The organism is Photobacterium sp. GJ3 (assembly GCF_018199995.1).
Classification (GTDB): Bacteria; Pseudomonadota; Gammaproteobacteria; order Enterobacterales; family Vibrionaceae; genus Photobacterium.
Genome location: NZ_CP073578.1, coordinates 3,455,399 through 3,570,741 on the forward strand (window position 1 = coordinate 3,455,399; position 115,343 = coordinate 3,570,741).

Annotated in this window: 90 protein-coding genes, 8 tRNA genes, 6 rRNA genes and 3 pseudogenes (2 of these 107 running past the window's edge); 67 read left to right on the forward strand and 40 right to left on the reverse strand. The window is 52.5% G+C overall.

All coding sequences use genetic code 11. The annotated features are described in order from the left end of the window. The 4 genes from trkA to def all read right to left on the reverse strand — a co-directional run. Nucleotides 1-738: the 5' portion of a Trk system potassium transporter TrkA gene (trkA, locus tag KDD30_RS16110; protein WP_211646733.1), read on the reverse strand. Its footprint begins 639 nt before the window's first position; 738 of the gene's 1,377 nt are visible here — the first part of the coding sequence; its start codon is at nt 736-738; its stop codon lies off the left edge, out of view. Between the two features lie 146 nt (nt 739-884). Next, nucleotides 885-2,183: a 16S rRNA (cytosine(967)-C(5))-methyltransferase RsmB gene (gene rsmB / locus KDD30_RS16115; protein ID WP_211646734.1), complete on the reverse strand. Its 1,299-nt coding sequence runs from the start codon at nt 2,181-2,183 to the stop codon at nt 885-887. 138 nt (nt 2,184-2,321) lie between these two features. Then, nucleotides 2,322-3,266 carry a methionyl-tRNA formyltransferase gene (gene fmt, locus KDD30_RS16120; protein ID WP_211646735.1) on the reverse strand — a complete coding sequence of 315 codons (945 nt, stop codon included), beginning with the start codon at nt 3,264-3,266 and terminating at the stop codon, nt 2,322-2,324. Between the two features lie 15 nt (nt 3,267-3,281). After that, complete coding sequence (gene def / locus KDD30_RS16125; RefSeq protein ID WP_211646736.1) at nt 3,282-3,791, reverse strand: peptide deformylase; 510 nt, start codon at nt 3,789-3,791, stop codon at nt 3,282-3,284. A 274-nt stretch (nt 3,792-4,065) separates the two neighbouring features. On the opposite strand from def, the gene KDD30_RS16130 reads away from it, so the two are divergent. The 5 genes and pseudogenes from KDD30_RS16130 to KDD30_RS16150 all read left to right on the forward strand — a co-directional run bounded on the left by KDD30_RS16130 (nt 4,066) and on the right by KDD30_RS16150 (nt 6,950). After that, nucleotides 4,066-4,497, forward strand: coding sequence for a hypothetical protein (locus KDD30_RS16130; RefSeq protein ID WP_211646737.1), 432 nt, complete (start codon nt 4,066-4,068; stop codon nt 4,495-4,497). After that, nucleotides 4,494-4,787, forward strand: coding sequence for a hypothetical protein (locus KDD30_RS16135; protein WP_211646738.1), 294 nt, complete (start codon nt 4,494-4,496; stop codon nt 4,785-4,787). Before KDD30_RS16130 ends, KDD30_RS16135 begins: the two co-directional genes overlap by 4 nt. After that, nucleotides 4,777-5,873: pseudogene (gene dprA / locus KDD30_RS16140) on the forward strand (DNA-processing protein DprA). Before KDD30_RS16135 ends, dprA begins: the two are co-directional and overlap by 11 nt. Before the next feature lie 2 nt (nt 5,874-5,875). Further along, a complete protein-coding gene (locus tag KDD30_RS16145; protein ID WP_211646739.1) occupies nt 5,876-6,349 on the forward strand; it encodes a DUF494 family protein in 474 nt (157 codons plus the stop codon). 31 nt (nt 6,350-6,380) lie between these two features. After that, the gene (locus KDD30_RS16150) at nt 6,381-6,950 is read left to right on the forward strand and encodes a type I DNA topoisomerase (protein ID WP_211646740.1); all 570 of its coding nucleotides are present in this window, start codon (nt 6,381-6,383) and stop codon (nt 6,948-6,950) included. A 1-nt stretch (nt 6,951) separates the two neighbouring features. On the opposite strand, the gene KDD30_RS16155 is transcribed toward KDD30_RS16150, so the two are convergent. The 3 genes from KDD30_RS16155 to purE all read right to left on the reverse strand — a co-directional run bounded on the left by KDD30_RS16155 (nt 6,952) and on the right by purE (nt 9,238). Further along, nucleotides 6,952-7,473, reverse strand: a complete 522-nt coding sequence (locus tag KDD30_RS16155) for a prepilin-type N-terminal cleavage/methylation domain-containing protein (protein ID WP_211646741.1) — start codon at nt 7,471-7,473, stop codon at nt 6,952-6,954. A gap of 152 nt (nt 7,474-7,625) precedes the next feature. Beyond that, nucleotides 7,626-8,747 (reverse strand): 5-(carboxyamino)imidazole ribonucleotide synthase, encoded by a 1,122-nt coding sequence (locus KDD30_RS16160; protein ID WP_211646742.1) that lies wholly within the window; start codon nt 8,745-8,747, stop codon nt 7,626-7,628. Nucleotides 8,748-8,749: 2 nt separating this feature from the next. Then, nucleotides 8,750-9,238, reverse strand: coding sequence for a 5-(carboxyamino)imidazole ribonucleotide mutase (purE, locus tag KDD30_RS16165; protein ID WP_211646743.1), 489 nt, complete (start codon nt 9,236-9,238; stop codon nt 8,750-8,752). Nucleotides 9,239-9,435: 197 nt separating this feature from the next. Between purE and tsaC the strand changes: the two genes are divergently transcribed. Genes tsaC through KDD30_RS16185 form a run of 4 tightly spaced genes read left to right on the forward strand, consistent with a single transcriptional unit; the run spans nt 9,436 to nt 12,046 of the window. Next, nucleotides 9,436-9,993, forward strand: a complete 558-nt coding sequence (gene tsaC / locus KDD30_RS16170; protein WP_211646744.1) for an L-threonylcarbamoyladenylate synthase type 1 TsaC — start codon at nt 9,436-9,438, stop codon at nt 9,991-9,993. A gap of 7 nt (nt 9,994-10,000) precedes the next feature. Beyond that, on the forward strand, nt 10,001-10,903 hold the full coding sequence (gene hemF, locus KDD30_RS16175) for an oxygen-dependent coproporphyrinogen oxidase (RefSeq protein WP_211650115.1): 903 nt from the start codon (nt 10,001-10,003) through the stop codon (nt 10,901-10,903). Nucleotides 10,904-10,932: 29 nt separating this feature from the next. After that, nucleotides 10,933-11,772 (forward strand): shikimate dehydrogenase, encoded by an 840-nt coding sequence (gene aroE, locus KDD30_RS16180; protein ID WP_211646745.1) that lies wholly within the window; start codon nt 10,933-10,935, stop codon nt 11,770-11,772. Nucleotides 11,773-11,782: 10 nt separating this feature from the next. After that, nucleotides 11,783-12,046 (forward strand): DUF1488 domain-containing protein, encoded by a 264-nt coding sequence (locus KDD30_RS16185; RefSeq protein WP_211646746.1) that lies wholly within the window; start codon nt 11,783-11,785, stop codon nt 12,044-12,046. 2 nt (nt 12,047-12,048) lie between these two features. On the opposite strand, the gene KDD30_RS16190 is transcribed toward KDD30_RS16185, so the two are convergent. Further along, nucleotides 12,049-12,591 carry a gamma carbonic anhydrase family protein gene (locus KDD30_RS16190; protein ID WP_211646747.1) on the reverse strand — a complete coding sequence of 181 codons (543 nt, stop codon included), beginning with the start codon at nt 12,589-12,591 and terminating at the stop codon, nt 12,049-12,051. Between the two features lie 515 nt (nt 12,592-13,106). On the opposite strand from KDD30_RS16190, the gene KDD30_RS16195 reads away from it, so the two are divergent. The 9 genes from KDD30_RS16195 to KDD30_RS16235 all read left to right on the forward strand — a co-directional run bounded on the left by KDD30_RS16195 (nt 13,107) and on the right by KDD30_RS16235 (nt 24,189). Then, nucleotides 13,107-14,657: ribosomal RNA gene (locus tag KDD30_RS16195) — 16S ribosomal RNA — on the forward strand. A 325-nt stretch (nt 14,658-14,982) separates the two neighbouring features. After that, a 23S ribosomal RNA gene (locus KDD30_RS16200) occupies nt 14,983-17,974 on the forward strand. A gap of 244 nt (nt 17,975-18,218) precedes the next feature. Continuing rightward, a 5S ribosomal RNA gene (rrf, locus tag KDD30_RS16205) occupies nt 18,219-18,334 on the forward strand. Nucleotides 18,335-18,739: 405 nt separating this feature from the next. Further along, a 16S ribosomal RNA gene (locus KDD30_RS16210) occupies nt 18,740-20,291 on the forward strand. 70 nt (nt 20,292-20,361) lie between these two features. Further along, nucleotides 20,362-20,438: transfer RNA gene (locus KDD30_RS16215), tRNA-Ile, on the forward strand. A 45-nt stretch (nt 20,439-20,483) separates the two neighbouring features. Then, nucleotides 20,484-20,559: transfer RNA gene (locus tag KDD30_RS16220), tRNA-Ala, on the forward strand. 267 nt (nt 20,560-20,826) lie between these two features. Beyond that, a 23S ribosomal RNA gene (locus KDD30_RS16225) occupies nt 20,827-23,711 on the forward strand. A gap of 244 nt (nt 23,712-23,955) precedes the next feature. Then, nucleotides 23,956-24,071: ribosomal RNA gene (gene rrf / locus KDD30_RS16230) — 5S ribosomal RNA — on the forward strand. Together the 16S, 23S and 5S rRNA genes with 3 tRNA genes alongside form the textbook arrangement of a ribosomal RNA operon. 41 nt (nt 24,072-24,112) lie before the next feature. Beyond that, nucleotides 24,113-24,189 (forward strand) — tRNA-Asp (locus KDD30_RS16235). Nucleotides 24,190-24,373: 184 nt separating this feature from the next. Here KDD30_RS16235 and KDD30_RS16240 read toward each other — a convergent pair. Then, nucleotides 24,374-25,279 (reverse strand): annotated as a pseudogene (locus tag KDD30_RS16240) (IS3 family transposase); the annotation flags it as partial. A 62-nt stretch (nt 25,280-25,341) separates the two neighbouring features. Here KDD30_RS16240 and KDD30_RS16245 point away from each other — a divergent pair. Further along, nucleotides 25,342-25,545, forward strand: coding sequence for a hypothetical protein (locus KDD30_RS16245; protein ID WP_211646748.1), 204 nt, complete (start codon nt 25,342-25,344; stop codon nt 25,543-25,545). Then, nucleotides 25,529-26,233 (forward strand): IS110 family transposase, encoded by a 705-nt coding sequence (locus KDD30_RS16250; protein ID WP_211646749.1) that lies wholly within the window; start codon nt 25,529-25,531, stop codon nt 26,231-26,233. Before KDD30_RS16245 ends, KDD30_RS16250 begins: the two co-directional genes overlap by 17 nt. 248 nt (nt 26,234-26,481) lie before the next feature. Here the strand turns inward: KDD30_RS16250 and KDD30_RS16255 are convergent. The 3 genes and pseudogenes from KDD30_RS16255 to ilvY form a co-directional block, all read right to left on the reverse strand. After that, nucleotides 26,482-26,723 (reverse strand): annotated as a pseudogene (locus KDD30_RS16255) (transposase); the annotation flags it as partial. 223 nt (nt 26,724-26,946) lie between these two features. After that, the gene (locus tag KDD30_RS16260) at nt 26,947-28,155 is read right to left on the reverse strand and encodes an NAD(P)-dependent oxidoreductase (protein ID WP_211646750.1); all 1,209 of its coding nucleotides are present in this window, start codon (nt 28,153-28,155) and stop codon (nt 26,947-26,949) included. A 9-nt stretch (nt 28,156-28,164) separates the two neighbouring features. Then, complete coding sequence (gene ilvY, locus KDD30_RS16265) at nt 28,165-29,037, reverse strand: HTH-type transcriptional activator IlvY (protein ID WP_211646751.1); 873 nt, start codon at nt 29,035-29,037, stop codon at nt 28,165-28,167. Between the two features lie 131 nt (nt 29,038-29,168). Between ilvY and ilvC the strand changes: the two genes are divergently transcribed. Continuing rightward, nucleotides 29,169-30,653: a ketol-acid reductoisomerase gene (ilvC, locus tag KDD30_RS16270; protein ID WP_211646752.1), complete on the forward strand. Its 1,485-nt coding sequence runs from the start codon at nt 29,169-29,171 to the stop codon at nt 30,651-30,653. An 80-nt stretch (nt 30,654-30,733) separates the two neighbouring features. Here ilvC and KDD30_RS16275 read toward each other — a convergent pair whose 3' ends face one another. From KDD30_RS16275 to KDD30_RS16290, 4 genes are all read right to left on the reverse strand, one after another. Next, on the reverse strand, nt 30,734-30,991 hold the full coding sequence (locus KDD30_RS16275) for an accessory factor UbiK family protein (RefSeq protein WP_211650117.1): 258 nt from the start codon (nt 30,989-30,991) through the stop codon (nt 30,734-30,736). Between the two features lie 187 nt (nt 30,992-31,178). After that, nucleotides 31,179-34,295: a multidrug efflux RND transporter permease subunit gene (locus KDD30_RS16280; protein ID WP_211646753.1), complete on the reverse strand. Its 3,117-nt coding sequence runs from the start codon at nt 34,293-34,295 to the stop codon at nt 31,179-31,181. A 12-nt stretch (nt 34,296-34,307) separates the two neighbouring features. Then, the gene (locus tag KDD30_RS16285) at nt 34,308-35,423 is read right to left on the reverse strand and encodes an efflux RND transporter periplasmic adaptor subunit (protein WP_211646754.1); all 1,116 of its coding nucleotides are present in this window, start codon (nt 35,421-35,423) and stop codon (nt 34,308-34,310) included. A gap of 33 nt (nt 35,424-35,456) precedes the next feature. Then, nucleotides 35,457-36,023 (reverse strand): TetR/AcrR family transcriptional regulator, encoded by a 567-nt coding sequence (locus KDD30_RS16290; protein WP_211646755.1) that lies wholly within the window; start codon nt 36,021-36,023, stop codon nt 35,457-35,459. A gap of 174 nt (nt 36,024-36,197) precedes the next feature. Between KDD30_RS16290 and rep the strand changes: the two genes are divergently transcribed. Next, a complete protein-coding gene (gene rep, locus KDD30_RS16295) occupies nt 36,198-38,219 on the forward strand; it encodes a DNA helicase Rep (RefSeq protein WP_211646756.1) in 2,022 nt (673 codons plus the stop codon). Between the two features lie 88 nt (nt 38,220-38,307). Here the strand turns inward: rep and KDD30_RS16300 are convergent, their stop codons facing one another. Next, nucleotides 38,308-38,718 carry a cytochrome c5 family protein gene (locus KDD30_RS16300; RefSeq protein WP_211646757.1) on the reverse strand — a complete coding sequence of 137 codons (411 nt, stop codon included), beginning with the start codon at nt 38,716-38,718 and terminating at the stop codon, nt 38,308-38,310. A gap of 292 nt (nt 38,719-39,010) precedes the next feature. Between KDD30_RS16300 and KDD30_RS16305 the strand changes: the two genes are divergently transcribed. The 16 genes from KDD30_RS16305 (at nt 39,011) to KDD30_RS16380 (ending at nt 57,133) form a co-directional block, all read left to right on the forward strand. Beyond that, nucleotides 39,011-39,087 (forward strand) — tRNA-Arg (locus KDD30_RS16305). Nucleotides 39,088-39,132: 45 nt separating this feature from the next. Continuing rightward, nucleotides 39,133-39,208: transfer RNA gene (locus KDD30_RS16310), tRNA-His, on the forward strand. A gap of 46 nt (nt 39,209-39,254) precedes the next feature. Beyond that, nucleotides 39,255-39,331: transfer RNA gene (locus KDD30_RS16315), tRNA-Pro, on the forward strand. Between the two features lie 65 nt (nt 39,332-39,396). Beyond that, a tRNA-His gene (locus KDD30_RS16320) sits at nt 39,397-39,472 on the forward strand. A gap of 143 nt (nt 39,473-39,615) precedes the next feature. Continuing rightward, nucleotides 39,616-39,692, forward strand: a tRNA-Pro gene (locus KDD30_RS16325). Between the two features lie 638 nt (nt 39,693-40,330). After that, nucleotides 40,331-42,049, forward strand: coding sequence for an ABC transporter ATP-binding protein (locus KDD30_RS16330; protein ID WP_211646758.1), 1,719 nt, complete (start codon nt 40,331-40,333; stop codon nt 42,047-42,049). A gap of 142 nt (nt 42,050-42,191) precedes the next feature. Continuing rightward, nucleotides 42,192-43,745: an ABC transporter substrate-binding protein gene (locus KDD30_RS16335; protein ID WP_211646759.1), complete on the forward strand. Its 1,554-nt coding sequence runs from the start codon at nt 42,192-42,194 to the stop codon at nt 43,743-43,745. Nucleotides 43,746-43,811: 66 nt separating this feature from the next. Beyond that, the gene (locus tag KDD30_RS16340) at nt 43,812-44,789 is read left to right on the forward strand and encodes an ABC transporter permease (protein WP_211646760.1); all 978 of its coding nucleotides are present in this window, start codon (nt 43,812-43,814) and stop codon (nt 44,787-44,789) included. A gap of 2 nt (nt 44,790-44,791) precedes the next feature. Next, a complete protein-coding gene (locus tag KDD30_RS16345; RefSeq protein WP_211646761.1) occupies nt 44,792-45,733 on the forward strand; it encodes an ABC transporter permease in 942 nt (313 codons plus the stop codon). Between the two features lie 429 nt (nt 45,734-46,162). Beyond that, nucleotides 46,163-49,780, forward strand: coding sequence for a glycoside hydrolase family 9 protein (locus tag KDD30_RS16350; protein WP_211646762.1), 3,618 nt, complete (start codon nt 46,163-46,165; stop codon nt 49,778-49,780). A gap of 220 nt (nt 49,781-50,000) precedes the next feature. Next, nucleotides 50,001-50,729, forward strand: a complete 729-nt coding sequence (locus tag KDD30_RS16355) for a winged helix-turn-helix domain-containing protein (protein WP_211646763.1) — start codon at nt 50,001-50,003, stop codon at nt 50,727-50,729. 287 nt (nt 50,730-51,016) lie between these two features. Continuing rightward, on the forward strand, nt 51,017-52,279 hold the full coding sequence (locus KDD30_RS16360) for an ABC transporter substrate-binding protein (RefSeq protein ID WP_371826053.1): 1,263 nt from the start codon (nt 51,017-51,019) through the stop codon (nt 52,277-52,279). Between the two features lie 68 nt (nt 52,280-52,347). Continuing rightward, entirely contained in the window at nt 52,348-53,277 is a 930-nt protein-coding gene (locus KDD30_RS16365) for a carbohydrate ABC transporter permease (RefSeq protein ID WP_211646764.1), read from the forward strand. Nucleotides 53,278-53,296: 19 nt separating this feature from the next. After that, complete coding sequence (locus tag KDD30_RS16370) at nt 53,297-54,136, forward strand: carbohydrate ABC transporter permease (RefSeq protein WP_211650121.1); 840 nt, start codon at nt 53,297-53,299, stop codon at nt 54,134-54,136. Nucleotides 54,137-54,141: 5 nt separating this feature from the next. Further along, on the forward strand, nt 54,142-55,254 hold the full coding sequence (locus KDD30_RS16375; RefSeq protein WP_211646765.1) for an ABC transporter ATP-binding protein: 1,113 nt from the start codon (nt 54,142-54,144) through the stop codon (nt 55,252-55,254). Between the two features lie 253 nt (nt 55,255-55,507). After that, nucleotides 55,508-57,133, forward strand: coding sequence for a polysaccharide deacetylase family protein (locus KDD30_RS16380; RefSeq protein ID WP_211646766.1), 1,626 nt, complete (start codon nt 55,508-55,510; stop codon nt 57,131-57,133). Between the two features lie 68 nt (nt 57,134-57,201). Here KDD30_RS16380 and KDD30_RS16385 read toward each other — a convergent pair whose 3' ends face one another. Beyond that, nucleotides 57,202-58,569, reverse strand: coding sequence for a YjiH family protein (locus KDD30_RS16385; RefSeq protein WP_249199162.1), 1,368 nt, complete (start codon nt 58,567-58,569; stop codon nt 57,202-57,204). A 361-nt stretch (nt 58,570-58,930) separates the two neighbouring features. Here KDD30_RS16385 and traF point away from each other — a divergent pair, with 361 nt between their 5' ends. Further along, nucleotides 58,931-60,175 carry a conjugal transfer protein TraF gene (gene traF, locus KDD30_RS16390; protein ID WP_249199163.1) on the forward strand — a complete coding sequence of 415 codons (1,245 nt, stop codon included), beginning with the start codon at nt 58,931-58,933 and terminating at the stop codon, nt 60,173-60,175. 259 nt (nt 60,176-60,434) lie between these two features. On the opposite strand, the gene KDD30_RS16395 is transcribed toward traF, so the two are convergent. The 6 genes from KDD30_RS16395 to KDD30_RS16420 all read right to left on the reverse strand — a co-directional run bounded on the left by KDD30_RS16395 (nt 60,435) and on the right by KDD30_RS16420 (nt 65,167). Beyond that, nucleotides 60,435-60,764, reverse strand: coding sequence for an SMR family transporter (locus KDD30_RS16395; protein ID WP_211646767.1), 330 nt, complete (start codon nt 60,762-60,764; stop codon nt 60,435-60,437). Beyond that, the gene (locus tag KDD30_RS16400) at nt 60,761-61,147 is read right to left on the reverse strand and encodes an SMR family transporter (RefSeq protein ID WP_211646768.1); all 387 of its coding nucleotides are present in this window, start codon (nt 61,145-61,147) and stop codon (nt 60,761-60,763) included. The genes KDD30_RS16395 and KDD30_RS16400 overlap by 4 nt, the downstream gene beginning before the upstream one ends. A 176-nt stretch (nt 61,148-61,323) precedes the next feature. Next, nucleotides 61,324-62,265: a LysR family transcriptional regulator gene (locus KDD30_RS16405; protein ID WP_211646769.1), complete on the reverse strand. Its 942-nt coding sequence runs from the start codon at nt 62,263-62,265 to the stop codon at nt 61,324-61,326. A 114-nt stretch (nt 62,266-62,379) separates the two neighbouring features. Continuing rightward, entirely contained in the window at nt 62,380-62,610 is a 231-nt protein-coding gene (locus tag KDD30_RS16410) for a hypothetical protein (RefSeq protein WP_211650128.1), read from the reverse strand. A gap of 168 nt (nt 62,611-62,778) precedes the next feature. Then, nucleotides 62,779-64,134: a glutathione-disulfide reductase gene (gene gorA / locus KDD30_RS16415; RefSeq protein WP_211646770.1), complete on the reverse strand. Its 1,356-nt coding sequence runs from the start codon at nt 64,132-64,134 to the stop codon at nt 62,779-62,781. Nucleotides 64,135-64,327: 193 nt separating this feature from the next. Further along, nucleotides 64,328-65,167: a 23S rRNA (adenine(2030)-N(6))-methyltransferase RlmJ gene (locus KDD30_RS16420; RefSeq protein ID WP_211646771.1), complete on the reverse strand. Its 840-nt coding sequence runs from the start codon at nt 65,165-65,167 to the stop codon at nt 64,328-64,330. Between the two features lie 170 nt (nt 65,168-65,337). On the opposite strand from KDD30_RS16420, the gene prlC reads away from it, so the two are divergent. Next, a complete protein-coding gene (gene prlC, locus KDD30_RS16425) occupies nt 65,338-67,380 on the forward strand; it encodes an oligopeptidase A (protein WP_211646772.1) in 2,043 nt (680 codons plus the stop codon). 75 nt (nt 67,381-67,455) lie between these two features. Here prlC and gppA read toward each other — a convergent pair whose 3' ends face one another. Both gppA and rhlB read right to left on the reverse strand, forming a co-directional pair. Then, nucleotides 67,456-68,952 (reverse strand): guanosine-5'-triphosphate,3'-diphosphate diphosphatase, encoded by a 1,497-nt coding sequence (gene gppA, locus KDD30_RS16430; protein ID WP_211646773.1) that lies wholly within the window; start codon nt 68,950-68,952, stop codon nt 67,456-67,458. 14 nt (nt 68,953-68,966) lie between these two features. Then, entirely contained in the window at nt 68,967-70,280 is a 1,314-nt protein-coding gene (gene rhlB, locus KDD30_RS16435; protein WP_211646774.1) for an ATP-dependent RNA helicase RhlB, read from the reverse strand. Nucleotides 70,281-70,393: 113 nt separating this feature from the next. On the opposite strand from rhlB, the gene trxA reads away from it, so the two are divergent. From trxA to fre, 6 genes are all read left to right on the forward strand, one after another. Further along, complete coding sequence (gene trxA, locus KDD30_RS16440) at nt 70,394-70,720, forward strand: thioredoxin TrxA (RefSeq protein WP_211646775.1); 327 nt, start codon at nt 70,394-70,396, stop codon at nt 70,718-70,720. A 208-nt stretch (nt 70,721-70,928) separates the two neighbouring features. Next, nucleotides 70,929-72,194, forward strand: coding sequence for a transcription termination factor Rho (rho, locus tag KDD30_RS16445; RefSeq protein WP_211646776.1), 1,266 nt, complete (start codon nt 70,929-70,931; stop codon nt 72,192-72,194). A gap of 206 nt (nt 72,195-72,400) precedes the next feature. Next, on the forward strand, nt 72,401-73,393 hold the full coding sequence (locus tag KDD30_RS16450; RefSeq protein WP_211646777.1) for a hypothetical protein: 993 nt from the start codon (nt 72,401-72,403) through the stop codon (nt 73,391-73,393). 135 nt (nt 73,394-73,528) lie between these two features. Continuing rightward, the gene (ubiD, locus tag KDD30_RS16455) at nt 73,529-75,001 is read left to right on the forward strand and encodes a 4-hydroxy-3-polyprenylbenzoate decarboxylase (RefSeq protein ID WP_211646778.1); all 1,473 of its coding nucleotides are present in this window, start codon (nt 73,529-73,531) and stop codon (nt 74,999-75,001) included. Nucleotides 75,002-75,018: 17 nt separating this feature from the next. Then, complete coding sequence (locus KDD30_RS16460; RefSeq protein ID WP_211646779.1) at nt 75,019-75,282, forward strand: 2Fe-2S iron-sulfur cluster-binding protein; 264 nt, start codon at nt 75,019-75,021, stop codon at nt 75,280-75,282. A gap of 9 nt (nt 75,283-75,291) precedes the next feature. After that, complete coding sequence (gene fre, locus KDD30_RS16465; RefSeq protein ID WP_211646780.1) at nt 75,292-76,002, forward strand: NAD(P)H-flavin reductase; 711 nt, start codon at nt 75,292-75,294, stop codon at nt 76,000-76,002. Between the two features lie 108 nt (nt 76,003-76,110). On the opposite strand, the gene KDD30_RS16470 is transcribed toward fre, so the two are convergent. Both KDD30_RS16470 and KDD30_RS16475 read right to left on the reverse strand, forming a co-directional pair. Further along, nucleotides 76,111-76,983: a carboxylate/amino acid/amine transporter gene (locus tag KDD30_RS16470; RefSeq protein WP_211646781.1), complete on the reverse strand. Its 873-nt coding sequence runs from the start codon at nt 76,981-76,983 to the stop codon at nt 76,111-76,113. Nucleotides 76,984-77,134: 151 nt separating this feature from the next. Further along, nucleotides 77,135-77,557, reverse strand: a complete 423-nt coding sequence (locus tag KDD30_RS16475; RefSeq protein WP_211646782.1) for a universal stress protein — start codon at nt 77,555-77,557, stop codon at nt 77,135-77,137. Nucleotides 77,558-77,799: 242 nt separating this feature from the next. Here KDD30_RS16475 and ftnA point away from each other — a divergent pair, with 242 nt between their 5' ends. The 5 genes from ftnA to KDD30_RS16500 all read left to right on the forward strand — a co-directional run bounded on the left by ftnA (nt 77,800) and on the right by KDD30_RS16500 (nt 81,805). Beyond that, nucleotides 77,800-78,327 carry a non-heme ferritin gene (ftnA, locus tag KDD30_RS16480; protein ID WP_211646783.1) on the forward strand — a complete coding sequence of 176 codons (528 nt, stop codon included), beginning with the start codon at nt 77,800-77,802 and terminating at the stop codon, nt 78,325-78,327. A gap of 113 nt (nt 78,328-78,440) precedes the next feature. Next, nucleotides 78,441-78,779, forward strand: coding sequence for a universal stress protein UspB (gene uspB / locus KDD30_RS16485; RefSeq protein ID WP_211646784.1), 339 nt, complete (start codon nt 78,441-78,443; stop codon nt 78,777-78,779). A gap of 133 nt (nt 78,780-78,912) precedes the next feature. Then, a complete protein-coding gene (locus tag KDD30_RS16490) occupies nt 78,913-80,100 on the forward strand; it encodes an NAD(P)/FAD-dependent oxidoreductase (RefSeq protein ID WP_211646785.1) in 1,188 nt (395 codons plus the stop codon). 160 nt (nt 80,101-80,260) lie between these two features. Further along, nucleotides 80,261-81,073, forward strand: a complete 813-nt coding sequence (locus KDD30_RS16495; RefSeq protein WP_211646786.1) for a DUF3800 domain-containing protein — start codon at nt 80,261-80,263, stop codon at nt 81,071-81,073. A gap of 288 nt (nt 81,074-81,361) precedes the next feature. Continuing rightward, a complete protein-coding gene (locus KDD30_RS16500) occupies nt 81,362-81,805 on the forward strand; it encodes a GNAT family N-acetyltransferase (RefSeq protein ID WP_211646787.1) in 444 nt (147 codons plus the stop codon). Nucleotides 81,806-82,247: 442 nt separating this feature from the next. Here KDD30_RS16500 and elbB read toward each other — a convergent pair whose 3' ends face one another. Next, nucleotides 82,248-82,898 (reverse strand): isoprenoid biosynthesis glyoxalase ElbB, encoded by a 651-nt coding sequence (gene elbB, locus KDD30_RS16505; RefSeq protein ID WP_211646788.1) that lies wholly within the window; start codon nt 82,896-82,898, stop codon nt 82,248-82,250. Between the two features lie 326 nt (nt 82,899-83,224). On the opposite strand from elbB, the gene polA reads away from it, so the two are divergent. Next, a complete protein-coding gene (gene polA, locus KDD30_RS16510) occupies nt 83,225-86,008 on the forward strand; it encodes a DNA polymerase I (protein ID WP_211646789.1) in 2,784 nt (927 codons plus the stop codon). A gap of 763 nt (nt 86,009-86,771) precedes the next feature. On the opposite strand, the gene KDD30_RS16515 is transcribed toward polA, so the two are convergent. Together KDD30_RS16515 and yihA are read right to left on the reverse strand one after the other, a co-directional pair. After that, nucleotides 86,772-87,044, reverse strand: coding sequence for a hypothetical protein (locus KDD30_RS16515; protein ID WP_211646790.1), 273 nt, complete (start codon nt 87,042-87,044; stop codon nt 86,772-86,774). Next, the gene (yihA, locus tag KDD30_RS16520; RefSeq protein ID WP_211646791.1) at nt 87,010-87,684 is read right to left on the reverse strand and encodes a ribosome biogenesis GTP-binding protein YihA/YsxC; all 675 of its coding nucleotides are present in this window, start codon (nt 87,682-87,684) and stop codon (nt 87,010-87,012) included. Before yihA ends, KDD30_RS16515 begins: the two co-directional genes overlap by 35 nt. 158 nt (nt 87,685-87,842) lie before the next feature. On the opposite strand from yihA, the gene KDD30_RS16525 reads away from it, so the two are divergent. The 5 genes from KDD30_RS16525 (at nt 87,843) to hemN (ending at nt 91,809) form a co-directional block, all read left to right on the forward strand. After that, entirely contained in the window at nt 87,843-88,460 is a 618-nt protein-coding gene (locus KDD30_RS16525) for a cytochrome c (protein WP_211646792.1), read from the forward strand. Between the two features lie 153 nt (nt 88,461-88,613). Continuing rightward, nucleotides 88,614-89,258 carry a class I SAM-dependent methyltransferase gene (locus KDD30_RS16530; RefSeq protein WP_211646793.1) on the forward strand — a complete coding sequence of 215 codons (645 nt, stop codon included), beginning with the start codon at nt 88,614-88,616 and terminating at the stop codon, nt 89,256-89,258. Next, nucleotides 89,255-89,788 carry a Der GTPase-activating protein YihI gene (yihI, locus tag KDD30_RS16535; RefSeq protein WP_211646794.1) on the forward strand — a complete coding sequence of 178 codons (534 nt, stop codon included), beginning with the start codon at nt 89,255-89,257 and terminating at the stop codon, nt 89,786-89,788. Before KDD30_RS16530 ends, yihI begins: the two co-directional genes overlap by 4 nt. A 3-nt stretch (nt 89,789-89,791) precedes the next feature. Further along, the gene (locus tag KDD30_RS16540; protein ID WP_371826054.1) at nt 89,792-90,277 is read left to right on the forward strand and encodes a DUF2489 domain-containing protein; all 486 of its coding nucleotides are present in this window, start codon (nt 89,792-89,794) and stop codon (nt 90,275-90,277) included. A 158-nt stretch (nt 90,278-90,435) separates the two neighbouring features. Then, the gene (gene hemN, locus KDD30_RS16545) at nt 90,436-91,809 is read left to right on the forward strand and encodes an oxygen-independent coproporphyrinogen III oxidase (protein WP_211646795.1); all 1,374 of its coding nucleotides are present in this window, start codon (nt 90,436-90,438) and stop codon (nt 91,807-91,809) included. 101 nt (nt 91,810-91,910) lie between these two features. On the opposite strand, the gene add is transcribed toward hemN, so the two are convergent. The 4 genes from add to glnA all read right to left on the reverse strand — a co-directional run bounded on the left by add (nt 91,911) and on the right by glnA (nt 97,390). Next, entirely contained in the window at nt 91,911-92,912 is a 1,002-nt protein-coding gene (gene add, locus KDD30_RS16550) for an adenosine deaminase (protein ID WP_211646796.1), read from the reverse strand. Between the two features lie 168 nt (nt 92,913-93,080). Continuing rightward, nucleotides 93,081-94,496: a nitrogen regulation protein NR(I) gene (gene glnG, locus KDD30_RS16555; RefSeq protein WP_211646797.1), complete on the reverse strand. Its 1,416-nt coding sequence runs from the start codon at nt 94,494-94,496 to the stop codon at nt 93,081-93,083. Nucleotides 94,497-94,570: 74 nt separating this feature from the next. Beyond that, a complete protein-coding gene (gene glnL, locus KDD30_RS16560; protein ID WP_371826055.1) occupies nt 94,571-95,635 on the reverse strand; it encodes a nitrogen regulation protein NR(II) in 1,065 nt (354 codons plus the stop codon). Nucleotides 95,636-95,980: 345 nt separating this feature from the next. Next, nucleotides 95,981-97,390: a glutamate--ammonia ligase gene (gene glnA / locus KDD30_RS16565; RefSeq protein ID WP_211646798.1), complete on the reverse strand. Its 1,410-nt coding sequence runs from the start codon at nt 97,388-97,390 to the stop codon at nt 95,981-95,983. A 547-nt stretch (nt 97,391-97,937) separates the two neighbouring features. Between glnA and typA the strand changes: the two genes are divergently transcribed. Next, on the forward strand, nt 97,938-99,767 hold the full coding sequence (gene typA, locus KDD30_RS16570; protein ID WP_211646799.1) for a translational GTPase TypA: 1,830 nt from the start codon (nt 97,938-97,940) through the stop codon (nt 99,765-99,767). Nucleotides 99,768-99,884: 117 nt separating this feature from the next. Here the strand turns inward: typA and KDD30_RS16575 are convergent, their stop codons facing one another. Further along, nucleotides 99,885-100,529: a DUF2959 domain-containing protein gene (locus KDD30_RS16575; RefSeq protein ID WP_211646800.1), complete on the reverse strand. Its 645-nt coding sequence runs from the start codon at nt 100,527-100,529 to the stop codon at nt 99,885-99,887. 169 nt (nt 100,530-100,698) lie between these two features. Here KDD30_RS16575 and KDD30_RS16580 point away from each other — a divergent pair, with 169 nt between their 5' ends. The 3 genes from KDD30_RS16580 to KDD30_RS16590 all read left to right on the forward strand — a co-directional run bounded on the left by KDD30_RS16580 (nt 100,699) and on the right by KDD30_RS16590 (nt 103,102). Then, entirely contained in the window at nt 100,699-101,655 is a 957-nt protein-coding gene (locus tag KDD30_RS16580) for a virulence factor BrkB family protein (RefSeq protein ID WP_211650139.1), read from the forward strand. A 9-nt stretch (nt 101,656-101,664) separates the two neighbouring features. Then, nucleotides 101,665-102,102, forward strand: coding sequence for a D-aminoacyl-tRNA deacylase (gene dtd, locus KDD30_RS16585; protein ID WP_211646801.1), 438 nt, complete (start codon nt 101,665-101,667; stop codon nt 102,100-102,102). A gap of 79 nt (nt 102,103-102,181) precedes the next feature. Beyond that, nucleotides 102,182-103,102 (forward strand): bifunctional GNAT family N-acetyltransferase/hotdog fold thioesterase, encoded by a 921-nt coding sequence (locus tag KDD30_RS16590; RefSeq protein WP_211646802.1) that lies wholly within the window; start codon nt 102,182-102,184, stop codon nt 103,100-103,102. On the opposite strand, the gene KDD30_RS16595 is transcribed toward KDD30_RS16590, so the two are convergent. The 4 genes from KDD30_RS16595 to hslR form a co-directional block, all read right to left on the reverse strand. Next, a complete protein-coding gene (locus KDD30_RS16595; RefSeq protein ID WP_211646803.1) occupies nt 103,057-105,075 on the reverse strand; it encodes an AsmA family protein in 2,019 nt (672 codons plus the stop codon). The genes KDD30_RS16590 and KDD30_RS16595 overlap by 46 nt on opposite strands. A 250-nt stretch (nt 105,076-105,325) precedes the next feature. After that, on the reverse strand, nt 105,326-106,960 hold the full coding sequence (gene pckA, locus KDD30_RS16600; protein WP_211646804.1) for a phosphoenolpyruvate carboxykinase (ATP): 1,635 nt from the start codon (nt 106,958-106,960) through the stop codon (nt 105,326-105,328). A gap of 311 nt (nt 106,961-107,271) precedes the next feature. Beyond that, nucleotides 107,272-108,150, reverse strand: coding sequence for an Hsp33 family molecular chaperone HslO (gene hslO / locus KDD30_RS16605; protein WP_211646805.1), 879 nt, complete (start codon nt 108,148-108,150; stop codon nt 107,272-107,274). A 26-nt stretch (nt 108,151-108,176) separates the two neighbouring features. Beyond that, nucleotides 108,177-108,581: a ribosome-associated heat shock protein Hsp15 gene (hslR, locus tag KDD30_RS16610; protein WP_211646806.1), complete on the reverse strand. Its 405-nt coding sequence runs from the start codon at nt 108,579-108,581 to the stop codon at nt 108,177-108,179. 327 nt (nt 108,582-108,908) lie between these two features. On the opposite strand from hslR, the gene gspC reads away from it, so the two are divergent. The 6 genes in view from gspC to gspH are tightly spaced (at most 38 nt apart) and all read left to right on the forward strand, a layout consistent with a single transcriptional unit that may run on beyond the window. After that, nucleotides 108,909-109,823, forward strand: coding sequence for a type II secretion system protein GspC (gene gspC, locus KDD30_RS16615; protein ID WP_211646807.1), 915 nt, complete (start codon nt 108,909-108,911; stop codon nt 109,821-109,823). A gap of 38 nt (nt 109,824-109,861) precedes the next feature. Beyond that, entirely contained in the window at nt 109,862-111,877 is a 2,016-nt protein-coding gene (gene gspD / locus KDD30_RS16620; RefSeq protein WP_211646808.1) for a type II secretion system secretin GspD, read from the forward strand. Then, nucleotides 111,877-113,373: a type II secretion system ATPase GspE gene (gspE, locus tag KDD30_RS16625; RefSeq protein ID WP_211646809.1), complete on the forward strand. Its 1,497-nt coding sequence runs from the start codon at nt 111,877-111,879 to the stop codon at nt 113,371-113,373. Before gspD ends, gspE begins: the two co-directional genes overlap by 1 nt. After that, nucleotides 113,373-114,593 (forward strand): type II secretion system inner membrane protein GspF, encoded by a 1,221-nt coding sequence (gene gspF, locus KDD30_RS16630; RefSeq protein ID WP_211646810.1) that lies wholly within the window; start codon nt 113,373-113,375, stop codon nt 114,591-114,593. Before gspE ends, gspF begins: the two co-directional genes overlap by 1 nt. Before the next feature lie 23 nt (nt 114,594-114,616). Then, nucleotides 114,617-115,048: a type II secretion system major pseudopilin GspG gene (gene gspG / locus KDD30_RS16635; RefSeq protein WP_211646811.1), complete on the forward strand. Its 432-nt coding sequence runs from the start codon at nt 114,617-114,619 to the stop codon at nt 115,046-115,048. A gap of 6 nt (nt 115,049-115,054) precedes the next feature. Further along, nucleotides 115,055-115,343, forward strand: the 5' portion of a protein-coding gene (gene gspH / locus KDD30_RS16640) for a type II secretion system minor pseudopilin GspH (RefSeq protein WP_211646812.1). Its footprint extends 287 nt past the window's final position; the window shows 289 of its 576 coding nt (coding positions 1-289); its start codon is at nt 115,055-115,057; its stop codon lies beyond the right edge, outside the window.

Consider the following 115,343-nt stretch of genomic DNA (forward strand, 5'->3'; position numbering starts at 1 on the left):
ACCGGCTCCGATATTCCCGCCGCCGACAATCATCAGACGTTTGTATGGCTTTTCCAGCCGTTGCAGTTCACTCATCACGGAGCGGATGTGGTTGCTGGCTGCCACGAAGAAAACTTCGTCATCGGCTTCGATAATAGTGGTGCCCTGCGGACGAATGGGCCGGCCCTGACGGAAAATGGCTGCGACCCGGGTGTCGACATGAGGCATATGCTCACGCAGTGCGGAGAGTGCATTCCCGACCAGCGGGCCCCCATAGTAGGCTTTGACGGCAACCAGTCCGACTTTGTTGTCGGCGAATCCAACCACCTGCAGCGCACCCGGATAAGCGATCAGACGTTCGATATAACCGGTCACCAGCTCTTCCGGCGCAATCAGATGATCGACCGGGACGGCATCGGTATGGAACAGCTGATGTTTTTCTTTGAGGTATTCCGGTGACCGGATCCGGGCAACCCGGTTGGGGGTGTTGAAGAGTGAGAAGGCGATCTGGCAGGCAATCATGTTGGTTTCGTCAGAATTGGTCACGGCAACCAGCATGTCTGCGTCTTGCGCCCCGGCATCGCGTAAGGTCCGGGGATGGCTTGCATAGCCCTGCACGACCCGTAAGTCGTATTTGTCCTGCAATTCCCGTAATCGCTCCGGGTTTGCGTCGACAATGGTAATGTCGTTGTTCTCGCCGACCAGATTCTCTGCCAGCGTACCGCCGACCTGACCTGCGCCTAGGATGATAATTTTCATAGCTGTTGCCTGATGAATGCTCTCAGATCGATGCTGTTGCCGTAAGGTTACACTGCCTTGACAAGAGAAGCAGCATTTTTAGCCAGTTTGCACAAAGACTTAACTTTACAGTTTTGTCATGAACGCTGCTGCTCTCGTGATGGTTTTCAGGCGTGTGGCTGCTTTTTCAGCACGGCATAGTAAAAGCCGTCCATGTCCGATTCGCCCGGCAGGATTTGTCGTCCCGGCGCCGTTTCACTGCCGTTGTCTGCCCGATCGGCCAGAGATGCATCTGCGGTCCGGGCCAGAAACGCTGTCACCTGTTCCCGGTTTTCCTGCGGCATGATGGAGCAGGTTGCGTACACCAGAGTACCGCCCGGTTTCAGTTGCTGCCACATCGCATCCAGAATCTCGGCCTGCAGACTGGCCAGTGCCTCAATATCTTCGGCGCGACGCAGCCATTTGATATCCGGATGGCGACGGATCACCCCGGTGGCCGAACACGGTGCGTCAAGGAGAATACGGTCGAATGCTTCACCCTGCCACCATTGCTGCGGATAGCGCGCGTCTGCGCACAGCACCTCAGCGTCCAGTTTCAGGCGTTGCAGGTTTTCTTTCACGCGAAGCAGACGATGTTCGTCACTGTCGATGGCGACCACGCGCGCATCAGGCACCCGCTCCAGAATATGGGCTGTTTTTCCGCCGGGTGCAGCACAGCAATCCAGAATCAGTTCACCCGCCTGCGGCTGCAGGTAGTCGACCGCTAACTGAGCGGCGGCATCCTGTACGGAAACCCAGCCTTCGGCAAAGCCCGGCAGTTGCTGAACATCGCAGGCCCGGGTCAGTTGCAGCGCATCTGCCGCTTGCGGATGTTCAGTGGCACTGATGTTCTCGGCTTCCAGTAAAGCCAGATATTGTGTGCGCTCATGATGACGATGGTTCACCCGCAGCCACATGGGGGCCTTGGTGTTGTTGGCAGCGGTAACGGCATCAAGCTGGTCCGGGTAGTGGGCACGCAACATTTTCAGCAGCCAGCCCGGATGACCGTATCGACCCGCATCATGCTGCATGGCCTGGTGGTCCAGCGTTTCCTGCTGGCGCTGATAGTTTCGCAGGATGGCATTGATCAGGCCCCGCAGCTGAGGCTTCTTCAGCGTTTTGGTGGCATCGACGGTTTCTGCAACCGCAGCATGAGCCGGGATCCGCATAAAGCTCAGCTGATACAGGCCCACCAGAATCAGATGGTGAAAGACGCGCTGCTTGCCTTTGAGTGGTTTGTCCATCAGAGACTGGGTAATGCTTTCCAGGCGTGGCAGCCAGCGCAGCACTCCATAGCAAATCTCTTGCAGTAATGCCTGATCGCGGGGTTTGATTTCCTGTTGTGCTGCAGGCAAGGCAACAGAAAGCGATTGACCCTGATCCACCACCTGATAGATCACCTGGGCTGCAGCAGCTCTTACATTCATGAATGTGTTCCTGACTCGATGTTCATCTGAACGCTGCTGAGATGCAGCGATTCTGCCGCCGGAGCGACGAAAGAAAAAGCCAGTGCAACATGCAAATGCAAGGTTCACTGGCTGAGATATCCGGACTGGACGCTGAAATTACAGCACAGTACCCGGCGTGAACCACTCATGGCGAGAGTTCAGCAAATCCTGTGCGGCCATGGCTTTTTTCCCCGGGGGCTGCAATTGCGTCAGACGCAGCGCGCCCTGACCGGTCGCAACCACTATCCCCTGCTTGTCGGCAGACAGGATGGTGCCCGGAGCCTGGTTCTGGTTGTCTGCTTCGACAGCAGCCTGCCAGACTTTGACATTTTGTCCGGCCACTTCAAAAAAGCTCATCGGCCACGGGTTAAATGCGCGGATGCAACGTTCGATGGCATCGGCATCCATGGACCAGTCGATTTTGGCTTCTTCTTTACTGAGCTTCTCAGCGTAGTTCGCCCGTTCGTCGTTTTGTTTCTCCGGAATCGCACGTCCGGCAGCAATATCGTCCAGACAGGCCAGCAATGCCTGTGGGCCGAGTTCAGCCAGCTTGTTGTACATGCTGGCGCTGGTGTCGGTGGATTCGATCGGCAGCGAAGCGATTTTCAGCATATCGCCGGTATCGAGGCCTTCATCCATCTGCATGATGGTGACGCCGGTTTCTGCATCGCCAGCCCAGATGGCCCGCTGAATCGGCGCAGCACCCCGCCAGCGAGGCAGAATTGAACCATGGACGTTGATACAGCCCAGGCGCGGCGTATCCAGCACAACGCTTGGCAGAATCAAACCATAGGCGACAACGATCATGATGTCGGCATTCAGGCTTGCCAGTTCTTGTTGTGCTGCTTCATCGCGCAAGGTTTTGGGTTGGTAGACCGGAATGTCATGTTCCAGCGCCAGTTGTTTGACCGGGCTGGCGGTCAGTTTTTTTCCCCGTCCGGCAGGTTGGTCCTGACGGGTATAAACAGCAATGATGTCGTGCTGAGAAGACAATAACGCCGCCAGATGACGGGCGGCGAAATCAGGCGTACCAGCAAAGACGATACGTAACGGTTGGCTCAAGATAACCTCGGCTTCTTAGATTTGCTCTTGGTAGCGCTTCATTTTTTCCAGTTTTTTCTGGATACGCTGGCGTTTGAGCGGAGACAGGTAATCCACAAACAGTTTTCCTGCCAGATGGTCCAGTTCGTGCTGCACACAAATGGCCAGCAGATCGTCCGCTTCGAAGGTATATTCTTTGCCGTCGCGATCGAAAGCACGTACGGTGACTTCTGCAGCACGTGGAACCAGTGCACGCGCACCCGGTACCGACAGGCAGCCTTCTTCAATCCCGTCTTCACCGCGTTTTTCCAGAATTTCCGGGTTGATCAGCACCATCGGCTGGTCGCGCTCTTCCGATATATCAATGACGACAATGCGCTGATGAATATCTACCTGAGTGGCCGCCAGGCCGATCCCGTCCTCGTCATACATGGTGTCCAGCATGTCGTCGACGATTTTCTGGATTTCAGGTGTCACCGCTTCGACCGGCTTGGCAACCGTCCGCAGGCGATCATCTGGGAAAGTTAACACGTTTAGTACAGACATAGATTCCCGTAAAAATAGACGTATAAAAAGAGATTCACTTGATTTGCTCTAATTCTAGTCATTTTCAACTTCAAATAACAGCTTTTGCCATCCCTTGCGGCGTGCTCCCAACCTGTGAGGTCAGCCGCTGCGGGCGATTCCCGTGCTGAAAAAGCAGAAAGAAAACCGAGAAATCTGCCGCAAACGTATGGGGAGATTGTGGGTTCGTCTGGTCGATTCCAGAGCGTGCTGGCAGGGTGTTTTCCTTATTTTTCAGCCCACAGAGGAATCACAGATGACAAGGCTCGGCTGGTTCGGGATGTGCTGGATGATGCTTTGCCTTGGTGACGCGCACGCATCCGGGCGGCTTCAGGCGGCACTGATTTCATCGGCAGACAAGGCCATCGCACCGCGTATTGTGCCGGTTTTGCATGGCAGGGAATATCTGGTGCAGGAAGATGTGCTTCATGTGCCGGACGCGTTGCCCTTGGGTAGCCAGTGGGGCATTTATCGACCGGGCCGAAGCTTTCCTCTGACTGAGCATGATCATGTTGCGGGCGATCCTTCGGCCAGTCCATTCTGGGGGATGCTGCCGGTTGCCCGGGCGACGGTGATCGGACATACAACGCAGGGCAGTCGGTTATCGATTGAAGATGGTATTCAGGAGGTTAGAGCAGGTGATTACTTGCTGGCGCGCACTGAAACCCCTCTGCTTTCTCTGAGATGAAAAAGACGACAGCAGAACCACCTGTCTCGACCGCCCGTGTGGTAGGCGGCCTGTATAAGCAGCATTATTTGGCGCCGCAGGACTGGCTGGTGTTAGATCGGGGGACGCGGGATGGCCTGGCCGCCGGGCAGCGCTGGCGAATCGATCGCAATGTGCTTGGGCAGCCAGTGGTCGCTGAGGTTGAGGTTCATCAGGCCGCCATGCACCTGAGCCTGGCGCGGGTGTTATCGGGAGAGGGCCCTATTCAGACGGGCGATGTGGCTCAGTGGATCCCATCACATGAAAAGTGAGCACGAAGACTGGCTGGCACTGGCCGCAGTATCAGGCTTGGGTGGTCAGCGAATTTGTCAGTTGCTGCAGCATGGCAGTGTGACTGAGATTCGTCGCTTGCCTGATCAGGCCTTACTGGCGCTGGGTCTGAAAGCCGCTCAAATTGCACAGCTGCGTCAGCCGAATCAGGCGCGGCTGAGTGAGGCATTGCGCTGGTGTGAGCAAGAGAACCAGCATGCCGTGGTGCTCGGTGATCCGGGCTATCCGCGACTGCTTAAGGAAATCAGTTCTCCGCCCCCGTGCTCTTTGTCCGGGGAGAGCCTAAATGGTTGCTCGAGCCGCAACTGGCGATTGTCGGCAGCCGGACTGCGAGTCTGGATGGCCGGGAAGCCGCCCGGGATTTTGCGGCGGCGATGGTGGCGGCTGACTATGTGGTCACCAGTGGTCTGGCGCTGGGGATTGATGGCCACGCCCATGACAGTGCACTGAAAAACGGTGGTGCCACTGTAGCGGTATTAGGTGCCGGGCTGAATCGGATCTATCCGGCCTCACACCGGGCGCTGGCAGGGCAAATTGTCGAACAAGGGGCACTTGTCTCTGAGTTCTGGCCCTCTGAGCCACCTCGCCCACAGCATTTTCCCCGCCGAAACCGGATTATCAGTGGCCTGTCTGTGGGAGTGCTGGTAGTGGAAGCTGCTTTGAAAAGTGGTTCTTTGATCACCGCCCGGTATGCTTTGGAGCAAGATCGCGAAGTTTTTGCCTTGCCTGGGTCGATTTATGCACCTGGAAGCAAAGGATGTAACGCCTTGATAAAATCCGGTGCTAAACTGGTGGAAAGTCCGGTCGATATCTTTGAGGAGGTTGGTACACTCACCGATTGTGCGAAAAGTAGTCAAATGAGCGTATCGCTGCCACATCCTGAAAATGAGCAATTGCCATTTAATGCGGTGTTGGCTAACGTAGGCAATGAAGCAACACCCGTAGATGTGGTTGCTGAACGCTGTGCACAACCTGTCCATGAAGTGATGACGCAATTACTGGAATTAGAATTGCAAGGGGTTGTCACCTCAGTGCCCGGTGGCTATATCAGATCGAGGAGGGGCTAGTCATGATGGATATACTCATGTACCTGTTTGAAACCTATATTCACAGCGACGCTGAATTGATGGTGGATCAGGACGAATTGTCTGAAGAGCTGCTGCGAGCAGGATTTCATCAGGAAGACATCTATAAAGCACTGACTTGGTTAGAGAAACTTGCTGCACTTCAGGATACCGACCATACCCCGTACATGAATACCAGTGCGGTGACTTCCATCCGTATTTATACCCCGGAAGAAATGAATCGTCTGGATGTGGCCTGCCGTGGTTTTCTGACTTATCTTGAACAGATCCATGTGCTGAGTTCTGAAACGCGTGAAATGGTGGTCGATCGGGTCATGGAACTCGAAACCGCAGAGTTTGTGTTAGATGATCTGAAATGGATCATTCTGATGGTGCTCTTTAATGCACCCGGAAATGAAAGTGCTTACAGTCAAATGGAAGAGCTGCTCTACGGAGCGGAAGACGGATATCTGCATTAATTGCCAATTCACAGGAGACAAGGCCTGACGTATGGCCAGTAAAATCAATCCTGATCTCTTTAATGCGCAACCAGTTCATGATGAGACGCCCTGCCCACAATGCGGGGCGGCTCTGTTATTGCGCCATGGAAAACACGGTCCGTTTTTGGGCTGTAGTGCCTATCCGGCCTGCGATTACATCAAGCCTTTGCACCACAATGATGGCCATATTGTGAAAGCTCTCGGTGTCCCTTGCCCGGCGTGTCAGCACGAGCTTGTTTTGCGTCAGGGGCGTTACGGCATGTTCATTGGCTGCAGCCATTATCCTGAGTGTAACCATATTGAGCCCCAGAAAGTCTCCTCTTCAGGTTCAGTGGACGACGAACCTGCCCGGCCATGTCCTGAATGTGGTACTGGCCATCTGGTGAAGCGGAACAGCCGCCATGGCAAGGTGTTTTATGGCTGTGACAGCTATCCCAAGTGTAAGTTTGTGCTGAACGCACAGCCAATAGAGGGCCCCTGTGAAGCTTGTGGCTATCCTTTGTTGGTGCTCAAAAAGCTATCTGGCGGTGAGAAAAAGCAGTGTGCAAACCGCAAGTGTCAGCATTTGCAGCAGAACTGACTCAACAATTTTCATCGACTGTCACCGTCGGTGAAGGCCTGTCCGCATTCAGATTTAGCTGATAAGTGACTGTACAATCTATTGCACCGATGGCTTCTGATAGACTGGCATCCCCGTACAGACTTTCCAGACTATATCGCGCTAAAACAGAATCATTGCTCGTTCCGGCGATTAATAAAAACCAGTCCCCACCGTTTCCCGACGGCGCAAATGGGAAATCGCCCAGCCCTTCTACGATTGCACTAATGCTGATATCTGAACCAGGGTAGCCAAAACGGGTGGCGACCAATGTGCCATCGCGGAGAATCACATTTGCATTGGGGCTATGTTCGACCTGTTGAATCGTTGCTAATCCATATAATTCACCGATACCTGCTTCTATCGCCGCTTTGAGTCCATTGAGTGCTGAAATACGGGCATCACTTTGTAAATTTAAAAAACGGGGTGCTGCGTAGACAGCGAGAATACCGATGATGACAATAACAACAACGAGCTCAATTAATGTGAATCCCTTATTTCTCATATGAATGCTGACCCTTACAAACAGAAATTTCTGTATCTAAGGACCCAGTCAGGTTGAATAAATTCCAGATGAGAAGTCTTGCGAATGTGCCCTGTCAGAAGAAAAAAGCCAGCGTTTGCTGGCTTTTTGACTTTCAGGGGGAGTTGTGTGGCTCAACTGAGACGGACAACAGGAAAGCTGTCGCTCGGGAGATGCTGAGCCAGCGTGTCCAGAGTCTGAACCAGTTCATTATGACTGGCAGCTGTGACATTAATATGACCCATTTTGCGCCCTGCCCTTTTTTCTTTGCCATACCAGTGAATATGGCAGCCCGGCAGTGCCAGTACATCAGTTGGAACCGTGTCTTCACCCAGAATGTTAATCATGACGGTACTGCGGATGGCCTTGGTATTCCCTAAGGGCAAATCGCACACGGCGCGTAAGTGATTTTCAAACTGGCAGGTATCGGCACCCTGTTGGGTCCAGTGACCGGAATTGTGCACCCGAGGCGCGATTTCATTGACCAGCAATGTTCCGTTTACATCAAAGAACTCAATGGCCAGCACGCCCACATACCCGAGGGTCTCTGCGACTGCATTGAACATGCCTTCTGCCTGCTGCTGTAAATCACCCTGTGTTTCCAGCGCCAGCGAGCGGCTGAGGACACCGTCGGTATGTACATTTTCCGTCAGCGGGTAGATGGCTGTGTCGCCGGCCTGATTGCGTGCACCAATCAGGGAGACTTCCCGCTGAAAGGGCACGAAAGCTTCTGCAACAATGGACTGCGCTGGCGCGTCGGCCAGAAATGCCGCAATGTCCTGCCAGACGGCCGGGATCTGGTCGGCCGTTTTCAGGCGCCACTGACCTTTGCCGTCATAGCCCCCGAGTGAGCTTTTCAGCACCAGCGGCAAGCCGATGTGCTGGGATGCTGCAACCAGATCCGTTTCTGCGTTGATCAGCTGATACCGGGCATTTGCCACGCCTGCCTGATCCAGCAGGGCCTTTTCAATCCGGCGATCGCCACCGGCTTTAATCGCTGCAGCACCGGGTTTCAGCTTGCCACTGGCTTCACAGGCGTCGAGCACATCGTGCGGTACATGTTCAAATTCAGCTGTGATCACATCGGCATAGCGGATGGCATTGTCCAGTCCGGAAAGAACCGGTGCCAGAGTGAGTGGATGAACAACCTGACCACTGGTTACGTCATAGGCGACAACATCGATATTCAGTGGTGCGCCTGCCAGTGCCATCATACGGGCGAGCTGACCTGCGCCTAATACCAGAACCTTTTTCATGCTCAGACTTCCTCAGATGGATCCGGTTGGCTGAGTACGGTTTCTGTTTGTGCTTTGCGGAAGGCATCAATGGCAGCCATCACGCCTGCATCTTGCGTGCCGATAATCTGTGCGGCCAGTAGACCGGCATTGGCCGCGCCAGCTTCCCCAATCGCCAGTGTGCCGACGGCCACACCTTTTGGCATCTGGACAATGGATAACAGTGAGTCCAGCCCTTTCAGGGCGCGAGACTGGACCGGAACGCCCAGTACCGGAAGGCTGGTATAGGCCGCTGTCATCCCCGGCAGATGCGCTGCACCGCCAGCGCCGGCGATAATGACGGAAATACCGCGCTCATGGGCGGTTTCAGCATATTCTGCCAGCAGATGCGGAGTCCGGTGCGCGGAAACCACCCGGGTTTCATACGCGATATTGAATCGCTCCAGCATCTCAGCTGCATGTTGCATGGTTGGCCAGTCAGATTTTGAGCCCATAATAATACCGACTTTCATCCCGAACTCCTTAGGGTTATGTGAATCAGGCACGAGGGTTTGGGGCGCATTATACGGAGATTTTTGTTTAAGGAAAACGTTTGCGTCGCGCTCTGGCGTCCAATGGGTGCAGTTCGCTGAGATTCGTTTAAAATAGCCCTCAGTTCATTTCAGCCGCTGCCAGCAGATATGGCCGGCGTTAACGCATTGAGGATCGTGTGGATAATTTAAGCCAAGTGGTCACCGCGCTGGAGCAAGGTGAAGTTATTGCCTACCCGACAGAAGCTGTGTTTGGTGTCGGATGTGATCCGGATAACCCGGAAGCCGTCAGTCGGTTACTGGCACTCAAACAACGCCCGGTGGAAAAGGGGCTGATTCTGATTGCAGCTGATTATGATCAGCTTGCCCCTTATATTGATGACAGCCAGCTAACGGAAGCGCAAAAAGCGAAGATTTTTGCGACCTGGCCCGGCCCGGTGACCTGGGTGATGCCAACCAAACCTGGCGTGCCTGCTTTTCTGACCGGGCAGTTTTCGACTATTGCCGTCCGGGTGACGGATCATCCGCTGGTTCAGCAGCTTTGCCGGACATTCGGCAAACCACTCACGTCAACCAGTGCCAATCTGACCGGTGAGCCGCCTTGCCGGAATGTGCAGGAAGTACAAGCACAGTTGGGCGCGCATTTGAAAACGATTTTGCACGGTGAGACCGGTGGCCGTGACAATCCATCCGAAATTCGCGATGCTGCCACAGGACAAATTTTCCGACAGGGATAAAGAACGCATGCAAGACGTCAATAAACACGCCGTGAAGGCGTTTCTCCTCGAACTCCAGGACAAGATTTGCCAGGCGCTGGAAGCGCAGGATGGCGAGGCCCGCTTTGTTGAAGACAGCTGGGAACGTGAAGAAGGTGGCGGTGGCCGCAGCCGGGTGATTCGCCATGGCGCGGTGTTTGAACAGGGCGGCGTGAATTTCTCCCATGTTTATGGCGCTCAGATGCCCGCATCTGCAACGGCACATCGGCCGGAACTGGCTGGTCGTCGTTTTGAAGCCATGGGCGTCTCTCTGGTCATTCACCCGAAGAATCCGCATATTCCGACGTCTCATGCCAATGTCCGCTTCTTTATTGCCGAAAAAGAGGGTGAAGATCCGGTCTGGTGGTTTGGCGGTGGGTTCGATCTGACCCCATTCTACCCGGTTGAAGAAGATTGTCGTCACTGGCATCAGGTCGCAAAAGATCTCTGCGCGCCTTTTGGTGAAGAGGTTTATGCCGAACATAAAGCCTGGTGTGATCGATACTTCTTCCTGCCCCACCGTCAGGAAACCCGTGGTGTTGGCGGCTTGTTCTTTGATGATCTGAATCAGTGGGGCTTTGAGAAAAGCTTTGCGTATATGCAGGCAGTGGGTCTGGGATTTCTGGATGCCTATCTGCCGATTGTTGAAAAGCGGGCCGCAACGCCGTTTGGTGAGCGTGAACGTGAGTTTCAGTTGTATCGTCGTGGCCGTTATGTTGAATTTAATCTGGTTTACGATCGCGGCACTTTATTTGGCCTGCAAAGTGGTGGCCGGACGGAATCGATTCTGATGTCCATGCCGCCGCTGGCGCGCTGGGAGTATTGTTACCAGCCGGAAGCCGATTCTCAGGAAGCCCGTTTGTATACATACCTCACCCCGCGTGACTGGTAATTATCGTTAGTTAAGGAAAATTTGCAGCCATGAGTCAGGACAAGGACCAGTATGCCGTTTTCGGCAACCCGATTGCCCAGAGTAAGTCCCCGTTTATTCACACACTGTTTGCACGCCAGACAGCACAGCACATGAACTATGAAGCGCAGCTGGTGCCTTTGGAGGCATTCCGGGCTGCGGCCGATCAGTTCTTTGCTCAGGGGGGCCGTGGCTGCAATATTACTGTGCCATTTAAAGAGCAGGCTTTTGCCTATGCAAACCAACTGACCGAACGGGCGCAATTGGCGGGTGCGGTGAACACGCTCAAGAAACTCGACGATGGCGGAATTCTGGGAGATAACACGGATGGTGAGGGCCTGGTGCAGGATCTCCTGCGCCATCATGTGGGATTCAATGAGAAACGGATTCTGCTGGTGGGTGCCGGGGGCGCTGCTCGCGGTGTGATTTTACCGCTGCTGGCTCAGCAACCGGCAAGCCTGACGATTACAAACCGGACCCTGACGAAAGCGGTTGAGCTGGCCGATTTATTTGCCCCCCATGGTGAGGTCTCTGCACTGGCACTGGAGGATCTGTCCGAGTCACAGCCTTATGACCTGATTATCAATTCAACGTCGGCCAGCCTCAGTCAGTCATTACCGGGTATTCCGGAGATATTGATTCACCCGGATGTGGTCTGCTACGACATGGTTTACGGACAAACGCAAACTACGTTTAATCAATGGGCAGCACAACTCGGAGCCAGTCAGGTCATCGATGGTCTTGGGATGCTGGTGGGTCAGGCGGCGGAAAGCTTTTTGTTATGGCGTGGCATACGCCCGGGTACCGAACAAGTACTGCGTGAACTGCGTCGTTCTCTTCAAACAAAATAAAAGAGTCATCATGAATCAGGATATATTGTTTGCTGATCTGCAAACCTGGGACAGCGAGCGCAAGGCCGTTTGCTTTCCGGCACAGCAAGCCGGAGCGTTGATCCGGTGCTGGGTCAGTCTTGCTTGGCTGGAAAATCAAGCGGGTTCTTCCCTGTCGGATGAGGCAGCCATACTGACCGCCTTTGCCGAATACCGCTTTGATCTGGAAGAGATGGCTGAATCTCTGATCGAAGAAGAAGCATTCAACGCCGCGGGAGACATTGAACTCGGCTGAACTTAGTCTGCTTCGGCCAGATATTCATTTTTGAGCCGAACATAGTTGTCAGCGGATTGTGGCAGAAAAGCCAGTTCAGCTTCTGTGAGGGGTCTGGCTTGTTTCGCCGGACTGCCCACATACAAATACCCGCTCTGTAAAATCTTCCCGGGTGGTACCAATGTCCCTGCCCCAATGATTACATCATCTTCAATCACCGCAGCATCCAGAATAATGGCACCCATCCCGACCAGAACCCGGTTCCCGACCCTGCACCCATGAAGCATGGCTTTGTGGCCAATTGTCACATCATCACCAATAATAAGAGGATGGCCATCAGGATTGCTGTCGCTTTTTCGGGTGACGTGTAGCACCGTGCCGTCCTGGATGTTGGTCCGCTCACCGATTCGGATGTGGTTCACATCCCCGCGCGCTGCAACGAGTGGCCAAATGCTGCTGTGATCGGCCAAGTGAATCTCCCCAACCAGCACTGCTGATGAGTCGACATAGACTTTTTCACCGAGTGTCGGGCGAATGCCTTGATAAGGTCGAAGTGAGTTTTGCATGGGGGTACCTCTTTTTGGGTGTGCAGACAGCGTTACTTTCAAGTTCAGCGGTGTTTATACCATCGAAAATTCGGTATGTTGCATGAATATTGTCCGTTTGATCAAGAATGATGAATTTATTTCAATTTGGCTATTGCCAACGTGATCGAACTCTCTATAATGCCGCCTCACCGACACGGAGGAACGGCAGAAAGCGGTTCGGTCCGGAGAGGTAAGCGGCAAGAAATTAAATTGAATAAAGTGTTTGACACTTCATTTTGATTCGATAGAATGGCCGCCCGTTTCGAGAGTTGAATCACAAGATTCAATGTGAAACAAAACGTTCTTTAACAATTTGACCATGCAATCTGTGTGGGCACTCGACAATGATACAGTCAAAAGATTTTATCAGTGAGCTGAGTGACCAATTGGTAGCACTTTCTTGAAAGAGTTACCGGCACAGTCAATTCGTTTCAACTTCGGTTGAAACATCAGTAATCACTGAGCCGCTTCTCTTCGGAGAGGCAACAAAATTCTAATTGAAGAGTTTGATCATGGCTCAGATTGAACGCTGGCGGCAGGCCTAACACATGCAAGTCGAGCGGCAGCGACATCAACAATCCTTCGGGTGCGTTGATGGGCGGCGAGCGGCGGACGGGTGAGTAATGCCTGGGAACATGCCTTAGTGTGGGGGATAACCATTGGAAACGATGGCTAATACCGCATAATCTCTACGGAGCAAAGCGGGGGACCTTCGGGCCTCGCGCGCTAAGATTGGCCCAGGTGGGATTAGCTAGTAGGTGGGGTAACGGCTCACCTAGGCGACGATCCCTAGCTGGTCTGAGAGGATGATCAGCCACACTGGAACTGAGACACGGTCCAGACTCCTACGGGAGGCAGCAGTGGGGAATATTGCACAATGGGGGAAACCCTGATGCAGCCATGCCGCGTGTGTGAAGAAGGCCTTCGGGTTGTAAAGCACTTTCAGCAGTGAGGAAGAGGTGGTGTTTAATAGATACCATCTTTGACGTTAGCTGCAGAAGAAGCACCGGCTAACTCCGTGCCAGCAGCCGCGGTAATACGGAGGGTGCGAGCGTTAATCGGAATTACTGGGCGTAAAGCGCATGCAGGCGGCGTGTTAAGCCAGATGTGAAAGCCCGGGGCTCAACCTCGGAATCGCATTTGGAACTGGCATGCTAGAGTCTTGTAGAGGGGGGTAGAATTTCAGGTGTAGCGGTGAAATGCGTAGAGATCTGAAGGAATACCGGTGGCGAAGGCGGCCCCCTGGACAAAGACTGACGCTCAGATGCGAAAGCGTGGGGAGCAAACAGGATTAGATACCCTGGTAGTCCACGCCGTAAACGATGTCTACTTGGAGGTTGGTGTCTTGAACACTGGCTTTCGGAGCTAACGCGTTAAGTAGACCGCCTGGGGAGTACGGTCGCAAGATTAAAACTCAAATGAATTGACGGGGGCCCGCACAAGCGGTGGAGCATGTGGTTTAATTCGATGCAACGCGAAGAACCTTACCTACTCTTGACATCCAGAGAACTTTCCAGAGATGGATTGGTGCCTTCGGGAACTCTGAGACAGGTGCTGCATGGCTGTCGTCAGCTCGTGTTGTGAAATGTTGGGTTAAGTCCCGCAACGAGCGCAACCCTTATCCTTGTTTGCCAGCACTTCGGGTGGGAACTCCAGGGAGACTGCCGGTGATAAACCGGAGGAAGGTGGGGACGACGTCAAGTCATCATGGCCCTTACGAGTAGGGCTACACACGTGCTACAATGGCGTATACAGAGGGCGGCCAACTAGCGATAGTGAGCGAATCCCACAAAGTACGTCGTAGTCCGGATTGGAGTCTGCAACTCGACTCCATGAAGTCGGAATCGCTAGTAATCGTGGATCAGAATGCCACGGTGAATACGTTCCCGGGCCTTGTACACACCGCCCGTCACACCATGGGAGTGGGCTGCACCAGAAGTAGATAGCTTAACCTTCGGGAGGGCGTTTACCACGGTGTGGTTCATGACTGGGGTGAAGTCGTAACAAGGTAGCCCTAGGGAACCTGGGGCTGGATCACCTCCTTACCTAAAGACTGCGTTGTTATCGCAGTGTCCACACAGATTGCTTGGTGAAATCGTTTAAAGAAAAGCAGAAAGCCTTAATGAATAGCATTCGCTATTGATTAAAGCTGTTTGCTTTAATGCTCTTTAACAATCTGGAAAGCTGACTAGTAATTCAATCGATATGACGATTGAATCAAACTGTTTCGAAAGAAACAGAGTTCTCAAGCAATACACATTCAAGTGTCTTGTGTTTTTTGTGTTCACCTTTCAAAAGTGAACACAAAGTGAGTCCGGCGAAACAAATCAAACCTTGGTTGTTTGCGATACAGACCCTTTGGGGTTGTATGGTTAAGTGACTAAGCGTACACGGTGGATGCCTGGGCAGTCAGAGGCGATGAAGGACGTACTAACTTGCGATAAGCGGTGATGAGGCAGTAAGAGCCACTTGAGTCACCGATTTCCGAATGGGGAAACCCAGCTGCATAAGCAGTTATCATCAGGTGAATACATAGCCTGGTGAGGCGAACCGGGGGAACTGAAACATCTAAGTACCCCGAGGAAGAGAAATCAACCGAGATTCCGGCAGTAGCGGCGAGCGAAACCGGATTAGCCCTTAAGCGTTTTTTGTGTCAGGTGAAGGCTCTGGAAAGTGCCGCGATACAGGGTGACAGCCCCGTAACCGACGATACCTTAAACGTGAAAACGAGTAGGACGGGACACGTGTTATCTTGTCTGAAGATGGGGGACCATCCTCCAAGGCTAAATACTCCTGACTGACCGATAGTGAACCAGTACCGTGAGGGAAAGGCGAAAAGAACCCCTGTGAGGGGAGTGAAATAGAACCTGAAACCGTGTACGTACAAGCAGTAGGAGCCCCATCACTAAGCTATTGCAGTTTAGTGACAGCAAGAACTTCAGTTTGACTGTGGTTAACAACGCGCAGCGTTGGTCAACACACAAAATCAAGCAGAGGTGGCTTAGTGATGGGGTGACTGCGTACCTTTTGTATAATGGGTCAGCGACTTAATTTCAGTAGCAAGGTTAACCATCTAGGGGAGCCGTAGGGAAACCGAGTCTTAACTGGGCGTACAGTTGCTGGGATTAGACCCGAAACCAGGTGATCTAGCCATGGGCAGGTTGAAGGTGAGGTAACACTTACTGGAGGACCGAACCGACTAATGTTGAAAAATTAGCGGATGACTTGTGGCTAGGGGTGAAAGGCCAATCAAACCTGGAGATAGCTGGTTCTCCCCGAAAGCTATTTAGGTAGCGCCTCGGACGAATACTACTGGGGGTAGAGCACTGTTAAGGCTAGGGGGTCATCCCGACTTACCAACCCTTTGCAAACTCCGAATACCAGTAAGTACTATCCGGGAGACACACGGCGGGTGCTAACGTCCGTCGTGGAGAGGGAAACAACCCAGACCGCCAGCTAAGGTCCCAAAGTATCACTAAGTGGGAAACGATGTGGGAAGGCTCAGACAGCCAGGATGTTGGCTTAGAAGCAGCCATCATTTAAAGAAAGCGTAATAGCTCACTGGTCGAGTCGGCCTGCGCGGAAGATTTAACGGGGCTAAGTGATACACCGAAGCTGCGGCAATGCGATTTAATCGTATTGGGTAGGGGAGCGTTCTGTAAGCGGCTGAAGGTGTGCTGTAAGGCATGCTGGACGTATCAGAAGTGCGAATGCTGACATGAGTAACGACAATGGGGGTGAAAAACCTCCACGCCGGAAGACCAAGGGTTCCTGTCCAACGTTAATCGGGGCAGGGTGAGTCGACCCCTAAGGCGAGGCCGAAAGGCGTAGTCGATGGGAAACGGGTTAATATTCCCGTACTGCTTACTATTGCGATGGGGGGACGGAGAAGGCTAGGTGGGCCGGGCGACGGTTGTCCCGGTTCAAGGGTGTAGGCTGATGGTTTAGGCAAATCCGGACCATCTTTAAGGCTGAGACCCGATGTCGAGCCACCACGGTGGTGAAGTCATTGATGCCATGCTTCCGGGAAAAGCCTCTAAGCTTCAGATAGTAAGGAATCGTACCCCAAACCGACACAGGTGGTCGGGTAGAGAATACCAAGGCGCTTGAGAGAACTCGGGTGAAGGAACTAGGCAAAATGGTACCGTAACTTCGGGAGAAGGTACGCTGCCGGCGGTGAAGAGACTTGCTCTTGGAGCTGCTGGCAGTCGCAGATACCAGGTGGCTGCAACTGTTTATTAAAAACACAGCACTGTGCAAAATCGAAAGATGACGTATACGGTGTGACGCCTGCCCGGTGCCGGAAGGTTAATTGATGGGGTTATCTTCGGAGAAGCTCTTGATCGAAGCCCCGGTAAACGGCGGCCGTAACTATAACGGTCCTAAGGTAGCGAAATTCCTTGTCGGGTAAGTTCCGACCTGCACGAATGGCGTAATGATGGCCACGCTGTCTCCACCCGAGACTCAGTGAAATTGAAATCGCAGTGAAGATGCTGCGTCCCCGCGGCTAGACGGAAAGACCCCGTGAACCTTTACTACAGCTTGGCACTGAACATTGACCCTACATGTGTAGGATAGGTGGGAGGCTTCGAAGCAGGTACGCCAGTATCTGTGGAGCCGTCCTTGAAATACCACCCTTGTCGTGTTGATGTTCTAACGTCGCCCCGTTATCCGGGGTGCGGACAGTGCCTGGTGGGTAGTTTGACTGGGGCGGTCTCCTCCCAAAGCGTAACGGAGGAGCACGAAGGTGGGCTAATCACGGTCGGACATCGTGAGGTTAGTGCAATGGCATAAGCCCGCTTAACTGCGAGAATGACGGTTCGAGCAGGTGCGAAAGCAGGTCATAGTGATCCGGTGGTTCTGAATGGAAGGGCCATCGCTCAACGGATAAAAGGTACTCCGGGGATAACAGGCTGATACCGCCCAAGAGTTCATATCGACGGCGGTGTTTGGCACCTCGATGTCGGCTCATCACATCCTGGGGCTGAAGTCGGTCCCAAGGGTATGGCTGTTCGCCATTTAAAGTGGTACGCGAGCTGGGTTTAGAACGTCGTGAGACAGTTCGGTCCCTATCTGCCGTGGGCGCTGGATGATTGAAGGGAGTTGCTCCTAGTACGAGAGGACCGGAGTGAACGAACCGCTGGTGTTCGGGTTGTGTCGCCAGACGCATTGCCCGGTAGCTAAGTTCGGAACAGATAACCGCTGAAAGCATCTAAGCGGGAAGCTGGCCCTGAGATGAGTCATCCCTGAGACTTTAAGTCTCCTGAAGGGCTGTTCGAGACTAGAACGTTGATAGGCAGGGTGTGTAAGCGTTGTGAGGCGCTCAGCTAACCTGTACTAATTGCCCGTGAGGCTTAACCATACAACACCCAAAGGGTTTGAAGTACGGACTCCATAAGCACTTGAATGATGTGCTGAGAACACTAGTCAGATTTCCATGATTGGAAAAGATTCCGCACGCTGTAGGTAGCGTAGGAATAAAGTGCGGCAGCAAGGCAAAGGCTGAATCGAGCGAAGGCGTGTACATGAGTACATAACTGAGTGAGAAAGGGCTTTAACGCAGCGGTCGTGCTTTAGGACAAGCGGAAGATTTTCACCAAATTTTGCCTGGCGACCATAGCGCTGTGGACCCACCTGATCCCATGCCGAACTCAGACGTGAAACGCAGCAGCGCCGATGGTAGTGTGGGGTCTCCCCATGTGAGAGTAGGACATCGCCAGGCTCTCTCTTTGAAAGGCCCGTCCGGCGACGGGCTTTTTCTTCGCTCGAACCCCGCCGGGGTGAGCGGAGTCAACACAGAGTTTTTTGCTTTTGACCGGGAATTCACCGGGATAAAAAAAGATGAAAATTTTGTCTTGACTTCAAATGAGGGAAGCGTAATATACGCGTCCTGACTTGCTGAAGCGAAACGCGCTAAAGTATTGAAAGTCAACGTTCTTTAACAATTTGACCATGCAATCTGTGTGGGCACTCGACAATGATACAGTCAAAAGATTTTATCAGTGAACTGAGTGACCAATTGGTAGCACTTTCTTGAAAGGGTTACCGGCACAGTCAATTCGTTTCAACTTCGGTTGAAACATCAGTAATCACTGAGCCGCTTCTCTTCGGAGAGGCAACAAAATTCTAATTGAAGAGTTTGATCATGGCTCAGATTGAACGCTGGCGGCAGGCCTAACACATGCAAGTCGAGCGGCAGCGACATCAACAATCCTTCGGGTGCGTTGATGGGCGGCGAGCGGCGGACGGGTGAGTAATGCCTGGGAACATGCCTTAGTGTGGGGGATAACCATTGGAAACGATGGCTAATACCGCATAATCTCTACGGAGCAAAGCGGGGGACCTTCGGGCCTCGCGCGCTAAGATTGGCCCAGGTGGGATTAGCTAGTAGGTGGGGTAACGGCTCACCTAGGCGACGATCCCTAGCTGGTCTGAGAGGATGATCAGCCACACTGGAACTGAGACACGGTCCAGACTCCTACGGGAGGCAGCAGTGGGGAATATTGCACAATGGGGGAAACCCTGATGCAGCCATGCCGCGTGTGTGAAGAAGGCCTTCGGGTTGTAAAGCACTTTCAGCAGTGAGGAAGAGGTGGTGTTTAATAGATACCATCTTTGACGTTAGCTGCAGAAGAAGCACCGGCTAACTCCGTGCCAGCAGCCGCGGTAATACGGAGGGTGCGAGCGTTAATCGGAATTACTGGGCGTAAAGCGCATGCAGGCGGCGTGTTAAGCCAGATGTGAAAGCCCGGGGCTCAACCTCGGAATCGCATTTGGAACTGGCATGCTAGAGTCTTGTAGAGGGGGGTAGAATTTCAGGTGTAGCGGTGAAATGCGTAGAGATCTGAAGGAATACCGGTGGCGAAGGCGGCCCCCTGGACAAAGACTGACGCTCAGATGCGAAAGCGTGGGGAGCAAACAGGATTAGATACCCTGGTAGTCCACGCCGTAAACGATGTCTACTTGGAGGTTGGTGTCTTGAACACTGGCTTTCGGAGCTAACGCGTTAAGTAGACCGCCTGGGGAGTACGGTCGCAAGATTAAAACTCAAATGAATTGACGGGGGCCCGCACAAGCGGTGGAGCATGTGGTTTAATTCGATGCAACGCGAAGAACCTTACCTACTCTTGACATCCAGAGAACTTAGCAGAGATGCTTTGGTGCCTTCGGGAACTCTGAGACAGGTGCTGCATGGCTGTCGTCAGCTCGTGTTGTGAAATGTTGGGTTAAGTCCCGCAACGAGCGCAACCCTTATCCTTGTTTGCCAGCACTTCGGGTGGGAACTCCAGGGAGACTGCCGGTGATAAACCGGAGGAAGGTGGGGACGACGTCAAGTCATCATGGCCCTTACGAGTAGGGCTACACACGTGCTACAATGGCGTATACAGAGGGCGGCCAACTAGCGATAGTGAGCGAATCCCACAAAGTACGTCGTAGTCCGGATTGGAGTCTGCAACTCGACTCCATGAAGTCGGAATCGCTAGTAATCGTGGATCAGAATGCCACGGTGAATACGTTCCCGGGCCTTGTACACACCGCCCGTCACACCATGGGAGTGGGCTGCACCAGAAGTAGATAGCTTAACCTTCGGGAGGGCGTTTACCACGGTGTGGTTCATGACTGGGGTGAAGTCGTAACAAGGTAGCCCTAGGGGAACCTGGGGCTGGATCACCTCCTTACCTAAAGACTGCGTTGTTGACGCAGTGTCCACACAGATTGCCTGGTTAAAATGTAAAGAGCGCAAGAGAAGGGTCTGTAGCTCAGGTGGTTAGAGCGCACCCCTGATAAGGGTGAGGTCGGTGGTTCAAGTCCACTCAGACCCACCACTGTTTTCCCAAACACAGTGGTTGAACACTCTTGCAATACTCGATGGGGCTATAGCTCAGCTGGGAGAGCGCCTGCCTTGCACGCAGGAGGTCAGCAGTTCGATCCTGCTTAGCTCCACCACTCTTTCAAGGTTTTTCCTTAAGAATCTTTAAAAAGTGGTTATCACTTGATAATTCACAATGCTCTTTAACAATCTGGAAAGCTGACTAGTAATTCAATCGATATGACGATTGAATCAAACTGTTTCGAAAGAAACAGAGTTCTCAAGCAATACACATTCAAGTGTCTTGTATTTTTTGTGTTCACTTTCAAAAGTGAACACAAAGTGAGTCCGGCGAAACAAATCAAACCTTGGTTGTTTACGATACAGACCCTTTGGGGTTGTATGGTTAAGTGACTAAGCGTACACGGTGGATGCCTGGGCAGTCAGAGGCGATGAAGGACGTACTAACTTGCGATAAGCGGTGATGAGGCAGTAAGAGCCACTTGAGTCACCGATTTCCGAATGGGGAAACCCAGCTGCATAAGCAGTTATCATCAGGTGAATACATAGCCTGATGAGGCGAACCGGGGGAACTGAAACATCTAAGTACCCCGAGGAAGAGAAATCAACCGAGATTCCGGCAGTAGCGGCGAGCGAAACCGGATTAGCCCTTAAGCGTTTTTTGTGTCAGGTGAAGGCTCTGGAAAGTGCCGCGATACAGGGTGACAGCCCCGTAACCGACGATACCTTAAACGTGAAAACGAGTAGGACGGGACACGTGTTATCTTGTCTGAAGATGGGGGGACCATCCTCCAAGGCTAAATACTCCTGACTGACCGATAGTGAACCAGTACCGTGAGGGAAAGGCGAAAAGAACCCCTGTGAGGGGAGTGAAATAGAACCTGAAACCGTGTACGTACAAGCAGTAGGAGCCCTTCGGGGTGACTGCGTACCTTTTGTATAATGGGTCAGCGACTTAATTTCAGTAGCAAGGTTAACCATCTAGGGGAGCCGTAGGGAAACCGAGTCTTAACTGGGCGTACAGTTGCTGGGATTAGACCCGAAACCAGGTGATCTAGCCATGGGCAGGTTGAAGGTGAGGTAACACTTACTGGAGGACCGAACCGACTAATGTTGAAAAATTAGCGGATGACTTGTGGCTAGGGGTGAAAGGCCAATCAAACCTGGAGATAGCTGGTTCTCCCCGAAAGCTATTTAGGTAGCGCCTCGGACGAATACTACTGGGGGTAGAGCACTGTTAAGGCTAGGGGGTCATCCCGACTTACCAACCCTTTGCAAACTCCGAATACCAGTAAGTACTATCCGGGAGACACACGGCGGGTGCTAACGTCCGTCGTGGAGAGGGAAACAACCCAGACCGCCAGCTAAGGTCCCAAAGTATCACTAAGTGGGAAACGATGTGGGAAGGCTCAGACAGCCAGGATGTTGGCTTAGAAGCAGCCATCATTTAAAGAAAGCGTAATAGCTCACTGGTCGAGTCGGCCTGCGCGGAAGATTTAACGGGGCTAAGTGATACACCGAAGCTGCGGCAATGCGATTTATCGTATTGGGTAGGGGAGCGTTCTGTAAGCGGCTGAAGGTGTGCTGTAAGGCATGCTGGACGTATCAGAAGTGCGAATGCTGACATGAGTAACGACAATGGGGGTGAAAAACCTCCACGCCGGAAGACCAAGGGTTCCTGTCCAACGTTAATCGGGGCAGGGTGAGTCGACCCCTAAGGCGAGGCCGAAAGGCGTAGTCGATGGGAAACGGGTTAATATTCCCGTACTGCTTACTATTGCGATGGGGGGACGGAGAAGGCTAGGTGGGCCGGGCGACGGTTGTCCCGGTTCAAGGGTGTAGGCTGATGGTTTAGGCAAATCCGGACCATCTTAAGGCTGAGACCCGATGTCGAGCCACTACGGTGGTGAAGTCATTGATGCCATGCTTCCGGGAAAAGCCTCTAAGCTTCAGATAGTAAGGAATCGTACCCCAAACCGACACAGGTGGTCGGGTAGAGAATACCAAGGCGCTTGAGAGAACTCGGGTGAAGGAACTAGGCAAAATGGTACCGTAACTTCGGGAGAAGGTACGCTGCCGGCGGTGAAGAGACTTGCTCTTGGAGCTGCTGGCAGTCGCAGATACCAGGTGGCTGCAACTGTTTATTAAAAACACAGCACTGTGCAAAATCGAAAGATGACGTATACGGTGTGACGCCTGCCCGGTGCCGGAAGGTTAATTGATGGGGTTATCTTCGGAGAAGCTCTTGATCGAAGCCCCGGTAAACGGCGGCCGTAACTATAACGGTCCTAAGGTAGCGAAATTCCTTGTCGGGTAAGTTCCGACCTGCACGAATGGCGTAATGATGGCCACGCTGTCTCCACCCGAGACTCAGTGAAATTGAAATCGCAGTGAAGATGCTGCGTCCCCGCGGCTAGACGGAAAGACCCCGTGAACCTTTACTACAGCTTGGCACTGAACATTGACCCTACATGTGTAGGATAGGTGGGAGGCTTCGAAGCAGGTACGCCAGTATCTGTGGAGCCGTCCTTGAAATACCACCCTTGTCGTGTTGATGTTCTAACGTCGCCCCGTTATCCGGGGTGCGGACAGTGCCTGGTGGGTAGTTTGACTGGGGCGGTCTCCTCCCAAAGCGTAACGGAGGAGCACGAAGGTGGGCTAATCACGGTCGGACATCGTGAGGTTAGTGCAATGGCATAAGCCCGCTTAACTGCGAGAATGACGGTTCGAGCAGGTGCGAAAGCAGGTCATAGTGATCCGGTGGTTCTGAATGGAAGGGCCATCGCTCAACGGATAAAAGGTACTCCGGGGATAACAGGCTGATACCGCCCAAGAGTTCATATCGACGGCGGTGTTTGGCACCTCGATGTCGGCTCATCACATCCTGGGGCTGAAGTCGGTCCCAAGGGTATGGCTGTTCGCCATTTAAAGTGGTACGCGAGCTGGGTTTAGAACGTCGTGAGACAGTTCGGTCCCTATCTGCCGTGGGCGCTGGATGATTGAAGGGAGTTGCTCCTAGTACGAGAGGACCGGAGTGAACGAACCGCTGGTGTTCGGGTTGTGTCGCCAGACGCATTGCCCGGTAGCTAAGTTCGGAACAGATAACCGCTGAAAGCATCTAAGCGGGAAGCTGGCCCTGAGATGAGTCATCCCTGAGACTTTAAGTCTCCTGAAGGGCTGTTCGAGACTAGAACGTTGATAGGCAGGGTGTGTAAGCGTTGTGAGGCGCTCAGCTAACCTGTACTAATTGCCCGTGAGGCTTAACCATACAACACCCAAAGGGTTTGAAGTACGGACTCCATAAGCACTTGAATGATGTGCTGAGAACACTAGTCAGATTTCCATGATTGGAAAAGATTCCGCACGCTGTAGGTAGCGTAGGAATAAAGTGCGGCAGCAAGGCAAAGGCTGAATCGAGCGAAGGCGTGTACATGAGTACATAACTGAGTGAGAAAGGGCTTTAACGCAGCGGTCGTGCTTTAGGACAAGCGGAAGATTTTCACCAAATTTTGCCTGGCGACCATAGCGCTGTGGACCCACCTGATCCCATGCCGAACTCAGACGTGAAACGCAGCAGCGCCGATGGTAGTGTGGGGTCTCCCCATGTGAGAGTAGGACATCGCCAGGCACCCTATTTAGAAATCAGAGTCACTCTGGTTTCGACCGTGTGGAGCGGTAGTTCAGTTGGTTAGAATACCGGCCTGTCACGCCGGGGGTCGCGGGTTCGAGTCCCGTCCGCTCCGCCACTTCTTAGAAGCCCCAGTCTTTCGACTGGGGCTTTTTTCATATCAGGATTGCTGAAAAGAGCTGCCCACTTGGTAGCGCAGGAAGAATCAAGGCTGACAAAGCCGCCTACGCACTGAACGAAGGCGTGTCTTGTGATGCTCACGTACTTCAGTACGCTGCGCGTCTCAGTGAATAGCCACCGACTCAGTAGACACTAATTAACCTTTCTTCATACCGCTTTTCATACGCTACTGGTGACAACTGATTATTGGAACCGTGTCTGCGTTTGACGTTGTAGAACATCTCGACATATTCGAAGATATCCATCCGCGCTTCTTCCCGAGTGGAATAGATCTTTCGCTTCACTCTTTCTCTTTTCAGTAACTGGAAAAAACTTTCAGCTACCGCATTGTCATGGCAGTTGCCCCGACGGCTCATGCTTGATTCCAGACCGTGCTGCTTTTAGAACTTATCCCAGTCATGACTTGTATACTGGCTTCCTTGATCGGAATGCACGAGTAGCTTCTCTGACGGTGAGCGTCGCCATATCGCCATCAAGAGCGCGTCCAATACCAGCTCTTTCGTTATTCTGCTTTTCATCGACCAACCAATCACTCTCCGAGAGAACAGGTCAACGACGACTGCGAGGTATAGCCAACCTTCGTGAATTTTTATATACGTGATATCGGTCACCCAAGACTGATTTGGAGCAGTCGGGTTGAACTCCCTAGCCAACTTATTCGCAACAACGACATTCTCTGTGCCCACTTTGAGCCTGGGTTTTCGATATCCTCTTTGCGACTGTAAGCCTTCTCGTTTCATCAAGCGGTGAACTTGGTTGATACCGCAACATTCACCTTCATCACGTAAATCACTGTATATTTTTCGATAGCCATAAACGCCGCCAGATTCCAGCCAGAACTGCTTGATGAGTCCGAGAAGGCATTTACGCCGTTTCTCCTGTCTGCTGTCGGGTTGCTTAAGCCAGGCATAATAACCACTTGGGTGGATGCTAAGGACTTTACACATACGTCGAACAGGCCAAACAGCCTGATTGGCTTTGATAAAGGCGTACTTCAGTCGGACTGGCTTGCGAAGTACACCGCGGCTTAATGGGATGGTCTGCTCCCCCGAACTTCTTATGCTGAATGTAGGGCTGATGAAGGAGATATATGATGACCAACTCAAACGTGTACATTTATGGTATCGACCTGGGCAAAAAATGTTTTCACATGATTGCGATGGATAAGCAGGGACACATTCTCTCCAGACAAAAGCTAACCCGAAGCCAAATGAAAAAGTTTGTCATCAATACGCCGCTGCGATTGCCGAAGCTGGTAGCCTGGCTCTATGCGCTGTGTGCCATTAAAAACTGATGAACAGCTTGCGTTGCAGGCAACACACCGAGTCCGACAGAGATTTATTACGGAACGAACAGCTGTTGTTAATCAGATGCGCGCACTTTTGTTGGAATACGGGATAACAGTACCTGTAGGACGGAAGGTATTTGAGCGAGCCCTTCCAAGTATTTTGGAAGATGCTGACAATGGATTGCCAGATTTCATGCGTGCGTTAGTTTTTCGTTTACGAGAACGCTGGCAGTACCTTGATGTTCAGATAGACGAGATGAGTGAATTATTGAAACAGGCGGCAATCGCCTCCGAACAATGCAAGTTGATAAGCACAGTACCCGGCATCGGCCCAATCGTATCAACGGCTTTGATTGCGGCTGTTGGCAGCGGAAACCAGTTCAAACGAGCAAGGGATATGTCAGCCTGGTTGGGGTTGGTACCGAAGCAATATTCGACCGGAGGAAAGTCTAACCTCGGGAGCATCAGTAAACGAGGTAACACCTACTTACGAACGCTGGTTGTCCAAGGAGCAAAAGCATTGAAAATTCACATGAATCGAGAGCAGTCTTCCCTTGGGAAGTGGATTGGCAGACTGGAGGCCTCACATCATCACCATGTGGTTCTTATTGCGCTGGCAAACAAACTCATTCGTATCTGCTGGAAGGTATTAACCTCTGGTCGAGAATATCAGGCATACCCGAGCACGGTATAAAGCATCCACTACAACAATAGCTATCCTATGTTTTGCGGAAGAAAACTGATGAAAGAAGCGTTCATCCCACATCACTGAAGCCTGGCTAAAAAAGCAGTCTATTGTGACTGAAAGCTTTATTAGGACGGTGATGTGCGGATCCCATCAAGGCCAGAGCACAAAGATTGCTCGCGAATAGGCCGGATACATTGACGCAAACGACTTCTGAAATCGAACTTCTCTTGCAATTCAGGAGCAGACCATACATTTTTTAATATGTCCCTTTCTTCGGTGACTCTTTGCAGCTCCTTTTTGAGTCGACGAATTTCGGTACTTTCATCGGACTTGGCTTGATATTGGGAGGAATCTGGGCCGTAGCGTTTAATCCACGCATAAAGGCTATGCGTGGTAGTCCCTAAACGATTGGCACATCAGCCACGCTATGACCTTTCTCAGTAACCTGTTTGACGGCTTCAACTTTGAATTCTTTTGGGTATAGCTTGCTACTCATAAGCACCTCTCTGCTAGTCATTTTGTCTAACTAAAAGGTGTCTATCAAGTTGGTGGCTATTCAGGGTGGGGATTGAGATTCTGAATGATGGAGAACAGACTCGTGGCTTCGTGTAGGTGAAACTGTATAGCCATCTGAGGGACGAAGAGAACGTCAGCAGCAGAGCGCCAACAAGCCGGCTTGGCGCATCTCTGGAGTACAAGTGAGAGAAAGAAAAGGCAGTTTAACGATAGTTGTAGAAGTAGCGCAGCCACTGTTCAGCGATAAAAATTTCGTCCTGAACAGAAAGTGCCTGAATGCCTGATGCATAACTGTGGTTTTTACTGGCGAGTTGCAGGCCAGCCAGAAGGTGTGCTGCTTCAAACAAGTAGAGAGTTGGATCGCCCATACCGGTTTTAAAGGGGGTATTGGCGGATTCGCCACCTGCAAGTAAGTAGATACTTGCACCGAGTTGATTTTTATATTCTTTGACCAGGGAATTACCGCCAATATAGGTCAGTGTGCCACTTTCAATGAGTTCAGGCAGATTCAGCTCATCATCAGCAGAAGTGACCGTCGCAATAAAAAGATTGCCCTGCCGGTTTTGCAGATGTGATGTGTGTAATGCACCATTTCCGGTGCAGCAGAAAATCAGATTACACTTTTCAAGCATGGTTTCGGTGGTGCAGACTTGTATACCATTTCTGGGCATGGCGGTAAGTTGTCTCGGATCCTGATCATGCACGTAGAGTTCATGAATGCCTTTGCCCTGCAGCGTCTTACAAACGCCTCGGCCGAGATTGCCGCTGCCAATGACCCCTACGGTTAAAAATCCGAGGTTATTCAGTTTGAGCCCGAAAGCTTCCCGCAAGATCTGATCCGTATAGTGAACAATGCATTCAGATGCTTCAAAATCTGCTGGCGTTTTGATGCTCAGATGAGCTACAGAGACCAGTGGTTTCATCAAATGCCGGTTTCGATACTTCGCAACCCCATTCGCAGTCAGTTCGGTCATACCGACACATTGCGGGCCAAAGGCTTCCAGAACGGCTTCCGCACCAGATGCAAAATATCCCCCATGATCCAGAATCAGAAAATCTTGCCCTTCACGTGTGTGTTCTCGGATGAGTTCAATGCACCGGGTGGGATCGCGTAAGGCAATCTTGTCAAATGCCGAATCGGCAATCTCGCAATTTTCAATGGATTCAATGGTGCCGAGCAGTGCGCTGTTATTACAGAAAGTGGCTTGTTTCGGGATGAATACGACGCGGTTAGCCAACTGACAGAGCACGTTCAGGTAAGGTAGTGACCCTTCGTAACAATGCATGACTGAGAAAACGATGAGGTTTTCTGGCAGCGTATATTCCTTTGCAATCTGCTCAAGAAACCGAAAGCCTTTTTCAGCATAAAAAGCCGAATAGTAGCTATGTGTCAAAGTATGCGTCGACGTCATATGGACCTGCTATTTGAATAATGCCAGCAACGCTTGATAGAGCGGCTCCTGCTGCCGGCTTTGTTTACAACATAGCCCCAGGGTTAAGGGCTCAACCGCTGCGGTAGGCAGCTTTTGTATTTGGTCTCGCATTGGGCTGTTCTCTATCACAATATCTGGCGCAATCCCTATGCCACATCCCAATGCCACCATACTAACAATAGCTTCGTGCCCAGCAACCTGAGCATAAATGTTAGGCTTAATTTTATGTGATTTCATCCACTTGTCAGCGTTTTCTCTGGCTTTTCCATGCTCGGGAAGGATAAAAGGTAGTTGATTCCATTGAATTTCTTGGCTCAGCAGTGATTGTAATCCAGCTGGGGCAATCAAAGGGCTGATGACGGATATTGAGACATCGCCCAAATGGATAAAAGTCAGTTTGCTGGAAACATTATCCGGTAAAGCCGTGATGGCAAAGTCGGCTTCACCCTGCAGGACTTTATCAACGGCCTGCGCCGGATCGCCTGTCACCAGTTGAATTTCGACTTGGGGATAATGCTGCCTAAATTGATTGAGTACATGCGGCAGATGGCTGTAGCTGGCGGTGACGGAGCAAAACAGCGTCAGCTTGCCCTTCAGCATCTGATCCTGTTCAGATAGCTCTTGCTGTAATTGTTGCCACTCTGCCACGATACGGCTGGCGACAGGCAAAAGCTTTCGGCCTGCGGTTGTGAGCTCGACACTGCGGTTATCCCGTACAAACAGAGGTTGGGTAACCTCTTGTTCTAATCGTTGGATTTGCCGACTCAATGCCGATGGACTGATATGCATTTTCAGGGCCGTCTGGCTAAAGTTCTTGCTATTACAGAGATGAAGAAACAACTGGAGTGATTTAATGTTCATGGTTCGCGTTGCACTTTTTGCAATGTGATGTTGTGAATATATCACTTTGGACAACATAAAGCCTGATCTACTATCAGGTTATTCGGCAATGACGTGCCGACCAAGGATCAGAATTCACGGAGTAATTTGTTATGGCTAACTATTTCAATACCTTAAATTTGCGTCAGCAATTAGATCAACTGGGCCGCTGCCGTTTCATGGATCGCAGCGAGTTCGCCAACGAAGCCGATTACCTGAAAGGGAAGAAGGTCGTGATTGTTGGCTGTGGTGCTCAGGGTCTGAATCAGGGCCTGAACATGCGTGATTCTGGTCTGAATGTCTCGTACGCACTGCGTCAGGCTGCGATTGATGAGCAGCGTGCATCATTCCGTAATGCAAAAGACAATGGTTTTGAAGTGGGAAGCTACGAACAGCTGATCCCACAGGCTGATCTGGTGGTCAACCTGACTCCAGACAAGCAACATACGGATGTTGTGACCACAGTCATGCCTCTGATGAAGCAAGGGGCTGCACTGGGTTACTCCCACGGTTTCAATATTGTGGAAGAAGGCATGCAGATCCGTCCGGATATCACCGTTGTCATGGTTGCACCGAAATGTCCGGGGACTGAAGTCCGTGAAGAATACAAGCGTGGTTTTGGTGTGCCAACCCTGATCGCTGTTCACCCGGAAAATGATCCGCAGGGCGAAGGCCTGGAAATTGCGAAAGCCTGGGCGGCTGCGACCGGCGGCCACCGTGCTGGTGTACTGGAGTCCTCCTTTGTTGCGGAAGTGAAATCAGATCTGATGGGCGAGCAAACCATTCTGTGCGGTATGCTGCAGGCTGGCTCCATCGTCTGTTACGAAAAGATGGTTGCGGAAGGTGTTGAACCAGGCTATGCCGGTAAACTGCTGCAGTTCGGCTGGGAAACCATCACAGAAGCACTGAAGTTCGGTGGCATTACACATATGATGGACCGTCTGTCGAACCCGGCAAAAATTAAAGCATTTGAACTGTCTGAAGAATTGAAAGATCTGATGCGCCCGCTTTACAACAAGCATATGGACGACATTATCACGGGTGAGTTTTCTGGCAACATGATGGCGGACTGGGCCAATGATGACGCGAACCTGCTGGGCTGGCGTGCGGAAACGGCAGAAACCGCCTTTGAAAACTATCCGCAGTCCGATGCGAAAATCAGCGAGCAGGAATACTTCGACAACGGCATCCTGATGATTGCGATGGTTCGTGCCGGGGTTGAACTGGCTTTCGAAGCGATGACGGCGTCCGGCATCATCGAAGAGTCGGCATACTATGAATCCCTGCATGAATTGCCGCTGATTGCCAATACCGTAGCCCGTAAGCGTCTGTATGAGATGAACGTGGTGATTTCGGATACGGCTGAGTACGGTAACTATCTGTTCGCCAATGTGGCCACACCCTTGCTGCGTGAGAAGTTCATGCCGAAAGTGGGCACCGATGTGATTGGTAAAGGCTTGCCAGCGTCCAGCAATCAGGTGGATAACCAGCAACTGATTGATGTCAATGAAGCACTGCGTAACCACCCGGTTGAGCAGATTGGTCAGGAATTGCGTGGCTACATGACTGACATGAAGCGTATCGCTGTCGGCGACTGATACAAATTTTTATTCCTTCCTGGTTATGAAAAGCCCGGCATCAACAGCCGGGCTTTCTTTCGTCTGAAGTGAATGATGTCTTATTCAGCTTTGTCGTTGAGCAGTGCTTCTAACTGCGCGACTTTCTGTTCCAGTTCATTCAGTTTCTGACGGGTGCGCAGCAGCACCTGAGTCTGCACGTCAAACTCTTCGCGGTTCACGACATCCAGCTTGCTGAGTTGCGCCTGAATGCTTTGACGCATCTTTTGTTCAACATCCTGACCAAGTGCTTTGACCGGCTGCGGCATCGCATCCTGAATTTGCTTGGCGACCTGCTCAAGTTTTTTTGGATCAAACATACGCGGATTTAACTCCATGAAGGTATTGTGATACTTGACGTTAGTGTACACCAATTCACCTGACCGCAGGCAGGAAAGCTTGGGATCCGCATCGGGTTGGTTTGATTTTGGATGACTGAATCTGACAGATAGAAAAAAGGCCGCTGAACGCGGCCTGAAGGTTAAAAGAGGGAAAGATGGTTGCTGTTTAACTTTCCCGGGCTTTTAAAGCAAGTCTTGCTTCGTCAGCCCGTTTTAACTTTTCCAGATCTTTGTCCTCGACGAAGACCGGCAGTGGTTTGTGTGTACTTGCCAGATAGGTATAAATCACAGGCAGGACAAACAGGGTAAACAGCGTCCCGATAGCCAGACCGGCCACGATAACGATACCGATACTGAAGCGCTGAGCGGCGCCAGCACCCGTGGCGTACAGCAGCGGGATCAGGCCGGCAATCATGGCGGCGGTGGTCATCAGAATCGGTCGCAGACGAACCTTGGCGGCTTCCATCACGGCAGACATTTTGTCTTTCTGATGGTTGAGCTGCTCTTCCTTCGCCACTTCACAAATCAGAATCCCGTGCTTGGTGATGAGACCAATCAGCGTGATCAGACCGACCTGCGAGTAGATGTTCATGGATGCTGCACCCCAGGCCAGCGCAATCAAGGCGCCACAGATAGCCAGCGGGACGGACACCATAATGACCATCGGATCACGCAGGGATTCGAACTGAATCGCCAGGACCAGGAAGATAACCGCCAGAGCCAGACCGAAGGTTGCAAACAGCGCGTTTCCTTCTGTCACGAACTGGCGGGCTTCACCCATAAAGTCATACTGATAACCCGAAGGCAGGTTGCTGGCGGCTTCAGTTTTGAACCACTCGATGGCATCACCCATAGCTGTACCTGGCATCGGAACCACACCGATGGTTGCCGAGTTCAACTGATTGAAGTGCGGCAGGGCGCGCGGCTCTGCGACGACATCAATGGTGATCAGGCTTCCCAGAGGAATTGAATGACCATCTGCAGCACGCACATAGTAAGTATTCAGCGACTCTGGGTTCAGACGATATTTACGCTCGACCTGAGGAATCACTTCGTACGAACGGCCATTGAGGTCGATCCGGTTGACGTAACCATCGGCCATCATGGTACTCAGAGTGATCCCGATATCCTGCATGGTGACGCCATAAGCACCGGCTTTGTCTTTGTCGATGCTGATCTTCATAGTGGCTGAGTCGAAGTTCAGATCCAGGTTTGAATAAACAAACATTGGATTCTTGGTCACATCTTCCAGCACAGAGCCCGCTACCTGGAACAGACTTTCAAAGTTGTTCGGTGTGGTGATGACGAACTGAATTGGCAGGCCTGAACCCGCGCCTGGCAGTTCCGGCATCTGGAAGGCCGTTACAGCCATTCCCGGAACGTCATTCACCAGTTTGGTGATCCGACCGACAACTTCTGCCTGACTGGCTTCACGCTGACTCCATGGCACCATGGAGGCGATACCAAAGGCCTGGTTGGACTGTGGTACACCAGAGAAAACCTGCGCAAAAGCGACTTCAGGCTGATCACTCAGCATCTGATTCACTTCACTCATGGTGTTTTCGATGTAGTCCAGGTTGGCCGTGGATGGTGCGGTACCCATCATCATCAGCACCCCTTTATCTTCCGCAGGGGCCAGCTCACTCGGAATGAACTTGAACAGCACGGGCAGCATGGCGAAGACGATGACGGCAAAGACAATGACCGCAGGGCGTGACTTCATGACACCGCCCAGCATTTTTTCATAACCGTTTGTCATGCGATCCAGCATGCTGTGGACAGTGTCCTCAAAGCGGTTCGGCTTGTCGTGCGGCTTCAGAATCTTCGAGCACATCATCGGCGACAGGGTCAGTGCGATGATGCCCGAGATGAAGACCGAACCGGCCAGCGTCAGCGCGAACTCTTTGAACAGTGAGCCGGTGATCCCGCCCATCAGCGCGATAGGGGCATACACTGCACCCAGGGTCAGCGTCATCGCAATGACTGGCACCGCAATTTCCCGTGTCCCGATAATCGCGGCACGAAACGGGGATTCGCCCAACTTGATATGACGGTCTACGTTCTCCAGAACCACGATGGCATCATCGACGACCAGACCGATAGCCAGAACCATCGCCAGCAGCGTCATCAGGTTCCAGGAGAATCCGAAACCCTGCATTAGCATCGCCACACCAATCAGCGACAGCGGAATGGTGATAATTGGGATGAGTACGGCACGGAAGGAACCCAGGAACAGCGTGATCACCACAAGAACAATCAGCGCTGCTTCACCAATGGTCTTGATAACTTCCTGAATCGACTCATTGATCGCAACCGTTGAGTCATACAGTACGTTCATCTTGATGTTGCTTGGCATGTTGCGCTGAATATCAGGCAGCAGTTCCAGTACATCGGCAGCAATGTTGATCGGGTTCGCGCTTGGTGCGGCGTTCACGGCAGCAACGACAGCTTCCTGACCGTTAGCGGTCGCACGATAGACATCATGGCTTTTCGCCAGTGTGACTTTGGCAATATCACCCAATCGGATGACCTGACCTTTCTGCGTGGAAACCACCAGTTTTTTCAGTTCGTCGGTTGTTTTGACCTGAGTGTCTGCCGTGCCGTTATAGAGCACAAACTCACTGTTGGCCTGACCGGTCGCAGACTGGTAGTTGTTCGCATTCAGTACGGTCATCACATCGGTCGCGGTCAGGTTGTATGCCGCCATCTTAGCTGGGTCCAGCCAGACACGCAGGGCATACTTCATCCCGCCGTAGAGGTCGATTTTGGAAACACCATTGACCGTAAAGAGTTGCGGATTGAATACGCGCTCCAGGTAGTCGGTGATTTGACTCGAGCTGAGTTCATCACTGGTGAAACCAATGTACATTACAGCCGTTGTCGAACCGGTTGACATGGTGACTGTCGGGTCTTCTGCTTCCCTTGGCAGCTGAGAACGCACCGAGTTGGTTTTGGCGAGAATATCCGCCAGCGCCGCATTCGGGTCGGTGTTCAGCTTCATGGTGACGGTAATGGTTGATGAACCCAGCACCGAGGAAGATGTCATATAGTCGATATTATCGGCCTGAGCGATGGCCTGCTCCAGTGGCTGTGTGATAAAGCCCTGAATCAGATCGGCACTGGCCCCGTAATAGCTTGTGGTGACGGTCACCACAGTATTGGTCATTTCGGGATATTCCCGGACCTGCATTTTGAAAATGGCCTGGAAACCGAGCAGGGCAATCAGAATACTGATTGAGACTGCCAGAACCGGCCTTTTTATAAATATGTCAGTAAAGCGCATTGAACCTCCGAATTAAAGCATCGGTGTTTTAGCCGGGGTTTTCAGGGCATCGTTTTCGACAATGCGGATTTTGACGTCGTTACTCAGGCGAACCTGTCCGGTCGTGACCACCTGATCGCCAACTGTCACACCATCCAGCACATGGATGAGATCACGCTTGCGTTCACCGGTTTTCACCACCGACTGGCGGACGCGCATGTCGCCTTTGTCGTCTTGATAAACGACGTAGACGTTATCGCCATACAGGGTGTAGGTGATGGCATGCTGAGGCAGCACAACCTGATTTTCCTGGGTTGGCAGAATAATGTGTGCACGGGCAAACATACCGCTGCGCAGACGACCTTCATTGTTCGGAATATCAGCCTGAACCTGAACCAGGCCACTCTGATAGTTCACCGCAGGTTCAATTGCACTGATCTTGCCCTGGAAATTCGCTTCCGGGTAAGCATCCACAGCAATTTCGACTTCCTGGCCGATATGAATATCAGACAGATCGGTTTGCGGGATGGTAAAACGCAGCTTCATCAGCGAGGTATCTTCCAGACGCACAATATCTGTGCCCGGCTGGATGTACTGACCCAGGAAAACATTTCGCAGACCTACATCGCCCGAGAAAGGTGCTTTGATGATTCGGCGGTCGATGGTGGCTTTCAGGCTTTCAATATCTGCAGACAGGGAGAAGTAGCTCGCCTGTGCGTCATCAAAAGCTTCTTTCGAAATGGAGCCTTTCTTGTACAGATCCTGATAGCGGATGTATTTGGCTTTAGCGGCCGGCAATCTGGCTTGTGAGCTCTTCAGGTTGGCTTCTTCAACATCAGAATCCAGTGTGACCAGGCGTTGCCCGCTTTTCACAGAGATCCCGGAGTCAAAATCAATGGATTTGATAACGCCAGAGACTTCTGTGGTGACCGTGACACCTTGGTTCGGTTCGATGAAACCGATGGCCTCAATGGCTGGGATCCAGTTGGTTGCCTTCACGTCCACAACTGTCACCGGATAGTCCGGTTCAGGCATGTTGGCGAATGCTTCCATTTTTTCTGAAATTTCAAAATATTTGGATGTAAATAGCGTACCAAAGAGTACGGCAACGATGACGAGCATGATGAGCCATGCTACCCATTTTTTCATTATCTTTGCTCCGGAGTCTGAGTTAATGCGAAATCAATGTGTAATTAGGGCGTCCCAGCAAGCGTTGATGGCAGCATCCCGCGCTTCGTCACTTACTGTAAAAATACCGGTCAGATGTTTACGTGCCAGCGCAGCGCTGGGCTCCAAACTGAGCGCGGCGAGTATCTCGTTGTCTAAAGGCTTAAACAGCCCCTGAGCTTTACCTTCGTCAAACATCCTGTGAACTGGGGCAAAGAGCGTTTTCTCTAACGCGATCTTGTACTGTTTCCCGCGATGCGGCATGTTCTCAAACTGGCCCCGGTTGATCAGCGGCGCTTCACCGTCGGTGGCCATATTCCAGATGTTCAGCCACATGGTACGAAACCGCACTTCCAGTGGCATGAGATCCGAAATATTCTGAGTGATTTTTCGGGCGACAATGGTCAGTATATGATCGTGAAGCTGATACAGCAGATCATCTTTGTCGGTGAAGTACCGGTAGATGGTGCCTGTTGCGACCTTGGCTTCTTTGGCGACCATATTCATCGAGAGGCCGTGAAATCCATGTTTTGCCAGCAATTCTTCGGTTGCCTGCAAGATACGTTCTTTTTTATCAGTCATTGCTGCTCACATAGTGAATGAACGTTCATTCATTATTGATGATGCTTAATTATTACGCAACTTATCTGTTACCTATTTTGGGCTCAAAAACGCAGAGATTGTCTGAAATAGACACGAGACGAGATCAGGTTACAATGCGGCAGCTGAATCAATCATGACTCAAAGGGCAAAACCATGAAACTCAACCCCAGACAGAATGAAGCGGTTCGCTACGTTGCCGGACCTTGTTTGGTTCTGGCCGGTGCCGGGTCGGGCAAAACGCGGGTGATCACCAATAAAATTGCGTATTTAGTCCAGCAATGTGGCTACAAAGCCCGCAACATTGCCGCCCTCACCTTTACCAATAAAGCGGCACGTGAAATGAAGGAGCGGGTCGGGCAGACCTTGGGCCGTCAGGAATCCAAGGGACTCATGGTGTCCACCTTTCATACCCTGGGGTTGAATATTATTCGCCGGGAATATAAATCGCTGGGCCTGAAAGCGAGCTTTTCCCTGTTTGATGATCAGGACCAGATGGCGTTGCTCAAAGAGCTGACGGAAAAGCAGATCGACGGTGATAAAGATTTGCTGAAAATGTTGCTCTCAGCGATTTCCAACTGGAAGAACGACATGAAATCACCTGAGGTTGCCAAAGCAGAAGCCCAGGGCGAGCGTGACCAGTTGTTCGCCCACTGCTATGACCTGTATCAGCGGCAGATGAAGGCTTACAACGCCCTTGATTTTGATGACCTGATTCTGATGCCGGTTTTACTGTTGCGGGATAATGATGAAGTCCGCCAGCGCTGGCAGAATAAAATCCGTTATCTGCTGGTGGATGAATACCAGGATACCAACACCAGTCAGTATGTGTTTGTGAAGTTGCTGGTCGGGGAGCGTTCCAAATTTACCGTGGTCGGCGACGACGATCAGTCGATTTATTCCTGGCGCGGCGCGCAGCCGGAAAACCTGGTGCTGCTCAATAAAGACTTTCCGACCCTGAAAGTGATCAAGCTGGAACAGAATTATCGTTCGACCAGCCGGATCCTGCGCACGGCCAATATTCTGATCGCCAATAATCCGCATGTATTCGAGAAAACCCTGTTCTCGGAGATCCCGGACGGCGACATGCTGAAGGTGATCACGGCAAAAAATGAAGAGCACGAAGCCGAGAAAGTCGTTGGAGAGCTGATCGCCCATCGTTTTCTCAACAATACTGATTATAAAGATTACGCCATTCTGTACCGGGGAAATCACCAGTCCCGGCTGTTTGAAAAAGCACTGATGCAAAACCGGATCCCTTACAAAATTTCCGGTGGCACCTCATTTTTCTCTCGTGCTGAAATCAAAGACATCATGGCGTATCTGCGTTTGCTGACCAATCTGGACGATGACAATGCCTTTTTGCGGATTGTGAACACCCCCAGACGGGAAATAGGTCCGGTTACGCTGGAAAAATTGGGTACCTATGCCAACATGCGCGGAAAAAGCCTGTTTGAAGCCAGTTTTGAACTGGGACTGGAGCAACACCTGGCTGGACGCGGACTGGACAATCTGCGTCAGTTTACCCGCTGGGTGGTGGAATTGTCGGATAATGTCGAGCGCGGGGATGCGGTCGCCGCTGTACGTCAGATGATCCGGGATATCCATTATGAAGACTGGCTGTTCGAAACGTCTGCCAGCCCGAAAGCGGCTGAAATGCGGATGAAGAACGTGTCAGATCTCTACAGCTGGATTACGGCTGATCTGGAAGGCGACAACTATGATAATGAGGTGCGAACACTCAAAGAAGTGGTGCAGCGCATGACCTTGCGCGACATGATGGAGCGTGGTGAAGAGGACGATGATGCCGATCAGGTCCAGCTCATGACGTTGCATGCATCCAAAGGTCTCGAATTCCCTTATGTTTATCTGGTGGGTACCGAGGAAGGGATCCTGCCGCATCAGTCCAGTATTGATGAAGATAATGTGGAGGAAGAGCGTCGTCTGGCCTACGTGGGGATCACCCGGGCTCAGAAAGTGCTGACTTTCACTTTATGTAAAGAGCGGCGCCAGTACGGGGAGCTGCTCAAACCGGAGCCCAGCCGTTTTCTGTATGAATTGCCCCAGGATGATCTGGACTGGGAAACGGAACGTAAACCAGTGTCGGCAGAAGAGCGGATGCAGCGGGGACAAGCGCATATCGCGAATCTCCGGTCGATGTTCAATAAGAACAAGTAACGGCTGACGCTTGGTATGTCGGATGCAATAAAAAAGGTTAGCGAAAGCTAACCTTTTTTATACGACAGGCCGAATCCTAAAAACGGGATTACAGACCTTCAATCATGTGCTGAATGGCTGCGACGATTTCATCATCGCTACAGTCCATACAGGTGCCTTTCGCAGGCATCGCATTGAAGCCATTGATCGCATGGTTGGTCATGGTTTCCATACCTTGGGCAATCCGTGGGCCCCAGTCACCCGCATCCCCGGATTTTGGCGCGCCCATCACACCGCTGCTGTGACAAGCCACACAGAAAGTACCGTAGACCTGATCGCCAGTACGCGGACCGGAAGCGGCGGCTGTTTCGGCAGGTGCATCACCTTCCTTGTATACTGAACCGACAGGCTTGATGCGGTCTGTGATCGCTTCGGCAGACATATCTGCTGCTACGGCTGAGCCGCTGATGGCGACGGTAGCCACTGCTGCGACCATGAGTTGTCGAAGAGAAAATTCCATTGAGCTCACCTTAACACTCCCAGATTAATTGCTCGATTGTCACAGCCATCCTGTAGATTGTTGTATATATGGCAGTTTGCGACAGGCTGTGAACTTAATTTATATGTTTTGTACGATAAAAACTGAGTGATTATATCCGTTAAATCTGTGGTATTAAACCGAATGGCTTTGTTTGTATGATGAGAATCAACCCAAAGATGGTTATAAATGAAGCGAATGCAAAAAATTTTGCAAAAAAGACTAGACGACACCCATGCTGATCCGTAATATTCACCCCCGCCGATAGGGCAAGGCGCCCGTAGCTCAGCTGGATAGAGCGTTGGCCTCCGGAGCCAAAGGTCACAGGTTCAAATCCTGTCGGGCGCGCCACTCCGGAAAGGCAAGACGGCACTGTTGGCGTTGTAAGAAACATTGGTGGCTATAGCTCAGTTGGTAGAGTCCCGGATTGTGATTCCGGTTGTCGCGAGTTCAAGTCTCGTTAGCCACCCCATCTTTCGTCATTCAGCATGATTGCTGGAAGACAAAAACAGAATGATCGGTGAATAGCGCAGTTTGGTAGCGCATCTGGTTTGGGACCAGAGGGTCGGGGGTTCGAATCCCTCTTCACCGACCACTTTTCAAGTGAGTTTATTTTTGTGATAGGCTTACTGGTTCGGACAGATACTGAACCAAAAAATGGTGGCTATAGCTCAGTTGGTAGAGCCCCGGATTGTGATTCCGGTTGTCGCGAGTTCAAGTCTCGTTAGCCACCCCATTTTTCGTCGTTCAGCGTGATTGCTGGAGGACAGAAAGAAAATTATCGGTGAATAGCGCAGTTTGGTCGCGCATCTCCGGCTCTTGGAAACAGCGGACCAGAGGAACCCTCTGGCGCACGTCTCAAGACAAAAACAGAATTATCGGTGAATAGCGCAGTTTGGTAGCGCATCTGGTTTGGGACCAGAGGGTCGGGGGTTCGAATCCCTCTTCACCGACCACATTCAAGAAGCCCGCTCATTGAGCGGGCTTTTTTTGTTTCTGAAATTCGCTAACTCCCTGCCCTGTTTCAGAACGTGTTGCAATTGCCACACTTTTTTCACTTCCAACTGAAATCGTCTGCTCAGTTGATAGAGAGTCACTTTTTCCTGCATCCTTGCTCCGCCATTCTGTTAATTATTCAGATTGTCCCGTAGGGCAACAGAGTTTATCGACAGTTTTTTATCTCAGGTTATCGATTATTTCTGAATCTAATTTCTACCTTTTGAGTGAGCTATCAGTTAAACCTATTGCTCTGTTAAAATTATGTTGTTTTGTATTTGGTTTTTTATTCAGGCTGGTTGGAGAGTCATGACGCATAAATATTCGGGTGAATTCATGGTTGTTACCTTTTGATTCTTTGGGAGTACTGGGTTTTTAGTGAATAAAAGTTATTTTTATGATGATTTTTACCTATATAAATAGTGATTATTTATGCTGATTTTGTGCTCTAGCACAGTTTTACAGCACGAAATGTTGATTTTTAGTGAAATGTTTGCCAGATTGATGGCACTTAATGTAGCTGATCTCTTTGGCTGGCTACGGGAATGGAATCAATTGCAGACGGGCAGGGTTGCTGCCGGGTTGTCGAGGTCTGAACATGGCATTATTGGAAGTTAAAAACCTTCGTATTGAATATCCGTCGCGTCACGGTGTCCACGCTGCGGTGAAATCACTGTCGTTCTCCATCGAGCGTGGTGAAATCGTCGGTGTGGTGGGTGAATCTGGTGCGGGGAAGTCAACGGTCGGTAATGCTGTGATTGATTTGCTGAGCCCGCCGGGAAACATTGCCAGTGGCGATGTTTATCTGGATGGCCAGAAGATTTCTGGCCTGACGCCAGAAGCCATGCGAAAAGTGCGTGGCGCCAAAATCGGGTTCATATTTCAGGACCCAATGACTTCGCTGAACCCCTTGTTTACCGTAGAGCGTCAGCTGACGGAAACCATCGTCACGAATCTGAATGTCAGTCAGGATGAAGCGGTGCGCCGTGCAATTAAACTGATGGAGCAGGTCGGGATCCCGCAACCGGAAGTTCGGATTAAGCAGTATCCGCACCAGTTCTCTGGCGGGATGCGTCAGCGGGTGGTGATTGCAATTGCGCTGGCGGGTGAGCCAGATCTGATTATTGCCGATGAGCCGACAACAGCGCTGGATGTGTCGATTCAGGACCAGATCCTGAGCCTGATCCGCGAACTGTGCGTCAAGAAAAACGTCGGTTGTATGCTGGTGACTCACGACATGGGGGTTGTCTCGAACGTCACGGATCGTGTTGCCGTGATGTATCGGGGCGATCTGGTCGAAATTGGTCCGACAGCACAGGTGCTGGGACATCCAAACCATCCTTATACCAAGAGCCTGATCTCTGCCGTTCCGCGTTCCGATATCAAACTGGAGCGTTTCCCGCTGGTGAGCTATATCGAAGCAGCGGGTGAAACCACGCAGCTGGATGTGAAGAATCACTGGCTGGGCCAAAGCGAAGATCAGCGCCAGTACACTGGTGCCCTGCTGCAGGTCGAGAATGTGAACCTGCGTTTTGTGACCAAAGATTCTTTCTTTGAAAGCCGTCGGGAGTATGTTCAGGCATCCAATAATGTCAGCTTTGAAGTGTTTGAAGGGGAAACCTTCGGCCTGGTGGGAGAGTCCGGTTCCGGAAAGTCGACCATTGCCCGCGTGATTGCTGGCCTGTACCCGCCAAACTCCGGCAAAGTTGTGTTTGAAGGCATTGATCTGACCGCACTGAAAAGTGAGAAAGAGCGCCGCCCGATGCGCCGTCAGATGCAGATGGTTTTCCAGAACCCATACTCTTCGATGAACCCGCGGATGAAAATTTTCGACATCATCGCCGAGCCAATTCGTTTCCACAAATTAGCCGACAATGAAGCGCAGGTGCGCCAGATTGTTGCCGATCTGCTGGATCATGTTGGCTTGGGTCGCGCATCCGGTGTGAAATATCCGCACGAATTCTCCGGCGGTCAGCGTCAGCGGATTTCGATTGCCCGTGCGCTGGCAACCCGCCCAAGACTGCTGATCTGTGATGAACCGACCTCTGCACTGGACGTTTCGGTGCAGGCGCAAATCCTGAACCTGCTGAAAGATCTGCAGGATGAACTCAACCTGACCATGTTGTTTATCAGTCACGACCTGCCTGTGATCCGTCAGATGTGTGATCGCATTGGCGTGATGCAGAAAGGGACGCTGCTGGAAGTTGCCCCGACGGAACAACTGTTTACCAATCCGCAGCACGAGTACAGCAAGCAGCTGATTTCTCTGATGCCTGAGTTCAAGGGAATGAGTCTGGAAGGCCTGAAACTGGCCTGATGTGATCCAATTTGCCTGCCGGATGCCTGAATGGGTAACCGGCTTGGTTCTGTGGAACCGGGGCATTTGTTGCTTACCAAAATCAATTATAAGCAAACATAACCATCTGGGAGTTCTCTCCCTGCATAAAGGAGCTATGCGAATGAAAACCATCAAGAGCAAGTTAGCCGTTGCATTAATGGCTGCTGGTCTGAGCTTCGGTGCTGCTGCCGCGAACTTGAATCTGGCTTATGATGCGGACCCGGTTTCTCTGGATCCACATGAGCAGCTGTCTGGCGGTACGCTGCAACTTTCTCACATGAGTTTTGATCCACTGATCCGTTTCACCCAGTCGATGGAATTTGAACCCCGACTGGCGACTTCGTGGGAGCGTGTCGATAACAGCACGATGCGTTTTAAATTGCGTGACGGCGTGAAATTCCACTCTGGAAACGATTTCTCCGCTGATGACGTGATCTGGACTTTCAAGCGTCTGAAAACTTCTGCTGATTTCAAAGGCATTTTCACCCCGATTGTTGATGTGAAGAAAGTCGATGCCCTGACAGTGGATGTGATCACGGATGGGACTTATCCGCTGATTGAGAACGTGATGACTTATCTGTTCCCGATGGACAGTAAGTTCTATACCGGTCAGACCGAGAATGGCAAAGACAAAGGTGAGCTGAAGAAAAACGGTTCAACTTATGCATCGACCAACATCTCTGGTACGGGCCCGTTCAAAGTATCGAGCCGTGAGCAGGGCGTGAAAGTTGAATTCGAGCGTTTTGCCGACTACTGGGACAAGGACAGCGAAGGTAACGTTGACAACATCACACTGCGCCCAATCAAAGAAGATGCGACGCGTGTTGCAGCGCTGCTGTCTGGCGACGTTGATATGATTGCGCCTGTTTCTCCGAACGACTATCAGCGTATTAAGAGTAACGACAAGCTGGATCTGGTGACCATGCCGGGTACGCGTGTCATTACTTTCCAACTGAACCAGAAAGTTGCAGAGCCACTGCGTGATGCTCGTGTTCGCCAAGCGATTGTCTATGCGGTGAACAACGAAGGGATCGCTGAGAAAATCATGAAAGGTGCTGCGACTCCGGCAGCTCAGCAAAGCCCGGTCGGCTACGCTGGCTACAATGAATCGCTGACACCTCGCTACGATCTGAAAAAAGCACAGCAACTGATGAAAGACGCTGGCTATGAAAATGGCTTCTCTATCAGCATGATTGCGCCAAATAACCGTTACGTGAACGACGAAAAAGTTGCTCAGGCTGTGGCGGCAATGCTGGCGAAAATCAAGATCAAAGTTGACCTGCAAACCATGCCAAAGGCGCAGTACTGGCCTGAGTTCGATAAGTGTGAAGCCGGTATGCTGATGATTGGCTGGCACCCGGATACAGAGGATTCTGCGAACTTTACGGAATTCCTGACCATGACGCGTAACGCGGACACCGGTAAAGGTCAGTACAACTGTGGTCACTATTCGAATGCTGAAGTCGACAAGCTGGTTGAAGCGGCAAACTCTGAAACGGATCTGGAAAAACGCAGCACCATGCTGAAGAAAGTGGAAGAGCTGCTGTATAACGACGCAGCCTTTGTACCACTGTACTGGCAGGACCCTTCCTGGGCAGCCAAGAAAAATGTGGATATCAAACCTATCGTGAACGGTATGGACTTCCCGTACCTGGGCGATCTGGTGATCAAGTAATACCCTCCTGTATTCAGGCTCCGGCAATTGCCGGAGCCTGATCATGGAAGTCTAAAGAGGCAAGGAATGTTTACTTTTTTAGTCAAGCGCCTGGTGCAGGCACTGGTAGTGATGTTTGTGATCAGTCTGGTGGCGTTTGCTATCCAGGACAATTTAGGCGACCCGCTGCGTGAGCTGGTGGGACAGTCTGTGTCCGAGGCCGAGCGTGATGCGCTGCGGACTGAAATGGGCCTGAACGATCCCTTTATGGTGAAGTATGGCCGCTTTATTGCGAAAGCGGTGCAAGGGGATTTGGGCAATTCCTACTTTTTCAAGCGTCCGGTTGTGGACGTGATTTTAGATAAGCTGGTAGCAACCCTGGAATTGGTGTTTGCGGCGTCGTTGATTATCGTGGTGGTTTCCATACCGCTTGGGGTTTATTCAGCAATTCACCCCAACAGCGCGCTGACCAAAGCGATTATGGGCTTCAGTATTGTCGGCATCTCGGTTCCGGTTTTCCTGACGGCCATCATGCTGATGTATGTGTTTTCAATTGAATTAGGCTGGCTGCCGTCGTTTGGGCGAGGGGAGACGGCCAATGTATTGGGCTGGAATTCAGGATTCTTTACGCTGGATGGCCTGGCACACTTGATCCTGCCGAGTGTCTCGCTGGCATCGATTATGTTGCCGCTCTTTATTCGTTTGGTGCGCTCAGAAATGCTGGAAGCACTGAGCACTGAATATGTGAAATTTGCCCGTGCCAAAGGTCTGGCGCAGAACAAAGTCTATTACCAGCACGCACTGAAAAACACCATGCTGCCTGTGATCACTGTCGGTGGTGTACAAATCGGGACCATGGTGGCTTACACCATTCTGACGGAAACGGTGTTCCAGTGGCCGGGCACCGGGTTCCTGTTCCTGGAAGCGATTAACCGAGTGGATACTCCTTTGATTACCGCTTATGTCATATTTGTTGGCCTGATTTTCGTAGTCACCAACACCCTGGTTGACCTGCTGTATGGCCTGATCAACCCAACTGTAAACCTGACGGGTAAAGGAGCGTAATCATGACGACTAAAACGACGGACGCGCCTTCACGCTGGCAGCGTTTCATGCACTCGGATTTCATTTATTTCTTTAAACGAGACAAAGTGGCTATGGCCAGCTTTGCCGTGTTTCTGTGCTTTGTTCTGATGGCGGTGTTTGCCCCTCTGATTTCACCGACGAATCCGTACGATCTGAACAGTATTGATATCATGGACTCGGAGCTGGCGCCGTCCTGGATGGAATTCGGGGATGCTCGCTTCTTGCTGGGTACCGACGATCAGGGCCGTGATATTCTGTCGACCATCATGTATGGCCTGCGAATTTCTCTGGCGATCGGTTTGTTTGCTGTCGCGTTGCAGCTTTTTATCGGCATTATTGTCGGTCTGTGCGCCGGTTATTTTGGCGGCCGGATCGACAGTTTCCTGATGCGGATTGCGGATGTGCAATTGTCTTTCTCCACCATGATGGTGGCCATCATTGTGTCGGCGATTTTCAAGGCCAGCTTTGGCAGTGATTTTTACAGCCAGTACGCCATTTTGATGCTGGTGGTGATTATCGGGATTGCAGAATGGCCGCAGTATGCCCGGACAGTGCGCGCCTCTGTACTGGCAGAGAAGAAGAAAGAATACGTTGAAGCGTCTCGGGTGATGGGTTTGAAATCACCGCGGATCATGTTCCGCCATATTCTGCCGAACTGTCTGTCACCGATTCTGGTGATCTCAACAGTTCAGGTGGCGAACGCCATTATGTCGGAAGCCGCTCTGTCATTCCTTGGACTGGGAATGCCGGTGGATCAGCCGTCACTGGGCTCGCTGATCAGTATTGGCTTCAACTACATTTTCTCAGGTTCTTGGTGGATCACTGCGTTTCCGGGCATTGTGCTAGTGACGCTGGTGCTGGTGATTAACCTACTGGGTGACTGGTTACGGGATGTCTTTAATCCGAAAGTGTATAAAGGTTAACTGATACCCTGAAGAGCGTTTCCTTCCTCTAAGCCCCTGCTCGCAGGGGCTTTTTTATGCCTCCTTTATGCGATCTGCTTCACTGGTTGGTCGCAACAACTGCGGTGTTTCAAAAAAAATTGCGTTGCAGAAAATACCGTTCAGGGCTGCACTTTTCGCTGTATCAGGCAGCCTGACTGGGTTGCTTTCATGACGTTCCTGATATGTAAGTCAATGTAAAACCAGTCTCACACGGTCTTACACAATGTTACGTGACTTCAAAATGACCCCACTTTCATACTGAATTTTGTCGCAGCAGGTGGTGCAGAAGCAGAGTTCAGGAAATCAAATAAAGCAGGCTGAACTGTCCCTCAACGGACGCTGTACCGGTGGTCTTGTGCAACAGCAATGAACGTGGTTCAAACCTCGCAACCCTGATTGAGGAACATCATGAAAAAAAACGTACTCTCGCTGGCTGTGCTGATGTCATTGAGCAGCGCAGCTTATGCAGACGTGTATGTTCGCCATAATCTGGCGGGCTACTTCCCGGAACGTGACAAAGTTGCCATTGTTATGTCCGATGAAAATCTGACAGGGAAAACCTGGCAGGTGACGCAAGGTGGACAGGTTGTCTTGTCCGGCACTTTTGGTGCAGCGGCGTACGGCACAGGCCCGTTTACCGCGCAACCTCACAACTACGAGCTTGATTTTTCCGACGTAAAAGCGTTGGGCGAATATGAAATCTCGATTCCCGGTTCAACACCGACGACGGTCTCTGTCAAAGATAATCCATATGGGTATCTGGCCAATCAGGTTTTGCGCTTTTTACGCCAGCAGCGTAGCGGAACGGCTGACACGGTCGATCGCCTGATCGGTCATGACGGCGATGCCGTGGCCCCGATCTGGCGGCCTGTCGGGCCTGTGAACGACGGTGCCTGGGCGGCGGATCCCAGCGGGAAGACCGTCGACATGCTGGGCGGCTGGAGTGATGCGGGGGACTATATCAAGTTTACGCTGACCACAGCTTACACCACTCATGTTTTACTGCAGGCGTATGAGAATAATCCGAGCATTTTCACCCGTGAACTGAGCCAGTCGAATCTGGTCGACATTCTGGATGAAGCCAAGGTTGGTCTGGATTATCTGATGAAAACCTGGCAGAACAACGAGTTCATTATTCAGGTTTCAACCGGCGAAGATCATAACTACTGGCGTTTGCCGAAAGATGATATCCGGAACGGCCAGCGGGAAGCCTTGGCTGCCCTGTCGCCGAACCATATGGCTGTGACGGCCGGTGCCCTGGCTTACGGGGCAAAAGTGTTTAACAGTGTTGGCGAAACCGCACTGGCTGCCAGCTATGAAACGCAGGCCAAAGCCATTTATGCCCGGGCAAAACAGGCAGATGTACTGGAATTCCCGGCTTACGAGAACGACCGTAAGAACGAGTTCTACCGCGATATTCTGAAAGAGACGGATCCGGCGACCGGTGAAGTGACGCTGCGTCTGTCGGTGGATGATAACTTTGCGATTGCCGCAACGGCCCTGTATGACCTGACCAAAGAGCAGCAGTATCTGGATGATGCGAAGGCCTACTCTGAAAGCGCGGGCTTTGCCTACTGGTTCAGCTGGTCTGGCAGTAACCTGCTGTCGAATATGATGCTGCGTGACTTTGACAGCCGTGCGGGTCACCGGGCACGTCATGACATCGATGCGCATCTGGTGAACGCTCAAATGGATGGCAATATCTGGGGTTCGGCCCAGCCGTTTACCTGGGGCACACTGGCAAACAACCTCTATGTTTCCGGTGCGGCCAGCCGTGAAGTCACGGAAACAGGCGATACATTTTACGAGAAACTGGCCTACGACAATTTCGACTACCTGTTGGGCCGGAACAACTGGGGGATCAGCTTTGTGCATTCTCCGGAACTGGGGACACAAGTGCCTCAGGGACTGCACCATCAGGTTTATCAGATCAAACCTGAACTGCCACCTGTTGGTGCGGTGTTAGGGGGACCGGGGCATCCGGATTACATGCAGGATCCGGATATTGAAAAACCGGCTGATCGCTGGGAACACAAGTTCAATACCACGGAAACGGCTTTCTTTGATCACTGGACGAACTATGTCAGTGCCGAGCCGACGATCTTTGGTCAGGCCACGGCATTGTATGCCATCAGTGCGATGTCCAAACTGGAAACTCAGGGACCGGCTCCGGATCAGCCCGGTGTGATGCCATCACGAAAAGCGCCTCCGGGTGGATTGTCGCCAGAGAAAGTCCCGCAGTTTATCTCGCTGGGGACGGATGATAACTCGACCGAAGCTGGTATGGACTGGCTGACCAATCTGCATGCAACCCGCACGAACCCGGCAGGAACAGGCAATCCGCTGACCTATGATGGCGAGCCGCTGACCTACACCGGTTTCCATACCGGTTTCTACACCGGTGCCTCGGGTGCGTCCTGGAAGCGTTCTTACGATCAGGGTAACGAAGCGGGTAACCATACGCAGAACCATAAACCGGACGGACATCTGTTCGACTACAACACCTGGAAACTGGAAAATGACACTGCCAATGACGGCATCGTCTCGGTCGGTATTCCGCGAAACAGCCTGCATGGCTTCCGTGCACCGCATCTGCTGCCCAATGATGCCCTGTATCAGTATCTGGTCGATTCCGGCTTCAGTTACGATACCTCGCTGGAGGAAGGCTGGTCTTACGGTGAAGACGGCACCAACTTCAGCTGGCCGTATACCATGCATGATGAAGCGCCTGCGCTGACCATCATGAACGGCTATGGTTTCGCCAATAAGCCTTATGTCGGGAAGCATCCGAATCTGTGGCAGATGCCAGCATATGTCTTCATCATCCCGCCAGATGATCAGGACGGCCTGCCGTATAACCTGCGTGAAAAGGCCAAAGCAGCACAGGATTACATCAGTCTGGATAACGGTAAGGTCACCGGGTTTGATTACAACCTGGAGCACCTGCTGAAATTCAATGCCGATGAAATCTATGTCACGCTGAAATACACCCTGGATCAGCGTCTGAAAGGCAACCGTGCACCGATGCTGATTGGGGGACATGGCAAGAACTTTGCGGATAATTCACCCATGGGGGTCGCCTTCAAGCGCTTTGTGGATTATGCCCTGACACATCCGGATGTACGGATTGTCACGCATAAGAAGATCATTGACTGGATGAATGATCCAGTCGCGCTGGATGCAGCCCTGCCATTGAGTATTACCGCAGAAGTGAAAGGTCACGAAGTGACCGGTCAGTGTACCGATCCGGTCTGGAGCAGTGGCACCTCGTACAATCAGGGCGATCGTGTCACGCATCTGGGTGAAACTTGGGAAGCGCGCTGGCAGCAGTCTTCTGAGCCCGGCACCGGGCATCCGGAGTGGGGTCCATGGCTGAATCTGGGTTCTTGCAGCGGCACCACAGTGATGTATTACGGGGATATCAGTCCGAAAGGTCTGGTTCGGGTTCAGGAAGGTCAGAACCAACTCTTTACCTTTACACCGGATCCGGGCTATGAAGTGCGCTCGGTGAAAATCAATGGGGTTGAAGTGGTACCGACACCGACGGATAGCCTGACGATTCCGAATGTGACGGCTTCGCAAACCCTGCTGGTGGCGTTTGGCAAAACCGGCGGTGTTGACCCGGTGTACCATGACGTGACCGCCTCAGCTGGTACCGGGGGCAGTGTTGCACCATCGGGTGTGCTTTCATTGGAAGCTGGCACCAGCCAGACCTTCACTTTCACGCCAGATGCCGGGTATACGCTGGATCAGGTTCTGGTCAATGGTCAGCCTGTCTCGGTTACGAATCAGAGTTATACCCTGACGGCGATCAGTGCCAATACCACGGTGGCTGCCAGCTTTAAACAAAGCACCGGGGACAGCTGCGCGGGTCTGCCTGTCTGGCAAAGTGGGGTTGCCGCACAGAAAGATGACATCGTGCAGCATCTGGGCCGTAAATATCAGGCGCGTTGGTGGAATACCGAGGAACCCGGAAGTTCCGACCCAAGTTGGGGTGCCTGGAACGATTTGGGCCTCTGCCAGTAATCCTTGAGTAAGACAAAAGCCTAACCATTTGTTGTGGTTAGGCTTTTTATTTTTTAGACCAAAGCCTGCTGACGATGTATCAGCGCACTTTTTATTCATTGATTGGTTCACAAAGCCGTTGATTTTGGCTATAAGGATGTAAAAAAAATGTTATGGAAGCCTTGGCTGGGACAGATGTTCGACCATTAATTTCTTCAGAACAGTGAGGATAGGCTGAATCATGCGAAGGAAAAGTATCGTCATTCTGGACGGGGACAGAACACATACGTATCAGTTACAGCAGTATCTGGTCAATGCCGGGTTTGATGTGATCAGCCTGTCCAGTGTTCAGGAGTTAAACCAATGTTTGCCGGTGCTGTTACCGGATTTAATCATCATGGAGCTGAAATCACCGGAGTATGACGGCTTCAGTTTGTGCCGCCAGTTGTATCAGCAGCATCGTATCCCTTTGATGCTCATGTCTGAGCCTGTGGATGAGGCTGAGTGGATTGTGGCGCTGGAGGTCGGGGCAGAAGCCTTTCTGGTGAAACCCTTTAACCCCAGAATGCTGCTGGCCAAGGTTCGGGTGCTTTTACGCCGGCGTCAGCCAGTCGCAGTGGTCAAAGCGTCTCCGCCGGATGCGCCGAGACGTTATCGCTTCGGCTCCTGGGTGCTGGATCATGTGAAGCGTGAAATTGAAGACCGGGATGGCAAACGGACGCCGTTGTCCGGCGCCGATTTCCAATTGCTGAAAATCTTTCTGACCCATGCCAATCAGGTGTTATCCAGAGATCAGCTTTATGGCATGACCCGGGGCCGGGATTCAACCCCGGATGACCGCAGTCTGGATGTCCATATCTCCCGCCTGCGTCACCGCCTGGAAGATGATGCAAAGAATCCGAGTCTGATCAAAACCATCCGCGGTGTGGGTTATGTGCTGTCTGCCCATGTTGAACCGCTGGCCCTCTGACCACCATTCAAGCTGACCGTTTGTCCCCCTGACCTGACTGAACTGATTGATTTCAAAGGGGGACAAGCCCAATTTCGGATTTGTAACAAACGCGCTACATACCACTTACACGTGCTTACCAAGCATTCAGTGACTTCTATGCATCCTCAGTGAATAATCAATCAATAGGCGTTAACAATAATGAAACATTTTTCGGTGCCCATCCGTACTGAGTACTGCGTTGTGGGCGGGGCCGATTTCGAGACTAAAGTGATTTGCTTTAGTTCCACAACGTTATTTAGGGAGAAATGAACGTGAAACATCTGAAAAAATCACTGATTGCAGCGGCTTTGGCCACATTCACGATGGGACAGTCACATGCCGGAAATGTGGAGGTTTTGCATTACTGGACTTCGGGTGGCGAAGCGGCGGCACTGGCCGTCCTGCAGAAAATGATGAAAGATGAAGGTCATACCTGGACGGACTTCGCTGTTGCCGGCGGTGGCGGTGAAACCGCGATGACCGTCCTGAAATCCCGGGCGATTTCAGGGAATCCGCCATCAGCATCCATGATCGCCGGGCCGGAAATTTCCCAGTGGGGCGATCTGGGCGTGCTGGCGAAGCTGGATACGGTTTCGGCCAGCGAGCGATGGGACCAGCTGCTGCCGCCTGTGGTCGCAGATATTCATAAATATCAGGGCAGTTATGTGGCCGCGCCTGTGAATGTACACCGCATCAACTGGATGTGGATGAACAAGTCGATTCTAGATGAAGTGAACGGCGGCAAAGTCCCGCAAACCTGGGATGAGTTCTTCGCGTACATGGATAAAGCGAAGCAGTCCGGCTATGTGGCTTTTGCCCATGGCGGTCAGGATTGGCAGGATGCGACTGTGTTTGAGCAGGTGGCTTTAGGGGTGGGTGGCAATGAATGGTATCAGCAGGCTTTTGTTCAGCTCGACCCGAAAGCCTTGGGCTCCGACACCATGACGCAGGCCTTTGCCACCTTTAAAAAGCTGAAATCTTACATGGATCAGGGCATGCCAGGTCGTGACTGGAACCTGAGCACCAGCATGGTGATTGATGGCAAGGCCGCGGTTCAAATCATGGGGGACTGGGCCAAAGGGGAGTTCGCCGCTGCAGGCAAGCAACCCGGGAAAGACTATGTCTGCGCAGCTGTTCCAGGCACGCAGGATGCGTTCACCTTCAACGTGGATGCTTTCATGATGTTCAAGCAACAGGGCCAGGATGCTCAGGCAGCCCAGCAGGATCTCTCGCGACTGCTGATGTCTAAAGATTTCCAGGAAGAATTTAACCTCAAGAAAGGCTCCATTCCGGCCCGTCCGGATGTATCGCTGGCACGCTTTGACAGCTGCGCCAAGCAATCCATGGCAGACTTTCAGGCCAGTGCCAAGTCGGGCACGCTGGTGCCCAGTTTTGCCCACGCGATGGCCATGCAGCCAGAGGTCAGTGGCGCAGTCTACGATGTCGTGACGAACTTCTTTAATGACAATGACATGAACGCCGCCGCGGCAACTCAGCGACTGGTTTCGGCCATTGAGTTGGTGAAGTAACCGCTTCCTGTGTCTGACCGGCACCTTTGGCGTGCCGGTCAGCCTGCTTTTCAGACAAGAGTTTAGTTATGACGACTGAAACCCAAGTTCAGCCTTTGCCTGAGGTTGCACCGCGTGACAGCCTGATCGATAAATTCCAGGCGGTGCTGCCGAAGCTGGTGCTGTCACCCTCTGTGTTGATCACTTTGATATTCACCTACGGCTTTATTCTCTGGTCGCTGGTGTTGTCGTTTACCAATTCCCGGATGCTGCCCAGTTACGACTGGGTTGGACTCAGTAATTACAGCAAGCTGTTCAGCATGGAACGCTGGACCGTGGCGTATACCAATCTGTTTATTTTCGGCGTGTTGTTCATTCTGATCGCCATCACGGTCGGAACCTTGCTGGCCATATTGCTCGATCAGAAAATCCGGGCAGAAGGGGCGCTGCGAACCATTTATCTTTATCCTTTTGCGTTGTCTCTCATTGTGACGGGAACGGCCTGGAAATGGATCCTGAACCCTGAAATCGGCATTGAGAAACTGATGCATGACTTTGGCTTCACCAGCTTTCAGTTCGACTGGCTGGTGGACAAAGATATGGCGATTTACACCATTGTGATTGCGGCGGTCTGGCAGGCCTCGGGCTTTGTGATGGCGATTATGCTGGCCGGTCTGCGCGGGGTTGATGGCTCGATCATCAAGGCAGCCCAGATTGACGGCGCCACCATGCCCACCATTTACCGGCGCATTATCCTGCCGATGATGCGACCCATCTTTTTCAGCTGTTTCATCATCCTGTCTCATCTGGCCATCAAGAGTTTTGATTTGGTGGTTGTACTGACTTCGGGCGGACCGGGTTATGCCAGCGATCTGCCTGCCACCTTTATGTATCAGCATGCTTTTGGCCGGAATCAGATTGGGATCGGTTCGGCGAGTGCCATGATCACGTTGATGGGCTTTATCGCCATTCTCATCCCTTACCTGTATTCAGAACTGAGGAAGAAAAAACATGGTTAATGTTTCCTGGAGCCAGCGCATGAACCGTGCCCTGACCTATCTGGTCCTGGGAGCCTTTGCGGTGTACTTCCTGATGCCGCTGGTGGTGATGGTGTTCACCTCACTCAAAGACCTGGCTGAAATCCGCAGCGGAAATCTGGTGATGCCGCCGGAATCTCCGACGACAGAACCCTGGCAGAAAGCCTGGTCATCGGCCTGTACCGGGCTGAGCTGTGATGGCGTGGCCGCTTATTTCTGGAACTCCTTCCAGATCACCTTGCCAGCCGTGGTGCTGGCGTCGGCCATCGGGGCGGTGAATGGCTATGTGTTGTCGAAATGGCGTTTCCGGGGCAGTGAACTCTTTTTCGCCCTGATGCTGCTGGGTTGCTTTATTCCGTTTCAGGCGGTGTTGCTGCCGATGGCGCAGACGCTGGGCTATCTGGGACTGGCGAACTCAGTGCCCGGGCTGATTCTGGTACACACCATTTATGGGATTCCCTTTACCACCCTGTTTTACCGGAACTATTACGTGGGACTGCCGGACGAGCTGATTTCGGCAGCCAAGCTGGATGGCGCCGGATTCTTTCAGACCTTCTATCACATCGTGCTGCCACTTTCCGGCCCGATTATTGTGGTCACGCTGATTTGGGAATTCACCAACATCTGGAACGATTTCCTGTTTGGCGTGGTGTACTCCGGCCCCGATTCACAGCCCATGACGGTTGCGCTGAATAATCTGGTGAACACCAGCCATGGGGTGAAGGAATACAACGTGGATATGGCTGCCGCGATGATTGCGGCGATTCCGACCATTTTTGTTTACATCATTTCCGGTAAGTACTTCCTGCGTGGACTGGTTGCCGGTGCAGTCAAAGGATAATGACGATGTCGAGCTTACATATCAAAGCTGTTAATAAGCATTACGGCGACTATCACGCGCTGAAGAATATAGACATTCAAATCGACAGCGGTGAGTTTCTGGTGCTGGTCGGGCCCTCCGGCTGTGGAAAATCAACCCTGATGAATACCATTGCCGGACTGGATCAGATCAGTGAAGGGGCCATTTTGATTGGCGATCAGGAGGTCACACAACTGTCTCCGAAAGACCGGGATATTGCGATGGTTTTCCAGTCCTACGCGTTGTATCCGAGCATGACAGTGCGGCGCAACATCGCCTTCGGCCTGGAAATGCGCAAGGTGTCGCCAGAGCAGATTGCACAGGAGGTGGACCGGGTGGCCCGGCTGCTGCAAATCGATCATCTGCTGGAGCGCAAGCCTGCGGAACTGTCCGGCGGGCAGCGTCAGCGGGTCGCCATGGGACGGGCACTGGCGCGGGAGCCGAAGATTTATCTGTTCGATGAACCGCTCAGTAATCTGGATGCCAAGCTGCGGGTGGAGATGCGCACCGAAATTAAAAAGCTGCACCAGCGGCTGAAAACCACCATCGTTTATGTCACCCATGATCAGATTGAGGCCATGACACTGGCCGACCGGATTGCCGTGATGAAAGATGGCGTGTTACTCCAGCTCGCCAGCCCGGAGCAGATTTACAACAATCCAGTGAATATGTTTGTCGCAGGATTCATGGGCTCACCGTCGATGAACTTTGTCCGCAGCCATCTGCGCAGTCTGAACGACGGCTTTGCGGTTGAACTGGTGAACCGGGACGGGGAGCGGCATCTGATCCCGTTGCCGGATCGCGGAAAAGCGTTGTCCGATTGGGTCAACCGGGAAGTGATTCTCGGCATCCGTCCGGAGCAGATCCGTCAGGCCAGTGATTCACCGGCCGGGGCTTATGAGGGGCATCTCACGACGGTGCTGGATGTCGTGGAACCGACCGGCGCCGATACGCTGGTGGTGACGCAGCTCAATGATCAGGAGGTCACGGCGCGGCTGGATCCGGAAAGTCATCCGGTGCCGGGCTGTCCGTTCCGGCTGTCGGTCGATTTAAGCAAAGCGGTGCTGTTTGATCCCCAGTCGGAGGATCGCATTCATTAAGTGTTGAGTAGGGTATCTTCGTCAATTGACACGCCTCCTTCGGGAGGCGTTTTTTTATGCCCGGACCATAAATGATCGGATTGTAAATTAAATTTAATCCAGTGCTAACAATGCCTTACTGTATGTTACGTGACTCTGTTCTGAGAGGGGCGAATACTGGTTGTGTGGATGTTTATCCATTTCCGGATGCTGCGATTGTGTGGTGAATGTGGCCTCCGGACCTTTCATTCAATCAGACAGAAAAGGATTTGTTATGAACAAATTGTTGACCGGTGCGGTGTTTTCCGCGCTGGCGATGACCGCCAATGTGCAGGCTGCTGATCAGCTGGCACCCTCTACGATGCCTCCCGGTGGTTTACTGCCGAGTGAAGTCCCAATGTTTGTGTCATTTGGTTTTGATGATAACGGATATTCGGGTTATCCGGAGGTCGGCCGAGGTGCCGGCGGGATGAAATGGGCGATTGATATGCTCAAGAACCGCACCAATCCGGCCGGGACGGGAAATCCACTGACCTTTGATGGCGCGCCGACCCGGGTGACGTTTTTCCAGACCTGTGTGTACGCATCCAGCTGGCTGGCGGAATCCCCGGTTTGGGTGAAGAAAGCCTGGCGTGAGGCTTATATGGATGGCCATGAGATCGGGAACCATACCGTCACCCATGCCGAAGGTGGTCGTCAGCGCAGCGAAGCGGACTGGTTCAAAGAGATTGATGATTGTAACAAGTTCCTGACGCAGCCCTTTGATCCGAATGAAGTCACTCATTCTCCGGATCCGACTAAGGGAATCGGGATTCCTGCGTCGGAGATCACTGGCTTCCGTGCACCTTTCCTGGAATTTAATGACAACACTTTCAAAGCCATGATCAGCGCCGGGATCACTTATGACGTGAGTATTCAGGAAGGTTTCCAGGCTGATCAGTTCGGCGGCGATCACTACTGGCCGTATACGCTGGACTTCGGCAGCCCGGGCAATGACACGCTCGTCTCCTGGGGGAACTCAGAGCCGATCAGCACGTATCCGGGATTCTGGGAAATTCCTGTCTATCCGTTCATCGTGCCGGATGATGCGACGGCGCCACAGTACGGGATTAACTACTCCCTGCGTGACAAAGCAGCAGCTGCGGCAAACTGGTTCAACAAAGAGAACGGCAAGATCACGGGCTTCGACTACAACCTGTTCTATACCTATAAGTTCAACAAGGCCGAGCTGCTGGCGACGATGAAGTACACGCTGGATCAGCGTCTGGCCGGAAACCGTTCGCCCATGATGCTGGGTGCGCACACCGATATGTTCCACGATCTCAAAAGTGCTGATGCGCCCATGCGCCGCGAAGTGCTGGAAGAGTTTCTGGATTATGCACTGAGCAAGCCGGAAGTCCGTATCGTGCGTTACGATCAGCTGATTGCCTGGATGAAAAACCCAGTCGCGCTGGATACACAGGGGCCGCAGTATTTCCGTCTGAGTGCTTCTGTGGTGGGGCATCCCGTGGATGGCGGCAGCTGCACCGAACCGGCCTGGAGTGCGACCAATGAATATACTGGCGGCAGCCGGGTATCGCACAACGGAAACGTCTGGGAAGCTTCCTGGTGGACCAAAGGGGAAGAACCTGGCGCGTCAACCTGGGGCCCATGGCAGGGTAAAGGCCTGTGTGATACTTCGACGATCCGCTACTTCGGGACCGTCAGCCCAACAGGCACCAGTATGATTGCCGAAGGCCAAAGCCAGGTGTACACCCTGACGCCGGAAGCTGGCTATCAGGTGGAGTACATTGAACTGGACGGTGTCCGTCAGCAACTGGGTGCACCGGGCAGCTTTACGCTTGGGCCTGTCAGTGCCGACATGAATCTGGTGGTTTCCTTTGGGCCAGCGCAGCAGTAACTGAGTCTCGGAAAAGAAAAAAGCGGCTGTTTCAGCCGCTTTTTTTGATGGGGTTGGATTGGCCGTGATTAGAAAATCAGGTGCGCAATCAGTGCGATGACCGGCAGGGTTACCAGTGTACGCAGAATGAAAATCATAAACAGTTCCCAGGCTTTTACCGGGATCTTACTGCCCAGCAGCAGGGCACCGATTTCAGACATGTAAATCAGCTGGGTGACAGACAACGCCGCAATCACAAAGCGGGTCAGGTCGCTCTGAATGTCACCGGCCAGAATCGCTGGCAGGAACATGTCAGCAAAGCCAACCACGATCGTTTTCGATGCTTCCGTTGCTTCCGGGATCTGTAACAGTTCCAGCAGCGGAATGAACGGCATGCCCAGCCAGTTAAAGACGGGGGTGTATTCCGCCACAATCAGGGCCAGCGTACCGATGGCCATGACCACAGGCAGAACACCGAAGACCATATCAATGGCTGCTTTCACGCCGTCATTGACGACTTTCCGCAGGCTGGTCACTTTACCGGCACGCTCAAAGGCTTTTTCCAGACCATAGCTCATCACGGTGTGACCGTTTGGCAGGGCATCCATATCTTTTTCGAGCGGTGTGCCGCAAACATATTCGTCACGCTTACGGCTCAGTGGCGGCAAACGCGGCACAATGATCGCCGCAGCAATGCCTGCCAGACACACGGTGGCGTAGAACGGCAGGAACATGTGCTCCAGTTTCACCTGTGCCAGAACCACCAGGCTGAAGGTGATCGAAACGGCAGAGAAGGTGGTACCAATCACGGCGGCTTCACGCTTGGTGTAAAAGCCTTCTTCATATTGTTTGCTGGTCAGCAGCACGCCCACACTGCCATCCGCCAGCCAGGAAGCCATACAGTCGATCGCAGAACGGCCCGGCAGTCGGAACAGCGGACGCATGATTTTCGTCAGCATCGCGCCAAAGAATTCCAGCAAACCAAAGTTCGTCAGCAGGGGCAGGAAGAAGCCTGCACACAGGAATACAGCAAAGAGAACGGGCAGCAGATCGTTCAGAACCAGACCGCCCGTATTGCCATTATAAATTGCCGCCGGACCGACTTCGAAAAAAGTCAGGTTCGCAAAAATGGCACCCAGGACTTGAACGATGAACCAAGGCAGGCTTGGTTTGAACAGATTGGCAATAAAAGGTTTACGTTCAACGAAACGGGGGTTGGTCAGACGCACCAGCACTGAGCACAGTGCAGTCAGCGTAATGACTGCGGTAACAATCGCGGTCAGGCTGCCTTCAAACAGACTCTGAATGGCTTTTGCCATCAGTGCGATTGGGATGGTGATCTCGCCATTCACGCTGATTGGCGCCATAAACAGCAGCACACCCAGCAGGGAAGGAAGAATAAACATGAGCCAGGGCGCTTTACGCTTCTTTGCGCCAGTTATCACTTGTTCTGACATGATTGACCTTTAAGTAACTGATACAACGTGTTTTTATCCGGACTAAGTGAATAAGTTCGGCATAAACATGCAGTTATTATTCATATTATCGCTAAAAGGTTACATTTTTTATCACTGCGATGGAATACTTTGCTGAAAGAATCATCTAATTATTCATTGTAAATTAGAGGTTATGATAAGTAACTCACGTTTAACAAAGATAGATCTTGAATTACATTCTGTGGTGGTATGACCCCCTGAGGCCGGATTTGGGCAGGATGTCACCGTTACGGATATTGTCATTGTTTAGCCGATTTTCGCTTATATAATGACCCCTGCTTTAATACTTTTTTGACAAACTCATAGCAAGTAATTACAAAAAATGATGAAAATACAATTGCAGGGACTCTCACTCGCGGTGGCTGCGGCATTGTCCGTGAGTTCTTTTTCTACTCAGGCTGCTGTGAACGGTGCGGATGCCAGAAGTGTCGCCATGGGTGGCACTGGGGTGGCTTCTGCCAGCTACCTGACAGCCAGCTTTTATAATCCGGCACTGGTTGCCCATTACGATAAAAACGATGATTTTGGTGTGCTGCTGCCTGCGGTCGGTGTCAGCCTTCACGATCCGGACGACCTGAATCAGAAAGTGGATGACTTTCAGGATGTGAATGATCAACTGGAAGCGGCGATCAACAACAGTGGTGGTGCACCGGTTTCTGACGCCTTGGTGAATCAGTGGAAAGCAGCGCTGATGGCGCTGGACGAAGGCAAGCTGAAAGCAGACCTGAGTGTCGGCGCTGCGGTTGCGGTGCCGAACCGTTATCTGAGCATGAACCTGTTTACACAGGCGCAGATTGTCAGTCTGGCGAAAGCGAACATTGACCCGGCTGATCTGGCGGGTGTTGATGGCAGTCATCCACCGGATCTGGATAACCTGCAGTCCGATGTGCTGGGCATCGGCGGCGGTATTGTGGATGTGGGTCTGGCCATGGGGAAATCATTTGCGATTCCAACGGTGTCTTTACCTGAGCAGACTGTTTCTGTCGGCCTGTCACCAAAAATTCAGCAGCTGATTGCAGTCAGTTTCCAAAACACGGTGAGTCAGTTTGATGACAGTGACTTCAGCTTTGAAGATGAGTACCGTGATGACACGGCATTTAACCTGGACTTCGGTCTGGCGTATCAGCCAATGCCATCAGTAACCGTTGGTTTCAGTGGCCGGAACCTGTTCAAACAAGAACTGGAAACCAACACGCCGGCATCTCCGGCGGGTCTGGCGGGTAAATTCACCAGCAAAACCTTACTGGTTGAGCCGAAATACACCCTGGGCGTTGCCTATGAAAACAGCTGGTTTACTGCCGCTGCGGATGTGGATCTGAACGAACAGAAATATTTCAAAGAGTTTGATCTGGCGACTCAGTATGCCCGCTTGGGGATGGAGCTGAACGGTTGGGATTGGATTCAGCTGCGTGCCGGTTATAGCCTGAGTCTGACCGATTCTGCGGAAGACACGGTCAGTGCCGGCTTGGGTCTGAGTCCGTTCGGTGTGGTGGCGGTTGATCTGGCGCTGCAATATGGTCAGGACAATAACTACGGCGGTGCGCTGCAGTTCGCCTTTACCATGTAATACCAATCGCAGTAAATCATTGCTCATCCTAGCTTGTTCAAATGCTCGACAACTGCGTTAGATTTTTTGATTGTAGAATAACTACTTATCTAAAAAATCCGCCTTGTTCTCAAACATTTTTCCGACGCTATTTCTGATCACTGACTTACTTTGATTGGTATAAAGCAACCTGAAGCCTGATAGAAAAACCCGCCAGACGATCGGCGGGTTTTTTCGTTTAAGCGGTTTTGATGCTTTGCGTCGCAGTACTGGACGGCGATCAGGCCGTTTTCATCACCACTACGGCGGCAATCACGACAAAGATGCCTGCCCAGCCCAGTGGGGTCAGCCGTTGCTTGAACAATACGGAGCCGCCGATGGCTGTGCCCAGAATGCCAATTGCGCCCCATGAAGCATAAGCCACCGCCAGATCAATCTCTTTGACCGCCTGAACCAGTAAAGTAAATGCCGTCAGAACCAGCACAATTGATGTGGCACCCCAGAGCCGGTGTTTGAATCCGTCTGAACGGGTCAGGGCCATATTTGCCGCAATATCGACGATGGCCGCCAGCAGCACAAAACCAAACGATAAGGTAAAAAACTGGTTCATGACAGACTCCTGGAGGCCGACGCACAACTTGCAGAAGATGTATCCTGATCTTGCTCCGGCTGCGACTCACCCAATGTCACCATCACAATCCCCACGACTGCCAGGCCCAGGCCCAGCAGTTCCTGCAGACTCAGATCAGCGTCAAAGACAAACAGTGAGACCAGCGTGATCAGTGCAATGCCGAGTCCTTCCCAGACTGCATAGGCCACACCGATGGCGATTTTTTTCGCGGCCAGCGACAGAAAGTAATAAGACACCGTGATCAGGAGATACATCACGCCGTATCCCCAAAGTGAATTTTCCTCTCCGATCAGATTCATGGTGCTGGTGCCGGCCACTTCAGAGGTGATGGCCAACAGCAGAAAGATTCGTGCAATAAACATGCTATACCTGCCAATGAATGAACATTAATGGATAGCAAAGGATTGCCAGGCCACACAGCGAATTGAGACCAGTTGAAGATTCAGGCCGAGATAACGGGCAATGCTTTGCAATACCAGGCAAGATTAGCCGTTGGCCAGAAAGGGGAACAGGTATATGAGATATTCAATTATGAATATCACTCAACTTTGATGGGTCCCGCTTGAAAACATTTCTTTATGACTCGATGTAAATGCTGGTGGAGCGGATGATTGCGGTTGGACTGGACAAAACCGCCGGAAATCACAAAGTCACTGAATTCGCGGTTGACGGCTGGCATCGGGTAGGCGGCCAGCGCCGGAAACAGCCGGATGGTGCTCGTGCTGGCATACATAATGGCATCCGTATCCAGCAGCATTTGGGCTGCCAAACGCAGATTATACGTTTTCAGCAATACCCGCGGCTGGTAACCCATGCGCTGATATTCCGACTCGACGGTGCACAACGGGTTGTATGAGGCCGGTGCCGGCAGGGAAATGATCGGCAACTGCGAGACCGTCTCCCAGTCATTCACATCTTGATGTTGCGACAAAGTCGGATGGTTCTTCCGTGCCACAATCATTCGCTTTTCGGTAAAGAGCGGCCGCATATAGAGATCTTTGGGCAGCTCGGTTTCCTGATCCAGCATGCAGTAGTCGTGCTGCCCATCCAGCATTTCATCCTGGCTGTAACTGTTCCAGTTCGAAAAGGTAAAGGTTGCCTTCGGGAACGACTGATGGCAGACCCGCAACAGTTGCTGGCCCTGTTCATCCAGCAGGTATGGATCCACCACCAGTGATAAATGGCCGTCATACTCGGCTGCGCTGAAGTCCTCAAACTCCTTCAGCACTTTTTCGATCGGCGCCAGAATGTTGTCGAACTCCTCCGCCAGCCGCAACGCCATTGGGGAAGGCTCTACCCCATGGGGCTTCCGGACAAACAGCGGATCATTCAGCGTGGCTTTTAAACGCGCAATTCCCCGGCTGGCACTGGGCTGAGAGATCCCCAACTGCATGGCGGCTACTTTAATACTCTTGTGCTCAACCACGGCTTTGAGCAAGCGCATGAGATTCAAATCCAGCGTATCGAGTTGATGGGCCATGCAGACACCTGATAGATCAACAGAAAAAGTGATTTGATGATTGTAATGGCTTGCGGCGGTCCGGTCACGGGGAACGCGTGGCATCGTGATTCAGGCGTTATCTGATGCCGTTGATTAGGCATGAAAGACTGGATCAAGATGCCCGTGGGTGGTGTACTCGCAGAAACAGATATCCGGGATTAGAATCTTCTCGGGTTGTGCGTCTTTGATTTGCCGGATCCCCGGCAGCGCAGCAATCTCTTTCGGCGATGTGATGTTTTCTTCAATAAACACCGGCTGGATCAGATCGCGGACAGAAAGTCTGTTTTCGCGAACCAGCTGGCGGATGAGTGTATTGGTTCTCAGGCGTCGTGGCCCCCGTCTTCTTCAGATCAGACAGGTTTGGGTGCAATTGGGACATGGAAGAGGTGAACGAGCCGATGAAGGTGTGCACAGGCCAGTAAAAAAGCGATACACCAAAAACAGTGTATCGCTTTCTTTTTATTTGCAGATGTCAGTTGCTGGAAGCGTCCATCAACGCATAGTCACAAACTCTTCCGAGCCAGTTGGGTGGATGGCAACCACGCTGTCGAAGTCGGCTTTGGTGGCGCCCATCTTCATGGCGACGCCGAAGCCCTGGATCATTTCGTCTACGGTGAAGCCGATGCCGTGCAGGCCGACCACAGTTTCTTCCGGACCGGCACAGACCAGCTTCATCTTACAGGGCTGGCGGTTGCTGGTGACGGCGGTGTACATGGCCGTAAAGCCAGACTGGTACACTTTCACGTTGTCTTCGCCGTACTGAGCGATGGCTTCCTGCTCTGTCAGGCCGATGGTGCCGATTGGTGGGTGGCTGAAGACCACGGTTGGCACCAGTTTGTAGTCCATTTTGGCTTCTGGCTTGTTGTTGAACAGGCGCTCAGACAGCTGACGGCCCGCTTTGACGGCTACAGGCGTCAGCTCAATGCCGCCGTCCATGATGTCGCCCACGCAGTAAATACCCGGTACGTTGGTTTGCTGGTATTCATCGACCTTGATGTAGCCTTTGTCTGTGGTCGCAACGCCTGTCGCTTCCAGATTGATTTTGTGTGTCACCGGATGGCGGCCAATCGCCCAGATCAGCAGGTCGGTGTTGTGAGACTCGCCATTTTCGAAATGCAGGGTGATGCTGCCGTCGGCTTCTTTCACCACTTCTTTTGGCACCGAGTGCGTGTGCAGTGTCGGGCCTTCGGTGTTCATGACATCAACCAGCGTCTCGACGATCAGCGGATCGAAGCTGCGCAGCGGTGATTCTTTTCGCACGAACAGGTGGGTGTCGGTTCCCAGGGCGTTCAGCACACCGGCGATCTCAACAGCAATGTAACCGGCACCAATCACGGCAGCCCGCTTTGGCTGCGCATTGAGCTCAAAGAAGCCGTTGGAATCAATGCCGTGCTCTGCGCCCGGAATGTTCGGAATCGTCGGCTCGCCACCCACGGCGATCAGAATGTGATCTGCGGTGTAGTGCTGGCCGTTCACTTCAACGGTTTTGGCGTCGACGAACTTCGCGAAACCATTGATGACTTCGATTTTGTTTTTGCCCAAAACATTGTCGTAAGCCTGATGAATACGGCCGATGTAGGCTTCACGGCTTTCGACCAGAGTGGACCAATTGAAGTTTTTCACTTCAACGTCGAAGCCGTAATCTTTGGCATACAGATGCATGGCTTCTGCAATCTGAGCGCCGTGCCACATTACTTTTTTCGGTACACAACCGACGTTGACACAAGTTCCGCCCAAGGCTTTGGCTTCAATCAGCGCGACTTTTGCGCCGTACATTGCAGCACGGTTTGCTGAGGCAATCCCGCCGCTGCCGCCACCAATACAGATGTAATCAAAATGCGTTGCCATGACTTTTCTCTCTATGCTGTGAAATCTTAGCTGGACGACAGTGTATACCTAAGTCGCCTTCAGATGCTAGGTTCGGGGAAACGGACGTTGGTGTCGTGGAACGGGCTGTGATCTTGCGGGGAAGAAGCAAAGGGGATAACCATCCGGTGCCTGCCAGTTTAGATTCGGCACCGGATCATCTGCGGGTAACGGATTATTCCGGTACCACCCAGCGCAGCGTAGTGTGACCACGGGTGGGAGCAATCACAGACTGCAGCCACGGCAGTAGGGTCGCCATCTGGCTTTCCAGTTTCCATGGCGGGTTAATCACGATCATGCCGGAAGCGGTCATGCCACGTTCTTCGGTATCGGGCTCTACACCGAGCTCGATTTGCAGAATTTTGCGGATGCCGAGATCTTCCAGTCCGGCCAGCATGGCGTCGATGTTGCTGCGATACACCACTGGATACCAGATCGCATAAGTGCCGGTGGCCCAGCGATGAACGCTTTCATCGATGGCATCCACCACATCCATGTATTCGTGCTTGAGCTCATAAGGCGGGTCGATCAGCACCAGCCCGCGGCGTTCTTTCGGTGGCAGGCTGGCCTTGAGGCGGGCAAAACCGTCTTCTTTATAAATGCGGACCTGACGATCGCCCCGGAATTCCTGCAGCAGCAGCGGGAAATCGGTCGGATGCAGCTCAGAGAGCACCATGCGATCCTGTTCGCGGATCTGGGCGCGGGCAACTTTCGGCGAGCCCGGATAATAGCGCAGGGTGTCGCCGTTATTCAGTACGCGGATGGCATCAAGATAAGATGCCAGCGCTTCAGGCAGATCGTCACGTTGCCATACCCGGGCGATCCCTTGCAGGAACTCACCGGTTTTTTCGCTGCGCTCGTCCTGCAAATCGTAGCGGCCGACGCCGGAATGGGTGTCGTGGTAAACAAAAGGTTTTTCCTTTTGTTTGAGTGCATCCAGAATCAGACTCTGAACGATATGCTTGAGCACGTCGGCATGATTGCCAGCATGAAAACTGTGACGGTAACTGAGCATGGGGAACTCTGCGGTGTTGAAAAAGAGGCTATTATGGCGCAAAAAGCGGGAATATCCAGCGGGTTGTAGCAGCAGATCTGAAGTTGCCGCTAAACTTAATCCGGAAAAGGATTGAAATTGTCCTGAAGAAGACACACTTAGTCAGGAAGCAGATAAATAAAGGATGCCCCATGTCGAACCCATTTCTGACCATGACGGACTTGCCGCCGTTTTCGCAACTCAAACCCGAACACATTTTTCCTGCCGTCGAGCAGGCGATTCAGGATTGCCGGAACAAAGTCGAGGAAGTCCTGGCCAGCGGAGAGGCGCCAAGCTGGGACAGCATTTGTGCACCACTGGCCGAAGTCGATGACCGGCTGGGCCGCATCTGGTCGCCGGTGAGCCACCTGAACGGGGTGAAGAACAGCCCTGAACTGCGTGAAGCCTATGAAAGCTGCCTGCCGATGCTGTCGGATTACAGCACCTGGCTGGGCCAGCACAAAGGCTTGTACGAAGCCTATAAAAGCATTCGCCAGAATGAAGACTTTGCTGCATTGTCTCCAGCGAAGCAAAAATCCATCACGGATGCGCTGAAAGAATTTGAACTCTCCGGGATTGGCCTGCCCGCGGCAGAGCAGCACCGCTATGGCGAGATCAGCAAGCGTTTGTCTGAGCTATCGTCGACCTTCAGCAACAATGTGCTCGATGCCACGATGGGCTGGAGCAAGCTGGTGAAAGACGACAGTGCGTTGTCCGGGATGCCGGAGTCAGCACTTCAGGCGGCAGCCGCTGCGGCTGAAGCCAAAGGGGAAACCGGCTACCTGCTGACGCTGGAAATTCCGTCTTACCTGCCGGTGGTGACTTACTGTGACAACCGCGAGCTGCGCCGCGAGATGTATGAAGCTTTTGTGACCCGCGCATCTGACCGGGGACCGAATGCGGGCAAATGGGACAATAGCGAAATCATCGCGGAAAAACTGAAACTGACCCATGAGCTGGCGCGCCTGCTTGGTTTTAATACTTACAGTGAAAAATCGCTGGCAACTAAAATGGCGGAATCAACCGATCAGGTGCTGGGTTTCCTGAATGATCTGGCTGCCCGGGCTAAGCCGCAGGGTGAGAAAGAGGTCGCTGAATTGCGTGCCTTTGCCCGTGAGGAATTTGGTGCGGATGATCTGGAACCCTGGGATATTGCCTATTACGCTGAAAAACTGAAACAGCACCGCTACAGCATCTCGGATGAGCAGCTGCGCCCTTACTTCCCGGAGCAGAAAGTGGTGTCCGGGCTGTTTGAAGTACTCAAGCGTGTCTTCGGCATGACAGTGACTGAACGTGAAGGCGTGGATGTCTGGGATCCGAGTGTGCGTTTCTACGATATCTTTGATGCCAGTGGTGCGCTGCGTGGAAGCTTCTATCTGGATCTCTATGCCCGTGAGCACAAGCGCGGCGGTGCCTGGATGGATGAGTGCATTGTCCGCCGTGTTCGTCAGGACGGCAGCCTGCAACATCCGGTCGCGTATCTGACCTGTAACTTCAATAAACCGGTCGGTAACAAACCCGCGCTGTTTACGCATGACGAAGTGGTGACGCTGTTCCACGAAACAGGCCATGGTATTCACCATATGCTGACGCAGGTGGAAGAGTCTGCCGTTTCCGGCATTAATGGTGTGCCTTGGGATGCGGTGGAACTGCCAAGTCAGTTCCTGGAAAACTGGTGCTGGGAAGAAGAAGCACTGGCCTTCATTTCCGGTCATTACGAAACCGGTGAGCCGTTGCCTTCTGAGCTGCTGGAGAAAATGCTGGCGGCCAAGAACTTCCAGTCGGCCATGGGGATGCTGCGTCAGCTGGAGTTCGGTTTGTTCGACTTCAGCCTCTACACCAACTATGACCCTGAAGTCGGCGCACAGGTTCTGGATACGCTGGCAAGTATCAAACGTCAGGTGTCCGTGGTGCCGAGCCCGGAATGGGGCCGCTTCCCGAACAGCTTCAGCCATATCTTTGCGGGTGGTTACAGCGCAGGTTATTACAGCTATCTGTGGGCGGAAGTTTTGTCTTCAGATGCTTATTCGCGCTTCGAGGAAGAAGGGATATTCAATCCGCAAACCGGCGCTGATTTCCTGAACTGTATTCTGGAACGTGGCGGCAGTGAAGAACCGATGGCGCTGTTCAAACGCTTCCGGGGCCGTGAGCCGAAGATTGACGCCCTGCTGCGTCACAGTGGCATCACAGGTTAAGCGGTTCACAAGAGAACGAGACAGAAAAGGCTCCTGCAAAGGAGCCTTTTTTCATGGGGATAACAGTCAATCCGATCAGCTTGCTTCGCTGATTTGCAGTGGCCAGCCCAGATCGGTCTGACGATGGGCTTCTTGCTGTAATTCTGCATTGGTGAGCGGATTGGCCGCCAGCCAGGCCTGAGGGACAACCAGCGTGAGCTGATTGTCGTCTACGGTCAGATGTGCCGGAGGCTGATGCTGACTGTCGCGGCGATGGCACAAAATCACGGCCAGACGCAGCAGACGCAGGATGTGGACCGCCTGAATCGCAGGCATGGCATGTTGTTCCGGCAGGCTGGTCAGGTTGTCGCGGTAGCGGCGCAGCACTTCACCCAGCAGATGCTTCTGGGCCCGGGTAAAGCCGGGCAGATCCAGATGCTGGATCAGATAGGCAGCATGGTCACCACTTTGCTTGAAGCCAATCCCGGTGCCAATTTCATGCAGCAGCGCACTGGCCTGAAGCAGCGAGCGGGCTTGAATGTCCGATTGCCACACGGGTTGGCAGTCATCCAGTAATGCCAGTGCAGTGTCCGCCACTGTCGCCGCGTGATGCGTGTCGATCTGGTAACGAACCTGCAGGCTGTTCAGTGTTCGGCAACGGACATCGTCCTGACACATCTGCTGGCTCATCATGTCGTACACCATGCCTTCCCGCAGTGCACCACCGGCCAGGGTCATGGTCTGAATGCCCAGCGTTTCGAACAGGGCGATCAGAATCGACAGGCCGCTGGGGAAAACCAGCGCCCGTTCCAGCGTCAGCCCTTCGATATCGAGATCTTCCAGCCGTTCATACTGCATGGCCTGACGTTGCAGCCGTTTGAGTTTGGCCAAGGTGATCAGCTCATCCATGCCCTGCGCAAGCATAATTTCCTGCAGGGCCTGAACCGTGCCGCTGGCACCGACACAGTGATCCCAGCCCAGATCGCAATACGGCTCGACAATCGGGGCAATGGCATCTTTGGCTGCCTGAATGGCAGAACTGAAGTTTTCTGCGCTTAGGTGGCGGTCTTTGAAATAGCCTTCCAGCCAGGTGACACAGCCGATTTGCAGGCTGGTCAGCGCCCGGGCATCAAAGCCTTCCCCGATAATGACCTCGGTACTGGCACCGCCGATATCGACGACCAGACGTTTCCCCTGACCACCGGAGGTATGGGCAACCCCCTGATAGATGATTCGTGCTTCCTCTTCCCCCGGAATGATTTCAATCGGGTGGTTGAGGATATCCGTCGCTCTGGAAAGAAAGTCGTCCGCATTGACTGCGGTTCTCAGGGCCGCTGTCCCCACAATCCGGATCCGTTCGGCCGGGATATCCTGCAGACGTTCGGCGAACATGGCCAGACATTCCCAGCCGCGCTGCATCGCTTCCTGACTCAGGACATTCTGGCTGTTCAGGCCAGCCGCGAGCCGGACTTTCCGCTTGATCTTGGCCAGCGTATGCACGCTGCCTGCGACTTCGCGCACGATCCACATGTGGAAACTGTTGGAGCCCAAATCAATGGCTGCATACAGCGGAGATACGACACAACTTTCCATGGCGTCTTCTTCAGTTACTGCGTTTTCTGTGGGGCACGACGGCGGTTACGCTGACGACCCTGTCCTTGTCCCTGACCCTGACGGGAGCCGCTGTTACTGCGACGTCCGCCGTTCTGGCGAGGTGAGCGCTGTACTTTAACCGGCGGCGGCAAATCGTCCAGCAGTGCACTCGGGTCGTAATTCGAACGTGGAATAGCATGCTCGATATACGTTTCGATGGCTGGCAGATTGTGCGAATAGACTTCACAGGCAAAGCTGATGGAATTGCCGAAGGCGCCCGCACGGCCGGTCCGGCCAATCCGGTGCACGTAATCTTCCGCATCGTCAGGCAGATCGTAGTTAAATACGTGGGTCACCTGAGGAATATGCAGACCCCGTGCAGCGACATCTGTTGCAACCAGAATGTCGACTTCACCTTGGGTGAACTGTTCCAGAATGCGCACGCGTTTCTTCTGCGGAACGTCACCGGTCAGTAGTCCGACGCGATGATTATCCGCTTCCAGGTGAGCCCAGATGTTTTCACAGCTGTGCTTGGTGTTGGCAAAAATGATGGCACGATCCGGCCAGTCTTCTTCAATCAGCGTCTGCAACAGAGACATTTTGTCCTGATTAGACGGATAGAACAGCTCTTCCTGAATGCGGTGACCGGTTTTCTGATCCGGTTCAACCACAACGTTTTCCGGCGTATTCATGTGTTCGAATGCCAGCTCTTTCACCCGGTAAGACAGGGTTGCGGAGAACAGCATATTCAGACGCGCTTTTGGTGTTGGCATCTGACGGAACAGGAAACGAATGTCTTTGATAAAGCCCAGATCGAACATCCGGTCCGCTTCATCTAGCACCACAACCTGAATGCTTTTCAGATCAATGACACGCTGCTTGTAGAAATCGATGATCCGGCCGCAGGTACCGATCAGAATATCGACGCCATTTTCCAGATGCTGTTTTTGTTTCTCGTACGCTTCGCCACCATAGGCCAGGCCTGCGGTCAGTCCTGTACTTTTGAGCAGTGGGGCTGCATCATTGTAAATCTGAATTGCCAGTTCCCGTGTAGGTGCCATAATGATTGCACGGGGCTGATTGGTTTTTCGCTCCTCAGATGCTGGTGTCAGCATTAAATGGTTAAAGGTGGCCGTCAGGAAGGCCAGGGTCTTGCCAGTCCCTGTCTGCGCCTGACCAGCAATATCACGGCCGGAGAGCACTACCGGCAATGCCAGGGCCTGGATCGGGGTACAATAATGGAACCCTTTGTCTTCCAGCCCTTGTAAAACCTGAGGGTGTAGCCCCAGATCGGCAAATTTCTGCTCTGTGATGTGAGTCGTCTTCATTCGTATAGAATATCAGCTTAGGGTTGCAATACGAAACGTATTCAATTCAAATAGGGCATCGATTTGCTGGTTAAAATAGAATCAGCGTTGAAAATCAACCATTGGAGTGGAAGATGAGCGACAAGATTGTGCAGCTGACAGACGCAAGTTTTGATAACGATGTGATTAATGCTGCAGGCCCAGTTTTAGTCGATTTTTGGGCTGAGTGGTGCGGACCATGTAAAATGATCGCGCCTATTCTTGACGAAATCGCAGATGAGTACGCAGGTAAACTGACGATTGGTAAGTTGAACATTGATCACAATGCAACAACCCCACCAAAGTTTGGTATCCGCGGTATTCCGACCCTGCTGCTGTTCAAGGACGGCGCAGTGGCAGCGACCAAAGTGGGCGCATTGTCCAAGACGCAACTGAAAGAGTTTCTTGACGCCAATCTGTAATTGGCAGAATTGAGACCTGGACCGCGTACAATGCCTCATTGTGCGCGGTGTCATTTCAGCGTACTAGACGACCGCCTGCTTTAGTGCTAAGTTATTGCACGTTAATTATACGACAGTTCATTTCTTGACCAGCCCCATTGGTCAAAGCTTTTCTCAATTATCAATTAACCATAGAACCCCTAATTTGACTGACAAGAAACCCACCACTATGAATCTTACAGAACTGAAGAACCAGCCTATTTCCAAGTTGGTTGCGCTCGGCGAAAGCTTGGGACTCGAAAACCTAGCGCGTTTGAGAAAACAGGACATCATCTTCGCAATTCTCAAGCAGCACGCCAAAAGTGGTGAGGATATATTCGGCGATGGGGTTCTGGAAATTCTGCAAGACGGCTTCGGCTTTTTGCGCAGCGCAGACAGCTCTTACCTGGCCGGCCCGGATGACATCTATGTCTCGCCAAGCCAGATTCGCCGCTTCAACCTGCGTACCGGTGATACCATTTCAGGTAAAATCCGGCCACCCAAAGACGGTGAACGCTATTTCGCCCTGCTGAAAGTCAACGAAGTAAACCACGACAAACCTGACAACGCCCGCAACAAGATCCTATTCGAAAACCTGACACCGCTGCATGCAAACGATCGCATGCGTATGGAACGCGGTAACGGCTCTACTGAAGACATCACTGCACGTGTTCTGGATCTGGCCTCACCGATTGGTAAAGGTCAGCGTGGTCTGATCGTGGCACCGCCGAAAGCGGGTAAAACCATGTTGCTGCAGAACATTGCACAGAGCATTGCTTATAACCACCCAGAGTGTGAGCTGATGGTGCTGCTGATTGACGAGCGTCCGGAAGAAGTTACCGAGATGCAGCGTCTGGTGAAAGGTGAGGTGGTTGCCTCGACTTTTGATGAGCCGGCATCCCGTCACGTTCAGGTGGCTGAAATGGTCATCGAGAAAGCCAAGCGCCTGGTTGAGCACAAGAAAGATGTGGTGATCCTGCTGGACTCGATTACACGTCTGGCTCGTGCCTACAACACCGTGGTGCCATCCTCCGGTAAAGTACTGACCGGTGGTGTCGATGCCAACGCCCTGCATCGTCCGAAGCGTTTCTTCGGTGCGGCACGGAATGTTGAAGAAGGCGGTAGCCTGACCATCATCGCAACCGCGCTGGTCGATACCGGTTCGAAGATGGACGAAGTGATCTACGAAGAATTTAAAGGGACAGGTAACATGGAATTGCACCTGTCTCGTAAGATTGCCGAGAAACGTGTATTCCCTGCGATTGATTTCAACCGCTCAGGGACTCGTCGTGAAGAGCTGCTGGCCAAGCCGGACGAGCTGCAGAAGATGTGGATCCTGCGCAAGATTGTTCATCCGATGTCTGAAACCGACAGCATGGAATTTTTGATTGATAAGCTGTCGATGACCAAGACCAATGATGAGTTCTTCGACGCGATGCGTCGTCAGAAGTCCTGATAACTCTGGCTTCATGTCACACTTCATTAAAACGCCACCTTGTGTGGCGTTTTTTTATTGCTGATAATATTCGAGGAACTACTCAATAGGGATAGGTTTATTCTCCCTGTGAATGAATAAGCGCTCATGTATTCAGCATCTGGCCAGGAAGGTGGAGGTTGAATACACGAATGGAATCGACAACCAAATAAAATAAGGACAAGAACATGCGACATGGATGGGGCATGTGGATCGGGTTGTGGATGCTGTTGCTTGCCTGGCCCTTGCAGGCTGATGAACTCAGCCCGCAGGAATTTCAGCAGGTGACCGCAGACGTTGTTCCGGCACTCAAATCACTCAAATCACTGTATCGTGACAGTGAGATCGACCAGCTGAACCAACAACTGGCGGACTTCCCGGTGCTGGCACAGGAAGCCCTGCGAGCGGGATTGGTTGAATACGCACAAACACTGGATCAGCTGGACGAAACCAAAGTCGCCTGGCTGGAGACTTTAGTGACCCGCAAACCCCGATTCACCCTGACCGAGCAAGGCGATGGTTATCGGGTGACACGTTCGGCCTTCAACTATGGCCCTCAGGCCCGACAACTTTTGCAGCACTGGCAGCGTGAACAGCTGGCGGCGGCATTCGTCCGTCAGGCGGACGCGGGTGATCTGGTGCTGAGCGACTGGTTGGCTGGTGAACGGAACGTGCAGCGAGTCCGTCGGGATATTGCGCTGGCCCAGCTTCCGGCGGTATCCGAACAGGGACAACGCTATCTGGCCAATCAGTTTCTGTCGGATAAACAGCTCCTCTGGCTGCCGGATAACGGATTACTGGCGTTACTGGCTGAAAGTACCGGCGATGAAGCACTCTATCAGCAACTCTGGCGCCGCCGGACCGATCAATACAGTCGTGCGGAGTTGAATCGCCTGACTGATCTGTTGCCGGATCAGCTCGCCGTGAATCAGCTGATTGAAGCCACACGTAATCCGTCGCTGAAAGCGCAGGCTTATCAGGCCTTGGCGACCCTCAAGCCGCTGCCTGCTCAAGTGGAAGTGTTTCTGTTAGCCAAGTTGTCAGAGCCTGAGGACGGAGAACTGGTGGCCGGACATCTGGTGAGCGAAGGGCACAGCAGCTGGCTGACGAAGCTCGCCGCCGGTACCAAGAGCTACACACTCAAGCGCAATCTGGAAACCGCGCTTTCCTCTTCCCTGTGATCGGTCATGGTGGCCTGCGAGGTCGCCAATAAATTCCCACGAAACAAGCATCTTGATAGTGATAAGTATATAATGTGTCCTATTTTCATCTCGGCCCTATGCGGGTCCGAGCGAGTCAACAGATAGGGTGCAGGAATGAAATTCAATGATCTGCGCGACTTCATTGCCTACCTGGAAGAGCGTGGGCAACTCAAGCGCATCAAGCAGCCAGTCGATCCCCGATATGAAATGACGGAAATCTGCGACCGGACCCTGCGGGCCGGTGGTCCGGCATTGCTGTTTGAAAATCCGGTGGGTTACGATATGCCGGTGCTGGCAAACCTGTTTGGCACGACTGAGCGGGTGGCGATGGGCATGGGTCGGGAAGATGTGCTGGAGCTGCGGGAAGTCGGTAAGTTACTGGCCTATCTCAAAGAACCGGAGCCGCCGAAAGGTTTCCGCGACGCGATCGATAAACTGCCGGTCTTCAAGCAGGTCCTGAACATGCCGGCCAAGCGGCTGAGTAAAGCGCCCTGCCAGCAGATTGTCTGGGAAGGGGATGAGGTTGATCTCGATAAAATTCCGGTGATGAGTTGCTGGCCGGGGGATGTGGCACCGCTGCTGACCTGGGGCCTGACGGTCACGCGTGGTCCGGAGAAAAAACGCCAGAATCTCGGGATTTACCGCCAGCAGAAAATCAGCAAGAACAAAGTGATTATGCGCTGGCTGGCTCACCGGGGTGGTGCGCTGGATATGCGGGAATTTATGCAGGCGCATCCGGGCGAGAAATTTCCGGTCTCTGTCGCTTTTGGCGCGGATCCGGCCACGATTCTGGGGGCGGTGACGCCCGTGCCGGATACCTTGTCTGAATATGCATTTGCAGGGTTGCTGCGGGGCAGTAAGACTGAGGTCGTCAAGAGCATCAGCAATGATCTGGAAGTGCCGGCCAGCGCAGAAATCGTGCTGGAAGGCTATATTGATCCCAACGAGTATGCCGATGAAGGTCCGTATGGCGATCATACCGGGTATTACAACGAAGTTGAGCGCCATCATGTGTTCACGGTCACGCATGTGACCATGCGGAAAGACCCGATTTATCACAGCACCTATACTGGCCGCCCGCCGGATGAACCTGCGGTGCTGGGTGTGGCGCTGAATGAAGTTTTTGTCCCGATCTTGCAAAAGCAGTTCCCGGAAATCGTCGACTTCTATCTGCCACCGGAAGGATGCTCCTATCGTATGGCCGTTGTGACCATGAAGAAGCAGTATCCGGGCCATGCAAAACGGGTCATGATGGGCGTCTGGTCTTTCCTGCGCCAGTTCATGTATACCAAGTTTGTGATCGTTTGTGATGACGATGTGAACGCCCGGGACTGGAATGATGTGATCTGGGCGATTACCACCCGGATGGATCCGGCGCGCGATACCGTGATGATCGAAAATACGCCGATCGATTCGCTGGATTTTGCTTCCCCTGTGGTTGGGCTGGGCTCGAAAATGGGTCTGGATGCAACCAATAAGTGGGAAGGCGAAACGCAGCGCGAGTGGGGCACCCCGATTATCAAAGACCCCGAGGTCGTCGCCAGAGTGGATGCCATCTGGGATGAGCTGGGAATTCTGAACAACTGACGTCAAATCAACACACGATGTATCAGATCAGGCTGCTGCCACAAGAATTGACCTTTTTTGTCAGGGATGATGAAACCCTGTTGTGTGCAGCACACCGGGCCGGGGTGGCTTTTCCACACCGTTGTCTGGTTGGCGCATGCGCCACTTGCCTGTGCCGCAAACTGTCGGGTGAGGTGGCATATCAGCTCGCACCAATGCTGACGGAAAAAGAGCAGGCCGCCGGATGGATTTTTCCTTGTCTGGCAATGGCCCGCAGCGATTTGGTACTGCTTTTAGAATAGAGGAACAGAATGTCGATTCAATGTGAAGTGAAGTCAGTCGAGTCGCTGGCTTGCAATACCTACCGCATCCTGCTGAAGCCAACAGCGCAGGTTGATTTTAAAGCGGGTCAGTACCTGCTGGCGGTGATGGGCGAAAAAGACAAGCGTCCGTTCTCGATTGCCAGCAGCCCTTGCCGTGGCAATGAACTCGAACTGCACATCGGTGCTGCGGACCATAATCCGTTTGCGATGGAAGTTGTCGAAGCGATGCAGCTGGCGATGGCGGAAGGCAAGTCATTTGAGGTGGAAGCACCGATGGGTGACGCGTGGCTGCGTGAAGACAGCGCCAAGCCGCTGCTGCTGATTGCCGGTGGTACCGGATTCTCCTATGTTCGTAGCTTGCTGGATAACTGTCTGAGCCGGGGCATGACCCAGCCCATCTTTGTGTACTGGGGCGGTCGTGATGATTGTCAGCTGTATGCCCATGATGAGCTGGTTGCACTGGCGGCACAGCATGCAAACCTGACCTATGTCCCGGTGGTGGAATCTGCCCCGGCAGACTGGCAGGGGAAGGTCGGTAATGTGCTGGAAGCGGTCTGTGACGATTTTGTCAGCCTGTCTGCTTACGATATTTATATCTGTGGCCGGTTTGAGATGGCGGGTGCTGCCCGTGAGCAGTTCACAGCGGAAAAAGGGGCCGATCGCGAGCGGATGTTTGCCGACGCGTACGCCTTTATCTGAATCGACGGATTAAACCTGAAAAAAGCCCCTGTGATCGCTGGATCACAGGGGCTTTTTGATGATTGCTTTTCATCCACAACCGCTGGCGGTGGGGTGGAATGGGGCAGGTCAGGCGTGTGCGGCAGCGACGCGGCGTTTCACCCAGGTTTCATTGACCCACAAAGACAACAGGATAATGGCACCGCCGATGATCAGGCGCGGATAGTCAACATCCCGGTTCCAGATCACCAGATTCACAATCAAGCCTGCTGGCACCAGTGCATTGTTCATAATGGCCAGTGCTCCGGCATTGACCAGTGTTGCGCCTTTGTTCCAGATGAAATAGCCCAGTCCGGATGCCACAATGCCCAGATACACCAGAATGCTCCACTGGGTGTTGGTGGTCGGCAGCTTGTCCATATTCCCGAACAGCAGGAACATCGGCAAGGCCACGCAGACTGCGCCGATATAAAACAGGGCAAAGACCGTGTGTTGCGGCAGATCAGCCTGCTCTTTTTCCATGATCACCTTGTAGCCGACCTGACCGATGGCAAAACACAGATTCGCGCCCTGAACGATAAAAAAGCCGAGAATGAAGTTTTCGTTGATCCCTTCAAATTTGATCACGGCTGCACCGAGCACTGCAATGGCTGCGGTGACCAGATACCAGGCCGAAAAACGCCGTTGCAGCAGATCGTAAATCAGGGTGACGTAAATCGGGGTGAAAATAGTAAACAGTAAGACTTCCGGAACCGACAGGTACAGGAACGACTGATAGTAAAAGCAGTACATGATGCCGAGCTGAAATGCGCCGATGACCATCAGCTTAAGCGCAAGTTTCCCGGTCAGATGCTGACGGCGCAGAAAAGGCAGGAAGACCAGTGCTGCCAGTGTCACCCGGGTCAGAACCGAGAACCAGGCATCGACCTGTCCGGCCAGATAGACCCCGATCAGGCTGAAGGAAAACGCCCACAGCAGCGTTATCGCAGTTAAATATCCCATTGCGTACATCCTTTGAAATTTGGGCGTATTGTAACTGAAATCCGCTTGCAGCCAATGGCAGGCTGGTCTGCTGTGAAGAAGTTGGGCGGGTGTCACGGCAACCCGCCCAATCGAGATCGCCCGCGGCGCGAGGGGCGCCTGGCCGGTGAAATTAGTGCAGAGGAACCATCAGCAGGTCAACCGGGGTATGATTGATCAGCTGTTTGGTCGAGGAGAGAATTTTGCTCCAGAAATCCTGATGATGGCCGCAAATCATCAGATCGATGTCTGACTCTTTGATGGTATTGCAGATTTCATCACTCAGATCACCGCTGCCCACGTAGGTATGAGTCACAGGAAATTCAGCCTGTTTGGCCAGCGCTTCCAGCTGTTCCTGAGCATGATCGGCCATCCGGTACTGTGCTTCGGCCATGTTGATATCAATCAGGCCGGTGTACAGCTCGGCATAGTTGGTATCGATATGGATCAGCGATAACTTGGCGTTGAGCGTCCGTGCCAGCGCCGCACCTTTTGTCACCAAAATTTGACTGTCTTCAGATAAATCAACTGCAACCAGAATATGTTGATAAGTCATAACCCGCTCTCCTGTAAGGTTTTTAATATGCTAACATGGCGTATCTGTGAAAAATGCTGTGCTGATCTCATTGCTTGCATTGACGGAATCTGCTGTGAGTGGCGTGGATATCCAGTTGGTTCTTTTTAGCTTTTTTTGATTTGTCGTCAGGATAAGCATGATACCTTGCACCTGGAGTTGCAAACTCAGTTATGCATAGTGACAATGTGTTGATTACACTTGATTAGGAAAGGAGTAGTGCGATGCTTGCTCAAGCAATGGTCGATAAGCTGAACGAACAGATTAACCTGGAGTTCTTTTCGTCCAACCTGTACCTGCAGATGAGTGCATGGTGTGAAGATAAAGGATTCGAGGGAGCAGCTGAGTTTCTTCGTCTGCATGCCGCGGAAGAAATGCAGCATATGCAGCGTTTGTTTACGTATGTGAGTGAAACCGGTGCACTGCCAATTTTGGGGACTATTGACGCCCCTCAGCATGAATATGCGTCTTTGGGGGAAGTGTTCCGCGCCACTTACGAACATGAGCGTTTGATCACTGAACGTATCAACAAACTGGCGCATGTTGCGTTTACAACGCAGGACTACTCCACGTTTAACTTCTTGCAGTGGTATGTTGCAGAACAGCACGAAGAAGAAAAATTGTTTAAAGGTATTTTGGACAAGATCGAACTGGTTGGCGAAGACGGCAAAGCGCTGTTTTTCATCGATAAAGATCTTGCCGCCATGGCGAAGCAGGAATCCAGCTCCGTGATGGGTCAGCAGGTGGGTTAACAGGCCTGGGTGTTATAGAGGCGGCGTTCCTTTCCGAAAGTACGCCGCTGTTGTCTACCGCTCCCTGTCATGCCCGGCCTGCGCAGAACAATAGTCGTTGTTCGGGGGGTACTATGATAAGTGGTGATGCAATCCTCATGGCCCTGTTTATTGTGGCCATAATCAATATTTCTCGTTATGTCAGCACGCTGAAAACTTTACTCGTCGTCATGCGCGAGTGTGATCCACTCCTTTATCAGCAGGTTGACGGCCGGGGCTTTTTTTCCTCTCAGGGGAATATGAACAAGCAAATCCGGCTCTTCCATTACATCCGCAGTCAGCAGTATCACAAGCACCATGATGAAATCTTCATGGCGAAGTGCGAAAAAGTCCGCAAGCTGTTTGTGCTGGCCAGCACCAGTCTGATGGTCTTTCTGGTGTCTATCTTCGTGGTCGCTTATCTCGGCATCTGACTGAAACGCGCGCGCTGATTGGTATTCCGGCGACAGTTGGGTAATATACGCACACTTGAAAAGGATGTTCGGTGATCCACTGGGTTACCGCATCCTTTTTATTTTTTGTTGCGTGTCGATAGCGGATAAGAGAATGGCTGAGAAGTTTGATGTAGTGGTGATTGGCGCAGGTGCTGCCGGGCTGATGTGTGCCGCAGAGGCCGGGAAGCGTGGCCGCTCTGTGCTGGTGGTCGATCAGGGTAAAAAGCCGGGACGGAAAATCCTGATCTCCGGCGGCGGCCGCTGTAACTTCACCAACTACGATGTCACGGCCAGTCACTATGTCTGCCGTAACCCGCATTTTGCCAAATCCGCGCTGGCGCAGTACACCCAGTGGGATTTCATTGCGATGGTTGCCAAACACGATATCGCTTATGAAGAACGGGATCATGGTCAGCTGTTCTGTCTGGACTCCGCGAAAGACATCGTCGACATGCTGCTGAAAGAATGTGATTTACCTACGGTGCAGCACCGTTACCGCTGCGACGTGCACGATATCACCAAAACGGACGATGGTTTTATCCTGATGCTCAATACCGACACCGTGCATTGTTCGTCGTTGGTGATCGCTACGGGCGGTTTGTCGATGCCAAAGCTGGGGGCCACGCCATTTGGCTATCAGGTTGCCGAACAGTTTGGTCTCAACATGGTGCCGACCACGGCAGGTCTGGTGCCTTTTACCCTGCATGTGGCCGACAAGGATGCGTTTGCGGACTTATCCGGGATTGCCGTTCCAGCGGTGGTCACCGCAGAAGACGGCACCAGCTTTAAAGAAAATATTCTCTTCACGCACCGGGGGCTGTCCGGACCGGCGATTTTGCAAATTTCGTCCTACTGGAAGCCGGGACAGGCGGTTTCTGTCGACTTACTGCCGACACTGAGTCTGGATGAAACCCTGCAGGCGATGCGTGATAAGCACCCGAATCAAAGCCTGAAAAACTCCCTGTCCCGTTTGCTGCCGAAGCGCCTGGTCGAAGCCCTGATTGAACGGGGGGATCTCGAAGACAAGCCGCTTAAACAGCTCAATCCAAAAGAAGTGCAGGCGCTGCACGACTATTTCCATCAGTGGCAAATTGCCCCGAACGGTACGGAAGGCTACCGCACCGCTGAAGTGACCCTCGGCGGTGTCGATACCGACGGACTGTCTTCCAAAACCATGGAAACCAAGTCTGTTCCCGGTCTGTATTTCATCGGTGAAGTGATGGACGTCAGTGGCTGGCTGGGTGGCTACAACTTCCAGTGGGCCTGGAGCTCTGGTTTTGTTGCGGGACAGCATGTTTAAGCGGGTGTAGAGGCAATGAAGTTTGCTTGTAGTGTGGCCAATGACACAAAGGAAACCCAGATCTGATTTCCGGAGAAATATCTACGAAAGCACGACTGAAAAAGATTACATTCAAGTGAGCAGTTGCTAAGCCTAAACGCAAAACAAGGACAACCAGCGCATGACCGATAATGTTGAAGACCAGCCACAGCCAAAAGAGCAAGAGGCCCTGATTGGTCGAAAGCGTGGGTTTAGTGACTTTGTGGTTTATGTCGATGAAAGTGGCGACCATAGCCTGACGTCTATCGATCAGGATTACCCAGTCTTCGTGTTGGCGTTTTGTATTTTCTACAAAGCGCACTATCTATCCAATGTCGTCCCCCAGCTTCAACAGCTAAAGTTTGACTATTTTGGTCACGATTTAGTGATTTTACATGAGCATGAGATCCGCAAAGAAAAAGGCGATTTCACCACGTTCAAAAATCGAGCGGACAAAAATCAGTTCTTAGGTCGTTTAAGTGAAATCATCGATGACAGTAACTTTATTCTTGCTTCCTGCGTGATTGAGAAGAATAAAATACGGAATCCTGAAGAGGTGGGAAATCCTTATCATATTGCTCTCAAGCACTGCTTAGAAACCTTGTATGATTTGGTAACAGAAAAGGGCCAGCAAGCGCTTGAGACGCATGTGATTGTTGAGTGTCGAGGCAAGAAAGAAGATAACGAACTCGAGCTGGAATTTCGCCGCATCTGTGATGGTGAAAATAAATATCAGCGAGATTTGCCCTTTAAGATCCGCATGGCATCAAAAACCTCTAATTCGGCTGGGTTACAGTTGGCAGATTTAGTCGCAAGGCCAATCGGTAGGCATGTGCTTAATCCGACTCAGGTAAACCAAGCATTCGATACATTGCAGAAGAAATTTTACTGTGAAGGTGGCAGGTGTGCAGTTGGTCAAGGTTTTGACCAGTGGGGGCTTAAGCATTTTCCTTAGTATTTTCGGGAGTCTATTTCAAATTTACCTGTCTCCAGATAGCGAAAAACCTCGATGATACTCACCGAGGTTCCAACGCCGACCGGGCACTCCCAATCCACTTGCGCTTAGTATAGTGGACAGCACGGAAAAAATTCAAGCGTAATATGACCACATGACGTGGTACATCAACTTCCCATGACACGGGAGGATTACCTCAGCGGATTGTTCGCAATCTTCCTGGTTTCACTTAGACTTTTGGTCAGAGATTGAAAGAGACCCGTTTCGTAAAGCGGATCAGGAGAGCGCATGGACATACGTGAAGCGTCGCTGGCGGAAGCGGCGGCGGTCTTAGCCCGAATCAGCGAATTTGATCATCCGGAAACAGAAGAAAGCCTCGCGAGTCGGGTTCGCGGGCGTAGTCCCTTGATTCTGGTGGCTGAAGAGCAAGGCAAGCTGATTGGTGTGAAAATTGGCTACCGCTTATCGGAGACCTGTTATTACAGCTGGCTGGGCGGCGTGGTGCCGGAAGGGCGACAGAAAGGCGTCGCACAGGCATTGATGCTGGCTCAGGAAGTCTGGGTGAAAGCCCAGGGGTATCAGGAACTCCGGGTGAAGTCCCGAAATCGCTTTCCTTCGATGCTGAGATTACTGCTGCGCAATGGTTATCAGATTGAGCATATGGAAAAGAAAGACGGGATTGAAGATTACCGTCTGCATTTCGTTAAGTTTGGTTTGGATCGGCCTAAATGAAAATAATTCTCAAATAGTGCTTGATCTATAAATGAGAATGGTTATTATTACATTGCTTCCAGTGTACTTCAGCGAATCGCAGAGGTGACGTGTAGGGCGACATCATCTGCTTCATTTTGCTCAGCGGTGCTTGTTATCAGGCACCGCTTTTTTCTTTTTTGCCGCTTGCACTTCAGCAGGAGGTTGCCTGTTCTGAGAAAAGCCTTTGATACTTCAGTTAAATGAAAATTATTCTCAATCATTGCTTGCAAATGAAATGAGAATGGTTATTATTAACTTGCACTCAGCGGGAAACACCAAGCAGTATTCTTTTCCGATGAAGGCACGACATTGCTCACATTGCTTCCAGTAATACAGCTTCGGTTGGGTTTATCGTGTAGGGCTTTAAACCGGGACCAATTCTGCTGAGCGGCGCTTTTCTTGAAGCGCCGCTTTTTCTTTTTCAGGCAATTTTCACCAGATGCTGTACCAGCTTGTTGATCCCGCTGGCAGCTTCCGAAATACTGCCAGCCATCATATAGGCGGGCGTACTCAGCAGACAGCGTTCCTGATCCAGTACAAATTCATCCACAGGACAGTCGATGTGATCGCCGCCCATGGCGCGAAAAGCACTGGCAACGTCTTTATCATTTCCGATGGTTCCTTTCGCATCTTTGCCGTATATCTGTGGGATCAAGACCGGTGCAATACACAGGTAGCCCGCTGGTTTTTGTGCTTTGGCAAATTCCTGACAGGCCCGTTTGACTTCAGGGTGGATCTGACACTGTGCGCCCTGAAAGGCAAAGTCAGACAGGTTTTTGGCTGCGCCAAAGCCACCAGGCAATAGCAGCGCATCGAAATCACGGGCACTGAGCTCGGTGATATTCTGGATCTGACCCCGGGCGATCCGAGACGCTTCCACCAGCACATTACGGGTTTCATGCATGGGTTCGCCAGTCATGTGATTGATCACATGGTGCTGATCCATATCCGGTGCAAAACAGTGCCAGCTTGCACCAGCCTGCTCAATTGCATGGAGCGCCAGAACAGCTTCATGGATCTCACTGCCGTCAAAGACACCGGCGCCGCTTAAAATCACTGCAACCTTCTTCATCTTGGTCTCCTTTTTGTTCAGTCTTGGGGAATTTGGCATCGCTTTGGGTGATTACACCGCCATCTGATAACTTTTTCCACATTTCATGATCATTTAAGGATCTTGGATCACATTTATTTTTTGTCGGTAAGTTTTTGTTTTAAATGAAAATAAAATTATAAACCAAACAAAAATGTAAAAATGATCATTAGGCTTATTTCAGAAACTAACAAACTTATCCACAGATGTGAGGGGATGAAAAGGAAAAAACTTCGGTTAACACTTGCCACGTCTCATGGCATGCTAAGGCCCTGATCCTTTTATCTCCCAGATACAGACAATCCATTATGGCAACGATTCCTGAAAACCCACTGATCCTGATCGATGGCTCCTCGTATCTTTACCGCGCCTATCACGCGGCACCGAACTTCACGAACTCAGACGGTGAACCGACCGGTGCAGTCTATGGTGTGGTCAACATGCTGCGCAGTTTGCTGCGTCAGTTTGCCACCGAACATATTGCTGTCGTGTTTGATGCGAAAGGAAAGACCTTTCGTGACGAGCTCTATCCCGAGTATAAAGCGCATCGACCTCCGATGCCGGATGATTTGCGTGCCCAGATAGAACCGCTGCACGCCATCATTAAAGCCATGGGGCTGCCCCTGATTTGTGAGCCGGGTGTGGAAGCGGACGATGTGATCGGAACCTTGGCCTGTCAGGCATCTCAGGCGGGTATGCCCGTGCTGATCAGTACCGGTGATAAAGACATGGCCCAGCTGGTGGATGACAACATCACGCTGATCAACACCATGACCGGCGTGGTGATGGATGCTGATGGTGTGCGGGAAAAGTTCGGGATTGGTCCGGAACTGATCATCGATTATCTGGCGCTGATGGGAGATAAAGTCGATAACATTCCGGGTGTTCCCGGCGTGGGCGATAAAACCGCAACGGCCTTACTGACAGGCATTGGCGGCCTGAAAGATTTGTATGACCATCTGGATGCGATTCCGGCGCTGGGTTTCCGGGGCTCGAAAACCATGCCGAAAAAGCTGGAAGAGCACCGTGAGGCAGCATTGATGTCTTACGAGCTGGCGACAATCAAGCTGGATGTTGCACTGGAATTCAGTCCGCAGGATCTGCAGAAAGGCACGCCGGATACCGACGAGCTGACCCGGTTGTTCGGAAAACTGCAATTCCGTCGCTGGCTGGCTGAAATGCTGGATGGCAGCGATGGCCGGATTGTCGCGGATGGGGCCGCCACGATTGCGACAGAGGAAGCGCCGGAAGTGGCGAGTATGCCAGCCCCTGTGATTGAGCGCAGTGGTTATGAAGTGGTGCTGGATGAAGCACGCTTCGCCGAGTGGCTGACAATCCTGAAAAATTCGGATGTTTTTGCGTTCGATACCGAAACCGACAGTCTGGATTATATGGTCGCGAACCTGGTCGGTGTGTCCTTTGCGGTTGAAGAAGGGAAAGCGGCTTACGTACCGGTCGCCCACGATTATCTGGATGCCCCGCAGCAGCTGGATCGCAATTGGGTGATTGCGCAGCTCAAGCCGTTACTGGAAGATCCGGAGCAGGCAAAAGTTGGCCAGAACCTGAAGTATGATGCCAGTGTGCTGGCTCGATATGATGTGGCGATGCAGGGCATTCGCTTTGACACCATGCTGGAATCTTATGTGTATAACAGTGTGGTGGGCCGGCATGACATGGACAGCCTGTCGCTGCGTTATCTGGAACACAAAACCATCAGTTTTGAAGAGATTGCCGGTAAAGGTAAAAAGCAGCTGACGTTTAATCAGATCGATCTGGAGCAGGCGGGGCCGTATGCGGCCGAAGATGCGGACATCACCTTGCGTCTTCATAACCTGCTGATTGCGAAACTGAATGCGGATCCAAAGCTGAAGTCGGTATTTGAAACCATTGAAATGCCGCTGGTACCGGTCCTGTCCCGCGTGGAGCGTACCGGCGTTTTGCTGGATGTTGCGAAACTGCATCAGCAGTCGGACGAAATTGCCAAGCGACTGGATGAGATTCAGGCGGATGCTTATGAGGTTGCCGGCGAGGAATTCAATCTCAGTTCACCCAAGCAGTTGCAGGCGATTCTGTTTGAGAAAATGGGCTTGCCTGTGGTGAAGAAAACGCCGTCTGGCACCCCATCTACCAATGAAGAAGTGTTGCAGGAACTGGCGCTGGATTATCCGCTGCCGAAATTGATCCTGGAGCATCGCGGTCTGGCCAAACTGAAGTCCACCTATACCGATAAACTGCCACGGATGATCAATCCGACAACCAAGCGGGTCCATACCTCTTATCATCAGGCGGTCGCGAAAACCGGGCGTCTGTCGTCAACGGATCCAAACCTGCAGAATATTCCAATCCGAAATGAGCAGGGCCGTCGGATCCGCCAGGCATTTATTGCGCCGGAAGGCTATCAGATCCTGGCAGTGGATTACTCTCAGATTGAACTGCGGATCATGGCCCATTTATCTGGCGACAAAGCGCTGCTGGATGCGTTCCGCGAGGGTAAAGATATCCACGCCGCCACGGCAGCAGAGATCCTGGGGATTTCGATTGAGGAAGTCAGCAGTGAGCAGCGTCGCCGAGCGAAAGCCATCAACTTTGGTTTGATTTACGGCATGAGCGCTTTCGGACTGGCGAAACAGCTGGGCATGGGCCGAAATGAAGCGCAGGAGTATATGAACATTTACTTTGAGCGTTATCCGGGCGTGCTGGAATATATGGAAAGTACCCGATCTCAGGCGAGCGAGCAGGGTTATGTAGAAACCCTGTTTGGCCGTCGTTTATATCTGCCGGATATCAAATCCCGGAATGCGATTCGCCGTAAGGCCGCTGAACGGGAGGCGATTAACGCCCCGATGCAGGGGACAGCCGCAGACATTATTAAGCGTGCCATGATTGCCGTTGATACCTGGCTGCAAACGCAGGACAGCAGCCGCGTGCGTTTGCTGATGCAGGTACACGATGAATTGGTGTTTGAAGTCCAGACTTCAGCGCTGGATGAGGTGGCCAAGTCGGTCTGCGAATTGATGGAAGCCGCCGCAGAGCTGGACGTCCCTTTGATTGCAGAAGCCGGCAGCGGTGAGAACTGGGATCAGGCGCATTAATTGTTCTGAAAACAAACCTGTAATAAAACCTTCAAGAACCGGCCGCCAGGCCGGTTTTTTCTAATCTGAATCAGTGTTTATGGTGATTTTATAGAACAAAATTACGGTAAGTGTGAAAAAAAACTACGAAAGGGTCTTTCCATCGCTGCACAATTGATATACAGTGAGCGGCGTAGGGTACAGAGGTAAGATGTTCTATCTTTCAGACCTTTTGTTTCACGTTATTGGATTTGGCTGATTCAGCCGCCCTGGTCATTTGACCAGGGCGTTTTTATTTCTGCCCTCCCAAACTGTACCAGCCTGCCTTTCCTGACTTTTCCCATGCTTGATGAAACCTGCTTTTCGCTGAATTTGGCTTGTTTTCAGGACAGATGTCTCATTTTATGCTGAGATTTTCACCAAGTAATTTCTATTGGATAGAAGCCCAGCGCTTGCGTTTCTGTGGGTTCAAATCAAGATCACTTAAGTTAGAGTAATTACTTTAAATTGCCGGTGCAGATCAGTATACTGCTTGCTGCTTCTTGTTCATATTTAGTCTGGCTGTGCTTCTGGAGTGACAGTCGACCTATCCATGATCATGCCACCTGATTTTTTAGGTGGCTTTTTTTTGTCTTTTTGCCAGCATTCTGTAATTAAATTCCAATTTCAGAACATATGCAGAACGATGACCCGCATGGTTTCTCAGACTTAATTTGTTGAATGAAACAATAGGCATGAATATTCGGACGAGTGGGACAAAAATGGCAGTTAACCCCGGACGGAGCTAATGAATATCTGGCATCAGTGCGGAAAAAATGGCCAGATTGTGGATAAAAAACTTGCGTTGCGGGGGTAAATCATTAATCCTTTCCGGACAAATATAAAAACCTCCTATTTCTCTCCCGTTGCCCCATCGTTCCGGTGGGGTCATTTTTATCCGGGCTTCGGAGACCGTCTGCAGGCTGGGTGGGTGTTCCGGATAAAGCAAAGTGCCTGGCGGATGTGCCAGGCACAGACGGGGATTATTCTGAATCGGCAGGGAAATTATCCATTCCATCAATATTTTCTTCCAGCAAAGCTTGCTGGCGGGCCAGTTCAGGGGCAAACCAGATGTCCAGCTTACGACGAACCTGATCCACACCGATGCCTTTCAGGGCTGAAAAGCATTCCACTTCAACATCGCCGCCAAAGGCCAGTGACGCTTCACGGATTTTCAGCAACTGCGCTTTACGAGCGCCGCTTTTCAGTTTGTCCGCTTTGGTCAGCAGCACCAGAACAGGTAAACGGCTTTCGACTGCCCAGTAAATCATTTGCTGGTCGAGATCTTTCATCGGGTGACGGATATCCATCAGGACGACCAGCCCTTGCAGGCATTCACGCTTTTGCAGGTATTCACCCAGCGCGGCCTGCCACTTCTGTTTCATCTCCAGCGGGACTTGCGCATAGCCATAGCCGGGCAGGTCAATCAGGTTGCAGCCGCCCACGACCTCAAACATATTGATCAACTGCGTACGGCCCGGTGTTTTTGAGGTCCGTGCCAGACTTTTCTGATCGGTCAGTCGATTCAAAGCACTTGATTTACCAGCATTTGATCGGCCAGCAAAAGCAATCTCAACACCCTTGTCCTGAGGCAGGTGGCGGATATCCGGGGCACTGGTAATAAAATGGGTTTGTCTGTAGTTGAGAGGGGAATTCACTGTTAACTCCGTCAAGTCTTCTGGTCGTCGACTAATTACTTTTATGCGAAAGTGTGTAAAATGTACCACTAACCCTGCTTGGTTGATGGTGCATTGTATACCATGTTGCTGAGCAATACTTGTGGTACTGGAAGCTCAATAATTATAAACGGAATGTCATGAAGAAATTAGCATTGATATTTACACTTCTTGCCAGTTGCACAAGCTGGGCCCAGGGAGATGTTGAAGCTGGAAAAGCAAAAGCAGCGACATGTGCAGCATGTCATGGCGCTGATGGTAAAGGTATCACCGGACAATACCCCAACCTTGCGGGTCAGCACCCACGTTATCTGGAGAAACAGCTGAAGGAATTCAAGCTGGCGATGACAACGGGTGGTGAACAGGGGCGTAATGATCCTGTGATGGGTGGCATGGCGATGCCATTGTCTGAACAAGACATGGCGGATCTGGCTGCTTACTTTGGTTCCCTGCCTCCTGTGGAAGGTACCACCGTTGAAAGCTCGATTGAAGTTGGTCAGCAACTGTATCGGGTCGGTGATGCCGAGCGTGGGATCACGGCCTGTACGGCGTGCCACGGTCCTCGAGGAAACGGTACTAGCTTGTCTGGATTCCCGGATATCTCGGGTCAGCACGCGGAATACATCAAGAAACAATTGACGATGTTCCGCGACGGCAACCGAAACAACGACATGAACTCAATGATGAGCTCTGTCGCAGCGAAGCTGAGCGACAAGGAAATCGACGCCCTGTCTCAGTATTTAGGCGGTCTTCACTGATCCCGAACTCAGTATCGCAAGGCATCGCAAGCAAAAAAGGCAGCTCTGGCTGCCTTTTTTATTTGAGTGTGCCGGGCGGAGACAGGCTGTCCATTTCTCAATCGGGACAGGTCTGCTATGATACGCGGCCTGATTTTGACTGAGGAGTGACCGATGACGGCCTGTACTTTATGCAACAACACTGCAGTTGTGCCTTATCATCAAGACCGCCGTCGCCCGTACCTTCAGTGCCAGAATTGTTGCCTGATCTTCGCAGACCCGGCTTCACATTTAACGCCGGAAGAAGAGAAAGCCATCTACGATCAGCATGAAAATCATGTGGATGATGAAGGCTACCGCGGATTTCTCCAGCGTCTAGCGTCGCCGTTGGCTGCTAAGCTGCCGCAGGAGCCGCTGGACGGACTGGATTTTGGCTGCGGGCCAGGTCCGGCGCTGGCGGCGATATTCCGCGAGCAGGGACACCGGATGGCCGTCTATGATCCTTATTATGCCCCGGACAACCAAGTGCTGGAACGTCAGTACGACTTTGTCACCTGTACCGAGGCGATAGAACATTTTTATACCCCGGGCCGGGAGTGGCAGCAGTTGCTGTCGCTGGTCAAACCTGGGGGCTGGCTGGGATTAATGACGAAGCTGGCAACCGATGTCGCGGCATTCAGCCGCTGGCATTACAAGAATGATCCCACCCACGTCAGCTTTTTCAGCCGGGAAACCTTTCAGTTTCTGGCGCAGCGTGATGGCCTGACGGTGGAATTTGTTGGAAACGATGTAATTATGCTGAGGAAAGATCAGTCATGACCCGTAAGAAAAGAAGCCGTAAACCTGGTTCAGAAGGCCCGGCGCAGTACGTAGAGAAAGGTGTCAGCCAGCAGGATCTGGATGGCCGTGTCCGCCAGAAAGCGCGCAAGCGGAAAGGGTTGAAAGCAGGCAGCCGCCACTCTGATGGCAGCGCTCAGAACGCGAGCCGTCAGGGTCAGGCCAAGGATCCTCGCCATGGCAGTAAAAAGCCGGTTCCGCTGATTGTTGAGCCGAAACCAAGCAAGCAGGTTCGCCGCATGAACGCGGAGCAGGAACTGGCGATGCTGGAAAATGATCCGCAACTGATCGCGCTGCTGGACCGTCTGGACGCAGGTGAAAATCTGGGTGCCGGGCTGCAGAAGCAGGTCGACCAGAAGCTGGATCGTATTGAACAACTGATGAAACAACTGGGTCTGTACGAGGAAGACGTGACCGCAGATGATCAAATCGCCGCAGGGGATGCCCGCAGCGAGGAAGATCTGCTGGACGACTTCGAAAATGCCCGTTGGGATGATTTCGATAAGGAGTAAACCTTGCAGGATCTGAAACTCTGGTTACTGGTGGCAGGAAGCCTGATTGTGCTGGTGCTGGCGGCATATGCCGGCTATTTGCTGTATCAGCTGTACAAGCAGAAACAACGCCACACAGCCTTTCTTGCCCGGGCAGAGCAACAGCAGGCGGAAGCGATTGCCGTCCGGAATGCGAATATTCTGGAAAGTGTCTATATCATTGCGGAAGCCGGAAAGCAGGAGCAATGTGACATGTCTGAAATCGCTATCCGCTTATATAAGCTGATGACCGTCCTTCAGGCAGAGCGCAGCGTGAATTTTTCCGCTCAGTATCCGGCGCTGTATGAACTCTACCAGGTGGTGGAAGACATGCCACGTGGCGACGCGCGTAAAGCACTGGCCAAGCAGGATCGAATGAAAGATGATCTCGTGCGGATGAAAGCTGAATCGCGCTTGTTCGATGCCATTCAGCAGGAGCTGGCCCAGATCCTGACCCAAAAGGCGTCCTGACCGCCGACCTCAAATCATCAGCCCGGCCGATAGGACCGGGCTTTTTTGTTTGTGGGGACGATGTATTACGATCTGACTTGTGATCGATCAATAAACACTGGCTGAGGCCATGCTAGCTTACCGGATTGACCTGAAGTCCGTCCGTGAGGAAAGCCGCCATGACAAAGCCTGCGATGATTTGGGACCAGACCCTGATCGAAAAATACAACTACTCTGGCCCCCGCTATACCTCCTATCCGACGGCGCTTGAGTTTCAGTCCGGATTCACCCCCGCCGATTTCGTGACAGCGAGCCAGCAGTATCCGGACCGTCGTCTGTCGCTTTATCTCCACATTCCGTTTTGCCATACGCTTTGTTATTACTGCGGCTGTAACAAGGTGATCACCCGGCACGCCCATAAAGCGGACGTGTATCTGGCGGCGCTAGCGGTGGAAATCCATCAGCGCGCTGCGCTGGTCCGGGGCAGGGCAGTGAGCCAACTGCATCTGGGGGGCGGCACCCCTACATTTTTAACCAAGGCGCAGATTACCCGTTTAATGTCCTTGATTCGCGAGCAGTTTCATCTGCTGCCGGATGCAGAAATCAGTATTGAGGTCGACCCGCGACGGATGGAACTGGACCTGTTGGATCACCTGCGGGCTGAAGGGTTCAACCGGCTGAGTATCGGGGTGCAGGACTTTGACAAAGAAGTGCAGCAGCTGGTGAATCGCGAGCAGGATCAGGATTTCATTGAAGCATTGGTCCGTCGCGCACGCGAACTCGGGTTTCGTTCGACCAACCTGGATCTGATTTACGGCCTGCCCAAACAAAATACCGAACGCTTCAGCAAAACGCTGGCCGCAGTGCTGGCAATGCAGCCGGGCCGGTTATCTGTCTTTAACTATGCCCATATGCCGGCACTATTTGCCGCACAGCGCAAAATTAAAGATGCAGATTTACCTGCACCTTCGGAAAAGCTGGCGATGCTGCACACCACAATCCGGACGCTGACCGATGCCGGTTATCAGTTTATCGGGATGGATCATTTTGCACTGCCGGATGATGAGCTGGCGGTGGCCCAGCGCGAGGGAAAACTGCACCGGAATTTTCAGGGTTATACCACTCAGGGCGATTGCGATTTGCTGGGCTTGGGTGTTTCTGCCATTTCGATGATTGGTGACAGTTATGCGCAAAACCAGAAAGAGCTCAAAGCTTATTATGCCGACATTGAAACGAAACAACACGCGTTGTGGAAAGGGGTCACACTGACCGCCGATGACTTACTGCGCAGGGAAGTGATTAAAACCCTGATCTGCCAGTTCGAGCTTTCAACCACCGACATCGAACAGCGCTACGGGATCGGCTTTGCAGACTACTTTGCGGAAGACTTAGCGCTGTTGCAGACCTTCATTGACGATGGTCTGGTCACGGTGACGCCGGACCGGATTCAGGTCGCTCCGAAAGGTCGGTTGCTGATCCGCAATATCTGTATGTGTTTTGATGTGTATCTGCGTCAGCGTGCGCGCCAGCAACAGTTTTCGCGGGTGATTTAACGGCGGTGTCCGCGAAGGGCTTCTGCATTCAAAAAAACGCCCCGGCGGGTAGACCTGCCGGGGCGTTTTTCATCATGAATGTACGGATACGGCGTGAGTGATCAGCGGGTTGCCGCCATCTCACGCAGCGCTTTTTTCTCGCTGTCGGACAGGAAAGCAAGTTCCAGTCCATTGATTTGCGCCTGACGGATTTGCTCAGGCGTCAGGCCAGCCTTTGGCGCTGCCACTTCATATTCGTAAGGCAGTTCGATGCCTTCAACCGCGGGGTCGTCGGTATTCAGGCAGGCCAGAATACCATGATCCAGAAATTGCTTGAGCGGGTGTCCGGACAGGCTGGCGACCGTGCTGGTCTGGATGTTCGAGGTCAGGCAGGATTCAATCCCAATCTTGTGTTCGGCCAGATAATCCATCAGACGAGCGTCTTCCACTGCTTTCACGCCGTGACCGATTCGCACTGCGCCCAGTTCCTGAATCGCCTGCCACATGCTTTCCGGTCCGGCAGCTTCACCAGCATGAACGGTCACCTGAAGTCCGGCATCACGCACCTGCTTGAAGTGGCCGACAAATTGATGGCCTGGCTGGCCCAGTTCATCACCGGCCAGATCGACGGCAACCAGATGATTTTTCTGGCTGAGCAATGCATCCAGTTCTTGCTGACAGGCTTGTGTTCCGAAAGTCCGGCTCATGATGCCGATCAGGTTGGCCTGAATGCCAAAATCACGGCAACCGGCCTGAACCCCATCCACCACAGCTTCTACCACGCCGGCGACTGGCAGGTTGTGTTTCATCGCCATGTAGTAAGGCGAGAAACGCAATTCAGCGTAATCGATTTGTGCGTTCAGGGCATCTTCCACGTTTTCATACGCAACCCGGCGGCAGGCTTCCAGATCGCCCAGTACCGCCACGCCCCAGTCCAGTTTGGACAGGAATGCAACCAGGCTTGGCTCGGCTTCGACGATCTGAACGTGCGGACGCAGCGATTCGATGTCGTTGGCTGGCAGTGTCATGCCAAATTTCTGGCCTAGCTCAAGAATGGTCTGAATGCGGATGTTCCCGTCGAGGTGACGGTGCAGATCGGTCAGTGGCAGATTTTTCTGAATCATGATGAGGTATCCCGGAAAAACGTTTGCCTCAGTATAAGCAAAGATGGCATGACATTCATCCGGGGAAAGAGATGGATCCGGCCTGATCAAAAAGATCAGGCCGATGTTTACTGTCTCTGTTGAAAAAACCACCAGTAGGCGTGGGTGACCGTCAGGTACCCGGTTAGTTTAATCGCTGGCTATATTCAGTTCTTTGAGCTTGCGGGTCAGGGTGTTGCGACCCCAGCCGAGCAGCTTGGCAGCTTCCTGTTTATGGCCGTGAGTGAATTCCAGCGCCGTATCGAGCAGGATTCGCTCAAACTCCGGCATGGCTTCGCCCAGCAGATTCTGATTGCCCTGTTGCAGTGCCTGTCGTGCCCAGCGCTGGAGCGACTGATGCCAGTGCAGTGCTTCTTCATCGCCTTCGGGCTGATTGTCGGGGGCGGTCAGCTCCGGAGGCAGGTCGGACGGCAGGATCTCATTACCGCTGGCCATGACGGTGAGCCAGCGACAGGTGTTTTCCAGCTGCCGGACATTCCCGGGCCAGTTCAGGCTGGTGAGCAGGGTTTCGGTGTCCAGATGCAGAGATTTGATTTCCACCCCCAGTTCATCGGAGGCCCGCTTCAGGAAATGCCGGGTAAGTTGCGGAATATCCTGACGGCGATCTTTCAGTGCCGGAAGATGCACGCGAATCACATTCAGGCGGTGAAACAGGTCTTCCCGAAAGTCCCCTTTGGCAACCAGACGTTCCAGATTCTGGTGCGTGGCTGCGATAATCCGCACATCGACGTTGATCGGCGAGTGCCCGCCCACCCGGTAGAACTGGCCATCTGCCAGCACCCGCAGCAGCCGGGTCTGGATATCCAGCGGCATATCGCCGATTTCATCCAGAAACAGTGTGCCGCCATTGGCCTGCTCAAACCGTCCCTGCCGGATGTTATTGGCACCGGTAAAGGCGCCTTTTTCATGGCCGAAGAGTTCAGACTCAATCAAATCTTTCGGAATCGCGGCCATGTTCAGGGCGATAAACTCTTTTTCTTTGCGAGGGCTGTGGCGGTGCAGCGCCTGAGCAACCAGCTCCTTACCGGTTCCGGATTCCCCGTTGATCAGCACTGAGATTGAGGAACGGGACAGGCGACCGATTGCCCGGAAAACTTCCTGCATGGCCGGTGCTTCCCCGATGATTTCAGGCGCACGCTGAGTGACTTCGGCGGGCTGTTGCTGGCGTTTTTGCTCCTGGCTGTGGGTCACCGCCCGTTCGACCAGACTGACTGCTTCATCAATGTCGAAGGGTTTGGGCAGATATTCAAACGCGCCTTCCTGATAGGCATTCACCGCCGCATCCAGATCCGAATGCGCCGTCATAATAATGACCGGCAAGGTCGGATAATCCAGATGCAGGTTGCGCAGCAGCGTCAGGCCATCGGTGCCCGGCATCCGGATATCCGACACCAGGACATCCGGCACACTGCGTTCCAGTGCTTCGACGACGCTGTCGGCATCGGCGAAAGTTTCACAGCGTAATCCGGCTGCATTCAGGGTCCGCTCCAGGACCCAGCGTATTGAGCTGTCATCATCAACAACCCAGATTAATCCTTTGCTCATCGCATGCCCTCCGTTGTGTCCTTTGTGTGCTTCCCGGGCGAAAAGGCAATGAGGATGAGCGCCCGGCTGCTTTGTTATTCTGTGGTTTGAATCGGTAAATAAATCGAAAACCGGGTTTGCCCCGGCCAACTGGTGACTTCAATCTTGCCGTGGTGCTGGTCAATTAAATTCTGGGCAATCGACAGTCCGAGGCCGTTGCCGCCTTCCCGGCCGGTCACCATGGGGTAAAACAGGGTGTCCTGAATATCGGCCGGGATCCCGGGTCCGTTGTCGATAATGTCAATCTTGGCGGCAATCCGGTGGCGCTGGCCGTGAATCATGGCCTGCAGGGCTGTCCGGGTTTGCAGCACAATGGTGCCGTGGCCCGGCTGCTGACTCAGGGCCTGCGCAGCGTTACTGACAATATTGAGAATGGCCTGCTCCAGTTGCTCCGGATCCATACTGAAATCGGGCAGGCTGGGGTCATAATCGCGCTGAATCGTGAGCTTTTGATCTCTGTGGTCAAGTGACACCAGCTGACGCACTTTTTCCAGCACCACATGAATATTGCCGACGGTCCGGATCCCGGGCTTTTGCGGCCCCAGCAGGCGGTCAACCAGATTACGCAGGCGGTCGGCCTGGGCAATGATCATTTGGGTATATTCGGTATAGCTGGGATCGGGCAGGGTTTTCTCGAGTAACTGGGCGGCACCACGCAGGCCACCCAGCGGATTTTTAATCTCATGCGCCAGACCCCGCACCAGCTCTTTGGCGGCCTGTTGCTGAGCGTGCTGGCTGATTTCCTGACTGATACGACGCTGCTGATCGATGGGTTTCAGTTCCAGCAGGATCAGGACTTCTTTCTGCCAGCTGACCGGGCTGGCGTTGATTTCCAGCGTATGATGGCGGCCGTCAATCACCAGCGTGACTTCACCATCCGTGAGTCCCTGACCGCTTTGCACTGTGGACTGAATCAGGCCCAGATCCAGCGAACTGTGCTGCAGTAAATCTGGAAACCGGCTGCCCAGCAGGCGCCGCTGGCTGCAGGACATCAGCTGTTCTGCCGCCGGATTGACGTAGCGAATCTTGAGCGGTTCATCCAGCAGGATCACCGCCGTCACCAGATTGTTGAGAATCAAAGGCATAAACACAGCAGTCACAGTTTCTTCCTTGTGGTGTGTCCCTGTTCGTGTCTTGTCAGACCCGGCAGGTGCATTGCACTATTTTGGTGCATAACAGTGTAGCTCGTCTCTCTGTCTTTGTGCAGTACTTTGCAGGCGGTCGGCCGGATGGGTGTCAGGAGATGGTGCAATCCGGTGTTTGGTCTGTGTTGTACTGATCTTCTTGGTGTCTCTGAAAGCAATAATGCAATAAGAGTGCCGCCTTTGCTGCGGGTGGTGCCCGCGGTTCAGCGGTGAAATCTAGGGTGCTTCTGAAGGAAGGCCGACAAAAAAGGCCTGCATGAGCAGGCCTTTCATCAGAGATTCAGTCGGTATTGCTCAGGATTAAACTGAGTAGTACAGGTCGAATTCCAGCGGGTGAGTCGCCATGTTCAGACGCTCAACATCTTTGGATTTCAGCGCGATGTAAGAATCGATGAAATCGTCAGAGAATACGCCGCCAGCGGTCAGGAACTCACGGTCTTCATCCAGTGCTTTCAGAGCGATTTCCAGAGACTCTGCTACTTTTGGAATCTCTGCTGCTTCTTCTGCAGGCAGATCGTACAGGTCTTTATCCATCGCTTCGCCCGGGTGGATCTTGTTCTTGATGCCGTCCAGACCCGCCATCAGCAAGCAAGCAAATGCCAGGTATGGGTTTGCTGCCGGATCCGGGAAGCGTGCTTCGATACGACGTGCTTTCGGGCTTGGTACCACTGGGATACGGATAGACGCTGAACGGTTACGGGCAGAGTAAGCCAGCATGACCGGTGCTTCGAACCCAGGAACCAGACGCTTGTAAGAGTTGGTTGATGGGTTTGCGAATGCGTTGATTGCGCGCGCATGCTTGATGATACCGCCAATGTAGTACAGAGCCATTTCAGACAGACCGCCGTACTTGTCGCCTGCAAACAGGTTCTGGCCGTCTTTTGCCAGAGACTGGTGCACGTGCATCCCAGAACCGTTGTCGCCAACCAGTGGCTTCGGCATGAAGGTTGCTGTTTTACCAAATGCGTGCGCGACGTTATGCACAACATACTTGTAGATCTGGATTTCATCCGCTTTGGAAGTCAGGGTGTTGAAACGGGTTGCGATTTCATTCTGACCCGCAGTGGCCACTTCGTGGTGGTGCGCTTCAACAACCAGACCCATTTCTTCCATGATCAGACACATGGCAGAACGGATGTCTTGAGATGAGTCAACCGGTGCAACCGGGAAGTAACCGCCTTTCACGCCAGGACGGTGACCTTTGTTACCCCCTTCAACGCTGGTGCCGGTGTTCCATGCCGCTTCGATATCATCAATTTTGAAGAAAGAACCGGACATATCAGTTGCAAACTTCACGTCGTCGAACAGGAAGAATTCTGGCTCTGGGCCAACCAGCACTGTATCTGCGATACCTGTGCTGCGCATGTACTCTTCTGCACGCTTGGCAATCGAACGCGGATCGCGGTCGTAGCCTTGCATGGTTGCAGGCTCCAGGATGTCGCAACGAATGTTCAGGGTTGCATCTTCAGTAAACGGATCCAGCACAGCAGTGGATGCATCCGGCATCATCACCATGTCAGATTCGTTAATGCCTTTCCAGCCAGCGACCGAAGAACCGTCGAACATTTTACCGTCTTCGAAGAAGTCAGCGTCGATCTGGTGAGCGGGGATAGAGATGTGTTGCTCTTTACCTTTGGTATCGGTAAAGCGTAGGTCAACAAATTTAACTTCGTTTTCCTGGATCAACGCGAGTACGTTTTCTACTGACATCTTAAGTAACCTCCGGTGTTAGATTTGGGCAACTGGCCGCAAAAAATATTTGGAAGGGAACAGTCATGTGCTCCGATACCAAGAATATTGCGAAATCCATGCCAACTTTTAAAAGCCCCAAAATTGCGCTGTTTACGCCCTGTCATGGCGCTCAGTACCGAAAAACTTGGGCTTCCGTGCACTGTTATGGTGAGACTGTGCACCAATATGGTGCGTTTTGGGGTTCATCTCCCGCTTTGCGGCCTGTGCAAACAGACTGTCAAAGACTTCGGCTATATTTAGCCCACGCTGGTGAATTGTCAATCACCCGCGTGGCGGGCGGGTTGCACTATAAAAGATCAGCCCGATAGGGTTCAATCTAATTGGCTGTTTTTAATCATATTTTTGTGTTTTTCTCATCAAGCGCTGCTAGTTTGGTTCCGATGCGATGATATAAATCACATAATTGCTGGGTTTTGGCGTAAAATCTGGTAGATTATGAGCCGTTTTTTTAATCAGTGATACCCTGTGATCAGGGGGTCGCAATAGCTGAGTGAATGCCAAATCCATGTCTAATCCACAGATCGACAAATTACGTAATATCGCAATCATTGCGCACGTAGACCACGGTAAAACGACCCTGGTAGATAAACTGCTGCAGCAATCAGGTACTCTGGACTCCCGTGGCGGCGTTGAAGAACGCGTGATGGACTCCAACGATATCGAAAAAGAGCGTGGCATTACCATTCTGGCGAAAAACACCGCCATTAACTGGAATGATTACCGCATCAATATCGTGGACACCCCGGGACACGCCGACTTCGGTGGTGAAGTAGAGCGTATTATGTCGATGGTGGATTCTGTACTGCTGATCGTCGACGCGGTAGACGGCCCGATGCCGCAAACCCGTTTCGTGACGCAAAAAGCATTCGCACACGGCCTGAAGCCAATTGTTGTCATCAACAAAATCGACCGTCCGGGCGCACGTCCTGACTGGGTGATGGATCAGGTATTCGACCTGTTTGACAACCTGGGTGCTTCTGACGAACAGCTGGACTTCCAGGTGGTTTACGCATCAGCACTCAACGGCTGGGCATCACGTGAAGAAGGCGAAACCGGCGAGAACATGGAACCGTTGTTCCAGGCGATCGTAGACAACGTGGCTGCGCCATCTGTTGACGTAGACGGCCCGCTGCAGATGCAAATCTCTCAGCTGGATTACAGCTCTTACGTAGGCGTGATCGGTGTTGCCCGTGTCACCCGTGGTTCTGTCAAACCCAACCAGCAAGTGACCATTATTGGTGCAGACGGCAAAACCCGTAACGGTAAAGTCGGTACGGTCATGGGCTACCTGGGTCTGGAGCGTCACGATATCGATCGTGCGACGGCTGGTGACATCATCGCGATCACTGGTCTGGGTGAGCTGAAAATCTCTGACACCATCTGTGATGTCAACGCGGTTGAAGCACTGCCTGCGCTGAGCGTCGATGAGCCAACTGTCACCATGACTTTCCAGGTGAACACCTCTCCGTTTGCCGGTAAAGAAGGGAAGTTCGTGACCTCTCGTAACATTCTGGAGCGTCTGCAGAAAGAGCTGGTTCACAACGTTGCGCTGCGTGTTGAAGAAACAGAAGACCCGGACAAATTCCGCGTGTCAGGTCGTGGTGAACTGCACCTGTCGATTCTGATCGAAAACATGCGTCGCGAAGGCTTCGAGCTGGCGGTATCCCGTCCTGAAGTGATCATCAAAGAAGAAAACGGCCAGCTGATGGAACCGTTTGAAACGGTGACCATTGATGTGATGGAAGAGCATCAGGGTGGCATCATGGAGAAAATCGGCCTGCGTAAAGGCGAGCTGAAAGACATGGCACCGGATGGTAAAGGTCGTGTGCGGATGGACTTCGTGATGCCATCGCGCGGTCTGATCGGTTTCCAGACTGAGTTCATGACGCTGACTTCAGGTTCTGGCCTGATTTACCATACTTACGATCATTATGGTCCGCACAAAGGTGGTGAGATCGGTCAGCGCGTCAATGGTGTGCTGATTGCAAATGCCGCGGGTAAAGCGCTGACAAACGCCCTGTTTAACCTGCAAGAGCGTGGTCGTCTGTTCATTGGTCACGGTGTCGAAGTTTACGAAGGCATGGTGATTGGTATTCACAGTCGCGACAATGACCTGACGGTTAACGCCCTGAAAGGCAAGCAGCTGACGAACGTTCGTGCATCCGGTACGGATGATGCGCAGGTGCTGACGACGCCAATCAAATACACCCTGGAGCAGGCACTGGAATTCATCGATGACGATGAGCTGGTAGAAGTGACGCCGGAAAGCATCCGTATTCGTAAGAAACTGCTGACCGAAACGGATCGTAAGCGTGCGAGCCGTGGCGCGAAGTAAGATTTAAATTGTGCGCCAGCAAAGCTGGCGCCGAAGAAAAAAATCCCCCGAATGCTGACCACATGGTTTTCATCGGGGGATTTTTTATGCCGGTCGTGTTACTCAGCTTGCGTCGGTTCAGCTGTTTCGGTTCAGCTGGGAAATAAATCGCTCAGATTCTGAAATGGCTGAACGCATATCGCTGATGGCACGCTGGATATCACGCTCCAGTGAACGGAATTCACCCTGCAGTGAGCCAATCGCAGCCGCATTGAGGTTGTGCTTCAGGTACAGACTGTTGTCGCGCAGTGTATTGAGTACCGGCTTCATTTTTCCTTCGGCTCTGTGCATCGCTGAAATCATTTTCTCGTAAGAGGCGCGGGTTGCCCTCAATTTCTGCTCGCTGTCGCGGCGCAGATTGCTACTGGTATACAGACTCAATTCTTCCTGCCATTCTTCAAACAGGGCATCGGCCACATCTTCAATGGCAGCAATCCGGTCACTGACTTTATCGGCGGCGTCGCTGCTGGCTTCATATTGCGCATTGACCCGCTCGTAGGTTGTTTCCAGCTCACCGCCATCAAATTGGGTCAGTGATTGCAGGGCTTCCAGCGCAGAAGTGAATTGTTCCTGCGCATCTTTCTGAGCATTGGTCGCATCTTCAACGCGGTCGACCATGATATCGCGTTTATGGACGCCGACAGATTCCATGGCAGAATAATAGGCACTCTGACAGCCAGACAGCAGGGTCAGACTCAGAATCAGGACGAAAGCATAAGGCATTGGAAAGCTCCTGGCTGGCGAGCGGTCAGTTGTGATTCTGCACCGGACGCACTATGTTCTTGATATACATACCGACGATGGTGAGGCAGATGAACCTGTACGCTCACCGTTTAAGTTTCATTCAACCTGCGATAAAAACAAAGATTGATCCAATATGCCAGATAAAAAAATGATACCCGGACCGGGTTTGCGCCAGACGGTCACAGTTCTGTGGCATTTTGTTCAGTATTTATACCGGAGAATTGACCATGATCGGCTGACTGTGACTGCCGGATCAATGGCTTATGTTACTTTGCTTTCTCTGGTGCCGCTGATCACCGTAGTGTTATCGGCCCTGTCGAGCTTCCCGGTGTTTGCGTCGCTGGGTGAGCAATTGCAGACCTTTGTCTTCGAAAACTTCGTCCCGACGGCCGGAGATGTGGTGCAGAACTACCTCAACGAGTTTGTCGCGAATGCCGGGAAAATGACGGCAGTGGGGATTGGCGCGCTTTTTGTAGTCGCCATTTTGCTGATCTCTTCAATTGATAAGTCACTGAATTATATCTTTCGGGTCCGCCAGCCACGGCGCCTGGTGATTTCATTTTCGATTTACTGGATGGTCCTGACGCTGGGACCGATTCTGGTGGGCTCCAGTCTGGCCATCAGCTCTTATCTGGCCTCGCTCAATATTATGGGCAGCGAAACGGTCAGCGGGTTTGTGCGGCAATTATTGCGGGGTCTGCCGGTACTGATGTCGACGCTGGCCTTTCTCGGGCTCTATCTGCTGGTGCCTAACACCAAAGTTCGATTGCGCAATGCCCTGATTGGTGCTCTGATTGCCAGTGCGTTGTTTGAGCTGAGTAAGAAAGGATTTGCGCTCTATATTACGAATTTCCCCTCCTATCAGGTGATTTACGGCGCGTTGGCTGTGGTGCCGATTCTCTTTGTCTGGGTTTATCTGTGCTGGTGTATTGTGCTGCTGGGTGCTGAGATCACGGCCAGTTTGTGTGAGGAAAAACACTGGCGTCAAGCGGCTGTTCCGGATGACGCTGCCGAAACGGGTCAGAACCGCCATTTGGCATCAGTGGACAAATCCGCCGACAAATCGGACAATCCTCCGCCAGAAGAGAAACATTCCAAGCGGTAGGGGAAATGAATGATTGCACTGATACAACGCGTCAGTGAAGCCAGTGTTACTGTCGACGGCGCCGTGACCGGTGCTATTGGCAAAGGCTTGCTGGTGCTGCTCGGCGTCGAAAAAGGCGATGACGAAGCGAAAGCGAAGCGCCTGCGGGACAAAGTACTCGGTTATCGGGTCTTTGAAGATGACGCCGGAAAAATGAACCTGAATGTACAACAGGCCGGGGGCAGTGTGCTGGTGGTGTCACAGTTTACGCTGGCGGCAGATACCAAAAGCGGAATGCGTCCGAGCTTTTCAGCCGGCGCAAGTCCGGCAGAGGCTGAACGTTTGTACAACTATTTTGTTGGCGCGTGTCAGGAACAGGAGATCCGGACAGAAACCGGGCGTTTTGCAGCAGACATGAAAGTGGCCTTGCTCAATGACGGCCCGGTGACGTTCTGGCTTCAGTGTTAGCCTACACTGAGAAAGTCGACAGTAAACCCGGTGGGTGAACCGTTGTACGCATGGATTTGAAAGACTGGAGAAGGACCTTATGTTTCGACTGATCACCCCGCAAACGGATGCGGAGCTGGCGCGATATTTTGATTTTCGCTGGCAAATGTTGCGTCAGCCCTGGCATATGCCGGTCGGCTCGGAGCGGGATGCTTACGATGCACTGAGTTTTCATCGCATGATTGTCGGTGATGAAGGCCAGCCTGTCGCGATTGGCCGACTGTATATGACGCCGGAAAATGACGGCCAGATCCGCTACATGGCCGTGCATCCGAATTACCGCAATAAAGGCATGGGTGGCTTGCTGCTGATGGCGCTGGAATCGCTCGCCCGTCAGGAAGGGGCCAAACGTCTGGTCTGTAACGCCCGTGAGGAAGCCATTCGTTTTTATCAGATCAATGGGTTTAGCAATCAGGGTGAGCTGAATGAAGAGCGTGGTCCGGTTCGCCATCAGCAGATGCTGAAGTACCTGGACCCGCTGACGGAAGTGGTGCGCCACCCGGACTGGTGTCAGGAACTGCAGGATGTCTGGCACTCCCAGATCCCAATCAGCGACAAAATGGGTGTGAAAATCAGCCAGTACACCGGGTATCGTTTCGAAGTCTGTGCGCTGCTGAACGCGAATCTCAATCCCCGAGCCACCATGTTCGCCGGCAGTATTTTTACCATGGCGACGCTGGCGGGCTGGGGATTTTTGTGGATGCTGCTGAAAGAGCGCCAGCTCCAAGCGGATATCATGCTGGTCGACAGTAAAATTCGCTATTCTGCACCAGTGACAGCCCGGCCTCGCGCTGTCACCGGGGTGGAAACCCTGACCGGCGATCTGGATCGGATTGCCAACGGTCGCAAGGGCCGTATGGTGGTCGAGGTACAGGTGTTCAGTGGTGAAACCCTCGCGGCAACGTTCACCGGGACTTATATGCTGTTCCGCTCGCAGGAAGAGGCCGTGGTCTCCTGCTGATCATCGTGCCAGCGCCGGGTGATCTGCTGACAGCCATCACTGGCGTTCAGTTGGATCGCCCGGTCTGACGGTGTCGCCAAATCCCATTCTCCGCTCAGATCTGCCTGTAATTGCTCGCTCTGAAATTGCATCGGTGCAAGGCGGATACGTCCGCGGTCCGCACGGATCTGCAACGGACTGAGTGTCACCGGCATCTGGGTCGATATTTCTTCTGCACCCGATGGGGGCAACGCCAGTGCGCTGAGCTGTTGCCAGCGATTCAGAACCGTGGCTTCCGGCTGCGTCAGAGCCAGTTTCCGGAATGAGGCATCCAGTTCTCCCTGCAGGCTGTAGGCCAGACCGTGATGGAATTCACCCAGTCCGCTGGCCTTGGCGGTGAGATCGATTGCGCCCTGTAAGGGCAGTGGCAATCCCAGCCATTGCGTCAGCAGTTGCGCCGGCAGACTGTCACCCGAGAGCTTGAACTGCCAGGGCCAGCCGGATTCGTTGAGATGAATGTCGCCTTTGCCTTCCAGCAGCCCTTCACCAATCGGTAAACTGAGCTGGGTGATCTGCCAGTGTCCGGCCTGACTGCGCATCGTCAGCCAGGGATCGCGGACCGTAATCTGGCGAACATTTGTGAATCCGGCACCGGCAGCAAACTGACCCTGCCACAGGCCGGGTTGTCCTTCCCGGAGTAAGACCAGTCCGGTCCCTTCGAGGTTGATGTCACTGAGCTGGAACGGCAGCGGTGGGTAAGTCCCGGTCAGTTGGCTATAGTTGACGGATAATTGATCCACACTGAGCTCCTGAACCTGATGCCACCACTGGCTGAGTTGCGTCTGGAGCGGCGTCTGCGGAACCAGATCGCCCATCAGCCAAGCCTGAATCGTTTCCGGCATCACCCAGCGAACGCCATTCAGTTTCAACTGGTGCAGAATCACGGCATCCGGCGTCAGTGTGGCTTCGGTGCGCACATAGCCTTCCAGCAGCCGGGCGGAAAAACCATTGAGGTTGATTTGCCCCGGAGAGATCTGGAGTTCAGCCAGCGGGCTCTCCAGCAGCAGATCATGCCAGCGCAATGTGTCTGCGTTCAGGGTCAGGCGTGCATCAGTCTGCTGCCAGAGCTCGCCGGGCCAGTGCCAGTTTTCCAGTGACAGACTGGCCTGATTGGCACTGAAGGCGGCCTGTTCCACACTGCTGTCGAGCACATCCAGCCGACGCAGCTCAAGGCTCAGACCAGACGTCCGGACACGCTCTGTCAGGGTTTGAAAGGCCTGCTGCGGAAAGGTGTTGTCCAGCTGTAAGCGGGTGGCGGTCAGCTGATGCACGATCAGGCGACGGGCCTCAGAGAGATATTCGGCCTGGCCGTTGAACCCGGCATGACGCCAGTTGAAAGATGCGCCATAAATTGTCCACTCTTTTGTGCTGCGCTCTCCGTCAATCAGAAGTTTGCTCAGGATCTGATCCTGCCAGCGGGCCTCATCGGCAGACAGGCGGAAATCGCCGGAGAATGCCGTCCAGAGCGGCCCCTGGTTGTGCCATTGATCCAGTTCCAAACGGGCATTGTTCAGCTGAATTTCGGGGGTCATCAGATTGAGTTCGGTCAGCGCCAGGCGTTGTGTACTGATGTGCGGCGCGTGCTGCTCAAATTCAGGCAGGCTGTTCAGAGTCAGCCCCTGAATCAACAGGCTGTCAAAATGCCAGCCGTCACGGATGAGCGTCTGAGGAGCCAGCCAGAGGTCGATGACCTGAGCTTGCAGCGGTAACTCGCCATCGCGGTGCCAGATTGGCTGAATCAGGCGTAGGTGACGGGGATCGCTTTGAATTGAGTATTCAATGTCTGCGACCTCAAACCGGGCATCGCCGATGACGCGAAACACGGAATTGACCATACCTGCCCCGTGCCGGGTATGCAGCAGGATCAGCGCAATCGTCGCTGCCATCAGTAGCAGGATGAACAGGGAAGCTATGATTTTGAAGATGAATCGCATGCCGAACTCCATATCAGCCGCCAAACCATGTTTAGGCCGCTGCCGGGCGATCGGGCGGTGATGAAAATCCTGAGAAAACTGCATGGTCTGGTCGGTGTAAAAAGAGTGACGGAATCACGGATGCTTGGCAAGAAATGCGGCTGAAATTTGTAGCTGATTTAGCGTTTCATGAAAGAAGTCGTTCGGGTGTGCGCTTGGTTCAGAGACAAACAAGCCCTGCGGTGCAGGGCTTGTACAGACTGGACGATGTTTAATCGAGTTGCGGGCCGGCAGCAACCAGTGCAGCGCCTTGGGCATTGTCGGTGTATTTCTCGAAATTGCGGATAAAGCGCTCGGCCAGATCCGTCGCTTTCGTTTCCCATGCCGCCGGATCTGCGTAGGTATCACGTGGATCCAGAATTTCCGGGTTCACGCCAGGCAGTGCCGTCGGGACGGTCAGGTTGAAAATCGGCACCTGTTTGGTGTCGGCTTGCTCGATGGAGCCATCCAGAATCGCATCAATGATGGCACGGGTATCCTGAATCGAAATTCGCTTGCCGGTGCCATTCCAGCCCGTGTTGACCAGATAAGCTTCTGCGCCGGCTGCTTCCATTCGTTTGACCAGTACTTCAGCGTATTGCGTCGGGTGCAGGCTCAGGAACGCATTGCCGAAACAGGCCGAGAAGGTAGGTGTCGGTTCGGTAATCCCACGCTCAGTGCCCGCCAGTTTGGCGGTGAAGCCTGACAGGAAGTGATACTTGGTTTGTTCTGGCGTCAGCTTAGAAACCGGCGGCAGGACACCAAAGGCATCCGCGGACAGGAAAATCACCTTGTTGGCATGACCGCCGCGGGACACCGGCTTCACAATGTTGTCGATGTGATACAGCGGGTAAGAGACGCGCGTATTTTCGGTTTTGGAGCCATCATCAAAATCAATGGTGCCATCCGGGCGTACCGTCACGTTTTCCAGCAGTGCATCACGGCGGATGGCATTGTAGATGTCTGGCTCGGCTTCTTTCGACAGTTTGATGGTTTTCGCGTAGCAGCCGCCTTCGAAGTTAAATACACCGTTGTCATCCCAGCCGTGCTCGTCATCCCCAATCAGCTTGCGTTTCGGATCGGTCGACAGCGTGGTTTTCCCGGTGCCGGACAGGCCAAAGAAGACAGCCACATCACCGTTTTCCCCCTGGTTGGCTGAGCAATGCATGGAAGCGATGCCCTGCAGCGGCAGGAAGTAGTTCATCATCGCGAACATGCCTTTTTTCATTTCACCGCCGTACCAGGTGCCGCCAATCAACTGCATGCGCTCGGTCAGGTTAAACACGGTGAAGTTTTCAGAATTCATGCCGTGTTGCTGCCATTGGTCGTTGGTGCATTTCGCACCGTTCATGACCACGAAATCGGGCTCAAACGTTGCCAGCTCTTCGTCGGTTGGACGGATGAACATGTTTTTCACGAAATGTGCCTGCCAGGCCACTTCTGTGATGACGCGGATGCACAGGCGTGTATCCGGGTTCGCGCCACAGTAGCCGTCGATTACAAACAAACGTTTCTCTGAAAGCTGGTTGGCGACCAGCGCCTTCAGATCTTGCCATACGGCAGGCGTGATCGGTTTGTTATCGTTATTTCCCTGGCTGGACCACCACAGGGTGTCGCGGGTGGTGTCATCCTCAACAATGTACTTATCTTTCGGAGAACGGCCGGTAAAAATACCGGTGTCAACAGCAACGGCACCCAGCTCAGTCACTACGCCTTTTTCATAACCTGCCAGTTCTGGTTTGGTTTCTTCAGCAAAAAGGACTTCGTAGGTCGGGTTACGAAGGACTTCTTTCACGTTCTGGATACCGTACAGAGATAAATCCAACTGTTGGGTAGCCTGGTTTTCTTCGGCGTGCATGACGGTCATCAGCGGCTCCTTGGGGGTAAGAGGTAGTATTGGCTGTCTTTTTTTTACCCTGAAGTCAGGGAGGTAACTTTTCTTGTAACCACATACAAAAAGTGGTTATTGAGCTGTATTTTTTATCTGTACCTAGCCTAATTTTACCCTGTCAGGAATGGGGAATGCCAGTGTAAGTGGTTAATATTACTTGCTAATTAAGGTGGGTTATCCTGTAGGTACCTTACAGAATGCAGCAGAAAATTGTGTCGGGCTTAAAAAAAAAGCCAGCATGCTGCTGGCTTCTGTAATTTACTTTCAGTCTTATTCAGTGCTGAAAATTAATGCTGGGTCGATTGATCGCCTTCAGAGCCGGTTTCAAACAGGCTGGTGATGTCGATACTGTCGAAATCATAGCTGGTACCGCAGTAATCACAATGCAGTGAAACTTTGCCTTCTTCATGCAAAATGCGTTCAACTTCAGTCCGATCCAGCAGCTTGATTGCACCGGCACTGCGCTCTCGTGAACAGCCACAGTGGAAAGCGACCGGCTGAGGTTCAAACAGCTTCACTTTTTCCTGATGATACAAACGGTACAGCACATCTTCGGCTGTCAGTGTGAACAGTTCTTCATTCTTCACCGTTCCGGTCAGCTGCTCCAGGTGTTCGAAATCGCTGATATCGCCTTTGCCGTCGGGCAGAATCTGCAGCAACATGCCCGCTGCTTTTTTCTGACCGTCCAGTTCACCGGTACGCAGCCAGATTCGGGTTGCCAACTGCTCTGAATTGGCGAAATAGCTTTCCAGACAGGCCGCGAGGTTATCTCCTTCCAGCCCGACGACGCCCTGATAGCGCTCACCCTGATTCGGGGTGATGGTAATGACCATTTGGCCTTTGCCCATCAGGTCATGAATGTTGCCTTCAGCCGGGATGTCCCCATCCCAGCGCGCAACACCGCGCATCTGCTGGTTATGATCGCCGTTAATGACCGCTAGCTTCACCGGACCGTCTCCCTGAAGCTGAACGGTAATCGATCCTTCGAATTTCAGGGTCGCAGTGAGCAGGCTGGTGGCGACCAGCAGTTCACCCAGTAAGGTCTGTAATGGAGCCGGGTAATCTTTGCTGCCGACAATGTGCTTGTAGGTATCGCTCAGCTGAACGAGTTCACCCCGCACAGAAACATCGTCAAACAGGTAACGGTAAAGAGTATCGCTGGTCATGATTTTGTTTTCTCCGGCAGTCACGGTTAGTGATTGCTTTTAAACTTAAGTATATCGCGTCGCTGCTTCTTATCCGGACGTTTATCCGGATGCGGGTTGTTGGCGTTGAGTTTGCGCATTTGGGCCTGTTGCTCACGTTGGGCAAGGCTGGCTTCGGTTTCCTGATACAGGGTTTGTGCTTCCGGGGCACCACGCCGTGTGCCGGACACTTTGAGGATGGTGACGGTTTTTTCCTCATTGCCCTGCCGCAGTTTGATTTCTGCGCCCACTTCAACAATTTTGCTGGGTTTGGCTCGCTGGCCGTTGTAGTGCACTTTACCGCCATCAATCATATTGCGTGCGATGGATCGGGTTTTATAAAAGCGGGCCGCCCACAGCCATTTGTCTAACCGCACGTCTTGTGCGTTGGATTCGGATGTTTGCCGGCTCATGTTCTGGCTCCTTACCCAAATGGGCGCTAAAAATATCACATTGGAAAAGCCGCGTCAGCTCTCCTAAATGGTGATGCCAGATCGCAAATTCAACAATGAATGGGAAATTCCTCACATGAAACAACATTCTAATTGCGAGAGTTGTGTTTTTTCGGTGAGTGGGTTTGCTATATTAACCTGTCATGCAACAAGATGAGTTTTTATGGGGACCTTTCATGCAGAAAACTGCTTGATTTTTGGGGAACCTTAACCAAGGCTGTCTTGTCATATTATTGATTACACAGAGTCTCGAGGCAGAAACAAGTAATGGATGTAGCGAGGGTAACAATGCATTGGCGTCAGGCTGTCGCGGGCAAACGAATGCCATCCATGCAGACCCTGACACGAATCGTGACTTGGGGGCTGGTCGTTCTTCTGGCCTGGATATTGGGCCGCTTAGTCTGGTCATTCCTGCAACCGGTTGAATCCCCTTCCGTCTGGCAAGCGCCTTCGGTTCAGGCTGCCGCAAGTAAACAGCAGGGATTTCAGGTATCTGATATTACAGGGATGGAGCTGTTTGGTCGCTATCGTGCAGATGCACCCCAAGTCGCGCCAGAACCTGTGAAACAGGATGCACCGGAGACCAAACTGAACCTGACGCTGGTAGGCGTCGTTGCCAGTAGTGATCCGAATACCACACTGGCGGTTATCACCAACCGGGGTAAACAAAATACTTACGGGTTGAACGAAGCGATCGACGGGACACGTGCCACTTTACAGGCCGTGTATGTTGATCGGGTCATCATCCGGAATAATGGCCGGGATGAAACCTTGATGCTGGATGGCGTGAAGTTTGGTCAGAACGGCAATGCCCGTGCGACGTCGCCTGCCTCTGCCCCGGCTGTTCGGCAGGCTCCGGCCCCGGAATCCCAGGAAACAGAAGCCAACAGTGGGGATGAGCTGGCACAAATTAAACAGGAAATCATGGAGAAACCGCAAAACCTGTTTTCTTACATTCGACTGTCGCAGGTTAAACAAGATGAAGATCTGATTGGTTACCGGGTGAATCCGGGGAAAAACCGGGTACTTTTTGATGCGGTCGGGCTACAGCCGGAAGATCTGGCAGTCAGCCTGAACGGCAATGATTTGAAGGATCCAGCCGTGATGGCACGGCTATGGACCGAACTGTCTTCCGCCACGGAGCTTACGCTGACCGTGGAGCGCGACGGGCAGTTACATGACATATATATTGAGCTGCAGTAGCAGCCTGAACACATTGCGTACACACGCAGGAGTTTGTTGTGAAAAAATGGATGGGTAAGGGCACCCTGTGGCTGGCGGCCAGCCTGCTGTCAACGCCGTTGTTGGCAAGCGAATTCAGCGCCAGTTTCAAAGGAACTGATATTCAAGAGTTTATTAATATTGTTGGACGTAACCTGCAAAAAACGATCATTGTCGACCCATCCGTCAGGGGGCAAGTGAATGTACGCAGTTACGATCTGCTGAATGATGAGCAGTATTATCAGTTTTTTCTTAATGTTCTCGAAGTTTACGGGTTCGCCGTCGTTGAAATGGAAAACGGTGTTCTGAAAGTTATTCGGGACAAAGACGCAAAAATCTCTTCTATCCCTGTGGTTGACAGTAAAACCCAGGCACAGGGCGACGAAGTCGTCACCCGTGTGGTTGCGGTTCGGAACGTGTCGGTCCGGGAACTTTCTCCTTTATTGCGTCAGCTGAATGATAACGCCGGTGCCGGTAACGTGGTTCACTATGACCCGGCCAATATCATCATGATCACCGGCCGTGCTGCGGTGGTGAATCGACTGGCAGAGATCATTGAGCGGGTCGACCGCGCCGGTGATAAAGAAATTGATGTCGTCGAACTGAACAATGCTTCTGCCGCTGAAATGGTGCGGATTGTTGATGCGCTCAACAAATCAGTCGATGCCAAATCGACGCCGGAATTCTTGCAGCCGAAACTGGTGGCGGATGAGCGGACTAACTCCGTGCTGCTCTCCGGCGATCCGAAAGTGCGTGAGCGCCTCAAGCGTCTGATTCGTCAGTTAGATAAAGAAATGGCCAGCTCGGGCAATAACCGGGTGGTTTACCTCAAATACGCCAATGCAGAAGAGTTGGTGGATGTGCTGAAAGGCGTGTCGGATAACTTGCAGGCTGAAAAGCAGGGCAACGGTCAGGCAGCCAGCAGTAAACAAAGTGAAGTCATGATCTCGGCACATGCCGATACCAATGCCCTGATCCTGACAGCGCCGCCAGATATCATGCGAGCCCTGGAAAACATCATTGCTCAGCTGGATATCCGCCGGGCCCAGGTTCTGATTGAAGCTATGATCGTCGAGCTGTCAGAAGGTGCCGGGATTAATTTCGGTATCCAGTATGGCTCGAAGGAAAATGGTGTGGTGCAGTTTGGCAACTCCAATGTTCCGATTGGCCAGTACCTGATTGGTCTGGAAGAAGCGCAGGATACCACCCGGACGGAGCAACGCTTCGACAACAACAATAACCTGGTCGATGTAGAGGTGACTGAAAGCGGCGACTTCACCACACTGGGTCAGGTTTTGTCGGGCGCGAATGGTGCAGTGCTGGGCCTGATCATGGGTGACTGGACCATGCTGGTAAATGCCGTGGCCAGTGACCGTGAATCGAATATCCTGTCGTCACCAAGTATTACCGTGATGGATAACGGCGAAGCATCGTTTATTGTCGGTGAGGAAGTTCCGGTTGTGACTGGTTCAACGGCCAGCTCGAATAATGACAACCCATTCCAGACCGTTGAACGGAAGGAAGTGGGCATCAAGCTGAAAGTGACACCTCAGATTAACGAAGGGGACTCGGTTCAGCTGAAGATTGAACAGGAAGTCTCGAACGTGCTTGGTGCCAATGGTGCCGTCGATGTGCGTTTCTCGAAGCGTCAGCTCACTACCTCAGTACTGATTCAGGACGGTCAGATGATTGCGCTGGGCGGTCTGATTCAGGATGAGACCAACGAAAATGAATCGAAAATCCCGTTACTGGGCGATATTCCGATTCTGGGGCATCTGTTTAAGTCTAACAATACCAGCCGGGGTCGGACCAACCTGATGGTCTTTATCAAACCCACGATTATTCGTGATGGTGTGACGGCGGATGGGATTACACAGCGTAAATACAACTATATCCGTGCGGAGCAATTGTATAAGGCAGAAGAAGGGTTGCGTTTGATGCCAAGCACCAAGTCGCCGGTATTGCCAAAATACGGCGAGGATATCTCGTTGCCGCCGGAAGTCCGCGCCTTCGTTTCGCGTCTGGAGGAGCAGTAATGGACAGCATGCACCCGACTGAGCTGGTGCAGTTCCGTTTGCCATTTTCGTTTGCCAAGCGCCACAAAGTGGTGCTGGAAGCGGGCGAGCAGGGCCGGGTGCTTTATCATGGCGGTCCTTTGAAAGCGGTCGTGCTGGCAGAAGTCCGTCGTGTCTGTGGCAGCAGCTTTCGCGTTGAAGAACTGGCCCCGGAGATGTTTGAACAGCGTCTGACCGATGCCTATCAACGTGATTCTTCGGAAGCCCGACAACTGATGGAAGACTTAGGCTCTGACAGCGACGACTTTTTCTCGCTGGCGGAGGAACTGCCACAAACTGAAGACCTGCTGGAATCGGAAGATGATGCGCCGATTATCAAACTGATCAATGCGATGCTTGCCGAAGCGATCAAGGAAGGGGCTTCGGATATCCATATCGAAACCTTCGAGAAAGCCCTGTCGATCCGATTCCGGGTCGACGGTGTGTTGCGTGAAGTGCTGAATCCGAGCCGGAAACTTGCGCCTTTGCTGGTGTCGCGGATCAAAGTCATGGCCCGGCTGGATATCGCAGAAAAGCGTGTGCCTCAGGATGGCCGGATCTCCCTGCGTATTGGGGGGCGTGCTGTGGATGTACGGGTGTCGACCATGCCATCGTCTCACGGTGAGCGCGTGGTGCTGCGTCTGCTGGACAAAAATGCCACACGCCTGGATTTGCACAGCCTGGGAATGACGGCCGGGATTCATGAACATTTCCAATATCTGATCCAACGGCCGCACGGCATTATTCTGGTCACCGGCCCGACGGGTTCCGGTAAGTCCACGACATTGTATGCGGGCCTGCAGGAGCTCAACAGCAGCGAACGGAATATTCTGACGGTAGAAGACCCGATCGAATTTGACATTGATGGCATCGGCCAGACCCAGGTCAACTCTAAAGTCGATATGACGTTTGCCCGCGGACTGCGTGCGATTCTGCGTCAGGATCCGGATGTGGTGATGGTCGGTGAGATCCGCGATCTGGAAACGGCCTCGATTGCCGTCCAGGCCTCGTTGACGGGTCACATGGTGATGTCGACTCTGCATACCAATACTGCTGTCGGTGCCGTTACCCGTTTGCGGGATATGGGTATTGAACCTTTCCTGGTCTCTTCCTCTCTGCTGGGCGTGCTGGCACAGCGTCTGGTCCGGACGCTCTGTAAAGAGTGCCGTCAGCCTTATCTGGCAGACAGTGAGCAGAAAAAACTCTTCGATATGCCTGAATATGAATCGCTGACGCTGTACCACCCGGTTGGTTGCGAGCACTGTAATCATAAAGGTTACCGGGGCCGGACCGGGATCCATGAGCTCTTACTGGTGGATGAACAGGTGCAGGAACTGATCCACGCTGATGCCGGTGAACAGGCAATCGAAAAAGTGATTCGTCAGCATACCCCCAGTATCCGTGATGATGGCCTGGCGAAAGTCCGACTGGGGATCACCACACTGGAAGAAGTCATGCGGGTCACCAGGGAGGGATAATGGCAGCGTTTGAATATAAAGCGCTGGATGCCAAAGGGCGCCAGAAAAAAGGGGTGATGGAAGCCGATACGGCGCGCCAGATCCGTCAGCAACTGCGTGAGCAGGGGCTGATCCCGGTGGAAGTCAGTCAGAGTCACGAGCGGGAAAAGCGAAAAGCCGGCGGGCGTATTGCCTTTCGCCGGGGGATCAGTACCAATGATCTGTCGCTGCTGACCCGCCAACTGGCAACCCTGGTTCAGGCGGGCATGCCACTGGAGGAATGTTTGCGAGCGGTGGCGGAGCAGAGTGAAAAAGCCCGCCTGAAAAATATGCTGCTGGCTGTTCGCTCCCGGGTCGTCGAAGGTTACACCTTATCCGACAGTATGGCGGAATTTCCGCATATTTTTGATCAGCTTTTTCGTGCAATGGTGGCTGCGGGTGAAAAATCCGGTCACCTGGATACGGTTCTGAACCGGTTGGCCGATTACACGGAAAACCGTCAGAAAATGCGCAGTAAATTACAGCAGGCGATGATCTATCCCACCATGCTGACACTGGTCGCGGTGACTGTGGTGGCGTTCCTGCTGGCGACGGTTGTGCCCAAAATTGTGGATCAATTTGTTCATATGGGCCAGGAACTGCCGCAGATCACTCAGGTGCTGCTGGTGGCCAGTAACTTTGTTCAGAACTGGGGGCTCCTCGTTGTGCTGGCGATTTTGCTGTTGATTATGGGCGTGCGCATGGCTTTGCGTCGTCCGGATCTGCGGCTGAACTGGGATCGGCGCATGATGAGCGTACCTGTTATCGGGAAAGTGGCGCGGGGATTGAATACGTCGCGATTTGCCCGGACGCTGTCGATTTGTACTTCCAGTGCCATCCCGTTACTGGAGGGGATGAAAGTGGCTTCTCAGGTCATGACCAATACCTGGGTGAACCAACAGATTCTGGAGGCGTCTGATAAAGTGCGCGAAGGGGCCAGTCTGCGGGTCTCGCTGGAGCAAACCAAGCTGTTTCCACCCATGATGCTGCATATGATCGCCAGTGGTGAGCGCAGTGGTGAGCTGGAGCAGATGCTGACCCGGGCGGCCGATAACCAGGACAGAGATTTTGAATCTCTGGTGAATATGGCGCTGGGGGTTTTTGAACCCCTGCTGATTGTCGTGATGGCTGGGATTGTGATGTTTATTGTGATCGCAACCCTGATGCCGATTATTGCCCTGAATAACATGGTGGGCATGTAGTTTTTCCTTTGGAGGTTATGTAAATGCAACGTCAACAACGCGGTTTTACCCTGCTCGAAGTCATGGTGGTTATCGTGATTTTGGGCGTCCTGGCTAGTCTGGTAGTGCCGAATCTTTTGGGTAATAAAGAAAAGGCCGACCAGCAAAAAGTCGTGACCGATATCGGTGCACTGGAACAGGCACTGGATATGTACAAACTGGATAACAGTATCTATCCAAGCAATGAACAGGGGTTGGACGCGCTGGTGAAAGCACCGAGTCCGGAGCCGCGTAATTACCGCAACGGTGGTTACATCAAGCGCTTGCCACAAGACCCTTGGGGAAATGAGTACCAGTACATGATGCCGGGTGAACATGGTTCTGTGGATATCTACAGCCTGGGTGCGGATGGCCAGGAAGGCGGTGAAGGGGTGAATACCGACATCGGCAACTGGAATATGTTGGATTACCGTTAAGACACTATGTTCCGTAAGGCTGCCGGATTTACCCTGATCGAACTCATGCTGGTGCTGGTGCTGCTGGCAACCAGTGCCGTGGCTGTCATTCTGACTTTGCCTGCCCCGAAAGACGATGCGCTGAAAGAAGAAGCGCAACGTTTTCATTATCTGGTGCAGTTGTTGGGTGAGGATGCCATGCTCAACGGTCGTGATTATGGGGTTCGGGTCGACAGAAAAGACTACCGCTTTTTTGAGTTGGCGCCGGAAGGCTGGCAGCCCCTGAAAGACTCACGTTATTTTACCGAAGTGAGTC

Excerpts from the sequence above, each read along its gene's own strand:
- ilvC (WP_211646752.1), top strand. The coding sequence starts at position 29,169 with ATGGCTAACTATTTCAATACCTTAAATTTGCGTCAGCAATTAGATCAA.
- KDD30_RS16130 (WP_211646737.1), top strand. The coding sequence starts at position 4,066 with ATGACAAGGCTCGGCTGGTTCGGGATGTGCTGGATGATGCTTTGCCTT.
- KDD30_RS16575 (WP_211646800.1), bottom strand. The coding sequence starts at position 100,529 with ATGCCTTATGCTTTCGTCCTGATTCTGAGTCTGACCCTGCTGTCTGGC.
- rep (WP_211646756.1), top strand. The coding sequence starts at position 36,198 with ATGAAACTCAACCCCAGACAGAATGAAGCGGTTCGCTACGTTGCCGGA.
- KDD30_RS16340 (WP_211646760.1), top strand. The coding sequence starts at position 43,812 with ATGTTTACTTTTTTAGTCAAGCGCCTGGTGCAGGCACTGGTAGTGATG.
- KDD30_RS16500 (WP_211646787.1), top strand. The coding sequence starts at position 81,362 with ATGGACATACGTGAAGCGTCGCTGGCGGAAGCGGCGGCGGTCTTAGCC.
- KDD30_RS16380 (WP_211646766.1), top strand. The coding sequence starts at position 55,508 with ATGAACAAATTGTTGACCGGTGCGGTGTTTTCCGCGCTGGCGATGACC.
- KDD30_RS16470 (WP_211646781.1), bottom strand. The coding sequence starts at position 76,983 with ATGGGATATTTAACTGCGATAACGCTGCTGTGGGCGTTTTCCTTCAGC.
- KDD30_RS16370 (WP_211650121.1), top strand. The coding sequence starts at position 53,297 with ATGAACCGTGCCCTGACCTATCTGGTCCTGGGAGCCTTTGCGGTGTAC.
- KDD30_RS16330 (WP_211646758.1), top strand. The coding sequence starts at position 40,331 with ATGGCATTATTGGAAGTTAAAAACCTTCGTATTGAATATCCGTCGCGT.
- typA (WP_211646799.1), top strand. The coding sequence starts at position 97,938 with ATGTCTAATCCACAGATCGACAAATTACGTAATATCGCAATCATTGCG.
- KDD30_RS16190 (WP_211646747.1), bottom strand. The coding sequence starts at position 12,591 with ATGCAAAACTCACTTCGACCTTATCAAGGCATTCGCCCGACACTCGGT.
- polA (WP_211646789.1), top strand. The coding sequence starts at position 83,225 with ATGGCAACGATTCCTGAAAACCCACTGATCCTGATCGATGGCTCCTCG.
- KDD30_RS16515 (WP_211646790.1), bottom strand. The coding sequence starts at position 87,044 with ATGGAATGGATAATTTCCCTGCCGATTCAGAATAATCCCCGTCTGTGC.
- KDD30_RS16135 (WP_211646738.1), top strand. The coding sequence starts at position 4,494 with ATGAAAAAGACGACAGCAGAACCACCTGTCTCGACCGCCCGTGTGGTA.
- gspG (WP_211646811.1), top strand. The coding sequence starts at position 114,617 with ATGCAACGTCAACAACGCGGTTTTACCCTGCTCGAAGTCATGGTGGTT.
- KDD30_RS16350 (WP_211646762.1), top strand. The coding sequence starts at position 46,163 with ATGAAAAAAAACGTACTCTCGCTGGCTGTGCTGATGTCATTGAGCAGC.
- traF (WP_249199163.1), top strand. The coding sequence starts at position 58,931 with ATGATGAAAATACAATTGCAGGGACTCTCACTCGCGGTGGCTGCGGCA.
- KDD30_RS16595 (WP_211646803.1), bottom strand. The coding sequence starts at position 105,075 with ATGCGATTCATCTTCAAAATCATAGCTTCCCTGTTCATCCTGCTACTG.
- KDD30_RS16420 (WP_211646771.1), bottom strand. The coding sequence starts at position 65,167 with ATGCTCAGTTACCGTCACAGTTTTCATGCTGGCAATCATGCCGACGTG.
- KDD30_RS16525 (WP_211646792.1), top strand. The coding sequence starts at position 87,843 with ATGAAGAAATTAGCATTGATATTTACACTTCTTGCCAGTTGCACAAGC.
- trxA (WP_211646775.1), top strand. The coding sequence starts at position 70,394 with ATGAGCGACAAGATTGTGCAGCTGACAGACGCAAGTTTTGATAACGAT.
- KDD30_RS16460 (WP_211646779.1), top strand. The coding sequence starts at position 75,019 with ATGTATCAGATCAGGCTGCTGCCACAAGAATTGACCTTTTTTGTCAGG.
- KDD30_RS16475 (WP_211646782.1), bottom strand. The coding sequence starts at position 77,557 with ATGACTTATCAACATATTCTGGTTGCAGTTGATTTATCTGAAGACAGT.
- rhlB (WP_211646774.1), bottom strand. The coding sequence starts at position 70,280 with ATGAAGACGACTCACATCACAGAGCAGAAATTTGCCGATCTGGGGCTA.
- gorA (WP_211646770.1), bottom strand. The coding sequence starts at position 64,134 with ATGGCAACGCATTTTGATTACATCTGTATTGGTGGCGGCAGCGGCGGG.
- KDD30_RS16145 (WP_211646739.1), top strand. The coding sequence starts at position 5,876 with ATGATGGATATACTCATGTACCTGTTTGAAACCTATATTCACAGCGAC.
- elbB (WP_211646788.1), bottom strand. The coding sequence starts at position 82,898 with ATGAAGAAGGTTGCAGTGATTTTAAGCGGCGCCGGTGTCTTTGACGGC.
- KDD30_RS16345 (WP_211646761.1), top strand. The coding sequence starts at position 44,792 with ATGACGACTAAAACGACGGACGCGCCTTCACGCTGGCAGCGTTTCATG.
- add (WP_211646796.1), bottom strand. The coding sequence starts at position 92,912 with ATGATTCAGAAAAATCTGCCACTGACCGATCTGCACCGTCACCTCGAC.
- KDD30_RS16260 (WP_211646750.1), bottom strand. The coding sequence starts at position 28,155 with ATGACGTCGACGCATACTTTGACACATAGCTACTATTCGGCTTTTTAT.
- KDD30_RS16285 (WP_211646754.1), bottom strand. The coding sequence starts at position 35,423 with ATGAAAAAATGGGTAGCATGGCTCATCATGCTCGTCATCGTTGCCGTA.
- aroE (WP_211646745.1), top strand. The coding sequence starts at position 10,933 with ATGAGTCAGGACAAGGACCAGTATGCCGTTTTCGGCAACCCGATTGCC.
- ftnA (WP_211646783.1), top strand. The coding sequence starts at position 77,800 with ATGCTTGCTCAAGCAATGGTCGATAAGCTGAACGAACAGATTAACCTG.
- KDD30_RS16400 (WP_211646768.1), bottom strand. The coding sequence starts at position 61,147 with ATGTTTATTGCACGAATCTTTCTGCTGTTGGCCATCACCTCTGAAGTG.
- yihI (WP_211646794.1), top strand. The coding sequence starts at position 89,255 with ATGACCCGTAAGAAAAGAAGCCGTAAACCTGGTTCAGAAGGCCCGGCG.
- gspE (WP_211646809.1), top strand. The coding sequence starts at position 111,877 with ATGGACAGCATGCACCCGACTGAGCTGGTGCAGTTCCGTTTGCCATTT.
- KDD30_RS16495 (WP_211646786.1), top strand. The coding sequence starts at position 80,261 with ATGACCGATAATGTTGAAGACCAGCCACAGCCAAAAGAGCAAGAGGCC.
- gppA (WP_211646773.1), bottom strand. The coding sequence starts at position 68,952 with ATGGAAAGTTGTGTCGTATCTCCGCTGTATGCAGCCATTGATTTGGGC.
- KDD30_RS16160 (WP_211646742.1), bottom strand. The coding sequence starts at position 8,747 with ATGAAAAAGGTTCTGGTATTAGGCGCAGGTCAGCTCGCCCGTATGATG.
- KDD30_RS16405 (WP_211646769.1), bottom strand. The coding sequence starts at position 62,265 with ATGGCCCATCAACTCGATACGCTGGATTTGAATCTCATGCGCTTGCTC.
- hemN (WP_211646795.1), top strand. The coding sequence starts at position 90,436 with ATGACAAAGCCTGCGATGATTTGGGACCAGACCCTGATCGAAAAATAC.
- KDD30_RS16375 (WP_211646765.1), top strand. The coding sequence starts at position 54,142 with ATGTCGAGCTTACATATCAAAGCTGTTAATAAGCATTACGGCGACTAT.
- hslO (WP_211646805.1), bottom strand. The coding sequence starts at position 108,150 with ATGACCAGCGATACTCTTTACCGTTACCTGTTTGACGATGTTTCTGTG.
- KDD30_RS16360 (WP_371826053.1), top strand. The coding sequence starts at position 51,017 with ATGAACGTGAAACATCTGAAAAAATCACTGATTGCAGCGGCTTTGGCC.
- dtd (WP_211646801.1), top strand. The coding sequence starts at position 101,665 with ATGATTGCACTGATACAACGCGTCAGTGAAGCCAGTGTTACTGTCGAC.
- gspF (WP_211646810.1), top strand. The coding sequence starts at position 113,373 with ATGGCAGCGTTTGAATATAAAGCGCTGGATGCCAAAGGGCGCCAGAAA.
- KDD30_RS16355 (WP_211646763.1), top strand. The coding sequence starts at position 50,001 with ATGCGAAGGAAAAGTATCGTCATTCTGGACGGGGACAGAACACATACG.
- uspB (WP_211646784.1), top strand. The coding sequence starts at position 78,441 with ATGATAAGTGGTGATGCAATCCTCATGGCCCTGTTTATTGTGGCCATA.
- KDD30_RS16290 (WP_211646755.1), bottom strand. The coding sequence starts at position 36,023 with ATGACTGATAAAAAAGAACGTATCTTGCAGGCAACCGAAGAATTGCTG.
- KDD30_RS16365 (WP_211646764.1), top strand. The coding sequence starts at position 52,348 with ATGACGACTGAAACCCAAGTTCAGCCTTTGCCTGAGGTTGCACCGCGT.
- KDD30_RS16385 (WP_249199162.1), bottom strand. The coding sequence starts at position 58,569 with ATGTCAGAACAAGTGATAACTGGCGCAAAGAAGCGTAAAGCGCCCTGG.
- KDD30_RS16580 (WP_211650139.1), top strand. The coding sequence starts at position 100,699 with ATGATACCCGGACCGGGTTTGCGCCAGACGGTCACAGTTCTGTGGCAT.
- gspC (WP_211646807.1), top strand. The coding sequence starts at position 108,909 with ATGCATTGGCGTCAGGCTGTCGCGGGCAAACGAATGCCATCCATGCAG.
- KDD30_RS16395 (WP_211646767.1), bottom strand. The coding sequence starts at position 60,764 with ATGAACCAGTTTTTTACCTTATCGTTTGGTTTTGTGCTGCTGGCGGCC.
- pckA (WP_211646804.1), bottom strand. The coding sequence starts at position 106,960 with ATGACCGTCATGCACGCCGAAGAAAACCAGGCTACCCAACAGTTGGAT.
- def (WP_211646736.1), bottom strand. The coding sequence starts at position 3,791 with ATGTCTGTACTAAACGTGTTAACTTTCCCAGATGATCGCCTGCGGACG.
- ubiD (WP_211646778.1), top strand. The coding sequence starts at position 73,529 with ATGAAATTCAATGATCTGCGCGACTTCATTGCCTACCTGGAAGAGCGT.
- KDD30_RS16280 (WP_211646753.1), bottom strand. The coding sequence starts at position 34,295 with ATGCGCTTTACTGACATATTTATAAAAAGGCCGGTTCTGGCAGTCTCA.
- prlC (WP_211646772.1), top strand. The coding sequence starts at position 65,338 with ATGTCGAACCCATTTCTGACCATGACGGACTTGCCGCCGTTTTCGCAA.
- fre (WP_211646780.1), top strand. The coding sequence starts at position 75,292 with ATGTCGATTCAATGTGAAGTGAAGTCAGTCGAGTCGCTGGCTTGCAAT.
- rho (WP_211646776.1), top strand. The coding sequence starts at position 70,929 with ATGAATCTTACAGAACTGAAGAACCAGCCTATTTCCAAGTTGGTTGCG.
- glnA (WP_211646798.1), bottom strand. The coding sequence starts at position 97,390 with ATGTCAGTAGAAAACGTACTCGCGTTGATCCAGGAAAACGAAGTTAAA.
- KDD30_RS16335 (WP_211646759.1), top strand. The coding sequence starts at position 42,192 with ATGAAAACCATCAAGAGCAAGTTAGCCGTTGCATTAATGGCTGCTGGT.
- hemF (WP_211650115.1), top strand. The coding sequence starts at position 10,001 with ATGCAAGACGTCAATAAACACGCCGTGAAGGCGTTTCTCCTCGAACTC.
- rsmB (WP_211646734.1), bottom strand. The coding sequence starts at position 2,183 with ATGAATGTAAGAGCTGCTGCAGCCCAGGTGATCTATCAGGTGGTGGAT.
- purE (WP_211646743.1), bottom strand. The coding sequence starts at position 9,238 with ATGAAAGTCGGTATTATTATGGGCTCAAAATCTGACTGGCCAACCATG.
- KDD30_RS16590 (WP_211646802.1), top strand. The coding sequence starts at position 102,182 with ATGTTTCGACTGATCACCCCGCAAACGGATGCGGAGCTGGCGCGATAT.
- KDD30_RS16450 (WP_211646777.1), top strand. The coding sequence starts at position 72,401 with ATGCGACATGGATGGGGCATGTGGATCGGGTTGTGGATGCTGTTGCTT.
- KDD30_RS16150 (WP_211646740.1), top strand. The coding sequence starts at position 6,381 with ATGGCCAGTAAAATCAATCCTGATCTCTTTAATGCGCAACCAGTTCAT.
- ilvY (WP_211646751.1), bottom strand. The coding sequence starts at position 29,037 with ATGAACATTAAATCACTCCAGTTGTTTCTTCATCTCTGTAATAGCAAG.
- glnG (WP_211646797.1), bottom strand. The coding sequence starts at position 94,496 with ATGAGCAAAGGATTAATCTGGGTTGTTGATGATGACAGCTCAATACGC.
- KDD30_RS16185 (WP_211646746.1), top strand. The coding sequence starts at position 11,783 with ATGAATCAGGATATATTGTTTGCTGATCTGCAAACCTGGGACAGCGAG.
- KDD30_RS16530 (WP_211646793.1), top strand. The coding sequence starts at position 88,614 with ATGACGGCCTGTACTTTATGCAACAACACTGCAGTTGTGCCTTATCAT.
- hslR (WP_211646806.1), bottom strand. The coding sequence starts at position 108,581 with ATGAGCCGGCAAACATCCGAATCCAACGCACAAGACGTGCGGTTAGAC.
- KDD30_RS16245 (WP_211646748.1), top strand. The coding sequence starts at position 25,342 with ATGATGACCAACTCAAACGTGTACATTTATGGTATCGACCTGGGCAAA.
- KDD30_RS16300 (WP_211646757.1), bottom strand. The coding sequence starts at position 38,718 with ATGGAATTTTCTCTTCGACAACTCATGGTCGCAGCAGTGGCTACCGTC.
- KDD30_RS16490 (WP_211646785.1), top strand. The coding sequence starts at position 78,913 with ATGGCTGAGAAGTTTGATGTAGTGGTGATTGGCGCAGGTGCTGCCGGG.
- KDD30_RS16155 (WP_211646741.1), bottom strand. The coding sequence starts at position 7,473 with ATGAGAAATAAGGGATTCACATTAATTGAGCTCGTTGTTGTTATTGTC.
- KDD30_RS16275 (WP_211650117.1), bottom strand. The coding sequence starts at position 30,991 with ATGTTTGATCCAAAAAAACTTGAGCAGGTCGCCAAGCAAATTCAGGAT.